Source organism: Hymenobacter taeanensis, assembly GCF_013137895.1.
Taxonomy (GTDB): Bacteria; Bacteroidota; Bacteroidia; order Cytophagales; family Hymenobacteraceae; genus Hymenobacter; species Hymenobacter taeanensis.
The window spans coordinates 2,901,290-3,016,632 of record NZ_CP053538.1 but is presented as its reverse complement, the minus strand read 5'-3'; the positions used below and the strand labels follow the sequence as shown (position 1 = coordinate 3,016,632).

The 115,343-nt window shown below is 57.0% G+C and carries 92 protein-coding genes and 1 tRNA gene (1 of these 93 cut by a window edge); 48 read left to right on the top strand and 45 right to left on the bottom strand.

Annotated features, from left to right (window positions below; translation table 11 throughout):
• Positions 1-496: 496 nt before the first annotated feature.
• The 3 genes from HMJ29_RS12805 to HMJ29_RS12795 form a co-directional block, all read right to left on the bottom strand.
• On the bottom strand, positions 497-790 hold the full coding sequence (locus tag HMJ29_RS12805) for a hypothetical protein (RefSeq protein WP_171591865.1): 294 nt from the start codon (positions 788-790) through the stop codon (positions 497-499).
• A 325-nt stretch (positions 791-1,115) separates the two neighbouring features.
• The gene (locus tag HMJ29_RS12800) at positions 1,116-3,680 is read right to left on the bottom strand and encodes a T9SS type A sorting domain-containing protein (protein WP_171591864.1); all 2,565 of its coding nucleotides are present in this window, start codon (positions 3,678-3,680) and stop codon (positions 1,116-1,118) included.
• Positions 3,681-3,807: 127 nt separating this feature from the next.
• Positions 3,808-4,959 (bottom strand): phage tail-like protein, encoded by a 1,152-nt coding sequence (locus HMJ29_RS12795; RefSeq protein WP_171591863.1) that lies wholly within the window; start codon positions 4,957-4,959, stop codon positions 3,808-3,810.
• Positions 4,960-5,293: 334 nt separating this feature from the next.
• Between HMJ29_RS12795 and HMJ29_RS12790 the strand changes: the two genes are divergently transcribed.
• A complete protein-coding gene (locus HMJ29_RS12790) occupies positions 5,294-7,009 on the top strand; it encodes a sensor histidine kinase (protein WP_171591862.1) in 1,716 nt (571 codons plus the stop codon).
• Positions 6,993-7,757, top strand: coding sequence for a response regulator (locus HMJ29_RS12785; protein ID WP_171591861.1), 765 nt, complete (start codon positions 6,993-6,995; stop codon positions 7,755-7,757). The genes HMJ29_RS12790 and HMJ29_RS12785 overlap by 17 nt, the downstream gene beginning before the upstream one ends.
• A gap of 198 nt (positions 7,758-7,955) precedes the next feature.
• On the opposite strand, the gene HMJ29_RS20625 is transcribed toward HMJ29_RS12785, so the two are convergent.
• Both HMJ29_RS20625 and HMJ29_RS12780 read right to left on the bottom strand, forming a co-directional pair.
• Positions 7,956-8,087: a hypothetical protein gene (locus tag HMJ29_RS20625; protein WP_262922268.1), complete on the bottom strand. Its 132-nt coding sequence runs from the start codon at positions 8,085-8,087 to the stop codon at positions 7,956-7,958.
• A 45-nt stretch (positions 8,088-8,132) separates the two neighbouring features.
• A complete protein-coding gene (locus tag HMJ29_RS12780; RefSeq protein ID WP_171591860.1) occupies positions 8,133-8,339 on the bottom strand; it encodes a hypothetical protein in 207 nt (68 codons plus the stop codon).
• Positions 8,340-8,659: 320 nt separating this feature from the next.
• Here HMJ29_RS12780 and HMJ29_RS12775 point away from each other — a divergent pair, with 320 nt between their 5' ends.
• On the top strand, positions 8,660-12,100 hold the full coding sequence (locus tag HMJ29_RS12775) for an AAA family ATPase (RefSeq protein ID WP_171591859.1): 3,441 nt from the start codon (positions 8,660-8,662) through the stop codon (positions 12,098-12,100).
• Positions 12,101-12,280: 180 nt separating this feature from the next.
• Here HMJ29_RS12775 and HMJ29_RS12770 read toward each other — a convergent pair whose 3' ends face one another.
• The 3 genes from HMJ29_RS12770 to HMJ29_RS12760 form a co-directional block, all read right to left on the bottom strand.
• Positions 12,281-13,339 carry a DUF6687 family protein gene (locus HMJ29_RS12770; RefSeq protein ID WP_244679270.1) on the bottom strand — a complete coding sequence of 353 codons (1,059 nt, stop codon included), beginning with the start codon at positions 13,337-13,339 and terminating at the stop codon, positions 12,281-12,283.
• Positions 13,340-13,468: 129 nt separating this feature from the next.
• Positions 13,469-14,764, bottom strand: coding sequence for a tetratricopeptide repeat protein (locus HMJ29_RS12765; RefSeq protein WP_171591858.1), 1,296 nt, complete (start codon positions 14,762-14,764; stop codon positions 13,469-13,471).
• A gap of 318 nt (positions 14,765-15,082) precedes the next feature.
• Positions 15,083-15,280, bottom strand: a complete 198-nt coding sequence (locus tag HMJ29_RS12760; RefSeq protein ID WP_244679271.1) for a hypothetical protein — start codon at positions 15,278-15,280, stop codon at positions 15,083-15,085.
• A 341-nt stretch (positions 15,281-15,621) separates the two neighbouring features.
• Between HMJ29_RS12760 and HMJ29_RS12755 the strand changes: the two genes are divergently transcribed.
• The 5 genes from HMJ29_RS12755 to HMJ29_RS12735 all read left to right on the top strand — a co-directional run bounded on the left by HMJ29_RS12755 (position 15,622) and on the right by HMJ29_RS12735 (position 20,531).
• Complete coding sequence (locus HMJ29_RS12755) at positions 15,622-16,059, top strand: hypothetical protein (RefSeq protein ID WP_171591857.1); 438 nt, start codon at positions 15,622-15,624, stop codon at positions 16,057-16,059.
• Positions 16,060-16,247: 188 nt separating this feature from the next.
• Positions 16,248-16,556, top strand: coding sequence for a thioredoxin (trxA, locus tag HMJ29_RS12750; RefSeq protein WP_171591856.1), 309 nt, complete (start codon positions 16,248-16,250; stop codon positions 16,554-16,556).
• Between the two features lie 221 nt (positions 16,557-16,777).
• Positions 16,778-19,120: a TonB-dependent receptor gene (locus HMJ29_RS12745; RefSeq protein WP_171591855.1), complete on the top strand. Its 2,343-nt coding sequence runs from the start codon at positions 16,778-16,780 to the stop codon at positions 19,118-19,120.
• A 6-nt stretch (positions 19,121-19,126) separates the two neighbouring features.
• Positions 19,127-19,993 (top strand): DUF4249 domain-containing protein, encoded by an 867-nt coding sequence (locus HMJ29_RS12740; RefSeq protein ID WP_171591854.1) that lies wholly within the window; start codon positions 19,127-19,129, stop codon positions 19,991-19,993.
• A gap of 82 nt (positions 19,994-20,075) precedes the next feature.
• Positions 20,076-20,531 (top strand): hypothetical protein, encoded by a 456-nt coding sequence (locus HMJ29_RS12735; RefSeq protein WP_171591853.1) that lies wholly within the window; start codon positions 20,076-20,078, stop codon positions 20,529-20,531.
• Positions 20,532-20,627: 96 nt separating this feature from the next.
• Here HMJ29_RS12735 and HMJ29_RS12730 read toward each other — a convergent pair whose 3' ends face one another.
• The 3 genes from HMJ29_RS12730 to HMJ29_RS12720 form a co-directional block, all read right to left on the bottom strand.
• Entirely contained in the window at positions 20,628-21,446 is an 819-nt protein-coding gene (locus HMJ29_RS12730) for a purine-nucleoside phosphorylase (RefSeq protein ID WP_171591852.1), read from the bottom strand.
• Positions 21,447-21,610: 164 nt separating this feature from the next.
• Positions 21,611-23,368 (bottom strand): signal peptide peptidase SppA, encoded by a 1,758-nt coding sequence (gene sppA, locus HMJ29_RS12725; protein ID WP_171591851.1) that lies wholly within the window; start codon positions 23,366-23,368, stop codon positions 21,611-21,613.
• A 336-nt stretch (positions 23,369-23,704) separates the two neighbouring features.
• A complete protein-coding gene (locus HMJ29_RS12720) occupies positions 23,705-24,991 on the bottom strand; it encodes a replication-associated recombination protein A (RefSeq protein ID WP_171593326.1) in 1,287 nt (428 codons plus the stop codon).
• Between the two features lie 318 nt (positions 24,992-25,309).
• On the opposite strand from HMJ29_RS12720, the gene HMJ29_RS12715 reads away from it, so the two are divergent.
• Both HMJ29_RS12715 and HMJ29_RS12710 read left to right on the top strand, forming a co-directional pair.
• Entirely contained in the window at positions 25,310-26,251 is a 942-nt protein-coding gene (locus HMJ29_RS12715; protein WP_171591850.1) for a DMT family transporter, read from the top strand.
• A gap of 289 nt (positions 26,252-26,540) precedes the next feature.
• Positions 26,541-28,682 carry a S9 family peptidase gene (locus HMJ29_RS12710; protein WP_171591849.1) on the top strand — a complete coding sequence of 714 codons (2,142 nt, stop codon included), beginning with the start codon at positions 26,541-26,543 and terminating at the stop codon, positions 28,680-28,682.
• A gap of 207 nt (positions 28,683-28,889) precedes the next feature.
• Here the strand turns inward: HMJ29_RS12710 and HMJ29_RS12705 are convergent, their stop codons facing one another.
• The 4 genes from HMJ29_RS12705 to lpdA form a co-directional block, all read right to left on the bottom strand.
• Entirely contained in the window at positions 28,890-29,681 is a 792-nt protein-coding gene (locus HMJ29_RS12705) for an SDR family NAD(P)-dependent oxidoreductase (protein ID WP_244679275.1), read from the bottom strand.
• 14 nt (positions 29,682-29,695) lie between these two features.
• Positions 29,696-31,183, bottom strand: coding sequence for a flavin-containing monooxygenase (locus HMJ29_RS12700; protein WP_171591847.1), 1,488 nt, complete (start codon positions 31,181-31,183; stop codon positions 29,696-29,698).
• Between the two features lie 175 nt (positions 31,184-31,358).
• Positions 31,359-31,553 (bottom strand): hypothetical protein, encoded by a 195-nt coding sequence (locus tag HMJ29_RS12695; protein WP_171591846.1) that lies wholly within the window; start codon positions 31,551-31,553, stop codon positions 31,359-31,361.
• Positions 31,554-31,683: 130 nt separating this feature from the next.
• Entirely contained in the window at positions 31,684-33,078 is a 1,395-nt protein-coding gene (gene lpdA / locus HMJ29_RS12690) for a dihydrolipoyl dehydrogenase (protein ID WP_171591845.1), read from the bottom strand.
• A gap of 232 nt (positions 33,079-33,310) precedes the next feature.
• Between lpdA and HMJ29_RS12685 the strand changes: the two genes are divergently transcribed.
• Positions 33,311-34,042: a tetratricopeptide repeat protein gene (locus HMJ29_RS12685; RefSeq protein WP_171591844.1), complete on the top strand. Its 732-nt coding sequence runs from the start codon at positions 33,311-33,313 to the stop codon at positions 34,040-34,042.
• A gap of 253 nt (positions 34,043-34,295) precedes the next feature.
• On the opposite strand, the gene HMJ29_RS12680 is transcribed toward HMJ29_RS12685, so the two are convergent.
• Positions 34,296-35,537, bottom strand: coding sequence for an NAD(P)/FAD-dependent oxidoreductase (locus tag HMJ29_RS12680; RefSeq protein ID WP_171591843.1), 1,242 nt, complete (start codon positions 35,535-35,537; stop codon positions 34,296-34,298).
• A 120-nt stretch (positions 35,538-35,657) separates the two neighbouring features.
• Here HMJ29_RS12680 and fabG point away from each other — a divergent pair, with 120 nt between their 5' ends.
• Positions 35,658-36,407, top strand: coding sequence for a 3-oxoacyl-[acyl-carrier-protein] reductase (gene fabG, locus HMJ29_RS12675; protein WP_171591842.1), 750 nt, complete (start codon positions 35,658-35,660; stop codon positions 36,405-36,407).
• A gap of 161 nt (positions 36,408-36,568) precedes the next feature.
• Positions 36,569-37,237: a YiiX family permuted papain-like enzyme gene (locus HMJ29_RS12670; protein WP_171591841.1), complete on the top strand. Its 669-nt coding sequence runs from the start codon at positions 36,569-36,571 to the stop codon at positions 37,235-37,237.
• Between the two features lie 23 nt (positions 37,238-37,260).
• Here HMJ29_RS12670 and HMJ29_RS12665 read toward each other — a convergent pair whose 3' ends face one another.
• Together HMJ29_RS12665 and HMJ29_RS12660 are read right to left on the bottom strand one after the other, a co-directional pair.
• Positions 37,261-38,436 (bottom strand): energy transducer TonB, encoded by a 1,176-nt coding sequence (locus HMJ29_RS12665; protein ID WP_171591840.1) that lies wholly within the window; start codon positions 38,434-38,436, stop codon positions 37,261-37,263.
• A gap of 205 nt (positions 38,437-38,641) precedes the next feature.
• Complete coding sequence (locus tag HMJ29_RS12660) at positions 38,642-39,172, bottom strand: hypothetical protein (protein WP_171591839.1); 531 nt, start codon at positions 39,170-39,172, stop codon at positions 38,642-38,644.
• A 166-nt stretch (positions 39,173-39,338) separates the two neighbouring features.
• On the opposite strand from HMJ29_RS12660, the gene HMJ29_RS12655 reads away from it, so the two are divergent.
• The 6 genes from HMJ29_RS12655 (at position 39,339) to dnaK (ending at position 46,892) form a co-directional block, all read left to right on the top strand.
• Complete coding sequence (locus tag HMJ29_RS12655; RefSeq protein ID WP_253805639.1) at positions 39,339-41,408, top strand: VWA domain-containing protein; 2,070 nt, start codon at positions 39,339-39,341, stop codon at positions 41,406-41,408.
• Positions 41,409-41,510: 102 nt separating this feature from the next.
• A complete protein-coding gene (locus HMJ29_RS12650) occupies positions 41,511-41,942 on the top strand; it encodes a hypothetical protein (RefSeq protein ID WP_171591838.1) in 432 nt (143 codons plus the stop codon).
• A 102-nt stretch (positions 41,943-42,044) separates the two neighbouring features.
• Positions 42,045-42,947, top strand: a complete 903-nt coding sequence (locus HMJ29_RS12645) for a pseudouridine synthase (protein WP_171591837.1) — start codon at positions 42,045-42,047, stop codon at positions 42,945-42,947.
• A 218-nt stretch (positions 42,948-43,165) separates the two neighbouring features.
• On the top strand, positions 43,166-44,176 hold the full coding sequence (locus tag HMJ29_RS12640; RefSeq protein WP_171591836.1) for an alpha/beta hydrolase: 1,011 nt from the start codon (positions 43,166-43,168) through the stop codon (positions 44,174-44,176).
• On the top strand, positions 44,124-44,741 hold the full coding sequence (locus HMJ29_RS12635; protein ID WP_171591835.1) for an immunity 53 family protein: 618 nt from the start codon (positions 44,124-44,126) through the stop codon (positions 44,739-44,741). Before HMJ29_RS12640 ends, HMJ29_RS12635 begins: the two co-directional genes overlap by 53 nt.
• Before the next feature lie 204 nt (positions 44,742-44,945).
• Positions 44,946-46,892 (top strand): molecular chaperone DnaK, encoded by a 1,947-nt coding sequence (dnaK, locus tag HMJ29_RS12630; protein ID WP_171591834.1) that lies wholly within the window; start codon positions 44,946-44,948, stop codon positions 46,890-46,892.
• Positions 46,893-47,295: 403 nt separating this feature from the next.
• On the opposite strand, the gene HMJ29_RS12625 is transcribed toward dnaK, so the two are convergent.
• The 3 genes from HMJ29_RS12625 to HMJ29_RS12615 all read right to left on the bottom strand — a co-directional run bounded on the left by HMJ29_RS12625 (position 47,296) and on the right by HMJ29_RS12615 (position 53,074).
• Positions 47,296-48,735 carry a TolC family protein gene (locus tag HMJ29_RS12625; protein ID WP_171591833.1) on the bottom strand — a complete coding sequence of 480 codons (1,440 nt, stop codon included), beginning with the start codon at positions 48,733-48,735 and terminating at the stop codon, positions 47,296-47,298.
• Complete coding sequence (locus HMJ29_RS12620) at positions 48,728-51,907, bottom strand: efflux RND transporter permease subunit (protein WP_171591832.1); 3,180 nt, start codon at positions 51,905-51,907, stop codon at positions 48,728-48,730. Before HMJ29_RS12620 ends, HMJ29_RS12625 begins: the two co-directional genes overlap by 8 nt.
• A 78-nt stretch (positions 51,908-51,985) precedes the next feature.
• Positions 51,986-53,074, bottom strand: coding sequence for an efflux RND transporter periplasmic adaptor subunit (locus HMJ29_RS12615; RefSeq protein ID WP_171591831.1), 1,089 nt, complete (start codon positions 53,072-53,074; stop codon positions 51,986-51,988).
• A gap of 766 nt (positions 53,075-53,840) precedes the next feature.
• Between HMJ29_RS12615 and HMJ29_RS12610 the strand changes: the two genes are divergently transcribed.
• Positions 53,841-54,995, top strand: coding sequence for an FAD-dependent monooxygenase (locus tag HMJ29_RS12610; RefSeq protein WP_171591830.1), 1,155 nt, complete (start codon positions 53,841-53,843; stop codon positions 54,993-54,995).
• 33 nt (positions 54,996-55,028) lie between these two features.
• Here the strand turns inward: HMJ29_RS12610 and HMJ29_RS12605 are convergent, their stop codons facing one another.
• Together HMJ29_RS12605 and purE are read right to left on the bottom strand one after the other, a co-directional pair.
• Positions 55,029-56,120: an endonuclease/exonuclease/phosphatase family protein gene (locus HMJ29_RS12605; RefSeq protein ID WP_216634052.1), complete on the bottom strand. Its 1,092-nt coding sequence runs from the start codon at positions 56,118-56,120 to the stop codon at positions 55,029-55,031.
• Between the two features lie 131 nt (positions 56,121-56,251).
• Positions 56,252-56,809 carry a 5-(carboxyamino)imidazole ribonucleotide mutase gene (gene purE, locus HMJ29_RS12600; protein ID WP_171591828.1) on the bottom strand — a complete coding sequence of 186 codons (558 nt, stop codon included), beginning with the start codon at positions 56,807-56,809 and terminating at the stop codon, positions 56,252-56,254.
• A 155-nt stretch (positions 56,810-56,964) separates the two neighbouring features.
• Between purE and HMJ29_RS12595 the strand changes: the two genes are divergently transcribed.
• Positions 56,965-57,591 (top strand): MarC family protein, encoded by a 627-nt coding sequence (locus HMJ29_RS12595; protein WP_171591827.1) that lies wholly within the window; start codon positions 56,965-56,967, stop codon positions 57,589-57,591.
• Between the two features lie 545 nt (positions 57,592-58,136).
• Complete coding sequence (hemE, locus tag HMJ29_RS12590) at positions 58,137-59,168, top strand: uroporphyrinogen decarboxylase (RefSeq protein ID WP_171591826.1); 1,032 nt, start codon at positions 58,137-58,139, stop codon at positions 59,166-59,168.
• Positions 59,169-59,253: 85 nt separating this feature from the next.
• Here the strand turns inward: hemE and HMJ29_RS12585 are convergent, their stop codons facing one another.
• The 6 genes from HMJ29_RS12585 to HMJ29_RS12560 all read right to left on the bottom strand — a co-directional run bounded on the left by HMJ29_RS12585 (position 59,254) and on the right by HMJ29_RS12560 (position 67,992).
• Positions 59,254-60,270, bottom strand: a complete 1,017-nt coding sequence (locus HMJ29_RS12585) for a bifunctional heptose 7-phosphate kinase/heptose 1-phosphate adenyltransferase (protein ID WP_171591825.1) — start codon at positions 60,268-60,270, stop codon at positions 59,254-59,256.
• Positions 60,271-60,393: 123 nt separating this feature from the next.
• Positions 60,394-61,620 carry a pyridoxal phosphate-dependent aminotransferase gene (locus HMJ29_RS12580; protein ID WP_171591824.1) on the bottom strand — a complete coding sequence of 409 codons (1,227 nt, stop codon included), beginning with the start codon at positions 61,618-61,620 and terminating at the stop codon, positions 60,394-60,396.
• Between the two features lie 91 nt (positions 61,621-61,711).
• Positions 61,712-63,751, bottom strand: coding sequence for a glycosyltransferase family 2 protein (locus tag HMJ29_RS12575; RefSeq protein ID WP_171591823.1), 2,040 nt, complete (start codon positions 63,749-63,751; stop codon positions 61,712-61,714).
• Between the two features lie 387 nt (positions 63,752-64,138).
• Positions 64,139-64,594, bottom strand: a complete 456-nt coding sequence (locus HMJ29_RS12570; RefSeq protein WP_171591822.1) for a molybdopterin oxidoreductase — start codon at positions 64,592-64,594, stop codon at positions 64,139-64,141.
• A gap of 11 nt (positions 64,595-64,605) precedes the next feature.
• Positions 64,606-66,909 carry a molybdopterin oxidoreductase family protein gene (locus HMJ29_RS12565; protein WP_171591821.1) on the bottom strand — a complete coding sequence of 768 codons (2,304 nt, stop codon included), beginning with the start codon at positions 66,907-66,909 and terminating at the stop codon, positions 64,606-64,608.
• Positions 66,910-67,626: 717 nt separating this feature from the next.
• On the bottom strand, positions 67,627-67,992 hold the full coding sequence (locus HMJ29_RS12560) for a cupin domain-containing protein (RefSeq protein WP_171591820.1): 366 nt from the start codon (positions 67,990-67,992) through the stop codon (positions 67,627-67,629).
• Positions 67,993-68,327: 335 nt separating this feature from the next.
• Here HMJ29_RS12560 and HMJ29_RS12555 point away from each other — a divergent pair, with 335 nt between their 5' ends.
• A complete protein-coding gene (locus HMJ29_RS12555; protein ID WP_244679278.1) occupies positions 68,328-69,119 on the top strand; it encodes an SDR family NAD(P)-dependent oxidoreductase in 792 nt (263 codons plus the stop codon).
• A 37-nt stretch (positions 69,120-69,156) separates the two neighbouring features.
• On the opposite strand, the gene HMJ29_RS12550 is transcribed toward HMJ29_RS12555, so the two are convergent.
• The 3 genes from HMJ29_RS12550 to HMJ29_RS12540 form a co-directional block, all read right to left on the bottom strand.
• Positions 69,157-70,290: a flavin monoamine oxidase family protein gene (locus tag HMJ29_RS12550; RefSeq protein ID WP_171591819.1), complete on the bottom strand. Its 1,134-nt coding sequence runs from the start codon at positions 70,288-70,290 to the stop codon at positions 69,157-69,159.
• Between the two features lie 117 nt (positions 70,291-70,407).
• On the bottom strand, positions 70,408-71,022 hold the full coding sequence (recR, locus tag HMJ29_RS12545; RefSeq protein WP_171591818.1) for a recombination mediator RecR: 615 nt from the start codon (positions 71,020-71,022) through the stop codon (positions 70,408-70,410).
• Between the two features lie 138 nt (positions 71,023-71,160).
• Entirely contained in the window at positions 71,161-71,442 is a 282-nt protein-coding gene (locus tag HMJ29_RS12540) for an ATP-dependent Clp protease adaptor ClpS (protein WP_135433844.1), read from the bottom strand.
• A 589-nt stretch (positions 71,443-72,031) separates the two neighbouring features.
• Here HMJ29_RS12540 and HMJ29_RS12535 point away from each other — a divergent pair.
• Positions 72,032-72,589 carry a hypothetical protein gene (locus tag HMJ29_RS12535; RefSeq protein WP_171591817.1) on the top strand — a complete coding sequence of 186 codons (558 nt, stop codon included), beginning with the start codon at positions 72,032-72,034 and terminating at the stop codon, positions 72,587-72,589.
• A 169-nt stretch (positions 72,590-72,758) separates the two neighbouring features.
• Complete coding sequence (locus HMJ29_RS12530) at positions 72,759-73,496, top strand: hypothetical protein (protein ID WP_171591816.1); 738 nt, start codon at positions 72,759-72,761, stop codon at positions 73,494-73,496.
• Between the two features lie 87 nt (positions 73,497-73,583).
• On the opposite strand, the gene HMJ29_RS12525 is transcribed toward HMJ29_RS12530, so the two are convergent.
• Together HMJ29_RS12525 and HMJ29_RS12520 are read right to left on the bottom strand one after the other, a co-directional pair.
• Positions 73,584-74,231: a YceI family protein gene (locus HMJ29_RS12525; protein ID WP_171591815.1), complete on the bottom strand. Its 648-nt coding sequence runs from the start codon at positions 74,229-74,231 to the stop codon at positions 73,584-73,586.
• Between the two features lie 41 nt (positions 74,232-74,272).
• Positions 74,273-74,722 carry a MarR family winged helix-turn-helix transcriptional regulator gene (locus tag HMJ29_RS12520; protein ID WP_171591814.1) on the bottom strand — a complete coding sequence of 150 codons (450 nt, stop codon included), beginning with the start codon at positions 74,720-74,722 and terminating at the stop codon, positions 74,273-74,275.
• Between the two features lie 160 nt (positions 74,723-74,882).
• Between HMJ29_RS12520 and HMJ29_RS12515 the strand changes: the two genes are divergently transcribed.
• Positions 74,883-75,467, top strand: coding sequence for a DUF6799 domain-containing protein (locus tag HMJ29_RS12515; RefSeq protein ID WP_171591813.1), 585 nt, complete (start codon positions 74,883-74,885; stop codon positions 75,465-75,467).
• Positions 75,468-75,530: 63 nt separating this feature from the next.
• On the opposite strand, the gene HMJ29_RS12510 is transcribed toward HMJ29_RS12515, so the two are convergent.
• On the bottom strand, positions 75,531-76,565 hold the full coding sequence (locus tag HMJ29_RS12510) for a dipeptide epimerase (protein ID WP_171591812.1): 1,035 nt from the start codon (positions 76,563-76,565) through the stop codon (positions 75,531-75,533).
• Between the two features lie 190 nt (positions 76,566-76,755).
• On the opposite strand from HMJ29_RS12510, the gene HMJ29_RS12505 reads away from it, so the two are divergent.
• The 7 genes from HMJ29_RS12505 to HMJ29_RS12475 all read left to right on the top strand — a co-directional run bounded on the left by HMJ29_RS12505 (position 76,756) and on the right by HMJ29_RS12475 (position 86,643).
• The gene (locus tag HMJ29_RS12505; RefSeq protein ID WP_171591811.1) at positions 76,756-78,174 is read left to right on the top strand and encodes a dicarboxylate/amino acid:cation symporter; all 1,419 of its coding nucleotides are present in this window, start codon (positions 76,756-76,758) and stop codon (positions 78,172-78,174) included.
• Positions 78,175-78,404: 230 nt separating this feature from the next.
• On the top strand, positions 78,405-79,058 hold the full coding sequence (locus tag HMJ29_RS12500) for a hypothetical protein (RefSeq protein ID WP_171591810.1): 654 nt from the start codon (positions 78,405-78,407) through the stop codon (positions 79,056-79,058).
• Positions 79,059-79,336: 278 nt separating this feature from the next.
• Positions 79,337-80,722: a M16 family metallopeptidase gene (locus HMJ29_RS12495; protein WP_171591809.1), complete on the top strand. Its 1,386-nt coding sequence runs from the start codon at positions 79,337-79,339 to the stop codon at positions 80,720-80,722.
• Positions 80,723-80,842: 120 nt separating this feature from the next.
• The gene (locus tag HMJ29_RS12490) at positions 80,843-82,402 is read left to right on the top strand and encodes a M16 family metallopeptidase (RefSeq protein ID WP_171591808.1); all 1,560 of its coding nucleotides are present in this window, start codon (positions 80,843-80,845) and stop codon (positions 82,400-82,402) included.
• Positions 82,403-82,560: 158 nt separating this feature from the next.
• A complete protein-coding gene (locus tag HMJ29_RS12485; protein ID WP_171591807.1) occupies positions 82,561-83,445 on the top strand; it encodes a T9SS type A sorting domain-containing protein in 885 nt (294 codons plus the stop codon).
• Between the two features lie 189 nt (positions 83,446-83,634).
• Entirely contained in the window at positions 83,635-84,189 is a 555-nt protein-coding gene (locus HMJ29_RS12480) for a hypothetical protein (RefSeq protein WP_171591806.1), read from the top strand.
• Positions 84,190-84,315: 126 nt separating this feature from the next.
• A complete protein-coding gene (locus tag HMJ29_RS12475) occupies positions 84,316-86,643 on the top strand; it encodes a GAF domain-containing protein (RefSeq protein WP_171591805.1) in 2,328 nt (775 codons plus the stop codon).
• Positions 86,644-86,653: 10 nt separating this feature from the next.
• Here HMJ29_RS12475 and HMJ29_RS12470 read toward each other — a convergent pair whose 3' ends face one another.
• The 3 genes from HMJ29_RS12470 to HMJ29_RS12460 form a co-directional block, all read right to left on the bottom strand.
• Complete coding sequence (locus HMJ29_RS12470; RefSeq protein ID WP_171591804.1) at positions 86,654-87,328, bottom strand: phosphatase PAP2 family protein; 675 nt, start codon at positions 87,326-87,328, stop codon at positions 86,654-86,656.
• A gap of 113 nt (positions 87,329-87,441) precedes the next feature.
• Positions 87,442-87,523: transfer RNA gene (locus HMJ29_RS12465), tRNA-Leu, on the bottom strand.
• A gap of 135 nt (positions 87,524-87,658) precedes the next feature.
• Positions 87,659-88,375 carry a phosphatase PAP2 family protein gene (locus HMJ29_RS12460; RefSeq protein WP_171591803.1) on the bottom strand — a complete coding sequence of 239 codons (717 nt, stop codon included), beginning with the start codon at positions 88,373-88,375 and terminating at the stop codon, positions 87,659-87,661.
• A gap of 109 nt (positions 88,376-88,484) precedes the next feature.
• On the opposite strand from HMJ29_RS12460, the gene HMJ29_RS12455 reads away from it, so the two are divergent.
• From HMJ29_RS12455 to HMJ29_RS12445, 3 genes are all read left to right on the top strand, one after another.
• The gene (locus HMJ29_RS12455) at positions 88,485-89,123 is read left to right on the top strand and encodes a class I SAM-dependent methyltransferase (protein WP_171591802.1); all 639 of its coding nucleotides are present in this window, start codon (positions 88,485-88,487) and stop codon (positions 89,121-89,123) included.
• Between the two features lie 60 nt (positions 89,124-89,183).
• Positions 89,184-89,396, top strand: a complete 213-nt coding sequence (locus HMJ29_RS12450) for a hypothetical protein (protein WP_171591801.1) — start codon at positions 89,184-89,186, stop codon at positions 89,394-89,396.
• A 143-nt stretch (positions 89,397-89,539) separates the two neighbouring features.
• Positions 89,540-91,381, top strand: a complete 1,842-nt coding sequence (locus HMJ29_RS12445) for a M61 family metallopeptidase (protein ID WP_244679280.1) — start codon at positions 89,540-89,542, stop codon at positions 91,379-91,381.
• 77 nt (positions 91,382-91,458) lie between these two features.
• On the opposite strand, the gene HMJ29_RS12440 is transcribed toward HMJ29_RS12445, so the two are convergent.
• The 4 genes from HMJ29_RS12440 to HMJ29_RS12425 all read right to left on the bottom strand — a co-directional run bounded on the left by HMJ29_RS12440 (position 91,459) and on the right by HMJ29_RS12425 (position 95,536).
• The gene (locus tag HMJ29_RS12440) at positions 91,459-92,454 is read right to left on the bottom strand and encodes a Gfo/Idh/MocA family protein (RefSeq protein ID WP_171591800.1); all 996 of its coding nucleotides are present in this window, start codon (positions 92,452-92,454) and stop codon (positions 91,459-91,461) included.
• A 131-nt stretch (positions 92,455-92,585) separates the two neighbouring features.
• Positions 92,586-93,203 carry a DNA-3-methyladenine glycosylase I gene (locus HMJ29_RS12435; RefSeq protein WP_171591799.1) on the bottom strand — a complete coding sequence of 206 codons (618 nt, stop codon included), beginning with the start codon at positions 93,201-93,203 and terminating at the stop codon, positions 92,586-92,588.
• Positions 93,204-93,400: 197 nt separating this feature from the next.
• Entirely contained in the window at positions 93,401-94,582 is a 1,182-nt protein-coding gene (locus tag HMJ29_RS12430; protein ID WP_171591798.1) for an MFS transporter, read from the bottom strand.
• 222 nt (positions 94,583-94,804) lie between these two features.
• Positions 94,805-95,536 (bottom strand): Bax inhibitor-1/YccA family protein, encoded by a 732-nt coding sequence (locus HMJ29_RS12425; RefSeq protein ID WP_171591797.1) that lies wholly within the window; start codon positions 95,534-95,536, stop codon positions 94,805-94,807.
• A 131-nt stretch (positions 95,537-95,667) separates the two neighbouring features.
• Here HMJ29_RS12425 and HMJ29_RS12420 point away from each other — a divergent pair, with 131 nt between their 5' ends.
• Positions 95,668-96,906, top strand: coding sequence for an MFS transporter (locus HMJ29_RS12420; protein WP_171591796.1), 1,239 nt, complete (start codon positions 95,668-95,670; stop codon positions 96,904-96,906).
• A 14-nt stretch (positions 96,907-96,920) separates the two neighbouring features.
• On the opposite strand, the gene HMJ29_RS12415 is transcribed toward HMJ29_RS12420, so the two are convergent.
• Complete coding sequence (locus HMJ29_RS12415) at positions 96,921-97,571, bottom strand: hypothetical protein (protein WP_171591795.1); 651 nt, start codon at positions 97,569-97,571, stop codon at positions 96,921-96,923.
• Between the two features lie 127 nt (positions 97,572-97,698).
• On the opposite strand from HMJ29_RS12415, the gene HMJ29_RS12410 reads away from it, so the two are divergent.
• The 8 genes from HMJ29_RS12410 to HMJ29_RS12375 all read left to right on the top strand — a co-directional run bounded on the left by HMJ29_RS12410 (position 97,699) and on the right by HMJ29_RS12375 (position 105,969).
• Positions 97,699-98,307 (top strand): hypothetical protein, encoded by a 609-nt coding sequence (locus HMJ29_RS12410; RefSeq protein WP_171591794.1) that lies wholly within the window; start codon positions 97,699-97,701, stop codon positions 98,305-98,307.
• 97 nt (positions 98,308-98,404) lie between these two features.
• Positions 98,405-99,445 carry an MBL fold metallo-hydrolase gene (locus HMJ29_RS12405; protein ID WP_171591793.1) on the top strand — a complete coding sequence of 347 codons (1,041 nt, stop codon included), beginning with the start codon at positions 98,405-98,407 and terminating at the stop codon, positions 99,443-99,445.
• Between the two features lie 168 nt (positions 99,446-99,613).
• Complete coding sequence (locus HMJ29_RS12400; RefSeq protein WP_171591792.1) at positions 99,614-101,095, top strand: sodium:solute symporter; 1,482 nt, start codon at positions 99,614-99,616, stop codon at positions 101,093-101,095.
• A 188-nt stretch (positions 101,096-101,283) separates the two neighbouring features.
• Positions 101,284-101,772, top strand: a complete 489-nt coding sequence (locus HMJ29_RS12395) for an energy transducer TonB (protein WP_171591791.1) — start codon at positions 101,284-101,286, stop codon at positions 101,770-101,772.
• Between the two features lie 96 nt (positions 101,773-101,868).
• Complete coding sequence (locus tag HMJ29_RS12390) at positions 101,869-103,704, top strand: ABC transporter ATP-binding protein (protein ID WP_171591790.1); 1,836 nt, start codon at positions 101,869-101,871, stop codon at positions 103,702-103,704.
• Positions 103,705-103,831: 127 nt separating this feature from the next.
• The gene (locus tag HMJ29_RS12385) at positions 103,832-104,365 is read left to right on the top strand and encodes a YcxB family protein (protein ID WP_171591789.1); all 534 of its coding nucleotides are present in this window, start codon (positions 103,832-103,834) and stop codon (positions 104,363-104,365) included.
• Positions 104,362-104,910, top strand: coding sequence for a hypothetical protein (locus HMJ29_RS12380; protein ID WP_171591788.1), 549 nt, complete (start codon positions 104,362-104,364; stop codon positions 104,908-104,910). The genes HMJ29_RS12385 and HMJ29_RS12380 overlap by 4 nt, the downstream gene beginning before the upstream one ends.
• Before the next feature lie 153 nt (positions 104,911-105,063).
• Complete coding sequence (locus HMJ29_RS12375; RefSeq protein ID WP_171591787.1) at positions 105,064-105,969, top strand: DUF2911 domain-containing protein; 906 nt, start codon at positions 105,064-105,066, stop codon at positions 105,967-105,969.
• A 225-nt stretch (positions 105,970-106,194) separates the two neighbouring features.
• Here HMJ29_RS12375 and HMJ29_RS12370 read toward each other — a convergent pair whose 3' ends face one another.
• Both HMJ29_RS12370 and HMJ29_RS12365 read right to left on the bottom strand, forming a co-directional pair.
• Positions 106,195-107,883, bottom strand: coding sequence for a sodium:solute symporter family protein (locus HMJ29_RS12370; RefSeq protein WP_171591786.1), 1,689 nt, complete (start codon positions 107,881-107,883; stop codon positions 106,195-106,197).
• Between the two features lie 402 nt (positions 107,884-108,285).
• Entirely contained in the window at positions 108,286-110,907 is a 2,622-nt protein-coding gene (locus HMJ29_RS12365) for a PIG-L family deacetylase (protein WP_171591785.1), read from the bottom strand.
• A 264-nt stretch (positions 110,908-111,171) separates the two neighbouring features.
• Here HMJ29_RS12365 and HMJ29_RS12360 point away from each other — a divergent pair, with 264 nt between their 5' ends.
• From HMJ29_RS12360 to HMJ29_RS12350, 3 genes are all read left to right on the top strand, one after another.
• On the top strand, positions 111,172-112,077 hold the full coding sequence (locus HMJ29_RS12360) for a bestrophin family protein (RefSeq protein WP_171591784.1): 906 nt from the start codon (positions 111,172-111,174) through the stop codon (positions 112,075-112,077).
• 158 nt (positions 112,078-112,235) lie between these two features.
• Positions 112,236-113,876 (top strand): S8 family peptidase, encoded by a 1,641-nt coding sequence (locus HMJ29_RS12355; RefSeq protein ID WP_171591783.1) that lies wholly within the window; start codon positions 112,236-112,238, stop codon positions 113,874-113,876.
• 819 nt (positions 113,877-114,695) lie between these two features.
• Positions 114,696-115,343, top strand: partial view of a T9SS type A sorting domain-containing protein gene (locus HMJ29_RS12350; protein ID WP_171591782.1) — the 5' portion only. The gene runs 579 nt beyond the window's last position; 648 of the gene's 1,227 nt are visible here — the first part of the coding sequence; the start codon lies at positions 114,696-114,698; its stop codon lies beyond the right edge, outside the window.

Below are 115,343 nucleotides of genomic sequence, written 5' to 3'. Positions count from 1 at the left end.
GGCTTCCAAGGTAATGATAAAGCCCCTTAATTTGAAGGCGCAACAGCAGCTAAGAGACAACGCTAAAGCAGCCACGAACAAAACTCAGAAGACCTGTAACAATTAGAAAATCGCGCAGTTTCCACGCCCGAATACCACTTCCTGTTTTATACCTCTGAGGCGGTTGGGTCTTGAGTTGACTTAGCGCTGCCTGCACTGCCTGCTTTGCTCTCCCCTCCCAATATCCTTTCGTGCATTGCAGCTCGGTGTTGCCTTTGCTTTCCGGAGAAGTGCCTAGCTACCCCTGGCTTCATTTCTAAATCCAGACCTTTCTTGCGCCTTGGGAAGCAACTTCTTCCCTCATTTTACACACTAACTTTGGAGCGGCGCACTAGCCTACTGGCGCTGCTTACGGCTCTCTTGGCTGCGCCGACTTTTAGTTCTAGGCCACCGAACACGACAGAGCCCGGCGCAATGCGTCGGGCTCTGTTGGGTTAGAGGTAATGAACCAGCTTCTTTACAGTGGCTCATCGTTACTGGTATTGCTGGCGCCGGGGTCTGCATCACCGCTGGGGCCGGCTTCTGAGGCTACGGTAGGGTCGGTGGGAACCTCCGTAATGGTTTCACTTGCGGAGCCGGTAGTATCTTCCTCTGAATTGGGTGCAGCAGGTGGCGCAGATGCCGGGGTGCTATCAGGTGGGGGCAGGTTGGTGCTAACATCGGCGCCGGCGCGCTGGGTATCCGCAGTACCTTTGGCGGGTAGCGTATTGGGGCCCGGGGTGGGCGGCTGGGGAGAGGGATTAGGTTCCATGAATTGGTGCCATATTGGATGTAAGATGTCTGCTGGGTAAGCAGGCGTTGCTCATCCCGTATACGCCACAACTCAACCGCTGGCTGGCTCTGCGTCAGCCTAAATGGTCGTAGCTCACTACCCACGTTACCTTCCACCGGTCGTCAAACGCCACCCCACCATATTCTTGAATGTGTGCCAAGCATTACGTCAGCGCGGCTCCCGCCGCCACCAGGGCCAGGAAGGCGGCAGTAACGGCCAGCCAGAGCCAGTGACGGGGGGAAGATGCGGAAGGAGGTAGCACAGTAGGAAACCAGGGTAAAACAAACGGAATAGTATCCCAGCGCTACTTCCGCAGCAGCCGCACCATTTGCTGGCTGGCCCCCTGCCGCACAAGCAGCAGGTATACCCCGGCCGCACGGCTATCGGCTTCGGGCAGAGCCAGGGACCCGGACCCGGCGGGCACCGTGCGCCGGGTCAGCACGCGGCCAGCCGCGTCAGTGAGCGTAAGCTCAACGGGCAGTCCGGCGTCGGGGCCATTTACCTGCAGTTGGGTGGTCATACCGGGTTGAGCAGGATTGGGCCAGGCCTCAGCCCGGAACGTGACCGGGGCACCGCTTACAGCCAACACCCGTACGGTGGAGTAGCTGGCCGTGCTGTCCTGGTCCACCTGCCGCAGGCGGTAATACACCACGGGGGCTGCGTAGCGGGTGAGATTGGCGTCGGTGAGCGAGTAGGCTTGCGGCTGGGTGCTGTTGCCGTGGGCCGCCACGCGGCCCACGGGGCGAAACGCGGTGCCGTTGGGGCTGACTTCGACTTCGAAATAAGCGCTGTTTTTTTCCGAAGCAGTGGCCCAGGTTAGGTAGGCGGCTTCGCCCCGGCGCTGGGCGGCGAAGGATACTAGCACCACAGGCAAGGGTTGGCTGGTGTTGCTGACGGTGAGCACTCCTAACTGAGCAACGTTGGCCGTGAAGCTGCGGGCACTGGCGTTGGCGGCGTTGCCTTGCGGGCTCCAGGGGCCACCAGACTGATCAGCGCGCCAGAGTTGGGCCGGGGTGGTGGCCACAAAGCCGTTGTCGTCGTCGGCGACCCAGCTCAGGGTAACCGATACCGGAGCGGTCGGGGCCTGAGACGGGGCTAGGCGCCACACCCGGTCAATGCCTTTGGCGGTACCGGCCAGGTTCTGGCCGTAGCTCACGCCCGCCGTTTGCAAGCCCGCGGTCCGGGTCGCCGCAACTGAGCCCAGGTTTTGTCCGCCCGAATTGAGCACGAGCCCGAGGCCAAAATCAACCGAACCGGGGCCGGCCACGGCGCGGCTCACGCGCAAATTGCCCTGCACGTATTGGCCCGGTCCCTCGCCCGCCACGGTGGCTCCGACCGGCAGAATGAGCGTGGCCGTTGCGGCCGTGCGAATGCTGCCGGCCGTGAGCGTAAGGCCCGTGAGCGTGGTGAGGTCGGTGGGTAGGTCCACACGGGTGCCGCCCGCAGTTGGCTTGTTGACCACGAGCTGGCCCACGGTGCCGCCGACCAGGTCCACGGTCTGGTTGGTGGTCCCGCTCAGGCGCAGGGTGCCAGTGGTGGCCGTAGTGGGGCCTGCGTTGCTTAGGTTGCCGGTTACCTCCAGGGCGCCAGCGCTCAGGTCGAGCGCGGCGGGAGCGGTGCTGGTCAGGTCGCCGCGCACGGTGGCCGTACCGGTGGTGCGCAGCAGGGCTGCGCCGGTCTGGCTCAGGTGACCGTTTACGACGAGGGTGCCTCCGGTATTGACGAACAGGGTGCCGCCCATGCTGGTAAGTACTTGCACGGGGGCAACCGGGGCGGTGATGGTAACGGTTACGGCCAGGCGGCTGGTGCTCTCGCAGGTGCTCACCGTTTGGGTGGCGTAGTACGTGGTGCCGGTGGCAAGGGTCGTGGTGCCCGCCAGGGCAGTGCCACCGGTGCTGGCCGCGTACCATTGGAGGTTGCTGCCGGTGGCCACCAGGTTAGCCACGGTGGCCCCGCTGCTAAAGCTTTGGCTGGCGCTGCCCGTAGGTGCGGCCGGGGTGGCATTCACCGTCACGGTGGCGGGGTTCGAGGCGGTGTAGCCGCTGCTGTTATACACCTGCACGTAATAATAGCGGGTACCGGCCGCGGCCGTGGCTGGCGCGTAGGTGGCGCCGGTGGCGCCAGGCAGCAGGGCGCCGCCGGTGTTGCTGCTGCTGGTGTTGCTGAACCATTGGTAGCCGGTAACCGGCGCGCTGGCCGTGACGGCGAGGCTGGCCGCCGAGCCCGGGCAGGCCGTGAGGCTTTGCGGCTGCGCCGTAATGGTGGGCCCGGGCGTGCCGATGTTGACCGTCCAGCCCCGAGCATCGGAGTACGGGTAGTTTGTAACCGCAGTGCCGCTGCCATCGGTGTTGCCGGTGTTATCATCGGTATAGCTACCGCCGGTGTACGCATCATTGGCCGCAATAACCGCCGTAGTCCGGTTGAGCAGCATTAGGGCTACGGGCCCCTGGCCACTGGGGTAACTGCTGTTCTCAATTTCCCAGCTGTATTGAGCGCCGCTGGTAAGAGTGAGGTTAGCGGCGGTGAAGGAGGCCACCCACGTGGCGCCGGGGTAGATTACGTCGGTTTCGACCGTGCTGGCCAGTACAGTGCCGGCAGCATTTTTCAAATTGCAGCGCACTTTGAACCCGGAACCGCGCAAATCGTCCGCAAAGGAAGAAATGACAAACGTCACGTTTTGCAGGATACCGGTGCAGGTAGCAGTGAACGACTGGCGCGTACGCACGGCATACGTCTGGCTGATGTTGACAGTGGAGGGCGCCACGGTCGGGGCACACTGGGCCTGACCAGTATAAGGCAGCAGTGCCAGTACCACCAAGCAGCTAAGCCAGGTGAGCAGCCGCTTGATAGCTAGAGTAAAATGCAGCATACGACAAGCATAGTTGAGAAAAAACCAAATTTGAGAAGGGGCTTTGGCCCTTTAAATCACGCTGACTAAGATTGGACTAGTGAAATCAACATGCCCAATGGGGCAACTACTTGCCTCTCAGCATTGCCTAATTTAACTTGACAATACTGAGGTAGGTGCTGCCGTCGGTGCTAAACGAGATTGTGTTCGTCGTGCTTGTGGCATTCATACTCGACCGGTAGAACACTTTAATAACGTCTCCGGCTTGCAGCGGAAGCACAAAGCAGCCGAGGCCTCTCGAATAGGAAGTAGGTGCCCCGGCGGTTCCTACTGCTGTGCCTTCACTCGTATTGCCTTGGTACAAGGTCGAGCTCTGCCCATTGGCTCCATAGTAATAGCGTGTTACGCCTCCCGAAACCACTTGTATTTCAGGTGCAATGGACGGGGGAGTAGTAAATCCGGCAAAGGCGGATTCTATCAGTGCTAACGTGATGCTATATAGACCGCTAGATGGTACTGTGTAGGTATTATTCGTAGTCCAAGCCGTTGGGTTATCACCGCTAACAATATTGTCGAAATTGAAGACATAGCGGCTGTATCCGTACGGCGATTTGTTCTGCGCAGTGGTACTGATTGCGTACAACTGAAGCGCGGCACCACTACTTGACAAAGCAGGCGTCGTCCACTGTGTGTTATAGTTGGTGCCGTCTACTTTGCTGAGCACCTGCCCGGCCGTGCCGCCGGTGGGCACGCCCTGGCCGGCGGGGCCCGTGGCGCCCGTGCTGCCAGCCGTGCCCTGCGCGCCGTTGCACACGTAGCGCGTCAGGGCGGCATTCACCTCAGCCGCATCGAGCGTGCCGTTGGCATTGGCGTCGAGGCCGTATTCGGTTTTGAAGCCGCCGGTGGCGCAGTTGGCGCCGGCCGCTTCGGCCGTGGTGCGCACGAGGCTATTCTTGCCGTCGGCGCCGGCCGGGCCGGTGCTGCCCGCGCCGCTCAGGGCTGCCCAGGCGGTGCCGTTGTAAACATAAAAGCCGGCCGGAGCGTCGGTCTGGTACACGAGCAGGCCGGTAGCGGGCTTGTTGGTGGAGGGGTCCTTTACAGCCGCGCGCTGGGCCGCCGTCATGCGGGGCACCAACATGCCCTGGGTGGTGGAGCTGGCATCGAGCACCGCCGAAGCATCGGGGGTGGTGGTGCCTATGCCCACATTGTTTTGGGCACGGGCCGCGGTAGCGGCGCTTAGCAGTAAGGCAGGCAACAGCCAATAGCGAAGGGCAACAGGGACGCGCAATAGTTTTTTCACTGTCTAGCGAAATAAGTAAGGGGTAAATGCAAACGCCCGGCGAACGGCCGGGCGTGGAGAAGCGGTAGCACAAAGGAGGGCCGCGGAACACCGCTTGCCAAGGCATTTGAGCACGAAGGCGGCTTTTTTGAGGTTGGGGATACGGAGCGGGCCAGCCTGTTCGGGCGCTGGCAACAACAGCCTGGAGCTCGGGCCCGCAGACTTGCGCGCGGTGGCCCCAGCCGGGCGCAAGTTTGCAGGCCGCGCGCCGACCGGATTTGAGCGCGAAGCCCGGAATATTGAGGCTGGCTCACTGGGTTCAGCTTGATTCAGCCGGCTATCTTTGCCCCTTGTTATGAACCTGACTGTCCCTACTACAGCTTGCGTTAAGGATCACCGCCAGCGGACCCGGCGACGGGCGCCGCTGGCGGTGATGGTACTCCTGGTGCTGCTGACGAGCCGTGCCCCAGCCTGGTCAGCATCTGCCCCGCCTGATGCACTGCACCGGCGTTTCTTTGCCTTGTTACAGCAGGGCGACTCGGTGTACGCCCGCAAGCAGGGCTATGGCAGCTTTGGACAGGCCCTGCTCTACTATGACCGCGCCGAGCGCCTGGCCGAACAGGCTCAGGATTCGCTGCTTTTGGCGGAAGCCGTGTTTGCCCGGGCCCGGGTGTATGATGCGTGGAACCACGAGCCTCAAAAAACCCTGCGCTACTTTCAGCAGGCCGCCCAGGGCTTTGCGCACCTGCCAGGGAAGTGGCGGCGCTACTATTACGCCCGCTTTCTGGTGGCCCACGCCTACGATAAAGTACCCGACAGCCTGCGCGCCGTGCAGGCTCTGCGCCAACTGGGCCGCGAGCTGGCCGCCCGCCCCGACTCAGTGCGACGGCAGGTACCCAGTACCGTTGAAATGGCGCTGAGCGCCACCCAAATCAACAACTTCGGCCTGGCTGATACGCTGCTGGGCCAGCTGGTGCGCCGGGCCTGGGTGCGCAACGACCCCGAAACCTACAACTACCTCGACGACTACTATTTGGTGCAGGCCCGCCTCGATGTGCTCTACCGCCACCCCGGCCGCTACTCACCCTACCTGGATTCGCTTCGGCTGGCCTTCACCCATGCCCCCAGCCCCCCTGACCGCGAATACCACGGTCGCCTACTGGCGGAATTGCTGGCCGCCGCCGGCGCGTACCGGGAGGCCTACGCCTACGCCGATACCAGCCGCCGCATGTATGACCGCCTTAACAGTGCCGGCGCCGTAGCCCACATGCGCCGGGTGCTGGCCGAGTCAGAAACGCAGCGCCAGGCATTGGCCGAAACCCGGCAGCAGGCGCGCCAGCTCGCTTTGGCCGGACTTAGCGTGGGACTGGCCGTCATTAGCGTTTTGTGCTTTTACCTGTACCGGCAAGGGCGGCGGGCCCGGCAGCAGGCCGCGGCCCTGGCCACCGCCAACCAGCACCTCGACGAGCAGGCCGCCGAAGTGGGGCTGCTCAACAAGGAAATTCAGCACCGGGTAAAAAACAACCTACACATGGTCTTCAGCCTGCTACAGATGCAGGAGCGCCGTACCGACAACGAGGAAGTTATCGAGCAACTCCAGGCGGCCCGCCTGCGGGTGGAAAGTATCGCGGCCTTGCACAACCAGCTGTTGAATGGGGCCGGGGCCGAGGTAAACCTGGCTGCCTTTCTTAAAGAGCTTGTCTCGTCGGTGGTGAGCTGCCTGGCCAACGACCGGCAGGTGGTGACCCACCTCCAGACTGAAGGCCTGAACTTGCCCCCAAACGGCTACCTGCCTCTCTCGCTCATCCTCAACGAATGGGTGACCAATACCATCAAATACGCCGCAACCGACTCGCCCTTTCTGGAAGTGCGCGTGACAGTGAAAAACAGCCCCACAGAGGTATGCGTGGAGTACCAAGATAATGGCTGCGTGCCCACCGCTGCCGCTGCGCCCGGCCTGGGCACGCAAATCATCACCCTGCTCACCCGGCAACTGGGCGCTACGCTCAGCACCCCATTCAACCATCCCTACCACTACCAGCTTCGCATTCCGCATGGACTCCGCGCCTAAGCTCACCCTCCTCGTTGTGGAAGACGAGGCCCTGATTGCCGAAAGCCTGCGCCTGACCCTTGAAGATCTGGGGTATGAGGTACTGGCCACCTGCTACACGTTTGCTGAGGCGCAACAGGCTTTTGCCGGCCCGCGCCCCGATTTGGTGCTACTCGACATCAACCTGGGTGGCCCGCCTCAGCAGTCTGGCCTGGAGCTGGCTCAGTTGCTGCGCGAGGCCCAAGGCCCACCCTTCCTGTTTCTGACGGCCTACAGCGACTTCGACACCATCCGGCAGGCGGCGCGGCTGCAGCCCAGTGGTTACCTGATCAAGCCCGTAAACGGCGTTACGCTGTTCGCGGCCATTCAAACGGCCATTGAACGCGCGGCCGCGCACCAGCCGGCGCCCCTGCCCCACCCAAACGCGCCGGCTGCACCAGTGCCGGATTTTTTCTTTGTTAAACGCGGTGCTTTCGCCCACAAGCTGTATTGGCGCGACGTCGCCAGTTTGGAAGCCGGCAAAAATTACGTTACGCTCCGGGCCCCAGCGCTGCGCCTGAGCCACGCCATCCGCGGCTCGTTGGCCTACGTACTCGACCAGTTGCTTCCGCCCTCCCTGCTGAACTCCTTTATCCGCGTAAACCGTCGCACCAGCCTCAACGCTGCCTTCATCACCGGCTACAACGATGAACACGTATACTGCGCGGGTGAATCTTACGAAAACGGCCGGATGGCCCAGGAACAGCTGCAGCGGCTACAGTTGAAATAAGCTGGGAGCCGGGGTTTAGCCTCATTTTATTTGCGCGCCGCCGTGAAAAGTGGTTGGGAAGCTTCCAGCCAGCCCACTCGTTTAGCCTTTTGACCAAATTCTCACCCAAGGCCAACGGTGCTAACAGGGTTCTACGGCGCCATAATCCTTGATAGGAAATACCTCCACTATACCGGGCACAATCTGGTGATGTTGTTCTTAATTAAAGAGGTTACGAAAGCCCTGCATAAGTTGCTCAATGTTGGCTAGGCCACCTTTTTCGTGATAGAATTCCAGGTTCTCGATGTAAAGGGTTTGCAGTTGGGCTAGATCATGCTGGTTGAAGGCCACAAAGATGGCACTATCAAGGCGGGCAATAGTAGGACGTTTGCAGAGCTAACCGCCTGAGCCAATCTGGTTGGCCTTCTGCTCACGCTCAGCAGCTTTAAGCTGGTGTTTTTTGACCGACAGGCGTTCTTCTTCGCTTTTGGCTCTGAGTTTAGCTTCTTTGGTTACGTGCTCCTGTACGTTAATTTCATTGCGGAGCGTTTCAATGCGTTGGGCATCATAGTTAGCCACAGAGCCAGAGGTAGTGGCCCTCATCAGAGTTATAGTCTGATTGCAGGATAGAGCAGCTCATGGCCGCAGGAACCAGCAACCATAAGCTGCCAGAGATTAAGTGCTTAGGTAATTTCATCACAATACCAACAAGGTACCCTTAAATGTACCCCGTTAGCGGCCCAATGGTTACTGACGGGGTTATATTTGATTATGGGAACCTCCTTGTAAACAGGTTGCCCTGCCTCGGTTGAGCCAGCAGGAATGTATTGCGAACCTGGTAAGTTAACTTTGTAGTGGCCCAGGTGACCATGCCCGTTGGTGGCGCCGCATCTGGCAACTGCTCCCGCGACTTACTGCTTTCTATGAAAATCCTCCGCGTCCGCTTTTATAATTTGAACTCCCTACGCGGGGAGCACGAGGTCAATTTTGGTCAGTCGCCCCTGGCCGAATCGGGGCTGTTTGCCATTACGGGTGCTACGGGCGCGGGCAAAACCACTATTCTGGATGCCATTACGCTGGCCCTTTACGGCCAGATGCCCCGCCACGAAGCCGGCGGCCCTGAGCAGGCCATGAGTCATGGCACGGGTGAGAGCTGGGCCGAGGTGGAGTTTGAAGTAAACGGCCGCCGTTACCGCTCTAAGTGGGGCCAGTACCGGGCCCGGAAAAAGCCCGATGGCAAGCTGCAGCCACCTACCATGGAGCTCAGCGAGCAGCCCGAAGCACCTACCGTAGAAACAGCCGACAAGTGGCCCATTCTAGAGGACTACAAATCTAAAGTGCCGCCCCGCGTAGCGGAGCTCAGCGGCCTGGAGTACAAGCAGTTTCTGCGTTCGGTGCTGCTGGCTCAGGGTGAGTTTACGCGCTTCCTGAAGTCTACGGCCGGTGAGCGGGCACAGCTGCTGGAGAAAATCACCGATACCCGCAAGTATTCCGATATCTCGCGGGCGGCGTATGAGCGGGCCAAGCACGAGCTGCAACAGGTGGAAACGCTGCGGGCAGGCCTGGCGGGAGTAGTTCTGCTTTCCCCTGAGGAAGTGGCCTTTCTGGAAGGCGAAATTAATGAGCTAAATCAACAGCTGGAAGCAGCAACCGCCACCCAAAAGCGACTCCTGGACGCCCAGAGTTGGCTTCGGCGCCTGCAGGAGCTGCGCAGCCAGCAGCAGCGCAGCCAATTGCGCCTGCAGCAACTCACGGCCCAGGCCACTACGCTGGCTCCCCTGCGCCAACGCATGAACCTGCACACCCAGGCCGCTCCGTTCGCCACCGATTGGGCCTTGCTGCGCCAAACGGACGAGCAGGTGAAGAAAGTACGGCAGGAAGCCGAGCAGCTCCGGGTAAAACTGCCCCAGCTCCAGCAGCATCGGGAAGAGGCCTACGTGGCCCGCAATGCGGCGCAAGCCACTTACGAGCAGGCCGAGGCCGCTCGCCAGGAGCAGGAGCCGAAGCTGCTGGAAGCCGAAAAACTGGATTTCCAGATTCAGGAAGCTCAAAAGCAGTTGGTGTCAGGCAAGCAGGAATACGAAGAGAAAAACGAGAAGTGCAAGCGCCTCAAGCAACACGCCGAGCAGGCTGCCAGTCAGGCCCGGGAGCTGCGCGAGCAGGTACGCGACGCCGGTAAATGGCTGGAGCTGAACGCTAACGTAAGCGAGTTGGCCACCACCCTGCCGGAGCTTTCAGCCAACCTGCAGCATTGGGAGCACCTGAAGGGCGAGCTAGGCCAGTTACGGCAACGCCTGCACGCCGCTACCCAGCGCCAGCAGCAAGCCGCCACTGAAACAGCCCGGCACCAACAAGTAGCCGCGGAAGCTCAGCGGCAGCTAGAGAAGCTTACGGCGCGCTACCAGACTGCCGCCGCCACCCGCAACACGTGGCTGCACCGCCTACGCCACCACGTGAGTGGCCTACAGCGGGAGCAGGAGAAGCAGCAGCAGCACTGGGACGACCTGCGCCGCAGCCTACAGATGCAGCAGCTCATTCTCAACCATACCGAGACGCGCCACCTGCTGGAGGCTGGTCAGCCTTGCCCGGTGTGCGGGGCCACTGAGCACCCCTACATGGCGGGCGTGCTGGGCGTGAGTGAAGACAGCGTACAGCACGACCGGCAACGCGAAGACGAGCTTGGCCAGCACGTGCGGGCCCTGGGAGCACGCTATAACCGCCTGAACACATACGTAACCATGCTGGAGCAAATCGGTCCGGAGCCGGAAGCTACCCCAGCAGATACCATCCAGCTTTTACCTGAAAGCGCCGAAAAAGCTGCCGCCGAGGAAGTTAAAACGCTGGTACAGGAGTTGCGTGAGCTGCACGACCAGCGCACCGCCGCCGAGCACCGCCTGGCGCAGGCCCGCAGCCAGCAAGAGGCCGTAGCCCACCAGCAACAGGCCTACGCCCAGGATGCAGCCCAACTGACCCAGGCCCTGGCCGATGCTGAGGACCGCGTTCCGGATGCTCGCACCATGATCCAGAGCCAGCTCCAAAACTTCGGGATGATGTTTACGGAGGAAAATGGCCGCGCCCTTATGGACCAGGCTCGCCAGCGCATCACGGAGTTTGAACAGCGGCAACAGCAACTCAACAAGGCTGAGCGTGACCTAAGCGGCATTAGTGTAGAAGCCAACAAGGCCGAAGAGGAAAAGCTGGAGCTGCAGGAGTGGCTGCGCGCCAATAAGCAAGGCCTGCTTGAGCAGCATCAGCAGATAGTGGCTCGGCAGCAGCAGCGCCAGCAGCTCTTCGCCAGCCCCGATGTAGCCGCGGCCCGACAGCAGCTCGAAACTGCGTTGCGCCAGGCTGATAGCCGACTTAAACTAGCTGAGCAGCAGTTGCAACAGCAGGAAACCGCCCTTACGCTGGCTGCCACGCAGCTGCGGCAGCGTGAGCAAGATGCGGAGCAGCAGCACCACCTCTGGCAGCAGCAGCACGCTACGCTTACTTCGGCCCTGAGCGCGGCCGGCCTGGCCCCCGACCCTACTGCACTGGCTGCCCTGCTACTGCCCGAGCCAGAAGTGCGCCGCCTAGCCGACCAGCTCCACCAACACGAGCGAGATGTGGCCCTGGCCCAACAGACTCTCACTGAGCTAGCTCAACAGCTGCAGCATGAGCAGGCCCACTCCCTCACGCAAGAACCCGCCGAATCGGTTGCGCAGCAGCTCCAGAGCACCACGCAATTGCTGGCCAGCCTCAATCAGCAGCTAGGCCAGCGCCAGCAGCGCCTGCTCAACCACAAAGCGGGGCTAGAGCGCCATGCGTCACTGGCGGCTCAGCTGGCTACGCAGCAGCAGGAGGCCCAGCGGTGGCGGCAGCTCAGCGAGCTTATTGGCTCCGCCGATGGCAAGAAGTTCAGTGAGTTTGCCCAAGGCCTCACCCTGGCTCGTCTCGTGGATCTGGCTAACCGCCACCTGCTTCGTCTCACCGACCGCTACCGCATTCTGCGCAACCCGGAAGAGCACCTCGACCTGCTGGTGCAGGATGACTACCAGGCGGGTAGCACTCGCTCTATGAATTCTCTTTCGGGTGGGGAGAGTTTCCTGGTAAGCCTGGCGCTGGCCCTAGGCCTATCGGAGCTGGCGGGCCGCAAAACCCAAATCGACACCCTCTTTATCGATGAAGGCTTTGGCACCCTCGACCCCGATACGCTGGACGTTGCTCTCTCTGCCCTTGAAATGCTGCAGGGCAGTGGCAAAACTATTGGTATCATCTCGCACGTAGAAGCCCTAAAGGAGCGAGTAACCACGCAGATTAACGTGCGCAAAGGAGCTGGTGGCACCAGCACTCTACAGATTGTAGGCTTTGGTGAGGCGCTGTAAGGGTTATCTTGGGCACATTCTACTGACTACATGCTGAGCAATGGCAACTCTAGCTGCACAAACTAGCAGCCGGGGTTACCATTGTTAGGCTTTATCCACACAACTCTCCTTACGCCATTACCAGTCTAATGGCTTAGCGCCTTCTGCGGGCCTGTAGCAGAAACCGCCGCTACAACTATACTATTGCTCTCCCGCCGCCCGAATCTCGGCCCACGACCAATAGCGGCGGGGCTGTATTCCGGCGTATCTCTCCCGAAAAAACGACACTACTTCCTGCTCCAGCACCTCAGGCGGAATGGACGATGAGTAGATGGGGCGCTGATCGGGGTCGGCGTAGCGTTGGGCTTTGGTCAGGCGCTTGCCTTGCAAGCGCAGCAAGGGCCCGGTATCCGTAACGCCGTCATACGTCCAGGAGTGCGGGCCTTGCTCTTGGGCATTGAGGCAAGCTGCTAGGCCAGTAAGGGGCAGCCGGGGCAGCGTAGGGCGGCTTTCCAGGTCAATCCAGGTAGTGTACTTGTACTCGAATTCGTATCGATTCTCGTTGTAGAGGCTCAGTACCATATCGTACCCCGCCGATGGCCCAAATAATGCGTAGTAGGGCAGCGGCTCTGGGGTGCTCACTACCAGTAAGCCTATTTCGGGGTACGCCCGGGTTGTGGTGCTGGCGCTTTGCATGATGGCCACAGCTTGCCGCACCCGCTCTACTTCTGGCTCCCAAGCGGCCCGGCCAGCCTCCGGGTTTTCCAATATCTCCTGAAAACGAGGCAGAAACCAGTTGAATTTTTCCGCTGAGGCTTCATCTTCCCGTCGGCGGAGGGCTGGGGCACCGAAAGGCTCATAGAAACGGGCCTTCTCCTCAGCATTCAGCCAGCATACCAGCTTCAAAGCGTGCTCGGCCCAGGGGTCGTGCCAATCTAGCTCCCGGAAGTCGCCGAGGGTGGCGGTGAGGCGCAGCAGATGCTCATGGCGCAACGCCAGCGCTGGGTTCAGCAGGCTCCATACGCCCACAAAACCATCTACATCAAAATGGTTGGCCGTAACGGCTGGTGCCTCCAGGCCAGGGAAGCGCGGGGCGTGCAATGCGCGTAGCACCGAGCCCGCGCTGGTATCGTCGCGCAGTGGTTCGGGAGTGGCCGCCCCGCGCCAATGCGCCAGCGTTAGGGTAGTCCCTAGGCCAGTACTATCAACCACAATAGTAGGCTGCTGCCGCAGCTGCGAAAAAGGAATGAAGGTTTTCAAGCGCGGGGAGTGAAACGAGTATGCCAGAACGGGAAGTACAAAAGTACTCTCCTGCGCTTACTCCCCCTGAGAAGCTGCTCTGCCACAGGAATATCAGGTACGCCCCACTCCCGGCAGTACCAACAGCAGCTACTGCGCCTGGCTGTAAGCCCGTTTGCTGGTAGCGCTGCTCGTGGCCCGCGAAGCCTGTTTGAGGTAGTCTCTGGCTTCTTGGTACAGCGTAGAGCTTCGGTCGGCTTTATCTAGCACCACTTGGTAGTAGCGGCGAGCGGCAAGCGTGTTGTTCTCATCTACAGCCATCTTGGCCAGGTTTAGGTTGGCATACAGGTAGTAGCCACCCTTGGTCAACTCTGCCATCTCCGAGAACACAATGCAACGCTGGTAATACTCCTTGGCCTTTGCCCGGTTCTTGTACTTAGTCTGCTGAATCCAGCCCATGTAGTAGGTTGCGTACCGCCCGCTGAGTTCCTCATACCCCGGATACCCCTGATTTAGTTTATCCAGGATATCGAGGCTTACTTTCTCGCAATCCCTAAACTTTCCCTGTTCAAAAGAAAGTAGGGCATACTCGCGGGCGAAGGGGCCGTTATCGGGGTAGCGCGAAACCAGGTCCTTTGCCACGGCAAGGGCGGCTCCCGGCTGGTTTTCTCGCTCGCTGCCCAAAATTCTCAGCAGAAAGTACTTCGCCTCCGTGCTGGTGTAGAAAGCGTTGTCGGCCACGTTGCGCAGTTGCTGAATGCCCAACTGCCGGTTGCCTTTCGGGAAGAACAACAGCACAGGGCGCAAAAAGGGATGCTCCAGCGCAATCCATGACGCGTAATAGTTGAACAACGCCTGCCCAAACAGAAATTCTGAGCTGAGGCCATTCGCTTCTTTACTTAACTCCAGGTAATCAAGGGCCCGCTTGCTGTTGATAGTTGCTTTGCGCAGCTCATGGCGCTCTGCCTGCAGGCGGGCGCTAAAGCTATAAGCCGCTGCCAGAAAGAAGCACGCCTCGTAGTTCTTGTTATCAGCCTGATACAGCTTCTCGCCCTTGGCAATAGCAGAGTCCATGTAGGTGTAAAATACCTTATCATACTGCTTGTTGAGCGTGTTGCTGGGCAGTATTTTCCACCAGGTGCTTAACCCCAGCAGAAAATCAGGCATCGGATGATGCGGATAGCGCCGGCCTAAAGAGCGGAACTGCTTTTCTGCTTTATCGTGCTTGGCGTTGTAGAGGTTCTGAACGGCTCCATCAAGCTCTATCTGAATATCTTCATTCGTCAGTAGCCACCCCGAGGTGAATGCAGCCGGGGCAATATCCACATTCTCCAGTTCCACCTTTTTTAAGTTAGTGGTATCCAGACCCTGAGCCAACACGGGGCCTGCCAGCATCATCAACCATCCGACTACTAGTACTTTTTTAATGAGTAAAGATATTTGCATAAGCTTTATTCATATTTAAAAACAACAAAGTGCAGTACGACTTTAAATCATACAACAAATCTACTAAATAACAGACTATCAGTAATTTCTTACGACCTTTTTCATTTAAAAAACAACTAACCTAGATCCGAAACCATTGGTTATAAAGCCAATAGTTTTCTATTCGACCATCTCGGGCATTTTGGAGAAAAACTGCAAACGCTTTAGGCAGCCCTCACCGAAAGAATGAAGGCCAGTTGGTTTTTTCCGCTCGTTAAGGGTTTTAGCATTATTGTCCAATCACAAAATTTTACCTTTTCCGGCGGTTTGAAATGTGCTCTACGCGGGAGGCCGCACCCAGTGTAAATACTTCTGTAGCTCTTCAGCGCCCTGCAGCACCTCTACCGATGGAAAGCGGCGTGCCAGGTCGCGGTTGGTGAGCAACAAGTGCACAGTACTGTGGCAGGGCTGGCATAAATCAATAGTTGGGCCATAACGGCCACCCTCCTCGCGGGGCACTAGGTGGTGGCGCGACACATGTTGCACTTGGCGCAAGCATAATTCACACGTTTTCTCAGCAGCCATTGCCGCAGTTGTATAAGGAGGGGCCAAGCGCCGTCGCGTCATAAATGAACAAGTTGAGTTAGGTGCAGCCACTTATTTACGCTGCCAATTAAATCCTGGTGTAATCCTATGATCAAAAAAACTGTATATAATTTTGTTGATGGTTCTAATTTGTATTTATATTTGGTTGCGGGCCAATCATATGGCATACCCCGTGTGCTGTACAATACCCAGATTGCTTTTATGCCAAGCCGGTTATAAATAGTTTGGGACAAGTCCTTTTTCTTTGATTTTTCACACTTTTTCAGTAACCTATGCTCATTTCTACACCTGCAACATTTCAACGGGCTCTTCGGGTGGCTGGCTTACTGCTAGCTCTGGTTGTTTTTAGCCCTACAACTTCACGGGCCCAAACCTGGCTGGTATCTACCGACGCCTACATCAAGATTGGCGTGCTGGACAAGTTTGGCCAACTTGGCGCATACACCGCCAAATTTGTGGTTATTAACCAAGCTACCGGCAAAGAATATGTGCTGGTGCGTCAGGTGCCTAATGGGCAAAAAGGCATTGATGTGATATTCCCATCGGAGGCTACTGAGGCTGATTATTTTAAAACCGAGAAAGGCGAAGCTGCCACGGCCAAGCCCGGCCAATACACTTGGGAGTGCCAGGTGAAAGGAAAAAAAGTGGTTGGCGGCCGATTTAATTTTTCGGAAGTCGCGAATGATGTTACCTTGGTGGGGAAAAATTAACCCTCCCCACCCTTCACTCACTATTTTTGCAGAAGCCCGGCGTTGCAGCGCCGGGCTTTTTTGCGTTCTAGAAGTGGCTTACTACCCTTGTAAAACCGCTAGGCCACCCCATACGCAGTTCTAAAAACTGCGTACACTACAGTTGGCGCTGATGCGCCCAGCCACTGTTTACTCTAGCATTTTACTTTATGGCCAAGAAATCCTTTTCCGAACTCATCAGCAGCCCTGGCATGCCCGTGCTGGTTGATTTTTACGCCGACTGGTGTGGTCCGTGCAAAACCATGGCCCCTATTCTGGAACAGGTTGCGGCGCAACACCAAGGCAAGCTTAAGGTCATTAAGGTTGATGTAGACCGCAACCAAGCGGCGGCGCAGCAGTTTCGGGTGCAAAGTATCCCTACCCTGATTCTGTTTCACAAAGGACAGCCCGTATGGCGGCAAGCCGGGGTGGTGCCAGCTCATCAGTTAAGCCAAGTGCTGCAGGGCGTGTTGAGCTGACAGGCTTTGCGCTTTCGCTTAAGCGCACATTTTTATGGGTGGGCGTTACATGGCTTGGTCTGCTCATAAACCAGCCTGCGCTCAGCGGCATAAATCAGCTGTTTTTGAGGAGTCTGGTCTGGAGATTTTGCTTAATGCAGTAGTAAGTCAAACTTCCGGCGGAGCTCGGGCGTTTGGAGGGAGCCCGGCTACCTTTGAGCTTTCTATCTTATCTCGCCCTGATGCCTTATCGCTTACTTTTCTTCCTGCTAGGCCTGTTTTTACTGGTTCAGCCTGACCATGCCCTGGCGCAGGCACGGCTCACGTTGAGCGGGTACGTGCGGGCTGCAGGCACTAACGAAGCACTACCCGGCGCCACTGTTGCGGTTCCGGCACTGGCCCTGGGTGCCACCACCGACGACAGCGGCTTCTATACCCTCACCCTACCAGCGGGACCGCAGGAGCTGGCAGTATCATTTATTGGCTATCAGTCTCTGACAAAATCCGTTACGCTTACTCGCAACCAGCGGCTCAGCTTTTCTCTTCTTGAAGACAGCAATACCCTTGGCGAAGTTGTAATTGAAGGTAGCGGCACGCTACGAGAGAAACTCCAGACTACTCAAATGAGCGTGGAGCGCTTAACCAGCCGCGAAGCTAAGCTGCTGCCAGCCTTATTTGGGGAGGTTGACCTGCTTAAAACCTTACAGCTAAAGCCCGGCATGCAGAATGGCGGCGAAGGTACCAGCGGCCTGTTCGTGCGCGGCGGCTCCGCCGATCAGAACCTGTTTTTGGTGGATGATGCGGTGGTGTACAATCCTAGCCACCTGTTCGGGCTGTTTTCGGTGTTCAATCCTGATGCCGTGCAGAGTGTGGACCTGTATAAGGGTGGCTTCCCGGCTCAGTACGGCGGGCGGCTGTCATCGGTGGTAGATGTGAAGATGCGCCCCGGCAACCCTGAGAAATTTACTACCAGCGGTGGCCTAGGGCTTATCTCCTCGCGCCTGACGCTGGAAGGGCCATTACCCAACCGCAAGGGCTCGTGGCTGGTCTCGGGACGGCGCACCTATTTTGATGTATTTACGCGGCAGGTCAACAAGCTCAATGAAGGCAAGGAAGACTGGAACCCCATCCCCGACTACTACTTCTACGACCTGAATACCAAGGGTAATTATACGCTAGGCGCTAAAGACAACATTTTCCTGACGGGGTACCTGGGCCACGATGTATTTGGGTTCAACTCTACCAATGGCTTCAACTTTGATTTTAGCTGGGGCAACGCGGTGGCTTCGGCGCGGTGGAACCACGTATTCAATAAGCGCCTGTACGCCAACACCACGGCCGCCTTCACCCGCTACGACTACCGCATCAGCAATGCCCTCGACCAGTTTAGTTTTGATTTGTCTTCTCAAATCCGGGACTTTTCTTTGCGCACTGATTTCGATTATGCCCTCAACGACCGGCATGCCGTGAAGTTTGGCGCCGCTTTCACCGACCATCACTTCGGGACGGGGCGCCTGAAAGCGGGCGCCGAGGATAACTCCTTCAACTTCGGCTCCGATATTAACTACCGGGGCCAGGAGGCCGGCTTGTACGCTTCAGACAATTTCCGGGCTTCTGATAAGCTGCAACTGGAGTATGGCCTGCGCGTCTCGGGTTTTCAGAGCGGCTCTGACCAGTTTGGTGGCCTGGAGCCCCGGGCAGCGGCGCGCTACTCGCTCACGCCCAACATCTCCCTGAAGGCCAACTATGCCCTGATGTACCAGTATGTACACTTGGTTTCGAATAGCGGAGCCTCCTTGCCCACCGACATCTGGTATCCCTCGCGGCTCTCCGTGAAGCCGCAACGCTCACAACAAGTAGCAACGGGCGTAAGCTTTTTGCTGGGTGATGGTGCCTACCTGCTTACCAATGAACTGTACTACAAGTGGGCACAGCGGCAGATTGATTTCAAAGATGGCGCTCAGCTATTCGTGAACCCCGACCTCGACTCGGAGTTTCTGTTTGGCCGGGGCTGGGCGTATGGCAATGAGCTGTACCTGGAGAAAAAAACCGGCCGCACTACCGGCTGGGTTGGCTATACCCTGGCCTGGACCAAGCGCCGCTTCCCACCCCAGAACGGTACTACCGGCATTAACAACGGCAACACGTTCTACCCCAACTACGACCGCCGCCACAACCTAACGGTAGTGGTGCTGCATCAGCTTTCGCACCGCATCAATCTCACCGGCTCGTTTGTGTTCACCTCCGGGCAGGCTACTACTCTGCCTCTGGCACGCTTTGTTTTTCAGGATGTACAAGGCTCCAATCCTTCAGCTGTGCCTATTTATCCGCAGCGCAACACCTACCGCCTGGCTCCTTACAACCGCCTTGACCTGGGCCTGGTGTATAAGCTGCGCCCCATCCGGGAAGGAGGCGAGTCAGACCTGACGTTTAGCATTTATAATGCCTACAACCGCCGCAACCCCTACTTCGTGTACTTCGATCAGGTGAAGGATAAGGAAACAACGCGTGTGTTAAGCTACCGCGCCCGTCAGGTGTCGCTGTTCCCTGTTATCCCGTCGGTGACCTACAATTTCAAGTTCTAAGGCTGCATGATGATGCTGTTCAACCCCATTACTGGCTGCCTAACTCCACGGGCTCGTTCGCTGGCTACTGGCCTAGGAACTGGTGGCATCTTGTTGCTATCGGCCTGCGGCCTGCAGAAGGATATTGATGTGGAACTGCCGGCTTACCCCGCGCAGCTGGTGGTAGAGTCTTACCTGGAAAACAACCGCTTCCCACGGGTTTCGGTGACGGAAAGCGTGCCGTATTTGTCGGCTCCGGATGCCGGGCTGCCCCAGGGAGTAAAAGTGGTTCTTACGTTGCCCTCGGGCCGTCGAGACACCCTGCTGTACGCTCCGGCCATCAACCCCAATACCAATAAGGGCTATACACACACGGGCCGTACCCGCATTTCGGCCCGCCCCGGCGACACCTTTAAGCTGGAGGTATATGATACCCAAGGCCGCCGCGTAACGGGTAGTGCTACCATGCCCGCTACCGTGCCGCTAGATAGCGTAGAGTACAAATACAACGACCTGACCGGCTCACAACGCATGGCCTACGTGCTGGCCAGTTTCCGTGACCCCGCCGCCACCGTTGATTTCTACCGTTTTCAAGTGCACAAGCGCTCCGTATCTACTGACCCCGAGGTGGAGTACACTGTGGAAGACCGCCTTTCAAACGGGCAGCCCCTAAGTCTGGGAACATCTTATCAGTTCTCGCCCAAGGATACGGTTTTCGTGACCCTCTACCACCTCGACCGGCCTTACTTTCAGTTTTTGCAATCGGTTCAGGATGCGCGCAACTCCAACGGTAACCCCTTCGCGCAGCCCTCGGCTATAAAAAGCACTGTGGAAGGCGGCATTGGCATCTTTACCATTCTCAGTTACCAGCGCCAGCGGCTTATTTTAAAATAGGCGGCGCTATTTATTAATGCATACAACCTTTGGAGCGGAAGGTAGCTCTTGCTGTTACCTATCCACTTTTTATCATTGGTATATGCTTCGTACCCGTACTACTTCCCTGCTGTTGCTTCTGCTAACGCTGGTGGCGGGCCTGACCAGCAGCTGCGGCATCTTTGAGGAGCCACTTTGCGGCTGTATTCCGCCCCCACTCCCTACTTTCACCAGCGCCCAGCTCACCCAAACCAACACTTGGTGGCTGCAGCAAGTTACCTCCGGTAGCCAAACCGTAAAGGGCGCTGATATTAAAGACCGCTATAGCATGAGCTTCCGGCCAGATGGGACCTACACCCAAACCCTGCTCTCGGATGACACTGATAACCAAGGCACCTGGATGCTGATGGGCACCAGAAACAGCGACCTGCACCTCGTAGACCATAAAGGCGACAACCAGAGCTACACGCTGGAGGGCGCCAACCCTGAAGTGCTTTATTACAGCCGCATGAATAAAAGCGGGCAGCCAGAAGTTTATATGTTCACGGCCAAACCCTAGCCACAACTCACGCTAAGCGCTAGCCCGAGCAACAAAAAGCCGCCGTGCACCAGTGCACGGCGGCTTTTTTCATAGGACTAGACTAACCATAAGCTTCTACAGCTTCTCTAACACCCGCCGGAACAGCGCCGTCAGGCGAGGCTCTGCTACGGCCGCCGTGCGCAGGATATCGGCAATATCTACTTTCTTGAGTTTGCCGGGCGAGGCCAGGTCAGTGATGACAGATACGGCCAGCACAGGCAAGCTCATTTGCACGGCAGCAATTACCTCAGGGGTAGTGCTCATGCCCACAGCGTCGGCCCCAATGGTGCGCAGGTAGCGGTACTCGGCGGGCGTTTCCAGCATGGGGCCAGAAAGGCTGGCGTATACCCCGCGGCGCATGTACTGGCCTAGACCTAATTCCTGGGCGGCTTCTTCAGCCAAGCGCAATAATCCCAGGTCGTAGGGCTCCATCATGTCGGGGAAACGAGGCCCAAGTTCGTCGTAGTTTTTTCCGATCAGCGGGTTGGTGGGCTGCAGGTTGAGGTGGTCCTCAATCAGCATTAGGTCTGAGTACTCAAAGTCGGGGGCTAGGCCGCCGGCGGCGTTGCTCACAAACAGCTTCTCAATCCCGAGCAGCTTCATTACCCGCACCGGAAACACCACCTGCTGCATAGTGTAGCCCTCGTAGTAATGAAAGCGGCCGTGCATCACCAGCACCCGCTTGCCTGCCAGAGTGCCCGCCAGCAACTTGCCCGCGTGGCTTTCCACCGTAGAAACCGGAAAATGAGGAATATCGGCGTAGGAGAAGCTGTGCTTCATTTCTACATCCTTCACCAGCGCGCCCAGGCCAGTACCGAGAATAATTCCTACTTCGGGCTGAAAATCTTGAAGGGTTTGACGGAGGAAGTCGGCGGCTTCGCGGAGTTGCTGCATGCGTATGGTTCAGTTTAGGCTGCAAGGTACTACTTACGCATCAGCCAAAGCCGCGGGGCGGTTAGGTGCTTTGCGTGGTCGGCCCAGGTAGCACCCTAGGCCTGTCATAAACCACAAAAGGGCCGCCAGTATGTGCTGGCGGCCCTTTTGCTGAAGAACATCCTTTATTGAATAGTCATTTCGAATGGCATGCGAGCCTGCACCCCTTTCATCTCGGTGAGGGTTTTGTATTGCTCATACATGGGGTACATGGGGCCCATTTCCTGCTTTACCAGCTGCAGGCGTACCTCTTCGCTGAAGCCGCTGAAGAGTGACTCAGCAAACGACTTCTGGCGGGGCAGCTTCTGAATTTTGTAGTCGCCCTCCTTGAGCTTGGCCCGGCGGGCGGCAATGCGCAGGGCATCATCAAACGAGCCCAGCACGTCAACCAAGCCGCGGGCTTTGGCCTCGGAGCCCGACCACACCCGACCCGAGGCTAAGCGGCGCAGACGCTCAACGGGCATGTGGCGGCCAGCGGCAGCTTTGGTGGTGAAGTCGGCGTAAATGCGGTTGATTTCGGCCTGAAACTGGCTCTGCTCAAAAGGCGTGAGCGCGCGCGTGATGGTGGGAAAGTCGGAGAACTTGCCGGTGGTTACGCGGTCAGTAGTAATGCCAATTTTATCCCGCAGAAAAGGCTCAATGTTTGGCAATACCCCAAATACCCCAATGCTGCCCGTGATAGTGGTGGGGTGCGCCACAATAGTATCGCAGCCCATAGCAATGAAGTAGCCGCCAGAAGCTGCCACATCCGACATGGAGCAGATGATAGGCTTTACTTTCTTGGTCAGCATCACCTCGCGGTAGATAATATCAGAAGCCAGAGAGGAGCCACCAGGCGAGTTCACGCGCAGTACTACGGCCTTCACCTTGTCGTCGAGGCGGGCTTTGCGGATGGCCTCAGCGAAACGCGTGCTGCCAATGCTATTGTTGCCGCCTTTGCCCGTCACAATGTCGCCCTCGGCGTAAATCACGGCAATGCGATTACCGCTGTTAGCGTCATCTTTATCCTCGTTTTTGGAGTAATCGCTCAGGCTGATGAGGCTGAGCTTTTTGTCTTTCTTCACGCCCAGCTTGCCTTTGATGTAGTCGGTAGCCTGGTCGTAGTAGCCGAGGTCGGTCACAAGGCCAAGGCGCTTGGCGTCGTCGGCGTTGTGCACCAGCATAGAGTCAGAAATGACCTTGGCGCGGGCGGGCGCCAGCTTACGGGCCGCCGATACATCGGCCAGCATGGCATCGTTGATGGAGTTCAGGAATGAGGACGTTTGGAGCCGGGCCGAGTCGGACATGCTGGTGCGGAAGTAGGGCTCCACGGCGCTCTTGAACGAGCCCACCCGGAAGATCTGCGCCTGCACGCCCAGCTTATCAAACAGGTTTTTGTAGTACATGGTTTCGGAGCTGAGGCCGTTGAACTCCAAAGTGCCCTGGGGGTTCAGATAGAGCTTATCAGCCACAGAAGCCAGGTAGAAGCTTTTCTCCGACTGCGCATCGGCGTACGACACGATAAATTTGCCCGACTTTTTGAACTCAAGCAGTTCGTGACGCACTTCCTCCAGCGAGGCCATACCGCCCTGCACCAAGTCCAGGTTCAGGAAAATGCCCTTGATGTCGCCGTCTTCCTTGGCCCTGCGAATACTGGCTTTCAGCTCATCTAGACCAATGCTGCTGCTCTGCCCACCAACCAGGCTCGAAAACGGATTATCAAACTCCCGCTCCCCAATCGGCTTATCCAGCGTCAGTTCCAGCACCGAGTTGCTGGCTACGGTCACTTCTTTATCGGAAGAAGCCAGACCCACGATAAGCCCAATCAGCAGCAGAAAACCTAAACCAGCGAACAGCACCAGCCCAGTGAGAGTGGCCAGCACGTATTTAAAAAATTGTCTCATTGAAAAAGAAGGAATAGCAAATTAGGTCTCTTAACAAATGTAGAGGCTTTTGTAGTGCCCCGCCGGGTATTCAACGAACCGGCCATTTTGTAGCGGGAACAGGTAGTGAAGCCTGATAAGGTGCTGGGGTGGCCCAGCTGGTTGTTATGGCGAGGGCGGAAGCAATCCTTCCTTGTTCACAGGAAGAAACCTTGGAGAACCAGAAAGCCCTTAGCTCTGCAGTGGAAACCAAGGCTTTTGAATAGGTCGGTGGTTTGCGCACAGAGAAGGAAGGATTGCTGCGTCCTCGCCATTACAGTGTTGCCAGGCCACCTCACTTCGTCACCTCAGCCCCACTTAGTACCCATACTTCTCGCCCCAAAGATGGCGGAGGCGCTCCTGGGCTTTGGTTTCGGCGGGGTTGTGGCCCGGGTGGTAGAAGACGCGGCCACTGAGCTGCTCGGGCATGAACTCCTGATAGGCGAAGTTGCCCTCGTAGTCGTGGGAGTACATGTAGGTGTTGCCGTAGCCCAGCTCCTCCATAAGCTTGGTGGGCGCGTTGCGCAGCGGAATGGGTACGGGCTGCACGCCCTGCTGGCGCACCAGGGCCCGCGCCTCCCTGATGGCTTTGTAGCTGGCGTTGCTCTTGGGCGACGTGGCGAGGTACACCACCGTCTGGCCTAGAATAATATCCGACTCCGGCATGCCAATAACCGTGACGGCCTGGAAGCAGCTTTGGGCCAGAATGAGGGCGTTGGGATTGGCTAGGCCTACATCTTCACTGGCCAAAATCAGCAAGCGGCGGGCAATGAACTTCACGTCTTCGCCGCCCTCCAGCATTACGGCCAGGTAGTACAGCGCGGCGTTGGGGTCAGAGCCGCGGATGCTCTTGATGAAGGCCGAAATAACATCGTAGTGCATCTCGCCGCCTTTATCATAGCGGGTAAGGTGCTGCTGGGCCAGTTGCTGTACGGCCTCATCGGTGATGATGATTTCGCCGGTCTTGGGGTTGGGGCGGCTGGCTTCTACCACAATATCGAGCAGGTTGAGCAGCTTGCGCGCATCGCCACCCGAAATCATTAGCAAAGCGCCGTACTCGGCTACGCGCACTTTTTTCTGCTTGAGAACCTCGTCCTCGGCTAGGGCTTTGTCTACTAGGCCAGTCAGCACTTCCTTGCTGAGCGGCTCCAGCACGTACACTTGCGCCCGGCTTAGCACGGCCGGAATCACCTCAAACGAGGGGTTCTCAGTGGTTGCCCCAATCAGCGTGACGATGCCCTGCTCCACGGCGCCCAATAGCGCATCCTGCTGCGACTTGCTGAAGCGGTGAATCTCGTCGATGAACAGCACGGTGCCGCGCTGGCGCTTGGCCTTTTCAATTACGTCGCGTACATCCTTTACCCCGGCATTTACGGCGCTGAGGGAGGCAAAAGGCTGGCCTAGCTCCTGAGCCAGTAGGTTGGCCAGTGTGGTTTTGCCTACGCCCGGCGGGCCCCATAAAATCAGACTAGGCAGGCGCCCGGCAGCCAGGTAGCGCCGCAGTACCCCCTCGGGCCCGATGAGGTGCTTTTGGCCCGCATATTCATCCAGGGTGCGCGGCCGCATCCGCTCCGCCAACGGTGCACCCGGCCGGGGCGGGTACATAGCAGACTGGGAAGCAGGTTGAGGATCAGAATCAAAAAGAGAGCCGGTTGACATAGCGAGGGGAATGTAAGGTAAAGGTAGCGTAGGTCAGGCAGAGGAATACAGAATACCTCAGACCGTCATGCTGAGCCTGCCGAAGCATCTCTACCTCTGGCAAACTCCAGTCTAGCAGGCGAAGCGGTAGAGATGCTTCGACTGCGCGGACGTTAGATGAAGCATGACGGTCTATGTTGTTGAACTGGCCTACGACCTACCAGCTGGAAAATCGTTGTACGAAACGCGAAGCGGAAGTGGCAGCTGGCGCTACCTTTACGGCCCATGAAAAATGCCGTCCGAGTTCACGCCGCTTTGTTTGTGGTGGCCCTGATTTATGCCGCCAACTATAGCATCTCTAAGGATGTGATGCCGCGGTACATGGGGCCATTTGGGCTGGTACTGCTGCGCATTGTAGGCGCGGCGTTGTTCTTTGGGATTGTCAGCCGGATAGTTGCTCCGCAAGACCGAATTACCGGCCGCGCCGACAACCTACGGGCCATTGCGTGTGGCCTGCTGGGCATTGGGCTGAACCAGCTGCTGTTCTTTTCGGGCCTCAACCTCACCTCCCCCATCAATGCCTCCCTCATCCAGACGGTGGCGCCCATTGTAACGGTTCTGGCTTCGGTGGTGCTGCTCGGCGAAAAGCTTACGCTGCCGCGGCTGCTTGGGATAGGCCTAGCGGGTGTGGGCGCGGCGCTCATTATTCTTGGCCGCGGGCACGGGCCGGCCGCCGCTCCGGGCCAGGATACCATGCTGGGTAACCTGTTTATCCTGCTCAACGCCACCGCCTTCGGGGTGTACCTGGTAATTGTGATGCCCCTGATGCGCAAGTATCACCCATTCACGGTGCTGGCGCGCATATTCCTGGTGGGGGCCGTGTTGGCCGTACCCGCCGGCTGGCAGCAGGTGCAGCAGCCCGACTATGCCAGCTTCCCACTGGGCATTTGGGCCGCCATTGTGTACATGGTAGTGTGCCTGACCATTATGGCCTATTTGCTCAACAACTGGGCCTTAAAGTATGCGTCGCCGTCGTTGCTGGGGGCTTACATTTACTTGCAGCCGGCGCTGGCAGTGCTTATTGCCGTGAGCCTGGGCAAAGACACCCTCACAACTGCCAAGGCTCTGCAGGCGCTCCTGATTTTTGGAGGCGTGTTCCTGGTCAGCCGTAAGCCCAAGCACCAGCCGGTAGCCACCGCCATTCCGCTGGAGCCCGTGCAGGATTAGTGGCCTACGAGCAAGAGCATTGTCATCAGCACGAATTTTTGTGCCACCGTTCCGCGTTGTTCCTGCAACGCTGAGGTGCCAACGGTGTCTTAGAGGCGTTGCTGCGGTTGCCAGGCCTGTTTTACGTAGTTCGCGCGCCTGCCTCATCCTGGGCTTACTGCGCAATACCCTCCGAAAACGGGGCAACGGTTTTCAATGCCAACAAGCCTTGGTTCAGCACATAACATGTAATTTCAGCTCCTAATCCTTCCCATTCCATATGTTAAAACACGCAGTACGCTGCCTCGGTATGGTTGCCTTTCTCCTATTAACGGGGGGCTCCGCCGCGCTGGCACAAGTAGGTCCGGGCACCCAATGGACCAAAGATGGCTACGGCTACATGCGGACGCAGAACGACGAAATTGTTCAGCTCGACGCCCGCGACCCCAGCAAGTCTACCACCCTTATCAGCAAAGAGCAGCTGACGCCCGCCGGGCAGTCGGTGCCCCTGAAAGTGCGGCGCTTTGCCTTCTCCGACAACGGCCGCCAGGTGCTGCTCAATACCAACACCAAGAAAGTGTGGCGCTACGATACCCGCGGCGACTACTGGGTGTATAACCTTGATGGCAAGAAGTTGACGCAGCTGGGCAAAGGCCGCCCCGAGTCGTCGCTGATGTTTGCCAAGTTCTCGCCCGATGGCAGCAAGGTGGCCTACGTGAGCGAGCACAACCTCTACGTGGAGAACCTGGCCGATAACACCATCACGCCGCTCACCACCGATGGGACCACAGGCCTCATCAACGGCACCTTTGACTGGGTGTATGAGGAGGAGCTGGACTGCCGCGACGGTTTCCGCTGGAGCCCCGATGGGCAGAAGCTGGCCTACTGGCAGCTCGACGCTACCAAGACCCGCAACTACCTGATGCTAAATACCACCGACGCCCTCTACCCCTTCACGGTGCCCGTGGAGTACCCCGTAGTAGGCGAAGACCCTAGCCGCTGCCGCATTGGCGTGGTGCCCGTGGCTGGTGGCGTTACCAAGTGGATGGAAGTGCCCGGCGACGCCGTGCAACACTACATTCCGCGCATGGAGTGGGCCGGCAACAACGAGCTGATTCTGCAACAGCTGAACCGGCGCCAGAACGAGAGCAAGCTGATGCTGGCTACTGCTGCTAGCGGAGCCGTGCGCCCGCTCTACACCGAAACCGACAAGGCCTGGATTGACGCTAAAGAAGGCGCCGTGGGCTGGAACTGGGTTAACGATGGTAAGAGCTTCGTGTGGTCGAGTGAAAAGGACGGCTGGCGCCACCTCTATAACATTGACCGAAAGGGCAAAGCTACGCTGCTGACCAAAGGCGACTACGACGTTATCAGCATCGAGAACATTGATGAGAAGGCCGGCACCATTTACTTCATGGCCTCCCCCACCAATGCCACCCAAACCTACCTGTACCAAGTACCGCTAAAAGGCGGCAAAGCTGCCCGCGTGACGCCCCAGAACCTGGCCGGCTCGCACAGCTACGACATCTCGCCCAACGGCAAAATTGCCCTGCATAACTACTCCAGCAGCACGGTTTTTCCCGTTGCCGACGTAGTTTCCCTGCCTGCTCACCAGCGCCTGAACGGCGGCGAAACGCCCGCTCAGGCCAAGAGCCTGAAGCTGCCCAAGGTGGAGTTCTTCCAGGTGAAGACCACCGATGGCGTGACGCTGGATGGCTGGATGGTGAAGCCCACCAACTTCGACCCCGCCAAGAAGTACCCCATCGTGTTCTACGTGTACGGGGAGCCCGCCAGCCAGACCGTAACGGACCGTTTCGGTACTGGCTTCAACCGCCTCTACCAAGGCAGCATGGCCGATGACGGCTACATCTACGCTTCCCTGGAAAACCGCGGTGCCCCCGCGCCCCGCGGCCGTGAGTTCCGCAAGGCTATTTACCACAACATTGGTAGCCTCAACATCCGCGACCAGGCCATGGGCGCGAAGGAAGTGCTGAAAAACAGCTTCGTTGACACCAGCCGCGTAGCGGTATGGGGCTGGAGCGGCGGCGGCTCTTCGACTCTTAACCTGCTGTTCCAATACCCCCAGATCTACAAGACGGGTATTTCTATTGCGGCCGTTGACAACCAACTGAACTACGACAACATTTACCAGGAACGCTACATGGGCCTGCTGCCCGAAGACAAGCATTTCTTCGTAGACAATTCACCGCTGGCCCACGCTAAAAACCTGCGTGGCAACCTGCTGCTCATCCACGGCACCGGCGACGACAACGTGCACTATAACAACGCCGAGCAGATGATTAATGAGCTGGTGAAAAACAACAAAACCTTCCAGCTGATGGCCTACCCCAACCGGACCCACGGTATCTCGGAAGGCGAAGGCACTACGCGCCACCTGGCTTCTACCTACACTAAATTCCTCAAGGAGAACTGCCCTCCCGGCGGCAGATAGGCCTAGAGTTGCATAAATAAGCCCAAGAGGCCTAGCCGTTAGTAACGGCTAGGCCTCTTTTTTGTGGATGAGTGACCATCGAACGATGTAAAGAAGCATACTTGGACAACCGGCGTCAGAACAACTGGCCTAGAACAACAGGGTAAACCACATCCGTAAGACGAGACTCCCATCAATGCGTCTCTACTTAAAGCTTACGTCAGCCTCTTAGCGACGGATAGCCCGCTGCAGGATGCTCCAATAACGCACCGGAAATAGTCGCTCCAATACGGAAACGGCTTTGGCATCTGCCCCGACTAGAATACGGGGGCGGCGCTGCTCCAGGCCTCTCACGATGATTTCGCCCGCTTTTTCGGGTGGCATGCGAAGTAGCTTTTCGTGGCGGGTGCGCTCCTCTTCTATCTCTTTCTCTGTTACGCCACCTGGCGCCCGCGCACTCTTGGCAATGGAAGTAGCCACGCCGCCTGGGTGCACCACGCTTACGCCAATACGGGTGCCTTCCAGCTCGTGCCGCAGGGCGTTGGAGAAGCCTCGTACGGCAAATTTGCTGGCCGAATATGCCGTTTGGCCGGGCGGCGAGATCAGGCCGTAGAGGCTGGACATATTTACTATTCGAGCGTCGTCGCTTTGGTGCAGCAGGGGCAAACAGGCCCGCGTGAGGCGCACCACGGCGTGGAAGTTGATTTCCATGAGCCAGTCGAAATCGGCCTCGCTTACCTGCTCAAACGTGCCGCCCAACGCCACGCCGGCGTTGTTGATAAGAACATCTAAATAACCGTGCGCCGCGTGCACCTGAGCGGGCAGCTGGCGGATGGCCTCCCGGTCGGCTACGTCGAGCAGATGTGTGGTGACTCGTATACCTAAGTTCCGGCACTGAGCGGCGGTTTGCGCCAGGGCGTCCTCGTTGATATCGACCAAAGCCAGGTGACAACCCCGATGTGCCAGCGCCAGCGCTATGCCTCTACCAATACCTCCGCCGGTCCCGGTAATAAGAGCCATTCTGTCCTCGAGCTTCATGGCATTACTCCTTTAGGTCCGAAGTGCATAACCCCATCGGCCAGGCGGCTAAAACGGATGGTCAGGAGGTCTTGCAGGTAGTTCTGGTATACTTTCCAGGGCCGCCGGGAGCCTTGTTTGGGCAATACCGCCTGGGCGCGCTGCACGTAACCGGAAGTAAAGTTGAGAAACGGCTCCGGCTCCACATTTTGCTCTTTGCGCGGCACAGCAATATCGAGGTGGTGGCGGTCCATGTAGCGCAGCAACCGGCAGACGTACCCCGCGGTGAGGTCGGCCTTCAGCGTCCAGGAGGCATTGGTGTACCCGAAGGCCATGGCAAAGTTGGGCACGTCGCTGAGCATCATGCCCTTATAGGTTAAGCTTTGGTTGGGCTCCACCAGCTGACCATCTACGTGCAGCTGCATGCCGCCTAATAGTTTGATCTTTAAGCCCGTGGCCAGTACCACTACATCGGCCGGCAGCTCCTGCCCCGACTTCAACCGTAGGCCACTTGCAGTGAAGCGCTCAATTTCATCGGTCACAACGGTGGCGTGGCCTTCCCGCACCGCCTGAAACAAATCACCATCCGGCACCACGCACACGCGCTGGTCCCAGGGCTTGTAGCTTGGAGTGAAGTGGGTGCCCACATCGTAATCGGGCCCTAGTTCCTGCTTAGCCAGCTGCACAATGCGCTTTTTGGCCAGCTTTGGCTTGCTGCGCGCTATCCGGTACAGCACAATGCTTTGCAGTACGTTTTTCCAGCGGGTAGCCCGATAGGCCAGTTGGGCGGGCAAATACTGCCGCAGCTTGGCAGCAATGGCATCTTCTGAAGGCCGGGTTACAATGTACGATGGGGAGCGTTGCAGCATGGTCACGTGTGCCGCCGATTTAGCCATGGCTGGCACCAGCGTTACGGCCGTGGCCCCGCTGCCTACCACTACCACGTGCTTACCGGAGTAATCTAGCTCTTGGGGCCAGAACTGAGGTAGCACCACCGCCCCCTGAAATTCTGCCTCGCCCGGAAACGTGGGGCGGTGGGCCTCCTCATAACTATAATAGCCGCTGCACACATATAGGAACCGCGCCCGTAGGGTCCGAGCCTCGCCCGTGGAGTGGTGCTTTACTTCTACCGTCCAACAGGCCTCCGTGCTAGACCAGGCCGCTCCTATCACCTCATGGCCAAACCGAATGTGCTGCAGAATGCCGCTTTCCCGGGCAGTTTCCTCAATGTAGCTCCGGATAGATGGGCCGTCGGCAATGGCTTTAGGGTTCTTCCAGGGCTTAAAGCCGTAGCCCAAGGTGTACATATCAGAATCGGAGCGGATGCCGGGGTACCGGAACAAGTCCCAGGTGCCGCCTACTGCTTCGCGTGCCTCCAGAATGGCGTAGCGCTTACCGGGGCAGCGCTCCTGTAAAGCATACGCAGCTCCAATACCGGATAACCCGGCCCCAACGATTAGCACGTCGAGCAGCGGCTCTGCAGTAGCAGAATAAGGAGTAGCCATAGAATAAGATAGGACATAGGTGAGAATGGCTCCGTGAACACTCAGGCACCGAAAAGCATCCCACTCCAGCTCAATTCTCTACTTCGTTCGTGGGTGGTTAACGAAATGCCCCAAACAGGCCTCAAGTCCATTGCATGGGCAAGTCGCTGTGAACTGGGCTATTCCTATTCCAAACCTACTCTGACTTATCCAGACGACTAGCGAACTTCCAGACCATCATAATACCTGCTACTGCCTGTATGCCTAGGCCTAGAATGACTACTATGTCGGCGCCCGCCATGTTATTGGATTTAAGGAAACCCGCTAACAATACAATGGCCATACCGGCCAACAACACCAGAAACAGTGTACGGTAAGAAATAGAAGCCATTAGGAAGCAAGATTAGATAGGGCAGAGACCGGCAAAGTGATGGTAAGGCCGAGACATAACGTGTGACCTAATAACGCAAAAAAGCCCCGTTCAGCTAACTGAACGGGGCTTTTCTTTTGCTTAATGTGGCTTACAGGTGAATTACCTCGCCGTAAGCAGCAGCGGCAGCTTCCATGATAGCTTCCGACATAGTGGGGTGCGGGTGCACCGACTTAATGATTTCGTGGCCGGTGGTTTCGAGCTTGCGCGCTACCACTACCTCGGCAATCATTTCCGTCACGTTGGAGCCAATCATGTGGGCGCCCAACCACTCGCCGTACTTCTTGTCGAAGATTACCTTCACGAAGCCGTCTTTCACGCCACCAGCGGAGGCTTTGCCTGAGGCCGAGAAGGGGAATTTGCCCACCAGAATGTCGTAGCCCTGTTTTTTGGCTTCTTCTTCGGTGAGGCCTACCGAGGCAATTTCTGGCGAGGCGTAGGTGCAGCCAGGAATGTTCTGATAGTTAAGTGGCTCGGGGTGGTGGCCGGCAATTTTCTCTACGCAGATGATACCCTCGGCAGAAGCTACGTGCGCCAGTGCGGGGCCGGGCACGATGTCGCCAATGGCGAAGATGCCGGGTACGTTGGTCTGGTAGAAGTCGTCGACGATGATGCGGCCTTTCTCCACCTTAATACCCAGCTCTTCGAGGCCGATGTTCTCGAGGTTGGTAACCACGCCCGCCGCCGACAGCACTACGTCGCAGGCAATCTGCTGCTCGCCTTTAGCGGTTTTGATGGTCACGTTGCAGCCTTCGCCGCTGGTGTCCACTTTGGTTACCTCGGCACTGGTCATCACGTTCACGCCAATTTTCTTGAAGGATTTCTCCATCTGGCGCGATACCTCTTCGTCCTCCACGGGCACGATGCGGGGCAGGTACTCTACCACCGTCACCTCAGAGCCCATGGTGCGGTAGAAGTAGGCAAACTCCACACCAATAGCGCCGGAGCCAACTACCACCAAACGCTTGGGCAGCTGGGGCAGCACCATGGCCTGGCGGTAGCCAATGATTTTTTTACCATCAATGGGCAGAGCGGGCAGCTCACGCGAGCGGGCACCGGTGGCCAGGATGATGGACTTCGCCTCTACGGTTTCTTTCGAGCCGTCCTGCTTCGTCACTTCTACCTTGCCGGGAGCCGTCAGCTTGCCGGTGCCGGATACCACGTCAATTTTGTTCTTCTTGAACAGGAAGTTGATGCCTTTGCTCATGCCATCGGCCACGCCGCGGCTGCGCTGGATTACGGCATTAAAGTCGTAGCCCACTCCATCAGCCTTCAGACCGTAGTCGCCGGCGTGGTTGAGGTATTCGAATACCTGGGCGCTCTTGAGCAGGGCTTTGGTTGGGATACAGCCCCAGTTGAGGCAGATACCACCGAGCGACTCGCGCTCTACCACGCCTACTTTCAGACCAAGCTGCGAAGCCCGGATAGCGGCTACGTAGCCGCCGGGGCCGCTGCCGACAACGACCAGGTCGTATTGCAATGCCATGTTGTACAGGTTGAAGGTTTGGAAGGAAAACACCCCGCCGTTTATAAGAGTCCGGACGCGGCCGGACAAAGATAGGCACGCCGCGCAACTCCGCACCTACCCAAGGGCTTCACTGCTAGCCCAGGGTCACAAAATTATGGCCTACGGTTCAGCCTTTGCCTTAGTCTCCGCGTACAAGGGCCGTATGCGCTGGAAAATCTATTTTCCGCTTCTTCTCACTCTGCCATTACCCATGAAATTACCGGTACTTTCTTTTTTGTCTCTGGCTACCCTACTGCTCACCACGGAGTGCGCCCGCACCACTGAAGCAGAAAGGCCCACTACATCGGCCGCCCGTAACATTGGCCGCGAAACGGTTATTGCCCGTGCTGCCGATACGGCCAGCACTGCCTCCACTCTTGTAACCGCTTCGGCAGCGCCCACCGCCCCTACCGCAGTAGAAGCCGCCGCCCGTAAAACCGCCGCCGATTATAAAGCCGAAATCAGGGCAGCGGATGTTACGCTGAAGAGCACCCCGCGCAACTTTGACGCCCTCCTGACCCGGGCCAAAGCCAAGAGCCACCTCAAGGATTACGCTGATGCCATTGCTGACTACAACGCCGCGCTGCGCCTGAAGCCGACTAATGCCGAGGCTTACTACAACCGGGGCCTCAACCGCCTGAAGCTAAAGCAGTACTCCCCTTCCATCTCCGACTTTACCAAGGCCATCAAGTACAACCCCGAAGACAAGGAAGCGTACTTTGGCCGGGGCGCTGCTAAAATGCAGATGTTCAACTTCAAGAGCGCCATCCCCGACTTCACTAAAGCCTTGGCCCTCGACTCTAGCTACGCTGACGCCTACGAGTACCGCGGTATCAGCTACTCCTCCATTAACAAACCCAATGAGGCCAAAGCCGACCTAGAAAAAGCCACCCAGCTCAACCCCGAAGCCGCCAAGAGCCTACGCCGCTACGCGGGCAAGTAGGTGAATTTGTGAAGTGCGGAAGGCCGGTCTAGGCTTATTGTCATTGCGAGTGGAGCGAAGCAATCTTTCCTTCCTCATGGCCCGAACCGTCGAAACACAAAAAAGCCCTTACTCCACAATGGAAGTAGGGGCTTTTTTATGTCCTCAGAAGTTGTGCTTACGACAAGGAAGGATTGCTTCGCTCCGCTCGCAATGACCACAGGCCTAGACCGGCCTTCCGCAACTTCACCACTTCACCACTTCACCACTTCACCTACTTGCCCAGCAGCAGCTTCACATAGAAGCTGGGCTGGCGCAGCCGTTCGCGCAGGTCCAGGTCCAGGAACATGTTGCTGATGGTTTCGGCCAGCGTGGGGTTGTTGGCGGCGCGGTTAGCCACAAAGTTGAACAGCCACGGGTAGTTGAGCAGGCGCTGCATGCCGCGGCTCAGGCGCAGCTCCTGCCACAAGCGGTTATACACGGCGCCATCGTAACCCTTCAGGAACTCTGGCGTGAAATTTTGGGCCGCCAGGGCGCGTCCGGCCCAGTCGGCGGCGTGGCGCCCCGATACCATGGCGTGGCTGATGCCTTCGCCGGAGAATGGGTCGATGAGGGAGCCAGCATCGCCGAGCAGCAGGTAGCCAGCGCCGGATAGTGGCCTACGCCTGGAACCTAGCGGCAGCCCAAAACCTCGTACTGGCCCCAAACGCTCAGCTGTGGCAAAACGCTCTTTCAGGGCTGGGTGGGTGTGCAGCATTTCCTCCAGCCGCTCGCGCAGCTTCACCTTTTTCTTGGAAACGGCTTCCGTCAGCATGCCCACGCCCACATTGGCTTCGCCGTTGGGCAATGGAAACACCCAGAGGTAGCCGGGCAGGAAGTCCTTAATGAAGTGCAGTTCAATGAAGTTATCGGGGTGTAGGCCAGTGACGCCGCGGTAATAGGCCCGCAGGCCGGCGCAATGGTGGGCCGGCTCCAGCTCGTGGCCCCCAATCTGGCGCGCAAAGCTCGACTGTGCCCCGTTGGCTACCAGCAGCAACTTAGCAGTAGCCAGTTCCTCCCCTGCCGGGCCTAGCAAGCGCCAGCGGCCATCGGGCAGCTGCTCGTGGCGGGCTACATCTACATTCTCGCGGAAGTCAATTTCGGGGCGCTGCCGCACTTCTTCAATCAGGAAATTATCGAAGTGAATGCGCTTGCTGATGTGGCCGGCGGAGCGGTCGGTGGCGGCATTGTACCGGGGCTTGAACGGCACAGCCAGGCGACGGCCGTTGGGGGCGTAAAAGTCAATGCCCCAGCTTGGCAGCTGAATGGGCTCGGCGGCCAGGCGCTCCGGCAGGCTCTCACCTATCCGGCGGAGCTCGTTGATAACTTTACCACTAAGGGCATCACCGCACACTTTGTCGCGGGGGAAGGTGGCGCGGTCGAGGAGCAGGCAGCGGTGGCCGGCATTGGCCAAGTGTAACGCCGCCGTAGCGCCGCCAGGGCCAGCGCCCAGAATACAAATATCGGTGTCAGGCATAGACGAGTGGCGAAGATACACGCCAGAAGCGGTAGTTTGGGCGTTATGCCCGCTGCAACACTAGAATTCCGCTTTGGCTACCTAGGTGGCCTATTGCCTTTCGTTGCTACCTTCGCCTCCATGACGAAACTGCTCGAAGGAAAAGTGGCCCTGATTACGGGTGCTTCCAAAGGAATCGGCCGCGCCATTGCGGTATATTTCGCCCAACAGGGCGCTCAGGTGGCTTTCACCTACCTCTCCAGCGTGGAAAAAGGCCAGCAGCTCGAACAGGAGTTGGCCGCGCACGGCTCAAAAGTCAAAGGCTTCCGCTCCGACGCCTCCGTTTACGCCGAAGCGGAAAAGCTGGTGGATGACGTAGTAGCCGAGTTCGGGAAGCTGGACGTGCTGGTAAATAATGCCGGCATCACCCAAGACGGTTTGCTCATGCGTATGAGTGAGCAGCAGTGGGACCAGGTAATCGACGTGAACCTGAAATCAGTATTCAACCTGACCAAGGCCGCCACCAAGCCCATGATGCGCGCCAAAGCCGGCAGCATCATCAACATGACCTCAGTAGTAGGCATCAAAGGCAACGCCGGCCAGGCCAACTATGCGGCTTCTAAAGCGGGCATCATTGGCTTCACAAAGTCGGTGGCCCTGGAGCTGGGCTCGCGCAACATCCGCTGCAACGCCATTGCTCCCGGCTTCATTGAAACGGAAATGACCGGTGCCCTCGACCCCAAGCAGGTAGACGAGTGGCGCAAAGCCATTCCGCTGCGCCGCGGCGGCACGCCCGAAGACGTGGCCAAAGCCACCGCCTTCCTCGCCTCCGACGACAGCAGCTACATCAGTGGCCAGGTGCTGCAGGTAGACGGCGGTATGCTGACCTAGGCCAATTAGGCCAGTTTTAGGCTGCGTATAAATAGAACGTCATGCTGAGCTTGTCGAAGTATCTCTACCGGGGCATTACTAGTTCAGCACAGTAATGCCCCGGTAGAGATACTTCGACAAGCTCAGCATGATGTATTTTACATGGCTGATTTACCAGATATATGCTTCGCTATCTGCTCCCACTTCTTCTGCTACTGGCTGTTTCATTAGTGGCCTACCCGCGTTTGCACCGCCGATTTACGCGCTTTCAGCAAAGGCAATCGGCCCAGACGATGGTAGCTAAACTAGCTCCCAAACTTCGTAACGGCGACCTGGTTTTTCAGACGTCGCAATCGGCCCAGAGCCAGGCTATTCAGTTGGCCACGCACTCACCCTACAGCCACTGCGGTATCCTGTTTCAGCGCAACGGGGAGTGGCGTGTGTTTGAAGCCGTGCAGCCCGTAAGCGAAACCTCCCTGGTGGCCTGGGCCGCGCGGGGCAAAGACGGCAAAGTAATAGTAAGGCGCCTCCGCGAGGCTGAAACCGTGCTGACGCCCGCGGCCTTACAGCGCCTGAAAGCCGCCGGCGAGCAGTACCGCGGCAAGAGCTACGACCTGTACTTCGGCTGGTCTGATGACCGGATTTACTGCTCAGAACTGCTCTGGAAGATGTACCAGCAAGCAACCGGCCGCGAAATTGGGAAGCTGCAGACGCTACGCGAGTTTGACCTGAGCCACCCCGCCGTGCAAGCCAAGCTGCAGGAGCGCTACGGTGAGCATATTCCTTTGGATGAGAAGGTAATTTCTCCCGTGCGGATGCTGGAGAGCAGGGAGTTGGTGACAGTCAACTAGGCCTACCCTTTGGCTTCTGTTGGCTACTTGCCCGTACCTGATACTGCTTTATCGTAGGAAAATGGCAGGCTCATTCGAATTTCGTGTTCCTCACCGCTTGAGTTGGTAAAGCGAGCGGTGCGCATAACGCGCTGGGCTTCTTCATCGCAGCCACTGCCTATGCCTTTTACCACGAGTACGTTTTGTGGTACGCCTTGCGGGTCAATGACCATTTGTAGAACGACTTTGCCCGACACTTTATTTTTCTTGGCCTGCTCAGGATAGACCAATTGAGCCTGTAGCGCTTCGTAGCTACCAATCAACTCTACCGGCGACTTATGCACTTCCCGGGCACGAGGCGAGACATACAACTCTGGTGGGTTTGGGTTGTGCGTGGCAGTAGGTACCTGGTAGGCAATGCCAAATTGCTGTAAATACGGTTCAAGCGGACCTAACCCAATTTTTGCCCGCCTTACGTTTACGTTCGGCTCATCCTCGATGGGGTATAACTGTTTACGACCATCGGGCCAAATATGAGGCTGAGTGCCATATACCTGCGGTTCGCCCTTCTCAGTTTTCACCCTATCCACTAGCAAGGCCACTGACGACCAGTTCAGCTCGCCTTTATCGGCGGCGGCTGTGAGCATCGGCAAGTACTTTTCATCGGGGTTGTGCTGTATAATCAAGAACACCACCGACTTATAATACTCGCCTACCACTGACTTTCCCGGATAGCCATAAATGGCTACCAAGCTATCAGCCTGCCGAATCAGCCGTGCGTCCAGCGGCTCTTGCTCCCGCATAGCGGCCACTGCCTGCGGCGAGTTGACTCCGTATTGCTGGTCAGCCGCCTGCGCCAACAGACGGTTATGTTGGTCCTGATAGCGCATTTTCCGTATCAGTGCCAACAAGGAGGGGTTGAAGTTGGCCTCGTGGCGCTGCTGTTTCTGATGGGCCTGACGCAACACTGCCGTCCAGCCCGACTGCGTAGTAAGCGGCGCAAAAGCAGGCTCAGCGCGCAGGGTTTCCTCCCAGTAGTATCCCTGCGCCACGGCCTGCTTCAACTGGCGCAAAGCGGTACGGGTGTCGCCTTGGCGGGCGGCAGCCTGCGCGACCTGGTAGGGCGAGGGTGCCAGTTTGCTGGGCTGTGCAGCGGTAGAACTGATTAGGGCGCAAATGAGGGCAACAGTGGCCAGATAATGTGCAATAGATCGGGGCATAAGCGTATAGTAGCAGGTAGCAGAAGCAGCAGTTAACCTACAGTTTTTTCCGGTTACTTCTGCCGCTTCCTTCTGCTGTAGACACTACGCGAGTTTGACTTAGGCCACCCCGCCGTGCCAGTCAAGGCGCATCCACATGAATAAAAGGGTTATTTCACCCATGCGGATGCTGGAGAGTAGGTAATTGGTGACAGTGTGGTGAGCTTTATTTGCTATATAGCTGTGCACGCAGTTCTTGAAATACATCTTTGCCTGCACTAGGGTAATGTAGTACAACGTTGTTTCTCCCTTGAAACTTCATATAATAACTACTACCATACTGATAATCAGACGCTGACCCTCGTTTTAAAGTAGCAGGAATAAAATCCTGCATGTAACGCAATACTAACGACTCATCGCTCAGCGTGAGTAATTTGCGGACTTTCATACGGTACCGTCTATCCGTCCTGTATGAGCATTCTAGTGAGTCCACCCAATACTCAGCAAAGTATGTGCGGGTCGTATCAGTAAAATCTAACTCATTGTATTTCTCTCCACCGCCCTGAAATACCTTGATTAGTTCTCGGCGCCCACCCCACTCTCCGCAGCCAGCATATCCTACTCCCAACTTAATAGTATCTAAGCCAATATTAGGCAAACTGTGTAAGCTTTTGGAAGGGGGAGCCTTGAACACTGTTTTCGTCAATACAAACGCTACACTAGTCACGAATAATAGACCCAGGATAATCTTTTGCATAAGTACCGGAATGTATAGAGCATACGACTTCTGCTGTAATATGCTATCAGATTTCCATATCTGCTTTCTCCCTGGCAACCGCCTACCTTCGCTTTCTCACCTTAGCTGCGACGCAACTCTGCGAGGCAATCTGGGGTTCTTAGCTTCACACTGATTCTGCTGGCATTTGCTACTATCTGCTTCCCCCTGGTTTATACTGTTGTGCCTGGCCGTGGGCGCGGGCTATGCGGCCCTGCTCTACTCGGCTAAAGCGCCCTGGAGCCGGGCCGTAAACTATACGCTGGCCTTCGTACGCTTTGCGGTAGTAAGCTTCCTGTGCTTCCTGCTGCTCTCGCCCTTTATCCGGACTACCACTACCACCACTGAAGCACCCACCGTGGTGCTGGCCGTTGATAACTCCCAGTCGGTAGGCCTGTTCACGCCCTCGGCGGTGCTGAGCCAAACTACGCAGGGCCTGGCACAGCTCGCCGAAACCTTGCGCGGCCGGGGCTTTAAGGTGGAAACGCGGGTGCTGGATGCCGCCAGGCCCGTCCGCCCCGACTCTGTGCAGTTCAAGGCCGCTTCCTCGGATCTGGATGGCCTGCTTACCTCCATTCGGGAAGGCTACGAGGGCCGCAACCTGGCCGGTGTGGTGCTGGCTTCCGATGGCCTCGTGAACCAAGGCCGCGCCCCCCAGTACACCGACTACAACTTTCCGATCTACGCGCTGGGCCTCGGCGATACCATCGCCAAGAAAGACCTGAGCCTACCCCAACTCACGTATAACCGGGTAGCCTTCAGCGGCAATCAGTTCCCGGTTGAGGCGGAGGTGGCCTACGATGGCTTTGCGGGCCAGGTAGCCACCGTGGTATTGCGCGAAAACGGCCGGGTGCTGCAAACCAAGCGCGTGAACCTACCGGCTGGGCAGCGCCGCACCAAAACCACCTTTCTCATTACGGCACCCGCGCCCGGCAAGCGGCGCTATGAGGTAGTTATTGAAAAGCAGGCCGGCGAGTTTACCGACCTCAACAACGCCAAGTTTGCCTACGTGGAAGTGGTGAAGGGCAAGCTGCGTGTACTACTAGCCGGGGCCGCCCCCCACCCCGACCTCAAGGCCCTACGCGCGGCCATCATCACCAACGACAACTTCGACCTGACCACCTACCTGCCCGGCATTGCCCCGCTTAAGGCCCAGGATTACGATGTGGCCATTCTGCATCAGTTGCCTTCTCAGGGTGGCCTAGGCCAGGAGGTGCTGAACCTGGTGCGTACCCGCCGCCTGCCCGCGCTCTACATTCTCGGGGCGCAGTCGGATTTTGGCTCTTACAACGCTCTGAACACCGGCCTCACGGTACAGCCCCGCGGCCAGCAGACCGATGACGTAACGCCCACACCGAACTCGGCTTTTTCGCGCTTTACCTTCGAGGAGGATGCCCTGAAGCGGTTTGCGGCTTACCCACCCGCGCCGGTGCCCTTTGGGGAAGTGCGGCTCAACGGGGGGGCTGAAGCCGCTCTGTGGCAGCAGGTAGGCCGCGTGAAAACCCAGAAGCCCCTGCTGGTTTTTGGCGGTACCCCAGCGCAGCGGCAGGCCACGTTGCTGACCGATGGCAGCTGGCAGTGGCGCCTGCAGGAAGCCGTGGAGCACGACGACCGGCCCGAGGTCTACGACCGCCTCATCATCCGGACGCTGCAGCTGCTCACCCAAAACGCCAACAAGAAGCGCCTCGACGTGTACCCCACGCAGGATGCCTTCACCTCCCAGGATGACATCACCTTCGGGGCCGAAACGTATAACGCTATCTTCGAGCGCATTTACGGCCAGCAGATTACCCTCACGCTAACCGACGAGCAGCAGAAAACCCGCACGTTCACCTTCACGAACAGCGAAGATGGCGCGCCTCTGCACATTGGTCCGCTGCCCGGTGGCCTGTACCAGTATGCGGCCCGCGCCACCCTCGGTGGCCAGGCCCAGCAAGACCGCGGCGAGGTGCTCGTGCAGGATCAGCAGCTGGAGGCTCTGCAGTCGCGCGCCGACCACAACCTGCTTTACCAGCTGGCGCGCCGCAGCGGGCAGCGGCTTTATTACCCGGCGCAGTTTGCGCAGCTCAGTCAGGATATTCAGAAGGCCAACTACAAGCCCATAATCTATGAGCAGGAAGATCTGAAGGATCTTATCAACCTTAAATGGCTGTTCTTCCTGCTGCTGGGCCTGCTTACCGTGGAGTGGGCTACCCGCAAATACTCCGGTGGTGTTTAGCCCTTCCTGTACTTTTCCTGCTCTACCTAGCACTGCGCTCAATCTTCATTTGGCGTAATGCAAGTGATGAGGTGAGCAGTAGTCTGATATATTTTGCCAGTGATGAAAACTCCTTTTTTCCTTTTACTCCCCGCCGTGTTACTGCTGGGCAGCTGTAAGAAAACCACTGATCAGCAGGCAGAGCTGGCCGTGCAGGACTTCGTGCGTAACCGGGCCAGTGACGCGGCCAACTACTTCCCCGGCAAGTTTCGGCTTAAGCCGTACACCAAACGCGACTCTTTACTGTACCTGGCCGAAATGGCCCAGATTAACGGGGCGCCAGCCCCACCCGCACCTACTCCAGCTGATACTGCCCGCATCGGGATTCTGGTGCACCACGACTACCGCGACGAAATGCGCGATGGAGAGATGATCCGGGACAGCGGCGAATACGTGGTGCGCCCCAATGGGGAAGTGCGGCTGCTGATGGCCGAGAGTGTGCGACAGAAGCGCCTGAAGCAGGTGCAGCAACAATCGGCGGAGGCACTGCGCTAGTGCGGACCAGAGCTGGTACCTTCGTGGACATTTTCTTGTTTCGTCCGGTATCCGTCGGACCCATCACGGCCCCGGCGCTTGCCTAGGCCACCCCGTTAAGCCATGCGCTACATCCTCGTCAACAAGCCCTACGAAGTTCTCACCCAGTTCACCGACGAAAAAGGCCGGGCCACGCTCAAGGACTTTGTTGACATCCCGAACATCTACCCCGTTGGTCGCCTCGACTACGACTCTGAGGGCCTGGTGCTGCTTACCGACGACAAGCAGCTGCAGCACCGCCTTTCGGAGCCGCGCTTTAAAGTGCCGAAAACGTATTGGGTGCAGGTAGAAGGGGTACCCACTGAAGAAGCACTGGAGAACCTGCGCCGCGGCGTAGACCTGAAAACCGGCTACACCTCGCCCGCCGAGGTAGAGTTGCTTTCCGAAGAGCCTGTGCTCTGGGAGCGGAGCAAGCCGGTGCGTTTCCGGGCCAACATCCCCACCAGCTGGGTGCAGATCCGGATTTCGCAGGGCATGAACCGGCAGGTGCGCAAGATGACGGCCGCCGTGGGTTTCCCTACCCTGCGCCTTGTTCGGGTAAGCATTGCTGATTTGAAAGTAGCCAAGCTCCAGCCCGGCCAGTGGCGCGACCTTACCGCCGCCGAGGTGAAAGCCCTCACCGACGACATGGCCGCCCAAACGGCTGCCGCCGGCACCTTTAAAACGCCCGCCAAAGCCGAATACTGGCCCGGTGGGATACGCCCTGCCTCTGCAAAGCCCGGCCAGAACAGCGCCGGCGGCTACAACCGCGGCGGCTTTGGCGGCGCTGCTGATGCCAAAAATGGAAATGCTGCCGGTAGCCGGGGCGGTAGGTCGTTTGGCGCCAAACCAACGGGTGGTAAAACGGCCAGCGGCAAGGCCACACCCGGCAAGCCCGGCAGCAAGCCCGGTCCTAAGTCGGCCGGACGTGGTGGTGCGGGCCGCAAGCCTGGGCCAGCCGGTGGCGGCCGCAACGGACGCGGTTAGTAAACATTAGTATTGTCATACCGAGCAGCGCGGGGAATCTGGGTAGCTGCCAGGCCACTCTCCTGATTCCCCGCGCTGCTCGGTATGACAGTTTTAGAGCAAATCCCAGATCAGCAAATGCATAATAAATCGTCTGGCCCCCCTCTCCTTTTTTGGAGAGGGGGCCGGGGGGGGGTGAGGCGCCCACCAGAACGACAACCCGACCCATCCTCTTTGCTATGTCTCGCCGGAATCTTGCTCGCTTTGGATTACTGATAGCACTGGGGTTTCTGCTGGCTAATGTGGTAGCGAGCTTTCACGCCTGGCGCTTTACCCATTTCACCACGGAGAGTGGCCTACACACGGCTAACCCCGAGCAGCTTTCAGGGCCGCAAAAACTGTGGGTACTACTGACTGGCATCAAGAACCCGAAGCCACTAAACCACGCTAGGCCACCCTTCCCCTACCAGACCATTTACCTGACCAGCCCTAATGGCCGACTAGAAAGCTGGTACAGCGCCGCGCCACACGCCCGGGGCACGGTGGCCTTATTTCATGGCTACACCAGCTCCAAAGGCAAGCTACTGACCGAAGCCGCCACTTTCCGCCGCCTCGGCTACTCCGTGCTGCTCACCGATTTTGCTGGCAACGGCGGCTCCGAGGGCAGCGTTTGCACGGTAGGCCACCACGAAGCCGCCGACGTGGCCACGGTAGTTCGGTGGCTGCAGCGCCGGCCGGGGGCCGTGCTCATCTATGCCAATTCCATGGGCGCGGTGGCCACGTTACGCGCCGAGGCCGAACTAGGCGTATGCCCCACCGCCAACCTGCTGGAATGCCCCTACGGCAGCATGCTCGAAACTGCGCAGAGCCGCTTCCGCTCCATGCACATGCCCTCCTTTCCCATGGCGAACCTGCTGGTGTTCTGGGGTGGCCTAGAGAATAATTTCTGGGCGTTTGACCTTGATGCCACGCGTTATGCAGCCCACATTTCCACTCCTACCCTGCTCATGTGGGGCACCGCCGACCCGCGAGTAACACGCCAGGAAACCGATGCCATTTACGCGGCACTCAGCGGCCCTAAGCAGCGGCAGGATTTCCCTGGCTCCGGCCATGAGCCCTATTGGTGGAAGCACAAGCAGCTGTGGGAACGGACGATGGAGGGGTTTACGAATAGCATCTCATCTCACTTATCAGACAATGGATTTTCTACAACGACTTCAGCGCTGGTACACTATCAACTGCAACGGTGATTGGGAGCATTCTTATGGCGTTTCTATAACCAACATAGATAATCCAGGATGGGTCGTTAAAATAGACCTCAGTGATACCTGTGTAAGGAAAGTCAGCTTTGACTATCCTATAGTAGAAAGAACAGTAACTAACTGGGTAAGCTACTCAGTTAAAGAAGATGTTTTTGAGGGCAGCGGTGGCCCTGAAAATCTTACCGAAATATTGAGCTATTTCCTTGATACGTTTTTACCCGCGCATCTTGACCCCAATTGCACTTTAGAAGTTCATTTACCTGTAGCTGGCTATGAAAACCGGTTATGGCTGAAAGCGCAGGCTAGGATGCTATCCGAATCTAGTGTGGAAATTTGCGCCGTTGCTGATCCTACCATGCCCCATTGTTACGAATGGGGCACTGAAGCTGATCTTGATCTATTCGCTGAACTTGGACATTTACTTTCAGGAATTGACACAGGTTATTCAATAGGGGACCAAGCCGAACCTACCGTTTACCAAGCAGAGGACAACATGCTGCGGACGTTCTTAGTAGTTCCAGTAAAAAGGCAACCTGAAGTGCTTAGGCAATAGTTCTGCCCGGCTGTCAGCATATCCCTTGTCCTATTTTTCCGTAAAAGTCAGACCGTCGCGAATCACTCCGGTGTGTTATCCAAAAGTGACAATCTGTCACAAAAAAGAGCCATTTCTGTGGCTGGTACGCGTCTTGTAATTCACCCGGTGCGAGTAATTCGCATCTAGTATCTGACACCTCAACTCCTAACGATAACCAGTCAAATGGGCAAAATAATCGGTATTGACCTCGGCACCACCAACTCGTGCGTGGCCGTAATGGAAGGCAACGAGCCGGTGGTGATTCCGAATAGCGAAGGCCGCCGCACGACTCCCTCGATCGTGGCGTTCCTCGATAACGGTAAAGGCGAACGTAAAGTAGGTGACCCCGCTAAGCGTCAGGCCATTACCAACCCTACGAACACCATCCAGTCTATTAAGCGCTTCATGGGTCGCGGCTTCGGTGAAGTAACCGAAGAAGCGAAGCACGTTTCGTATGAGCTGGAGCGTGGCTCTAACAACACGGTAGCCGTGAAAATTGGCGACCGGCAGTACACTCCGCAGGAAATTTCTGCCATGGTACTGCAGAAAATGAAGCAGACCGCTGAGGAGTACCTAGGCCAGTCGGTAACGGAAGCCGTTATTACGGTGCCTGCTTACTTCAACGACGCCCAGCGTCAAGCTACCAAAGAAGCTGGCGCCATTGCTGGCCTCGATGTAAAGCGCATTATCAACGAGCCCACTGCCGCTGCACTGGCCTACGGCCTCGATAAGAAGCACAAAGACCAGAAGATTGCCGTGTACGACCTTGGTGGTGGTACCTTCGACATCTCAATTCTAGAGCTGGGTGATGGTGTGTTTGAAGTGCTGAGCACCAACGGCGACACCCACCTCGGTGGCGACGACTTCGACCAAGTAATCATCAACTTCCTGGCGGAGACTTTCGCTAGCGAAAACGAAGGCCTCGACCTGCGTAAAGACGCTATGGCCCTGCAGCGCTTGAAAGAAGCTGCTGAGAAGGCCAAAGTGGAGCTGTCGAGCTCTTCAGAAACTGAAATCAACCTGCCCTACGTAACGGCTACGGCTTCGGGCCCCAAGCACTTGGTGGTAAAGCTGAGCCGCGCGAAGTTCGAGCAGCTCGCTGACAGCCTCGTACGCCGCTCGATGGAGCCCTGCAAAAAGGCCCTGCAAGATGCTGGCTTGAGCACTTCTGACATCGACGAAGTAATCTTGGTGGGTGGTTCTACGCGTATCCCCCGCATCCAGGAGGAGGTAGAGAAGTTCTTCGGCAAGAAGCCTTCAAAAGGCGTTAACCCCGACGAAGTAGTAGCCGTGGGCGCTGCCATTCAAGGTGGTGTACTGACCGGTGAAGTAAAGGACGTGCTGCTGCTCGACGTGACCCCGCTTTCGCTGGGTATCGAAACGATGGGCGGTGTTATGACCAAGCTAATCGAGTCGAACACGACCATTCCTACCAAGAAGTCGGAGACCTTCTCGACTGCCTCTGATAACCAGCCTTCGGTTGAGATTCACGTGCTGCAGGGTGAGCGCCCATTGGCTTCGCAGAACCGCACCATCGGCCGCTTCCACCTCGACTCGATTCCGCCAGCACCCCGTGGTGTTCCGCAAATCGAAGTAACCTTTGACATTGACGCCAACGGTATTCTGCACGTGTCGGCCAAAGACAAAGGCACCGGTAAAGAGCAGAAGATCCGCATCGAAGCCTCCTCGGGCCTCACCGACGCTGACATTGAGCGTATGCGTAACGAAGCTGCCGCCAACGCTGAAGCTGACAAGCAGGAGAAAGAGCGCATTGAGAAAGTTAACCAGGCTGACTCCATGATCTTCCAGACTGAGAAGCAGTTGAAGGAGTACGGCGATAAGCTGAGCGCAGGCAACAAGACGGCCGTTGAAAACGCCCTCGCTGACCTCAAGAAGGCTCACGAGAGCAAGGACCTGGGCCAGATTGATTCTGCTATGGAAGCCATCAACACTGCTTGGCAGGCTGCCTCGCAAGAGATGTACGCCGCTACCCAGAGCGGTGCCGACGGCCAGCCCGGTGCTGACGGTGGCAACCCCTTCGGCGGTGCCGGCCAGCCCGGCGGCAATGGCCAGCAAGGCCAGCCCCACGACAACGTTACGGACGTTGACTACGAAGAAGTAGGCAAGTAATCCTCTCGAGGAGTAGCTCATAAAAAAGGCCCAGGGCAATTGCTCTGGGCCTTTTTTATGAATTGGTACGTTGTGCAGCGTCTATCCCGGGTGCTCGCTAAAAATCATTTCTATGCACCACGGGCGGCTAATAAGCACATCAGAGCAGTCGAACTACCTGCTTGCTTCCCGCAGCCTTCAAATCCGCTCAGAATGAGGAGCCTTCTTGCTTACCATTCATACTATAGGCCACTCCTTTGTGTAGGATTGCGTTTAACACGGTCATTGTAGTGTGCACTGATGCTATTCGAGACCATAGACTACCTTCCTCAACAATCAGATATGCAAAAGGCCTCTCCAGATTGGAGAGGCCTTTTGCTGAGAAGTAGACTAGTGGCCTACTTGCAGGAAACCATTACAACTTTTATTTCCAGCCGCCACCCAGGGCTCGGTACACGTTCACCGAGGCGTTGAGCTGTTGCATCTTGGTTTCGATCAGGTCGAATTTCGATTCTAAGGCATCACGTTGGGTGAAGAGCACTTCGGTATAGTCGGCGCGGGCCGAGCGAAAGAGGCTGTTGGAGATGGTGCTCGACTGATTCAGGGCCTGCACGGCTTGCGCCTTCTCATTGTAGCTCTTTGCCAGGTTATTGATACTGGCTAGCTGGTTGGCTACTTCCACGTAGGCGTTCAGGATGGTGCGCTCGTAGTTGTAAGCGGCCTGAATTTGGGCAGCGGTGGCGTTGCCGTACACGGCTTTAATGCCATTACGGTTTACCAGGGGAGCTACCAAATCACCAGCCAACGAGTACAGCATAGACTCAGGCGTGGAGAAGATCAGGCCGGGCTTGAAAGCCCCGAAGCCAGCACCGCCCGTTATGCGGAGGGCTGGGTAGAAGTTGGCTCGTGCCACCTGAATATCCAGCTTCGCCGCAGCCAGATTCTGCTCCGCCTGCCGAATATCGGGGCGGTTTTGCAATAGCTGGGCCGGAACCCCCGTCTGCACCACCATGGGCACCAGCTCATTAAACGACGCGTCGTTGCGAATAATAGGCTGCGGATACCGGCCTACCAGGAAGTTAATCCGGTTCTCGGTTTCCGTAATGCGCTGCTGAATATTGTACTGCAGGCTGCGAGTATTGTGTACTTGCGCCTCAAAACGCTGCACGGCCAGCTCCGTGGTGCGGGCCGACTCCTTCTGCAACCGCACCAGCTCAAGGGCGTTGGTTTGCAGCTCAATGTTCTGGCGCACAATAGCCAGCTGGTTGTCGAGGGCCAAGAGCTCGTAGTACGAGGTGGCAATTTCGGCAATCAGGTTGGTTACTGTGAAGTTGCGGCCTTCTACTGTAGCCAGGTAGCGCAGGGCCGCCGACTTCCGCGAGTTGCGCAGTTTATGCCAGATATCCACTTCCCAGCTGGCAAAGGCGCCAATCTGGTAGTTCTGCAATGGGTCGGGGTTGCGGTGCTCGGGCTTGATGTTGATGGCTTCTTCCGTCGCGCCCTGCAGCGTATAGCGGCTAGGCCTCTCGGCTTCGGCTTTGGCACCCAGGCCTACGAAGGGCAGGTACTCCCCTTTCCGGATTTGAACCTCATTGCGGGCAATTTGAATTTCCTGCAGCGAGATGTTCAGCTCCTGATTGCGTTGCAGCGCGGTGTCAATGAGGGCTACCAGGTTAGGGTCAGTGAAAAAGCTTTTCCACTGGCCCGCCGCCGTACTGACCGTGTCTTTTATGCCGGCAATGCCATAGCTGGCCGGCACAGTGCGGTTTGCTTTTCTTTCTACTAGCTCCGGCGTTTTACACCCAGCTACGGCCAAGGCCAAACAAGCGGCAGTCAGGCCTTGATATATGCGACTCTTAAGCATGTTCTTCAACTAATACGTGCGGCTCGAATTCTGACAGAGGGTGTTCATTTTCATCCCCAATCAGCTTGCGGCCAGCGGCCAGGGTGCCGAAGATGTAGTACAGACCGGGCACGATGATTACCCCGAAGATGGTACCGAACAGCATACCTCCGAGGGCTGAGGTACCAATGGTGCGGTTACCGATAGCGCCGGCACCGTGGGCCAGTACCAGCGGAATCAGGCCGGCAATAAAGGCGAAGGAGGTCATCAGGATGGGGCGGAAACGCACCTTAGCGCCCTCAATAGCCGCATCCCGCACCGACATACCTTCCTCATGCTTCTGCACCGCGAATTCTACAATCAACACCGCGTTCTTACCCAACAGGCCTACGAGCATTACCAGGCCTACCTGAGCGTAGATGTTGTTGGCCAGACCCATGGTTTTAATCAGCAGGAATGAGCCGAAGATACCCGCGGGTAAAGACAAGATTACCGCTAGTGGCAGCAAGAAGCTTTCGTACTGAGCGGCCAGTACCAAGTACACGAACACGATAACCACAAGGAAGATGTAGATAGCCTCATTACCGCGCGATACCTCATCTTTCGACAAACCACCCCAGTCAATGTCATAGCCGCGGGGCAAGGTTTTGGCTGCCACTTCCTGCACGGCCTTAATGGCCTCACCCGAGCTGTAGCCCGCCGCTGCATCGCCGCGGATAGAAGCCGTGGGGTACATGTTGTAGCGGTTAATTTCGTTGGCGCCCTGGCTCTTCACAATCTTCATGAAGGCCGAAAGCGGCACCATTTCGCCTTTGTCGTTCTTCACCCACATGTCCAGCACGTCCTTGGGCAAGCGGCGGTACTCCGGGGAGGCCTGCACGAACACCTTAAAGAAGCGCTGATACTTGATGAAGCCCAGCTCGTAGGTGGAGCCAATCATGATGGAGAGCGTGTTCATGGCATTGCCGATGCTCACCCCTTTCTGCATGGCCAGCTGGTTGTCAATCTGCAGCTCATACTGCGGATAGTTCGCTGAGAAGAACGTGAACAGGCCAGCCAGCTCTTTGCGCTTCTTCAGCTCGGCCATGAAGTCCTCGTTTACTTTCTCTAGCGCCTTGTAGTCGCCGGTGGCCGTTTTATCAAGCAGCTGCAGCTGGAAACCGCCCGCAGCGCCATAGCCGGGTACTGCTGGTGGCTCGAAGAACTCAATGGTCGCGCCAGGGATATCCTTGGCCTTTTCCTCCAGGTTCATCACGATGTCGTGAACGGACTCCTTGCGCTCTTCCCACGGCTTAAGGCTGATCAGCAGCGTACCAGCGTTCGAGCCGCGGCCCTCCGTGAGTACCTCATAACCGGCCAGCGAGGAAATGCTTTCGATGCCGGGGACTTTCTCGGCGAGCTTCGAGAGCTGCTGTGACAGTGCATTGGTACGCTCCAGCGTTGAGCCGGGCGGCGTCTGGATGATGGCGTAGAGCATGCCCTGGTCCTCAGCGGGGATAAAGCCCGAGGGCAGCGTAGAGGAAATACCAAAGATGCCGAAGCCAAAGGCAATCAGGATACCAAAGGTGAATACCCGGCGGTCAACTACCTTTTCCAGGATATTGGTATAGCGGCCGGTCAGGCGCTCAAACCCACGGTTAAACCAATCGATGAACTGATTTATAGGGGTTTTCTTGCGAGCCTGACCGTGGTTGTTCTTCAGAATCATGGCGCACAGCACCGGCGTCAGCGTCAGGGCCACAATACCCGAGATGACGATAGACGAGGCCATGGTGATGGAGAACTGACGGTAGAAAATACCCACCGGGCCGCTCATGAAGGCCACCGGCACGAATACAGCCGTCATCAGAATGGTAATGGCGATAATAGCGCCGCTGATTTCGCCTACTACCTCACGCACCGCGCCGTAGGGCGAAAGGTGTTTCTCTTCCATTTTGGCGTGCACGGCTTCCACCACCACAATGGCATCATCGACCACGATACCAATTGCCAGTACCAGGGCGAAGAGCGTAATCATGTTGATGGTCATGCCGAAGGCCTGCATGGCGATGAACGCCCCCACCAATGACACCGGCACCGCAATAATCGGGATAAGCGTGGAGCGCCAGTCGCCGAGGAACAGGAACACCACAATGGCCACCAGAATAAAGGCGTCACGCAGGGTGTGAATTACGTTTTCGGTGGAGGCATCGAGGAAATTCGATACGTCGTAGCTGATTTTGTAGTCCATGCCAGGAGGCATGGTTTTCTTCAGCTCCTCCAGCTTGGCTTTCACGCTCTTGATTACATCACTAGCGTTTGAGCCGTAGGTCTGCTTCAGCATGATGGCCGCCGAGGGGTAGCCATCGAGGTTGGAGTAGATGTCGTAAAACTCCGACCCTAGTTCCACGTTGGCCACGTCCTTGAGGCGGAGCGTTTCACCGTTGGCGTTGGCCTTGATGATAACGTTCTTATACTCCTCTACATCGTTAAAACGCCCCTTATAGGTTAGCACGTATTCCAGCGCCGAGGCCTCTTTACCGTCGGAGCGGCCAATACGCCCCGGCGAGCCGATCACGCTCTGGTCGTTGAGAGCCTCCATCACGTCATCCACGGAGAGGTTGTAGGCCCGCATACGGTCGGGCTTCAGCCACACGCGCATGGCGTACTGGCGAGAACCCAGGATGCTGGCCCGACCAATACCGTCGATACGCTGGATTTCGGGCAGCATATTTACCCCGGCATAGTTGAACAAGTACCGCATGTCGGTATTCTTGTCCTTGCTGTAGAGGTTAACATACATCAGCATGTTCGGCACCACACGGTTTACCACCACGCCTTCACGCTGCACCAGCACCGGCAGGCGGTTCAGGATCTGGGCAATACGGGTGTTTACGTTTACTACCGCCTGCTCGGGGTCGGTGCCCAGGTTGAACACGATCTGAATGTTGGCCTCACCAGCCGAAACGGCGTCAGAAGTCATGTACTTCATGCCGGGCACACCGTTAATGGCCTGCTCCAACGGGATAAGCACCGATTCGGTAAGCACCTTGGCGCTGGCGCCCGGGTACGCCGTGCTCACCATAACCATGGGCGGCGAAATCTCCGGGAACTGAGAGTTGGGGAGGGTTTTGATGGCCAGAACACCCAGGAACATGATTACCACCGATATAACGATGGCAAACACTGGCCTACGAAGGAATCTACTAAACATAGCGGGTGAGTTTAGCTGACACTTGTTGGTTGCTGATTGTTAGAACCATGCTAACAACTGGCAATCAGCAAGTAGCAACTATTCAGAATACACTTTTAAGTGCGAGGCTACCACCTTGGGATCTTGGTAGGTGAAGCTGATTTTGTCGCCATCCTTCACTTTCCGGATACCCTCCAACATGATCTTGTCGGAGGCGGCTAGGCCACCTGAAATAATGTACAGTTGGGGCATTTCTGACGCCACCGTTACTTCTTTCTGGTGAACCACATTGTTCTTGTCTACCACGTACACGAACTTCTTTTCCAGAACTTCGAACGTGGCTTTTTGGGGTATAATGAGGGCGTTCTTCAGGGGCACCGTCATGAGCACACTGCCCGTTTCGCCGTTTCGCAGCAGCCCTTTGGGGTTGGGGAAAGTGGCTCGGAAGGCGATGTTGCCAGTTTCGTTATTAAAGTCAGCCTCAATGGTTTGCACCACGCCGGGGTACTGAAATACCTCGTTATTGGCCATCTTCAGGTTAACCTTGGTTTCGTCCTCGTTACGCGCGTGCGCTTTGTAGGACAAGTACTCTGCCTCCGGTACGTTGAAGTACACCCACATCTTGCTGTTGTCGGAGAGGGTGGTCAGCAGGTCGCCTTCATCCACCAGGCTACCCAACCGGGCCTGAAAATGGTCCATCATGCCGCTGAACGGGGCCCGAATGGTGGTGAAATCGAGGTGGGTTTTGGCCAGGCCTACTTCGGCGTTTGCCTTATCTAGCTTAGCTTGGGCCAGCGCTAGCTCGTTTTTGGAAACTACGTTCTTATCGGCTAGCTGCTTGGTGTTCTGATACTCCAGATTTACATAGCTGGCCTCTGCTTTCGACTTCTGCAGCTCGGCTTTGTAGACCATGGGCATAATCTGGAACATGAGCTGACCCTGCTGCACGTGCTGGCCTTCATCCACGTAAATCTTCTGGAGGTAACCTTTCTCCAGCGCCCGCACCTCAATGTGCTGGTAGGCGTGAATCTGCGACACATACTCCTTGGTGATGGTCGTGTCCTTCTGCCAAGCACTGGTAACCAGGTATTTAACCTGTTCTTCTTTTTCTTCTTTTTTTTCTGAGCAGCTTGTAGCGGAATACAAGACGCCCAAGCCCACACACATGAGCACGAACCTTCTTTTCATAAGGGTCTTAGTTGCCTTAACAGGCGTTTGGTGATCCAAGAATATGGTTGAAGTGGATTGAATGCGAAGCGGTGCCTGCCTAGGCCAGTAGCGTGCTAGGCACGAGGGCTACCGGGTTGAGGGGGCGGCATCTGGGTTGCGTAAACCGCTGCCAATATGGAGGTTGCATATTCCACTCCGAGGAGTGGGTGCGCTGAGCGGTACTACCTAGTTTATCTTCGTGCATGCTTACTAATTGACGGGGCTAGCGTGCAGCCATAGCCCGGTGAGGGCCAGCAAAAAAGCTGTGAAATATGACTGCCGTAGTGCGCGTATCATCGGTTGAGTGATACAAAGCACTCGGCATGGCATGAAGACTACATGAAGCAAAACTTCATGCAGGTGATTAGGAGGCACTTTTGAGCGCACATCACTCTACAGTTCAACTTATTATACGCCACTTTATACCCACTTCACTTTATCCCTGCTGCGGCTGTAATTTATTTTTACGGTCAGTTATTTTGTCATTGTTCAGAGCCAATCTCTCCGCACATATACTGGCAGTTTTACATTGCTGGGCGTGGCTGAACCAAGTAATTAGATTCTGAATATTCCTGCCTGCACCCGCGCGTGAAGTACTCGTTGCCGACAGCGCTGGGCCAGTAATTGCCGCCGAATTCTTGCGTATTTCTCCTACCCTAGCAGTTGCTGGCTTCATTAGCGCATCATGCGCTGCCTGCTAAATTTGCGCCGTTGTAGTTTGGTAGCTAGGCCAGTTCGCAGTCTAATGGCAGATTTTCTTATTGTTGGAGCCGGCATTGGCGGACTCACCACTGCTCATGCGCTGCTGGGCCTAGGCCACACGGTGCGCGTATATGAAGCCACTCCGGAGTTGCGTGAAACAGGAGCCGGAGTGGTAATAGGTGCTAATGCCATGCGGGCGCTGCACCAACTAGGTCTCCACGATGCGGTGCGGGCGCACGGCACACCCGTGCTATACCTAAACCTACTCGATCAGCAAGGCCGCCTGCTGCAAGCCGCCGATACATCTGCCTTCACCCAAAAGCTGGGGTTCGATAATGTAGGAATTCACCGGGTGGCGCTGCAGCAAGAGCTGCTGCGCCATTTGCCCGCGGGTACCGTGGTACTGGGTAAACCTTTCGAGCGCTTTGAGGAAGCCCCGACTGGCCTAACCGTGCACTTTACTGATGGCACAACCGCCACAGCTGATTTTCTGATTGGGACCGATGGGCTCCGCTCCCGGGTACGGCGGCAACTACTGCCCGAAACGGCGCCGCGCTACGCCGGGTACACCTGCTGGCGGGCCATTGTTGACGCCTCCCGCCTGCAGCTCCCGCTGGGTGAGTCGGCAGAAATATGGGGTGAGAAAGGCCGGCGCTTTGGCTACGTACCAGTGGGTGGCGGCCGGGTGTACTGGTTTGCCTGCCTGAATAGCCCCGAGCCCCAGAATCCCAGGTACCGGGCGTACCGTGTAACCGATTTGCAGCAGGAATTTGCCCGGTTTCCGGCGCCTGTACCGGCCCTGCTTAGCCTCACCCGCCCCGACCAGCTCCTCTGGAATGATATTCTGGACCTAAAGCCGCTCCGCCACCTGGCCTACGGCCGCGTGCTTCTGCTGGGTGATGCCGGCCACGCCACCACGCCTAACATGGGCCAGGGAGCCGGCATGGCTCTGGAAGATGCGGCCGAGCTGGCCACCTGCCTGGCCGCCACCTCCAGCCCCGTGGCGGCATTCCGGCGGTTTGAGCAGCGCCGCTTGCCGCGCACTACGCGCATTGTGCAAACCTCCTGGCGCCTGGGTCAGGTAGGCCAGTGGGAAAACCCCTTGCTCACTGGCCTACGCAACTCTATCATGCGCCTCCTCCCCGCTGCTGTTAGCCGAAGCCAGATGGCGTGGCTGTATGAAGCCCCCGTTGCATGAGAAAGGGCAGCCGTGGTAGCGGCTGCCCTTGGTTTAGGTGGCAAGTTCCTTCTGCGTTTTCTCTGCGGCGGCTTCTTCCAGCTCCTCTTCGGTCTCTTCCTCGAAGCCTTCTCTTATTTTTTCGTTGGCTTCCTGGTGGTCTTCTGCATCAGCCTGCTCTTGGTTTTCCTCTTGCTCCTGCTTATCGTGGGGCTCGTAGCTCAGCTTGATGTAGATGGGAAAATGGTCGGAGCCCACGTAGGGCAGGCGCTCCATATCGTCTACCTTAAAGTCAGCCGACACAAACACGTGGTCGAGGGGCCAGCGCAGCAGAGAGTAATCGGCGTGGAAGGTGGGCAGCAGGCCGCGGCCCACGCGGGGGTCCATGAGGCCACTAATGCGCCGAAAGAGCTCAGAGGTGTGTGACCAGGCCACATCGTTCATGTCCCCGAATACCACAGTGGGCTCTTCCTTCTGCTCAATCTCCTTGCCTACCAGCAGCAGCTCGGCGTCGCGCTTGGTACTGGTTTTAGACTCGGCGGGTGCTGGCGGCTTAGGGTGCAGCCCAAACAGCCGAACCCAGGTTTTGCCATCAGGCAGCTGCACGCGCGTGTGCAGTGAGGGCACATCATCATCCAGCAGATACTTGATCTGGCAGTTTTGCAGGGGCAAACGCGAAAAGAACAACAAGCCATACGTATTATCTAAGGGCTCGTGGCAGGTGTAGGGGTGCGTTTTTTCCAGTGGCTTTAGCTGCTCATACCACCAATCATCGGTTTCTACCGCCATAATTACGTCGGGGTCAGCCTTCTGTAGAGCGGCCAGAGCTTTTGCCCCCTCCTTATTATACTGCAGCACATTCATCACGGCCAGGCTCAGGTGGCGTTTGCCATCCTTTAGGGTACTGTCGCCCACCTGTTTGCGCATGAGCGGCGTGTAGGGCAAAATGCGGATGCTTTGGTAGATGACCGCTGCGCCCAAAGCAACCAACAGCACCAGCCCCCAATGGTCAGCTACCTGGTGCCAGCCCAGCAGCAACCCGGCCACCACGCAGAGCAGAGAAACGGCTACAATTTGCAGGCGCGGAAAGTCAAATATTCTGATCCACCAGGCTGTTTCGCGCAGCAAGGGTAAAAGCGTGGCCATAATAGACATAACTGCCAGCAGAAATGCCAGGCTATGGGCTATCGTCAGCCAAAGAGGTTCATCAAGATCGGGCACGGGTGGGGAGAGTTAGTAGGAAGAGAGGCAATAGGCAGAAGAAGGAAGCAGGAGGCTTAGTCGTCACTAAAGCCACCCTTACGCAGCTCTTCAATCGTGCGCATCACTTTATCCTTCAGGGAAGTCCGGTATTTTTCCAGGACATCGGCCAATCGGGCGTTGCTGATGGCCAGAATTTCCGTGGCCAGCACCGCGGCGTTGGCCGCCCCATCCAGTGCCACAGTAGCCACGGGCACCCCCGCCGGCATCTGCAGCATCGACAGGATGGAATCTAGGCCGTGCAGGGAAGTGACGGAGTTAATGGGCACCCCAATTACGGGAAGGGTGGTAAAGGCGGCCAGCATGCCCGGCAGATGGGCGGCGCCCCCGCCACCGGCAATAATTACGCGCAGGCCCCGCTTGCGCGCGGTTTCGCCATACTCAATCAGGCGGTGCGGGGTGCGGTGCGGCGACACCAGTGTAATCTCATAGGGCACGTTAAATTGCCGCAGAAACTCAGCGGCGGCCGACATGATTTTGAGGTCTGACTGTGAGCCCATAACGATGCCCACCAGCGGGGTATCGGCAAGGGGGCTTACATCGGCCGGGGAAGAAGCGGGAAGAGTTGTGCTCATAGGAGGAGGGAGAACAAAAACAGGACAGAACCGGCTAGATAGTGCTTCTACGGGCTCCTATACGCGAGGTTCTTTCACCAAACATAGTGTTTTCCTTGTTTGCTGATTCTTAAAGGCTCGTACCTTTGGCTAGGCCCCAAGTGCCCGCCTCAGTTATGGAGATACTGCTTGCCACCTTTACCACCTTGTTCTCGGTCGTGAATCCCTTCAGCGCCATGCCCGTGTTCCTGACCATGACGGAGGACGACACGCCGGCGCACCGAGGAAGCATTGCGCTGCGGGCCTGTATTTACATGATTGGGGTGCTGGCCGTTTCCTTTTTCGCGGGCCAGTACGTGCTGAATTTCTTCGGCATCAACATTCACCATCTGCGCATCGCGGGCGGTATTTTGCTTATGCGCTCAGCTTTCGACCTGCTCACGCCCGGCGGCAACCGCAGCAAAGTATCTGATGCCACCCTCGACGAAAGCCGCCACAAGGACGATATCAGCTTCACGCCCCTGGCTATGCCTATGCTCTCGGGGCCCGGCTCCATGGCCGTGTGCATTGGCCTATTCACAGAAAAGCTCAGCTACATCGATATGGGGATGATTGTGATTGGCTTCGCCCTGGTAGCGCTGGCGGCATACACTATTCTGATGTCGTCGTTGCGCCTGACGCGCTTTTTGGGCCGCCCCGGCATGGCTGCCCTGGCCCGCATTATGGGCTTTATTACGCTGGCCATTGGGGTAAACTTTTTGGCCACGGCCATTGCCGCGTTGTTTCCGGGGCTGAGCCGGTAGTGGTGCGGTTAATGAGGAAAGCGGCCTATTTATTACTTCTTTGTTGGCTATACTGTTGTAATAGCCCAGCTCTGCCGTATCGAGAACGGCCAGCACACGCCTATCCCGTACATTTTTATATCGACAACAATAGCGAAACCCAGAAGGCTGTTGACTTACTAGTTAAGTGGGATACAGCTATAGTATTGAACGACACTATCCGCTACACTGGTGTAGGTGACCTATTCGATACTCATTCGCTTATTACTACATCGGGCTCGCACCGACTTTTGGTAAGAAGTAGCGGTCAACAGTTGACTTATGATACTACATTGACAATTGACTCGCTGACACATGTCTTTATCAGCTTTGTTTACACAAAACTGAATACGAAAACATTAAAGCGCATTCATGATATGCATCCACCGGAAGGAGAACAAGCTGTAATCGACGCATTATCTGAGCCGAAAACGGCTAGTTGTTTTCACTATGAGAGGCTCAATATCTATTCCATAGGCTGATTGCTTATGTTGCGGTAACGCGAGCGACCTATCTTTGCACTTCCTATGCTGAAGAACGACCTCCTCCTCCGTGCCGCCCGTGGCGAAGAAACCGAGCGTACCCCCGTGTGGCTCATGCGCCAGGCTGGCCGCATCCTCCCCGAATATCGTGCCCTGCGGGCCCGCTTGAGCGGTTTTAAAGAGCTGGTAGAAACGCCAGATTTAGCGGCTGAAGTCACCATTCAACCCGTTGATGTCCTAGACGTGGATGCTGCCATCATCTTCTCTGATATTCTGGTGGTACCCGAGGCCATGGGCCTGACCTACGAGATGGTAGAGGCCCGCGGCCCCCTGTTCCCGGAAACCATCAAAACGGTGCAGGATGTAGCGCGCATGCGCGTAGCTGACCCCGAGGAACACCTGGGCTACGTGCTGGAGGCCATTCGCGTAACCAAGCGCGCCCTTAATGGCCGGGTGCCGCTCATCGGTTTTGCCGGCGCCCCCTGGACGATCCTGGCCTACATGGTAGAGGGCCACGGCTCCAAAACCTTCAGTAAAGCGCGCCGCATGCTCTACGCCGAGCCGGAGCTGGCGCACCAGCTGCTGCGCAAAATCACGGATACTACCATTGCCTACCTGCAGGCGCAAGTGCAAGCCGGAGCCAATATTGTACAGGTCTTCGATTCGTGGGCAGGTATTCTGCCGCCGGCCCATTACCAGGAGTTCAGCACCCGCTACATTGCCGAAATCTGCCAGGCCATTCCCGATGTGCCCGTTACGGTATTTGCCAAAGGCGCTTTCTGGGCCGTGGAAGACTTCGCTCAACTCCCCTGCCGCACCATCGGGCTTGATTGGAACCAGGATGCCCGCGCCGTGCGCCCCCTGGTAGGCGACAAAACCCTGCAGGGCAACCTCGACCCTTGCGCCCTCTACGGTACCCCTGCACAAGTTCGTGCCGCTACCATTGCCATGCTCGACCAGTTCGGGCCGCACCGCCACATCGCTAACCTAGGCCACGGCGTGTACCCCGACACCAACCCCGACAACGTGAAGGTGTTCATTGAAACAGTAAAGGAATACAGCCCAAAGCTGCGCTAATTGCACCAGTGCCCTGCTCCAACAGTGAAAAGCCCGTCTTCTGATAAAGAGGACGGGCTTTTCCATTCGATATATTTTGTCGCTATTATAGTGCTAGGCCTACTGCCTGAGCTTCTGCCAGCAGCAGCTGTTTTTCAATGGGCACCACTCCTACCTGCTCGCACACCAAGCCACCACCCAAATTGGCTAGTGCCGCTGTAACCGGGGCGGCCAGGCCTAGCGCTACGCACAAGGCAGCAATGCTGATAACGGTGTCGCCGGCTCCCGAAACATCGGAGATGCTACGCAGGTGGGCTGGAATGTAGGTGCGCTTCATCTGGCCGTTTTCTACAAATACACCCCGCTCGGAGAGGGTTACCAGCACTATCTCCGGCTTTAGCACCGCACGCAGCTGAGCTACGGCAGCCTCAAAAGCCGGCTTCTCAGCGTCGGTGTCGCCGAACTCCAGCTTCAGGCCTTCGCGCAGTTCCTTTAGGTTGGGCTTGAACAGGGTGCAGTGCTGGTAGGCCAGGAAGTTCTTTTTCTTGGGATCTACAACGGTGGGCACTCCTTGCTTGCGGGCCAACTGGATGAAGTGCTGAATGCTCTTTTCATTGAGCACACCCTTGTCGTAATCCTCGAATATTACCACATCAGCGCGGCCCAAAAGCTCCTCAAAGCTCTCCGCCAGGCCACGGCTTTCCTCCTCGTTCAGATCGTGTTCTACTTCTGAGTCGATGCGCAGGAGTTGCTGGCCGTGGGCCAGAATGCGCTGCTTTACGGTGGTAGGCCTATGCTGGCTCCGCACAATACCATCGGCCGATAGGCCAGTGGTGCGCAGCAGCTCCAAAAGCTGGTCGCCACCCTGGTCATCACCAATTATGGCGCACAGCAGCGGCGTAGCGCCTAGCGCCTGTACATTGAGGGCCACATTGGCTGCCCCACCCAGGCGCTGCTCAGTGCGGCTCACATTCACTACCGGCACGGGTGCCTCCGGCGAAATACGGGTGGTTTTGCCCCACACGTACGCGTCCATCATCACGTCGCCCACAATTAGCACGGTGAGGTTGTTGAAAGCGGCAAATAGCTCGGGCAGAGAAGCGGGCGATATGGCAGCGGGCATTACGGGAGAATCTGGTAAAGAAGCCGCAAAGGTAGTCGGCCGCCGGAAAATGTACCGTCTATAACCCAAAGAGCCCCCAACGGTAAGGTTGGGGGCTCTTTGGGTTACGAGTGAGCAGTATGCCTACGCTAGTTTTGCCAGGCTATGCTTGATCCGGATAAAGGCCTCGCGCAATTTCTCATCGGCTGCCGCCGTGCTGAACCGGAGGCAGTTGGGTGCCCCAAACGCCCCACCATCTACGGCGGCTACGTGCCCATCATGGAGCATGTATAAGGCTAAGTCGTAGGCAGAATTGATGGTTTTACCCTCGGGAGTGGTTTTGCCAAAGTACCCGGTCACGTCGGGGAAAATGTAAAAGGCGCCGCTGGGAGTGGGCGTGCGGAAGCCCGGGATATCCTTTACCAGCTCCAGCACCAGGTCGCGGCGGCGGCGGTAGGCCTCTACCATCTCATCGGCGGAGGTGCGGCCACCCTGCAGGGCTGCTAAAGCCGCACGCTGGGCAATAGAGCAGGTGCCGGAGGTAATCTGGCTTTGCATTTTCTCGCAGGCACAAGCTATTTCCTTGCTGGCCGCCAGGTACCCCACGCGCCAGCCCGTCATGGCGTAGCCTTTCGAGAAACCATTTACAGTAATCACCCGGTCTTTAATCTCTTCAAACTGGGCCATGCTCACATGCTCACCCACGAAATTAATGTACTCATAAATTTCGTCGGCCAGCACATGCACCTGCGGGTAGCGCGCTACCACTTCTGCAATGGCTGCCAGCTCCTCCCGCGTGAATACCGAGCCAGTTGGGTTGCAGGGCGAGGAGTACATAATCAGCTTGGTGCGGGGCGTAATGGCCGCCTCCAGCTCCTGGGCCGTTACCTTAAAATCATTTTCCAAAGAGCCCATCAGCGTTACGGCCTTACCCCCTGCCAGCTTCACCATCTCCTCGTAGCTAACCCAGTAAGGCGCAAACACGATTACCTCATCGCCCTCATTCACCAAGCTCATTACGGTATTAGCCAACGACTGCTTAGCGCCCGTGCTTACCACAATATTCTCGGGCTTGTAGGCCAGGTTGTTGTCGCGCTGCAGCTTATCACAAATGGCCTGGCGCAGATCGAGGTAGCCGGGTACGGGCGTATAAAAGGTAAAGCCGTCGTCGAGGGCTTTCTTGGCCGCCTCCTTGATGTATTGGGGCGTTTGAAAATCGGGCTCTCCAAAGCTCAGACTAATTACATCAACGCCCTGAGCCGCCAGCTCCCGCGCCATTTTAGCCATGGCAATCGTCTGCGACTCCTGCATGGCGTTGATACGATCGGACAGAACGGAAGTAGTGGGGGCAAGAGTGGTAGCGTCAGACATAGTAAGAGCTGAGAAAGGGGAATGGGAAAGGACGCAAAAGTACGGGAAGGTACGCATTCAGGCCGGTGAGCAAAAGCTTGCCTCTGCCTAATTACTCCTTCCCTAACCACCGGAAGCAGCGCAGCATAATGCGCAAATCGGTGCCGGTAACGTAGTCTTTGGCATAAAGCAGCTCTAGTCGGCGGCGCGTAGCCTCTGAGAGCGGTGCGGCCGACTGGGCTACATCGGCGGGAGAAAGAATTGCCCGGGCTAACCGCCGGGGGGCTGCCGCATAGCGTAGGCCTACCCAGGTGCGCGAGCCGCCCAGCACCCGCAGGCAGTTGCGCACAAACCCTTGCTTGTGCCGCTGAAACAGCACTAATATGGGCAGCAGCAGCAAGAGCAGCACGCTGGTAAACACATCAAGCAGGCGCTTATTCCGCACGTGCTGGGGGTGCACCAGGTTCAGGGTAATATCCAGGGTATAATAGTCACCGGGGGCATCCTTGCGGGAGCTTCCAATGATATACTCACTGTCTTGGGGCAGAATTTTGTAGGCCACTGGTGGGTGCTGGGGCAAGCGCACCATCAGGGAAATGATCTGGCTGGCCGATAGGTCACGGCCGCAAAAGATCAGTTCGTTAAGCTCATACATCCGGATGATGTCTTCGAGCTGCCGCACCTCGCCCAGCAAATCCTCGGCGGGAGCCGTGGCCTGGGCGGTTTCTGCCATTTCCCACACCGTAGCTGCTCCCACGGCAGTTTGCCGGAAACTGGGTGCAGGCGCTAGTACCACATCGGGCGTTACAAAGCCAATAACGCGCACCTGCACGCCATACTGCTCCAGCAGGTGCCGTACCCGCTCACTCTCCTGTCGCGACCCCACAATGGCCACGTTTTTCTGATGGTATACTGTTAGGCTGAATCTGCGGTGCCGAATCAGGTTTTCCAGCATGCGCCTACCAATGAGGGCGGCCGCGCTCCAGGCCCCGCCCAGCACAATCAGCGCTTTAGAGAAGCGCCAGGCGTCAAGGAAGTTGCTCAGCGCGGAGATAAGCACGGTACCAATAACAATACCACGCACTATGCGACTGGTTTTGGTAGGCTTGTCGTAGCCGCCGCTCAGGTAGGCCGGTATAAGCCAGAGCAGGATGTACACGGGCACCGCCGCCAGCATGTATTTCTCGGGGTAAGGGATGTGTACGTAGCGGTGGTTCTGCTCCCAGTAAGTTTTCAGGAAGTACATACCCCCGTAAATCAGGGCCGCATCAAGCAGTACGGGAGTGGCCTGCGTGAAAAACCGCTGCCCCAGCGCGGCCCCGGCCCGCAGCCAGATGGCCATATTAATCAGAAAGCTGAACACCCCCGCCCGGTTTGGAGCAAAGTGCTTGCGGGCAAAAATGACCATGGCCCGGTAAAACACAAAGACGTAGTTGACGCTGGTACGCTTGGTGCTCTCGCCCTTGTAGTGAATGATGCGGGTGCCGGGATAGTAGTAGTTTTTCCAGCCGCCCTGCGTCAGGCGGTACGAGAGGTCAATGTCTTCGCCATACATGAAGTAGTCTTCGTCCAGCAGACCTACCTCGGCCAGGGCGGTCTGGCGCATGAGCATGAAGGCTCCGCTTAGTACGGCTACTTCGTGGCTCTCATCTTTATCAAGGTAGCCCAGGTGGTACTGCCCAAACCGCCGCGACTTTGGGAATAGTTTGGCCAGCCCAAACATCTTGTAAAAAGCTACCCAGGGCGTGGGCAGCCCGCGCTTGCTTTCCGGCAGGAAGCAGCCCTGCCCATCCAGCATTTTCACGCCCAGGCCTCCCCCGCCAGGGCGAGCATCCATGAACTCGCAACAGCGCAGAAAAGTATCCTCTTCCACCACCGTATCGGGGTTCAGCAGGAGCACATATTCGCCCGCTGCTTGCCGCAATGCCTGGTTGTTGGCCTTAGAGAAGCCGGGGTTATCATGGTTCTCAATGAGAATTACGTCCGGAAACCGATTCCGCACCATGGCCACGGAGCCATCTACGGAGCTGTTATCCACCACAAATACTTCCGCTGGCTGGCCTAGCTTTTCTATTGCTCGCTGCACTGATAACAACGCCTGCTCCAGAAAGTAGCAAACGTTATAGTTAACAATGATGACAGAAAGCTTCAAAGAAGGCACGAGCGCGGGAGCATGGAAAAGAGTTACGAAATGTACTAATATTAGCCGCACCCCCACGTATCTTCTACCGGGCTTTTCGCCGCCTCTTGCAGTGAGACTCGCTTGTTGAAAGGTGCCAGAGGCTAGGCTTGTAGTACCAATACCAGTTATACATCCTTACCTACGAGGTATATAGCCTATCAGGATTTTTCTGGCTGCCGCTTACCGTCGGCTTACCCCGGTGCGCGTACGAGTACTTATACCTGCCTAGTTTATGGGCAATAGTAGTTCGGGTACAAAAACAGTTTTCAGCAAGGCCAAAAGAGAGTTGAGCAATGCTCCAAGCAGCACCGCTCAACTCTCTTTTTTAGGGGATAATAGCAGTAGCTCAACTCACTACTACGCTACCAGCAGAGTTTGGGGCGCTGCTTGCTTAATGCGCCCGAGCAGCCATTCTGCTTGCCGCTTGGTACGGGTATTGCAGAATTGGTAGCAGGATTTCAGGTCTTCATCGCGCAGGCCAAGGGCTGCCTGCCGAATGACAATCCAGCACAGCTGGGCTTCCTGGGTGAGCAGCCATAGGTCGTGCAGGTCGCGCAGCAGAGCCAGACTGCCGCGGCGCTTCTTGGTAAAAAGATCCCGTTTGAGCGAGGCCGGCTCACTTTCATGGTCTTCGGAATACTTCTCAACGAAGGGCATAATGCGGCCGTGGTGCTCCCGCGACCAGGCCGAGAGCTTCAGGCATACCTGCTCAATGTCTACTTCGTCTTTGTGCTTGTTGGCAACGTACTCGAAGGCTTCCGTTAATTGCTTTTCGCTGTTTTCGAGCAGGCCGATGTAATGGGCGAGGTTCATGACAGGCGGGCTTAGGCGTTGACTTTACGGATGCGCACGGCGGCGTACTTGTAGTGCGGCTGCTTGCTCACGGCGTCCCACTCGGTGATGGTTAGCTCGTTGGCAGCGCGGGGCCGGCCGGGCTTATCCCAGTAACCGTAGTGAAAGGGAATAAACACCAGCCCCGGCTCAGTGCCACCAATGCGGGCCGGCTCCTGCACCTTGCCCCGCCTCGACTCCACCTCTACCATGTCACCATCCTGAATGCCATAGCGGGCGGCGTCTTCTGCTGAGAGCTGTACAAACCCATCAGGCGCGGCATGGTTGAGGGCGCGGGAGCGGCCGGTTTTGGTGCGCGTGTGAAAGTGGTACACTAAACGGCCCGTTGTCAGCCACAGCGGGTACTGCTCGTCGGGCACCTCGTGAGGTGGTTCATAGTCTGACCCTTTCAGGAAGGCTTTTCCCTGCGGGTCGAGGAGCTTGTAATCGTCGTGGGAGCGGGGGGCACCGGTTTCCAGGTCGTGGCCGTAGGTTTCGCAGTAGTCGATGGCGGTGTTGAACACGCCATCTTCGTAAAGGTGGGTTTTGCCGTTGGGATACTGCTCGTTGCAAGGCCACTGTATGCCCGAGCCGCCCGTGAGCTTAGCGTAGCTGAGGCCAGTATAGTCGCAGGGGCGGCCGCGGGTGCATTCGCGCCAGGCATTGAATGCATCCTCGGGGGTTTTCCAGGTGCACACCAGCAGCGGCGAGCCATCTTGCCCCCGGAAATCCATGCGCCGGGCATAGTCCACGAAGATGTCGAAGTCGGGGCGGGCTTCACCGGGCGGGTCTATGGCTTTGTGCGTGATGTGCACCGTGCGGTCAACGTTGGTGAACGTGCCGGTTTTTTCACCCCAGATGGCGGCGGGCAGCACTACGTCGGCGTATTGCGTGGTTTCCGTCGGGAAGGCGTCTTGTACCACCACAAAGAGGCTCTCCTGCTGAATAATCTTGCGCACCCGGTCAAGCTCCGGCAACGACACCAAGGGGTTGGTGCCACTGATCCAGAGCATTTTGATGGAGCCCTGCTCGCAATAGCGCCAGATTTGCATGGCGTGAGTGGGCGGCGACCAGTGCGGAATCTGATCGGGGTGCACGTTCCAGAGCTTAGCCAGCTCCTTAATGTGTTCCTCATTGCCCCAGTTACGGAAGGCCGGCAGGTCACCATCGGCGCCGCACTCGCGGGTGTTCTGCGCCGTGGGTTGCCCATTCATTTGATAAATACCGCTGCCGGGGTGGCCTAGCAGCCCGCGCAGCAGGTGCAGGTTATTCACCTGCACGGCAGCTGCCGTAGCCTGCATAGACTGGTACACGCCCTGCAAGGCAGTGGACACCAGCGTCCGGCAGGTGCCCAGAATGCGGGCCGCGGCAAGTAGCTTTTCAGCAGGCACGCCCGTGAGTTGCTCTACTCGCTCGGGCGTCCACTTGCTTACAATTTTCTTCAGCTCTTCAAAGCCTTGGGTATGCGCTTCAATGTAGCTCTGGTTGATGTGGCCAGCTTCAATGATGAGGTGGAGCAGCCCGTTCATCAACGGCACGTTAGTGCCCGCCCGGGGCGCTAAATGCACGGTGGCTTTCTCGGCCGTGTACGTGAGGCGCGGGTCAATAACCACCAAGTGGGGCGGGTTGGGCCCGGCAAGGCGGTCGAGAATGCGCGTCCAGAGTACGGTTTGCTGCGAGGCCATATTGTGGCCTACCAGCAGCACCGCCTCGGTGGTATCGAGGTCAGTATAGGAGCCGGGCTGCCCGTCGCTCCCGAACGATACTTTAAGGGCCGCCGCCGCGGTGGCCGTACACAGGCGGGTGTTACCATCCATGTGCGGAGTGCCTAGGCCAGCCTTGCCTAACACGCCCAAGGCGTAGTATTCTTCCAGTAGTAGCTGCCCGGAGGTGTAGAACCCAATGGAACTGGCCGTATGCTTTTGCACCAGTTCCTTCGACTTCTGTACAATCAGGCTCATAGCCTCCTCCCAGCTGGCTTCTTCCAGCTTGCCATTGCGCCGGATAAGCGGCTTAGTGAGCCGGTCCTGGCTGTGGTTGGCCACCCAACTGTGCAGCCCTTTTGGTCCGAGGCGGCCGTGATTCACGCGGTCCTCGGCGCGGCCACGCACCCCCACAATGCGGCCCTCTTTCACCCCAATATCCATCCCGCAGCCGTTGGAGCAGAGCACACACGCAGATTGTACCCAGTGGTCGGGCTCCTCCTCAATCCGTTCGTCTACGCGTACGGGCCACTGCCCTTCATAGCCAGTGCGGGAGCCCCAGATGTCATCAATACTGTCGCGAGTTTCTTTCATAGTCAGCAGTTAGGTGGGAAAGTGACTACGGCTGGCAGCCCGTTCGCCGATGGTAGGCGAGAGAGAAGTTGGCTCCACCCGAGGGGTAATAGTACGGGTGTTCGGGAGGAAGAGTAGCAGTCATTTTAATTTTATTTTAATCCCAAGACTGTGATTCCAGCTTTTGCAGCAACATATAGATGAGCTTACCCCAGAGTAGCGGGCCCTGCGGACAGATCCATATCAGTAGCCCAAGGCCCCGTACTGCACGTGCCAACCACCCACCCAATAGCCGTCATACACAATCCTAAGGCTCGATTATGCCCGGTAAGCTACGCTTGGCATTCGGGAGCCATTCCGCTGTATGAAGGATGGACTTATGAAGAATAATATCGAACAGTGGCCCAGGACCTACGGCTAGAATTGTTGCGCACGTAAAGGCACCACGAAGCTCCTTACCTGGCAACCACGGCAAGCTTTAGTGCGGGCAGGCCAAATCAGGCAGCGTAGGCCACCTGGCTTGGCCCGATATAAGTACGAATGATTTAAGGTAAGCTGCCGGGCAATCTGAAAACGGCCCGTTTCAGTATCGTTGGCATTGCTTATCTCTTAATCTGCTAGATTTTGCGCAGACAGCAAGGGCTTCAACTGACAAAAGACCGTTATGCTGAGCATAACGGTCTTTTGTCAGTTGAAGCCCTTGCATGATGAAGGCGCTTATGCAGCAATCTGTGGCGCTTATAGTACCTCCAGGTCTAGGCGGGTGCGCTCACTTTCCACGTTGCCGGTGTTGACGGTGGTTTTAGGCTCGATCATCATAATCCAGGTTTCGGCTTCGGTACGGGGGCGGTGCTCGGTGCCGCGTGGTACTACCAGCAACTGGCCGGGGTGTATTTCTTCGGTACGGTCGCGGAAGTCCATCAGCAGCTTGCCCTGCACAACTATAAACAGCTCGTCTTCCTCTGCGTGACTATGCCAGATAAACTCCCCATTTACCTTGGCAATCTTGATATGCTGATCATTCAGCTCGCCGATGATGCGGGGGTTCCAGTAATCCTCAAACTGCGCAAACTTATCGGTCAGGGTAATGGGTGTAGGAGTCATAAGGAGGGGAATTATGGGGTTTACGTGTCGGGAAGCCGACGACAGTTGTCTGCCGGAATGAGACTGTAATTTAGCCAGCAGATGATTGAAATAAGGCATTTGGCCAAAATTTGCAGGTTACCCTCCCCTACCTCAGGCAGCACGGCCGACATACCATACATGGCCGGTGCCCGCCTCATTGCGTAGAGTGTGTTGATTGCGGCCTGCCGTTTTTCTAAGCCATAGACTAACCGTAGAGCCCCGCAGCACGCCAAAAATTTCTGGCAAGCCTTGCCGCTTTACCATGCTTGAAAGCGAATGGCAAGCGAAAGCACATCCTAACAAATCAATGAAATATGATGGACCTGACCACTAAAAAAGTACTCATAACCGGGGGTAGCGTTGGTATTGGCAAAGCCATTGTTGCCGAGCTGGTGCAACGAGGTGTGCGCGATATTGCCGTTATGGGCCGCCGCGCGGAGGCATTGGAGGCATTAGCCACCGAGTTTCCTGCTGTAAACTTCCTGCCCCTGCCCGGCGACGTAGCTCAGGTATCAGACTTAAACCAGTCTGTGGCCACGGTTACGGAGGCATGGGGTGCCCTAGATATCCTCATCAACAATGCGGGGGTAGTGAGTGCCGGCTTGCTTACCGAGGTGAGCGACGAGGACGTGATCAGCCAGGTGGCCATTAACGTTACGGGCCTGATTCTGCTGACCAAAAAGTGCCTGCCGCTGCTGCAGCGCAGCCAGGAGGGCGCCATTATGAACATCTCCTCCGGCTACGGCTACATTGCCATGCCCTTCTACAGCGTGTACGCCGCCACTAAAGCGGCCGTAGGCCAGTTCTCAGACGCCATGCGCCGCGAGCTAGCCCAGTACCCACTGCACGTAATGACGGTTTACCCAGCCGCCACCGATACGGATATGATGAAAACGGCGGTGGTCCGCAACATGGACTCGGCCCAGGATGTAGCCCGGGCCGCAGTAGAGGGCCTGCTAAGCGGAGAAATCAACGTTATCCTGGGTGGCCCTGAACGGGAAGAGCAAATCAAAACCAATTTTCTGGAGCCGAGAAAAATTGACGAGGTAGCCAAAGCCAACTTCGAAGCCCTGCGCGAGCGGACCCAGACCCACCGTTCCATGTAGGCCAGTTGGTGGCTAGCCAAGCGGTGCTTAGGTATTGCTAGGCACCGCTGGCTGGCTGCCGTAGCACTTGTGCAGCAGCATAGTAACCAGATTCCACGGCTCCATCGAGGCGGCCCCACTCACTGGCAGAGGTTTCGGCCCCGGCCCAGTGCAGTGTGCCTGCCCAGGCGGGCTGCCGGAGCAGCTCGGGCCCCTGCAGGGGTACGGCCAGCGGAGGCTGCTCATCGCCCGGCACACTGGTAAGCGGGTCCAGCGACCAGTCTAACTCGTGATACGCCAGCGGTGCCCCGGCTTGCGGGCCGAACATGCGCACGAGCTGGCGCACCACAGCTGCCTGCCGGTCGGTAACGGAGGCTGTCCGCAGCGGATGCGGAGCGCCGAAGAAGCCAAACAGGGCTCCAGTATTTCCTACCAGAGGCGAGGCGTCGTGGATTTCACTTAATGGGCCCAGCTGACTTACGCCGAAGCCTGACCACCCCTGCTGGCGCCAGAATGGCTCAGCATACACCACTATGCTTTTCATGGCGTGGCTCATCCAGGTGGGCACGCTGCGCAGTGCTTGCTGCAATGGTGCCGCCAGCGCCGGCACAAAGGCTATGCTATGAGCTACCAAGCGCGGGGGCAAGGCCAGGACAACGGCCCGGGCGAAATATGTTTGCGCACTCCGGCCTTGTACTGCCTGCAGCTCCACTCCTGATCCGTTGGCTAAGTGGCGCAGTTGAGTTACGCGCGTATTGAGCTGCACCGCCCCAGCCGGCAGCCCAGCGGCCAGCGTGCGGCAAAGTATGGCTGCTCCGCCAACCAAACGCAGATACCCAGCGGAGCCCGAGGGATGAGGCAGCCGATGCACAGTATCCGTGGTCTCATAAGCCGTGGCTCCCGTGCTGGGCTGCTCTACTGGGTCAATGGCCAACTCCTTAAACAGCCGCATCAGGAAAGGATGATGCGCCCAGCCCCAAGTAGCGCCCAGGTCCAGCCACTCTTCTTCGGGGCTGCCGGGCAGAGCTGGCACCGCCAGTGTGCGGCCCCCTACCCGGTCCCGGGCTTCCAGCAGCTGCACGGGCACCCCAGCTTTATGCAGCGTACGGGCGGTAATAAGGCCAGCCAGCCCGGCTCCCACCACAAGTACCGGAGCAGCCGAGGTTGGCTCAGAAGTCAAATTATTAGCCATCGGCAACGTATTCACAAACTAAATTCTCAGTTACTGCAAGCAAAAAGCAGCCCGCAGAACTACTCTGCGGGCTGCTTCTGGTTGTTATTCTACTTAAACTGGCCTAGGGCCACGGGGTTAGCGCGCCTGCCGCTGCCGCTCTACAATAGAGCGGCCCAAGGTAATCTCGTCGGCGTACTCCAGCTCACCTCCCATCGGGATACCGCGGGCAATGCTGCTCACGTGCACCTCGGGCAGGTCGCGTAGCTTGCGCGAGAGGTAAAAGGCCGTCGTGTCGCCTTCCATGGTGGGGCTGATGGCCAGAATTACTTCGCGTACCTCTGAGCCCTCTTTGGTCACGCGCTCCAGCAACGAGTCAATGGTCAGATCAGAAGGCCCAATGCCCTCAATGGGCGAAATGACGCCGCCCAGCACGTGGTACATACCCTGGTATTGGGCCGTGTTTTCGATGGCAATTACGTCGCGGATGTCGGACACTACGCATACGGTGCTTTGGTCGCGTAGCTGGTTGGCGCAGATACCACACTCCGGCGTGTCAGAGATGTTGTGGCAGGTGTCGCAGTACCGAATCTCAAAGCGCATTTTGGCCAAGGCCTCCGCCAGAGAGGCCGTAGCATCCGTTTCGGCTTTCAGCAGGTGGAGCGCCAGACGCAAAGCCGTTTTCTTGCCGATGCCCGGCAGCTTCGACAATTCACCAACGGCGTTTTCTATCAATTTGGAAGGGAATTCCATTCAGATCAACAAGTTGTAAAAAAGAGCTGTCATCCAGGGCGTACGAGAGATGCTCACAAGGCCCGTATCTAAACACTGATTCCCCTGTGATAAGTCCCTCGATAGGCGCTGGATGACAGTTTTTTTCGTGAGGCCCAGCTACACGATATCGGCTGAGATGCCGCGGTCGTGGATGGCCGTGCACATAGCTGCCAACTCGTCGTAGGCGCCATGCTTCACGGTGCACTGACCTTTGTAGTGGATCAGAAGGGTGCACTGCTCAGCTTGTTCGGGCTCATGGCCACACACATCAATGAGCGTTCTGATGACGTGGTCGAAGGTATTAATGTCATCATTATACACGACCAGGTCGCGCACGTCGGTGGTCTCTTCCAGGAGCAGAACGTCCTCGTCGTACTCGATTTGCGGTTTACTGTTCATGGCACAAAACTACGTAAAAACAGGCAGAAAGCCGGATTCTAAGGTGTAAACTGGTTTCCTATAACCGCCTGAGCAGCAGAATCGTTTCGGGTAAGCATTGTAAAAATTGAATGCACCTTACAGTTGTAGTGAGCCTCCGCCTGTGGAGGTGGCCTAGCCCTGGCACTCTGAAAATCTGGTGTACTTTTCGGTGCTTATTCCGCTACTTCCTTCTCCGGGCCTGCTTCTTAGGTATGCAGGCGACATTTGCCGCTGCTGACTTTCGTGGCCTGCCGGCTCTGGCTTAACCGAAAATACTTTCCACACTTGAAGTTTTAGATTTTCTCTTGCTGCCAGCCTCTCCCCGAAAATACACTCCTAATAGCCTGGTTTTCTAGCCTTCCTGATGAGTAGTGTAAGGTGCGCACCACCAATGGCCCAACGAAATAAGTATAAGGCCATACCTGCAGCTCCACCGCAGCATTTTCAGGCCAGCTAGGCCAGTAGCTGCCTGATGCAGGGACAGTTTATTCAGCACAAAAGCCTGCGTGCATCAGGTAGCCAACCTCAGTCATAGTATTAACCCCTTCCCTCATCAGCACCTCACCCTATGCCCGTTCCGTCCGCTGATTTCAAACGTGCCCTCAAGCGCCTGACTGACAAGGAAAAGGAAACCCTGCTGCTGCGCGCCGCCCGGCGCGATGCCGAGCTGTACGACACCCTCAGCTTTGAGCTGCTGCCCGACGTGACCGTGGAAACGATATTTGAGCAGGCCTCCGACCAGATTCATGAGCTGTTTGCGGTGGGCGCCACGGGCCGGCTGCTCAATCGCAGCCTCACCAAAGCCCTGCAGAAGGCAACCAAAGAAGTAGCCCGGGCCCGCCGCATCACCAAGGATAAGCGCCTGGAAGTTGACCTGAACCTGTATACGCTGCGGCACATTTTTGCGAATTATACCGGGCAGTTTGAGAGTGTATACGGCGGCTTTTTCACCAGCACGGCCCGCCTAGCGGCGCGCACCACGCAACTGGTACTCCAAAATCTGCACGAGGACCTCTGGCTGGAGTACAAGGCAGAGCTGGATGATTTCCTGCAGCAGCTGCATTCCCGAGCCAAGAGCCGAAGCCTCAAATTTGAGCTGCCGCGGGAATTGGTACTGCCAGATTAAGGCCATTTTACGCAACCTCATTCATACAGCAGGTATAATCTGAACCGGATAATATGTAATCTATACAGGAAACTTAAGACATCTATTTTATCCTATCTATCAGCCCGATATTTTTGATTTTCAGAGCACTAAGCGCATCTGATTATCAGATTCATTTTCATCTTATTATATGATCAAAACAATTACTCATTGTGCCGTTGCGGCAACTCTTTTAGTGGTTACTGGCTGCGCCGGCAGTTACAGCACTATTCGTCCTGAGCATATCGCAACGTATCAATCGGTGTCTGTGCCAAGCGCGCCGGTAGAATTTTCTTATCAGTACAGTGCCTTGCTTACAAATGGCCCCAATAAGAAATACGTTAAGAAGGAGCGTAAAAAGGGATATCAGGTAGTGGCCGTCCGCTTGAAAAACAATACGAGCACAGACCTGAATTTCTCGCGCGACCTTGAGTTGACCTTCGCCGACCGGCCTGTAGTCCCAGTATCATCGTTGCAGGCGGCCGATGATCTTAAGCAAGGCGTGGCCATTTATTTGCTCTACGTTTTTGGTATTGGCAGGATTGGTGGCAGCGTAGACCCTTACACTGGCCAAACCACTGGCGGCACTATTCTGCCCTGGGGCCCCGTAGCAGCGGCAGGCAATATGCTAGGAGCCAGTGCTGCCAACAAAAACCTGAAAATGGAATTTGCCCGCTACGACCTGACCAATAAAGTATTGCACCCCGGAGAAACAGTGTATGGCATTATGAGCCTACGCGAAAGCAACGTGGCTCCTCTGCGCCTGACGCTGCGCAACCAGGCCGCGATGACGGCTCCGGCGGCGCCCCCAACCCCTGCAACGTTGCCTCAGGTGGCTCCTGCAACTCCCCCGGCTACCTCACCAGCCCCTGCTGGCTCTGGCCGTTAGGCCTCGGTTTTTAAATAAACAAAAAGCCCCGCCAGAATACTGGCGGGGCTTTTTTATAGGTAACAAGCTGGCCTAGGCCAGGGCTACTTACTTAGCAATTACGTTGAAGCTCAGCGTGAAGTCATCGTAGATGGCTTTGTCGCCGATGCCTTCAAAAAACGACTTCGAGCCGTATTTGATGTCGTACTTGGTGCGGTCAACGGTAGCGGTACCGCTGGCGGCAGCTACACCATTCTTCACGCCTACTTTGGCGGGGAAGGTGATGCTGTTGGTTTTGCCTTTGATGGTCAGGTTGCCGGTGATATTGGCGTTGTTGGCATCAGCAGCGGCACCTTTAATGTAGGCCACCTTGGTGATTTTGAACGTGGCGGTAGGGTTGTTAGACACCCCGAAGAAGTCGTCGGAGGTGATGTGGCCCATGAACTTGGTGCTGGTTTCAGCATCCTTAATGTCAGTGGCCTTGATAGACTTCATGTCAACGGTCACGGTGCCACCAACCAACTGGTTGCCGCGAACGAGCAGCTCACCACCCGAGAACTGTACGGTACCATTGTGGCCGTGCGTTACGGCTTTGCCATCCCAACCCAAGGTGCTGAGCTGGGGCTGCAGCTTGTACACTTTGTCGGCAGGCTTAACAGCGCTGGCAGCAGCTTTATTTGCTACTGGCTGCCCAGCAAAGGCGGGGGCAGTAAACAAAGCGGCGGCCAACAGGGCCGGCAGAACGATCTTTTTCATGGTTGAAATAAGAAGTGGTAATTGAAGTTAACTGAAAGACGTCAGTCGCGGATTTTGTCAAGTAAGGCACTGAGTTGCGTAGCTTCCTCAGGGGTTAAATTACTCATTCCCAGCTTCTGGGAATTGATTACGTCGTCGAGTTGCGTGAGCAGTTCTAGCCCTTTATCGGTGATGCGAATATCCACAGCGCGGCGGTTGCTGGGGCACACTTTACGGGTTACCAGCTCCTTGGTCTCCAACTTGTCTACAATGCGGGAGGCGTTGCTGGTTTTATCCAGCATTCGCTCAATCAACATGTTCACCGTGGCCGGCTTAGGGTGCTGACCGCGCAGGATGCGCAGAATGTTAAACTGGGGTGAGGTCAGGTTGTAGTCCTTGAACATGGCTCCCTGCTGTAGCTGCAGCCAGCCGGAAGTAAACACCAGATTGATGTAAGCTTTTTGGTACTCGTCTCGAAAGGTGCGCTGTTTGATTTCGTCCTCGATTTTCATAGCTCAGGCATGGGGTCATGCTGAATAATGATGCAAATATATGTACATACATTTAATGTTGCAACATTATTCAGCTACTTTATTTTATTCAGGTGTATTGTTGTGATGTAGCCACTACGGGGCAAATATCGTAAGCGGGGTGTCTAAGCTTCCTATTCCCATGAAAAAGCTCCCTCTCTCCTGGCTTATGCTACTAGGCCTGCTAGCCGCAACACCGGCTATTGCACAAACCACCACCGCGCCAAAAATGCCCGCTGGTGCCAAAGAAGCCAGTTCTGCCGACCGCTTCATGCTGCAAGGTGGGCAGGTAGTATTGGTGCAAGGCAAGCGCCCTACCCCACTTACAAAGAATATAGTGCTCTCTAACGGGACCAAGATCAATTATAAGAGTGGGATAGTAGAACTTCCTGGAGGCAAAATAACGACTTTAAAGGAGGGTGATTACGTGCGCATGGATGGCGGCATTGTCTTCGCTACGCCAAGTAGCGCGGCGGCGGCCCGTAATGAGCCAGCCAGCACATCTAGCCCTCAGTTTCAACAGTATATTGATAACCGCCCCGCACCCAATAGCGCGGCGGGTGTAGAATTACGCCTCACGGAGCTGAATCAAAGAATCAGCCTCATGGGCGAGAAAATTCAACTTCTGAACCAGAAAATCAGCTTGATGAGTTCCGCCGGTCAGCGCCCCGCTGATACCAGCCAGCTTGACCAACAGATAAAAGCTTTGGACGAAAAGCTGAAGTAATCAGCCCACCCCTCTCTTATAAGCCCTATCGTTCTGAGCTGTAAAACCTTAGAGCGATGGGGCTTATGGCGTAATGGCAGGCCAGTTACCGTGGGGTAACAAATGGCCCTGCTCCTCACCCACCATCCCAAAGGGCTCGTCCTGCACTACCAAAAAGCCATCCAGGTCGCATACCTCGGTCAGGCTGCTAACTTGCAGCGCCGACCAGATACCCAGCGAGGTTTCCACCATGCAGCCCAGCATAGTCTGGAGGCCGTGGGCGCGGGTCTCGCGCAGAATCCGAAGGCCGTTGAGGTAGCCCCCGGCCTTCATCAGCTTCATATTCACTCCATCAAACTGCCGGGCTATTTCCGTGAAGTCAGCCTCATCCGTCACCGACTCATCGGCGAAAATGGGGCAGCCCAGCTGGCCTTTCAGGGCACGGTAGTCGGCGGCGCAGGCGGCCGGCAGGGGCTGCTCCAGCAAACGCACGCGTAGGCCAGGCAATGCCTGAATCTGCTCCCATGACTGGCGCAGGCTGTCGGCATCAGTCCAAGCTTCGTTGCCATCGATAATAAGCAGGTGGTTGGGCAGCAAACGCGTGACTTCGCGCAGCAAGTCCACGGCCCCCTCGCGGTTTACTTTCACCTTTAGCATGGGAAAGCGCTGGTACCCCTGCACACGCAGGAACTCTGCCACAGCACCCGGCTCCATAATAGGCAAGGTAACGGCTGTACCTACGGCTGGGGCTGGGGCAGCCAGGCCTAGCCATTCTGCTACCGGCTGCCCGGCCAGCACGGCGGCCCGGTGCACAAACGCCGACTCTAAGGCAAAACGCAGGGCGTGGGCCGGGGCGTGAGCACCCAGAAAGCTGGTGAGCTCCTCCAGCGTGGCACACTGGCCTAGGCCAGCGGTTTGCAGTTGCGCAAACTCCTGCTGCAAACCTTCGGGGGTTTCGCCATAGCGCACATTGGGAGCGGCTTCGCCCCAGCCGGTGGCCTGGCCGGCAGGGTCCTGCACTTTTAGGAGCAGGTTGGTTTTAGAGATTGACGCGTTGCGCGCTATTTTCCAGGTGTAGCGCAAGGGCAGCACCAGTGGGGTGAGAGACCAAGTAAGCATGGGGCGAGGGCAGGAAAGAAAAGGCGAAGGACAAGGTACTACGCCGCCCCCAATCAGCCAGCAAGTGGCCTACGGATACACGGGGCAATACCGTGGTTGTACACATCCTTACAGCCGGTGCGTGTTACTGCCCGGCTCAAAAACCTATCTTTGTCGTATTCCCGCCATTAACTTTCCCTGACTGCTGCGCATGAAGTTTTCGCGACTCGCACCTATCGTTCTTATTCTCTTTGTTGTTGCAGCCGTTTTAACGGCCCTGGCAGCCTACCAGGTGGTAGCCCTGCCTGACTCAGTTCCGATGGCTATCCGCTGGCTGGCCGTTGCCTCGGCCGTAGCCCTGGGCTTCCAGCGCCGCTCTATTACGTTCTGGATTGTGGTGAGCATGCTCGTGGGGGCTGAAATTGGCCACGATTTTCCGGAGCAGGCCGTACAGCTGAAAGTACTCAGCGACGTATTCCTGCGCCTGGTGAAAACCATTATTGCCCCGCTGGTATTTGCCACGCTGGTAGTAGGTATTGCCGGCCACGCCGACCTGAAGCAAGTTGGCAAAATGGGCCTCAAAGCCCTTATCTACTTTGAAGTAGTTACCACCTTCGCCCTCTTCATTGGCCTGGGCGCCATCAACCTGACCCGGGCCGGCGCCGGCGTAGACCGCAGCGGCATTCAGGCCGATACGGAGCAGCTGGCCACCGTGAAGCAGACTACCGCCGATATTATTCTGCACATCTTCCCCGAGAACATTGCCAAATCGGTGGCCGAAGGGCAGGTACTGCAGGTGGTGGTATTCGCTATCATCTTCGCCATTGGGCTGGCTATGGTGCACCAGAAGCACCGGGCCCCCATGCTGCAGCTCACCGAGAGCTTGTCGGAAGTGATGTTCAAGTTCACCAACGTGGTCATGTTCTTCGCCCCTTTCGGAGTGGGCGGTGCCCTGGCCTACACGGTGGGCAAAATGGGCTTTGCGCCTTTGTACAATGCCTTTAAGCTCCTGCTAACACTGTATGGCGCGCTGGCGGCGTTCTTGGTGCTGATACTGGTGCCCATTGCCCTGATTGCCCGCATCCCGCTGAAACGCTTTGTGCTGGCTATTGCGGAGCCCGTGAGCATTGCCTTTGCCACTACCTCCTCAGAGGCTGCCCTACCCCGCGCTATGGAAGCCATGATCGGCATTGGGGTTCCCCGCCGTATTGTGGCCTTTGTAATGCCAACCGGCTACTCCTTCAACCTCGATGGTACCACCCTCTACCTCTCGCTGGCGGCCATCTTCGTGGCCCAGGCGGCAGGCATAGACCTCTCATTTGGCCAGCAGCTGATAATGGTATTTACCTTGATGCTGACCAGCAAAGGTGTAGCCGGAGTACCACGTGCCTCGCTGGTTATTCTGCTGGCTACGGTAGCCTCGTTTAACCTGCCGGCCTGGCCCGTGTTCATCATTTTGGGTATTGATGCGCTCATGGACATGGCCCGCACTGCCGTAAATGTGGTAGGCAACTGCCTGGCTACGGCCGTGGTGGCCCGTTGGGAAGGTGAGTTTGTAGATAATTATGTAGCTCCTCCGCTAGACGATTTAGCAGAAGCCGATAGCGCCCTGGCGCATTCAGCGCACTAAGCCGCCACAATTTTTATTGGCAAAATAAGTCCCCGCCCCTGGCTTCAGGAGCGGGGACTTATTTTGTAATTATCTTACATCGGCTACTTTCCACAACAGATAGTAAAAAATTGTACTCAATATGTGCTAATTTTTAATTATATATTTATATTTACCTATAGCTTTGTGCTTGGCAAATAGCTTTACTTTGGGAATGTTCTCCGGCTGCCAGCATACTAACCATCCTGCTTATGAACTTTGCGAACCGGTACTTATTACTGCTTCTATTGGCTTCAATGGCTATTACCGGCTGTAAATCGTCGGAGGAAGCGCTTTATAGTGCCGTGCATTCCAACCATTCGGTTTCCATTGGGAAGCTGCCCCGGCTAGAGCAGGTAGTAGATGCTGGGCCACTCTATGCCACCGAAGGGGCCTACCCTGATGACGCCGCTAAGGTATTTCGTCAGGAACTGGCCTACCACACGGCAGAGCCCGAAGATACCCTGGGGTATGGTTATGCCAAGCTAATTATAACGCAGGCCAACGTTTCGCGCACAGGCCGGGCGCTTCAGGTTTTTCAAATGGCTACTCTGATGACGCCCTGCTTGGTAGGTCTGCCGCTGGAGTGGTACCGCACTAAAGTAACAGCCGAAGTACAGATCATAAACTCCAAGGGCGTAGTATTGGGTACATACAGAGGTACCGGCCATAGCAAAGTACGGGTGGCCATGTACAACGGCTACAGCCAGAGTAGTGCCCCCCGGATTTCTGACGTGCAAGGCCTGCGCCTGGCCCTGAATCAGATCAGACCCCAACTCGATACGGCCTCCCTAAACCTACGCACTAAACTTGTGGCTGCTGGCCCTCTTGAAGAAGTAACCGGGACGGCCCACACCACCAAATAGTTTCTTTCTGCCTTAGCCCTGTTCCCGTTCCCGCACCTGCCCAATCTGGCGCTGGGTGCGGGAATTTGGCTGTAGCAGGCTTTCATAAGCAGCCATGAGATGCCCCTTAGCCAGCCGGGGTAAGTGCTGCTTGGCGTAGCCCCATTAGTGTTATAAGCAGCCGACAGCAGGCAGGGTCACACGAAATAATACTCTGCAACCTTTCCGGCCCGGATGGTTACTTTGCGGCTACCGGGCCTTTACTGGTTCGGCTCCGTTCACGCTCATTGCACCCTCATATGAAACACACCCTGCAGGCCTTGTTGCTTAGCACTGCGCTGCTGGCTGGCCCCGCCGCTGAGGCGCAGAAAGCCAGTGCCGCGACTACCACGGCCGCCGCCGGCTCCATTAATGTATTCCCTTACCCCATTCAGCAAAAACAGCTGGCCAATGGCCTGAACGTGGTAACGGTACCGTTCGACTCACCGGGGCTAGCCTCATTCTTCCTGGTGGTGCGGGCGGGCTCCCGCGATGAGGTAGAGCCGGGCCACACTGGCTTCGCCCACTTCTTTGAGCACGTGATGTTCCGGGGTACCGATAAGTACTCGAAGGAGCAGTATGATGAAGTGCTGCAAAGCATTGGGGCTGCCGCTAACGCCAACACCTCCCTCGACCGTACTGTGTACCACATGACCGGCAACGCCCGCATGTTGGAGAAGATGTTTGAGGTAGAGGCCGACCGCTTCCAGAACCTGAAGTATGCCGAGCACGATTTCAAGGCCGAAGCCGGGGCCGTGAAGGGCGAGTACACCAAGAACTCTGCCTCGCTCTACAGCCAGCTGAACGAGAAAGTAGCCGACGCGGCCTTCGATAAGCATACCTACGAGCATACCACCATGGGCTTCTTCAAGGACATTGTGGACATGCCCAACCAGTACCAGTACTCGCTTTCTTTCTTCGACCGTTTTTACCGCCCCGAGTACACCACGCTACTGGTGGTAGGAGACGTAAAGTCAGAAGAAGTAAACAAGCTGGCCGATAAGTATTTCGCCTCCTGGAAACGCGGCACCTACACGCCTAACATCACGCCGGAGCCGGCCCAAACGGCCCCGCGGGCGGTACACATTCAGAACGCCAACTTTCCGCCGCTGGTGAGCCTGAGCTACCGCGGCCCCGCCTTCTCCGACCGGAGCAAAGACCTGCCGGCTCTTGAGGTGCTGACTACTATGCTGTTCGCCGAAAACTCGCCGCTGTATCAGCAGCTGGTGGTGAAGGAGCAGAAAGTGCGCTTTGTGGGCGGCTCGCCTAATTACACCCGCGACCCGTACCTGATGACTATTCGGGCCTCGGTAGTGAAGCCCCAGGACCTGAGCTACGTGAAAGACCAGATTACCAAGGCCCTGGAGGAAATGAAAACCAAGCCCGTGGATGCCAAGCGCCTCGCCGACACTAAATCGGCGCTGAAGTATGGCTTCCTGATGGGGCTGGACTCACCCGACCAGGTGGCCAACGCCCTGGCGCAGTTCATTTGGCTGACGGGTGATGTACAATCCTTGAACCGCTTCTACGCCCAGTACGACCAGGTAACACCCGCCGATATTCAGGCCGTGGCCCAGAAATACTTCGTACCCGAAAGCCTCACGGTGGGCACCATCGGGCCGGGCGCCACAAGTGGCCTACAGTAACAGCAGCGTGCTAAGCGGGCAGTTAACCGAGACCCAGCCAAGCTATTTACTGCTTGGTTGCGCTTGCCTCGCTACCTAACTGGCAGCGCTCTCCCTTTTTTCCTCCCTGATTTCACTTCCATGAAACATATATTTTCCCGCCTCTTGCTGAGCGCAGCCCTGCTGGGCCCGGCCACAGTGGCGCCCGCTCGCGCCGCCGAAGTAGTAGAGTTGCGCCAGCCCAACGCCGCCAAAGTGGTGGTGAAGCTGCAGTTCCGCAACGGCTCTGCCGCCGACCCTGTGGGCAAAGAAGGCCTCACTTACCTCACCAGCCAGCTGCTCACCGAGGGCGGTACCAAAGACCTGACGGCCGCCCAGCTCAAGGACCTGCTCTACCCCATGGCGGCGCGCTACTACGCCACCACCGACAAGGAGGTTACCACGTTCACCTTCGAGTTTCACCGCGACTTTATCAAGCAGTTTTACCCCGTACTGCGGGGACTGATTCTGACGCCCTCGTTCACGCAGGAAGACTTTGACCGCCTCAGGAGCAACCAGCTCAACTACGTGGAGCAGCTAATTCGGGCATCTTCAGATGAGGACTACAGCAAGTTTGCCCTGGAGGACCAGCTGTTCCGCAACACCCGCTACCAGCATATGACACGCGGCACCGCTGTTGGCGTAAAAAGCATCACGCTGGATGATGTAAAGAAGTACTACGCCAGCGCCTTCGGCCAGAACAACCTCACCATAGGTCTAGCCGGCAACTACCCCGCCTCCTTTGCCAAGCAGCTGGAGCAGGATATGAAGAAGCTGCCTAAAAGCACCGTGAAAACTCCTATTCCGGTGGCCGCTATGCCCAAAGGCATCCATGTAGAAATCATTAGCAAGCCCGATGCCCTGGGCTCCGCGATATTTGCCGGCTTTCCCATCCAGACCACTCGCGCCCAGGACGACTTCGCGGCCCTGATGGTGGCGAATTCCTGGCTGGGTGAGCACCGCAAAAGCTATGGCAAGCTCTATGACAAAATCCGGACGACCCGCTCCATGAACTACGGCGACTACAGCTACATTGAGTGGTATGAAGCCGGGGGTAATAATATGCTGCCCGTGCCCGGTGTGCCCCGCCACGCCAACTACGCCAGCATCTGGCTGCGGCCCGTGCAGATTGCCGAAGGTCTGCGCAAGCAGTACCCCACTGAGCTGGGCAACCTCACTGTAGGCCACGCTCCCTTTGCCCTGCGCCTGGCGGTGCGCGAGATGGACAACGTGGTAAAAAATGGCATGAGCAAGGAAGACTTTGAGCGTACCCGCACTTTCCTGCGCTCTTACGTGAAGCTCTACGGCACCACGCCCGCCAAGCAGCTCGGCTTCCTGCTCGACTCCCATTTCTACGGCCGCAAAGACTGGCTGCAGGAGGTAGATGGCCAACTGGCCAAGCTCACCCTCAACGACGTGAACCAGGCCATGCGCAAGCACTGGCAGGTACAGAACATGTTTGTCACCATCGTGACCGACGACAGTGAGGCCCAGCCCCTGGCCGATGTACTCAGGAACAACACACCCTCGCCCATGAGCTATGCCAACGTGGTGAAGGCCGGCCTGCCGCAAGCCGTAGTAGCCGAGGATGCCGAAGTAGCTAACTACAAGCTCAACGTGACGGAAGTAAAGGTGATTGACACCAACGACACGTTCCGGTAAGCGCTAGGCCACTGGTTGCGGAATTACCGCTCCGCTTAAACCGCCCCGACTTAAAGTTGGGGCGGTTTTTTTCTGGGCGCATTAAACTACACTGGCCTACGCGCATCTATAGGGCAAAACAGCTTGACTCATCTGCCTACTCCCTTCTTATTTTATCCATGCAAACAACTTCATGTAAATCATTGGGCCTGCTGCTTGTGGCGCTGCTAACCAGCCTCAGCACCTGGGCCCAATCCGGCCAGAACACCCAGGGCCAGGCCAAGCCTACCCGGCGCGCAGTACTGGCCTACGTGCAGCAGAACGTGCTACCCGTAGTGCGCCAGCAGCGCCAGAAACTAGAGCCTCAGCTGAGCACCTCTGATAAAGCCCAACTGGCTATTTACCGCACCCAATTGCAGGAGCTGCGCCAGCGGGGCAAAGCCCTGCGCCAGAGCTTCCGCACTGCTGGCACGGCCCAGGGCACCCGCCCCGAGCTAACCGAGACGCAAAAGCAGGAACTGCAGAAGCTCCGCACTGATCAAAAAGCCCTGATGCAGGAAGTAGGTAAGCTAGGCCAGAAATATGAGGGCGACATTGCCCGGCTGGCCCAGGAAATACAGCCCCAGCGCGAAAAGTGGTCTGCTGACCTGAAAAACCTGGTAGTCCAAAACGCCAAGCCTGAGCAGCAGGAGCGGCGCAAGCACCTTGGGGGCAAAATACGGCACAACAACCCCACCACGCAGTACTTCCGGCCCGCCATGTTCCTGCTCATGAAGGCTGATGCGCCTGCTACCTCTGCCACCGCTAGTGCTGGCAGCGCTGTGTATCCTAACCCGGTTGCCCCTACTAGCCAGCTAGAGTACGAAGTAAAAAAGGCCGGCCCCGTAACCATTGACTTGCTGGATAGCAAAGGCAATACGGTGCGCAACGTAGCGCGGGAAGCGAACAAGGAAAAAGGCACCTACACCCTACCCGTGAGCCTAAGCGACCTGACCAACGGCACGTATTACTTCAAAATCACCACGAAAGGCTCTGCCGAAACCAAGCGTTTCGTGAAAGAATAGCCACGTGGTTATTCCTAGGCCACTTCTGCGCCCGGCAGGTAGCCTAGCTAGCGGGGGCATCAGACCCAATATCTAAGCCACCAGTTACGTTTGTAAGCCAGCCCAAAATTGGGCTGGCTTTTTCGTGGGGTACTGCCAGACTGGCCTAGCGTGGGCCGGGTGCCGGCGTACCCCTATCTTTACGCCCCTATGCTGCGCTCCTTCTTTACCTGGTTTTTGCTCTTATCCACTGCTGCGCTTGTTGCGGCCTGCTGTGGCTCTGTTGCCTGCGACTGCAACGATGCCAATGCAGATTCCTTTGCGCTTAAATTTGATACTACCACTGCCAGCACTCGCCCTTTTAAGGTAGCAGACCTAGATACCGTGTACGTGGTGCGGCGTGTGCTGGCTGACACTGCCAAGCGGCCCGTGCGCGATACCGTTGCAATAGTTCGCACGCTACAGCAAGTGCGCCAGCAGCCCATAATCATCAATAACACCAGCCCTTTTGTGGCTACCAACAATCGAAAAGTCAGCCAGTACAGCTACAAGCTTTATCTGGTTGATAGCAAGAAGCCGAAGGTGCCAACTGACTCGGTGGTGGTGGAGCGGGTGGATCTGGCCGGCGAATTCAAAGCCGATGGCTGCTGCACATGCTATGAGAACACCAAACGGGTGTTGTATATTAAAGGGCTGGCTACTCCCTTTGATGCTACTAACCCGGCAGATCCTAAGCAGCCCGTTCCATTTGTGGTAAAGCGGTAGAGCCATGTGGCTTGCAAGCTGCACTAGTTGCTTCAACACGGGGGGCCTGCAACGCGTATACATTATATCTCCGGTTGGTAACGCTATTTGTTGCTGGCTATCTGGGAGATTCTGCTCTCTGGCTGTATGCTAAAAGAACCTGTTGCCCGCCCGTCCTCGGCTATATTCCCCTTCCAGACTACGCTTAGCCTGGAACCCCTCATTGCGTACTGGAAAGACCGTGAGAATGCTTCTAATGCCGGGGTGGCCCAACTGGCCCGCTTTATTGGCGAGCAGGTAGCGCAGGCCGACTGGAGCCGCGGCCCCATCACTGACCTAACCCAGCTGGAATGCAACTGCGACCTGGTGGAAACCCTGATGCTGGCGGTATTCCCCTCCTCTTCTTTCCAGACGGATATCAGCGGCGCCATACTGCCCTTTCAACGCCACAGCTTCTACTATACTCCTCGCTTCGAGGAAGTGCTCCTCAATGCGGGCCAAACTATTAAGCAGCCGCTTAATATTGATATGCACACCCTGGAGGTGTATACTACCCGCATGGCCTACCAGCTTATTCTGGAGAAGGCATACGGGGTGCACATCCCCATGCAGGGGGCCATCATTTTCACGGTTCCCGACTACAGCATCGGCCTCTACCGCCACTACAGCGTTAACTTCAACTCTACGTTTCTGGAGGTGATTGTGCGCGGGGAAAAGCCAACCTTGACCCCGGAGCAGTTAGATCATCTTACCCGCAACATGCACCGCGCCGATGTGTGGCAGGAAACGCTGCCGCCTGAGCACTTTGAGCTCTCAGGCTTTAACCTGCTGCAGCTTACGGATGTAACAGAGCAGGAAATTCTCTCGGAGCTGAAGTACGACTTGCTGGAGCGCGACGTGCTGCAGGCTTCTGACCGGCTAGAGCAGATTCAGGAGAAGCTGCGGGTATTGTTTGGGCGGCCGTTTCTGCAGTTGGGCATTGCGGCCTACGACGAAAAGAAGAAGGCCTTCGTGGACTTCGGCCGCAAAATCAACCACAGTTTTCTAACCAAGCAGCTGCACAACCAAGACGCCAGCTCGGGCTTCCGGCAGATCTACAGCCAGCTCTGGCAAGACCGCCAGCCTCTGGTGCTGGAAGACGTGGAAAAAGCGGACATTCCGGACGACCTACGGCAGCAGATCCTTAGCCTAGGCATCCGCTCGGCTATTTTGGCGCTGCTGCCCTATGGCGATGATACGGTAGGCCTCCTGGAGCTGGGCTCACCCAATGTGGGCGACCTCAATGAGTTCAGCCTGGAGAACGTGACGCAGTTTATGCCCCTGTTTGCGGTGGCCGTGAAACGCAACGCCGAGGAAATCCAGACCCGCGTGCAGGCCATCATCAAGGAGAAGTTCACCGCCCTGCACCCCACCATGGAGTGGCGCTTCACGGATGCCGCCCAAAACCTGCTGCAGAAGATTGAGGACGGCAACAAAAACGCAGAGATGGAAGACATCGTCTTTCATGAAGTGTACCCACTGCACGGCTCTTCTGACATTCGGGGCAGCAGCACGGCCCGCAACGAGGCTATTCAGGGCGACCTGATTGAGCACTTGACCCTGGCCAATAAGGTTCTGAAAAAGGCCTCCGAGTTTCAGCAGCTCCCCATTTTGGATGAGCTGAAGTTTTACGTGAGCAAGAACCTGCGCCGCCTGCGCCAAGGCATCCTGACCGGTGATGAGGTCAGCATCTTTGAGTCGCTGCGGATGGAAGTAGAGCCGCTCTTCAACTACCTGGCACAAAACGCCCCGGAGCTGCGGCCCGTTATTGAGGAGTATTGGGCCAACATCGACCCCGAATTGGGCATTTTGTACAAGCGGCGCAAGCAGTTTGAGGAAAGCACCACCCGCCTGAATGATGCCGTGAGCGACTACCTTGATGAGGAAGAAGCCAAGGCCCAGGATATGTACCCGCACTACTTCCAGCGTTTTAAAACCGATGGGGTAGAGCACAATATTTACGTGGGTGCCTCACTGGTAGAGAACAAGCCCTTTGATCTGGTTTTCCTGAAGAACCTGAGGCTGTGGCAACTGCTGGTCATGGTAGAAATTACCCGCCGCACTGCCGCGCTAAAAACCGAGTTGCCGCTGCCCCTGGAAACCACCCAGCTTATCCTCATTCACAGCCAGCCCCTTAACATTCGTTTCCGGCAGGATGAGCGCCAGTTTGATGTAGACGGCGCTTACAACATCCGCTACGAAATCATTAAAAAGCGCATTGATAAGGCCACGGTACAGGGTACGGGTGAGCGGCTAACCCAGCCGGGCTACATTGCCCTGGTATATACCCAGCAACGGGAAGCCGATGAGTACCTTGAGTACATTGACTACCTGCAGGACCGCGGGCTGCTGGAGCCGGGCATTGAAGAGCTGGAACTGGAAGAGCTACAGGGCGTGAAGGGGCTATTGGCGCTACGGGTGAAGGTGCGGCTGTAGAGGATAGCTCCTAAAGCTTTGCCTCTGCTTTCTCACGCCACCATAGCTGCAGAGCCGTGCGCAGTAAAATCAGCCAGACTAGGCCAATGGCAAAGCCGGCCAGCACATCGGTAGCATAGTGCACGTGCAGGTACACCCGCGTGAGTCCGATTAGCAGGGCCCATGCCAGCAGCGCGGCCGCCCACACCGGGTGGCGCCGGTGGCGCCAGAGCAGCCAGGCCAGGCAGCCATACAGGGCCAGGCCAATCATGGCGTGCCCGCTTGGAAAACTCTGGCCTGCCTGCGGGAACAGCGCTGAGCTGGGGCGCGCTCGGTGGAAATGCGCCTTCAGCAGCTGGTTAAACAAGGCAGCACCAGCTACTGCCAGAAAAACCTCCAGGCCTTCGCGGTGGTGGCCCTGGCTCCTGAGCAACAAGGGTAGGCCTATTCCCGCTCCTACCAGAAAAGGCAGAGAGGCAAAGAACGTCACCCCTTCTACCGCACTGGTCAGGCCAGGCCACCAGCTCCGGAGCTGATCCACGCGCCGAAAAGCCCACTGATCAAAGTCAATGGAGTTTTCCACGAATACTACTCGCGTAAGATAAAAGAACAGCAGGGCTGATGCCATAAACACAACTCCTACCAGCGCTATTTCCAATGTAAGAAAGCTGAACAGGGCTGCGAGCCGGGCGGTAAGTCTCTTCATGGCGGGAAGGTTATTCCGCTATCCAACGCAACGCGGGCCTTGGGTGTTGGAGTGGGCTACGATGCCAGCCGCCAGAAAACAAAAAAGCCAGCCCATTTCTGGACCGGCTTTCGTGCGCTCGGAGAGACTCGAACTCTCACACCTTTCGGAACTGCCGCCTGAAGACAGCGCGTCTACCAATTTCGCCACAAGCGCATTCTGATGTTCAACTGACAATTTCCCTTCTGGAGTGTCATTTGATGCTGCAAAGATAGAAGGCTTTTTCGACGTATGTCAAGCTTTCAGCCCAAAAAACAATAAAAACTTAATCACAAAAATTTGCTTTACGGGCTATATAGGCTGTTTTTCAGGTGATTGCACTTGTTTGCCGAAGCGTTTTTTTGCCGCAACTTCCAGTTGCTGCAGAAGCGGAATAGCCACTACCAGCCACACTAAGCCCGCCGTGAAGCCGGCCAGCACATCAGTGGCATAGTGTACGCGCAGGTACACCCGCGTGAGTCCAATCAGAATAATGAGTGCCACCAGAGCCGTAGTGAGGCCCCAGCGGAGCGCCGGGTGCCGCACATGCGCTTGCACCAGATACACCATCAGGCCATAGAAGGAGGCTGATATCATGGCGTGCCCGCTGGGAAAGCTCAGGCCACTTGCTGAAACCAACGGCAGTAAGGGGCGCGGCCGGTGGTAGAACTGCTTCAGGACCAGGTTGAGCGTGATGCTGCCCAGCGCAACTACCGGCACCAGCAAGGAGTACCACCGGTGTCGCCGTACCAGCAGCAGCCAGGCCACTAGCAGCAGGCCCATACCCGTGATGAAGTTTCGCGAGGCCAGAAAGGTAATACCCTGCACCCACTGCTGCCGCTCAGGCCCGAAGAGCTGGCGCGTCCAGCGGAAAGCGGCCGCGTCAAACGTAGCAGCATCCTGATCAAACACCTCCCGGCTCAAGGCCAGAAAAATTACTACACCCACCGTACCCAGTAATAGCGTTATGGCAAACTCAGTAACGAACAGCGTGACACCAGCCAGCAGTTGGCGAATTGATTTGGTCATAGAAAAGCAGCAATAAACTTGGCCCAGCGGAGTCGGTTGTCGTGGTTCTTACGACATTTCGGGGCGCAACGGCCGAATCACGTAGACCAAGAGCCGCTGCCTCCCCCCTATGTCCCTCCCCGACTCTGGCTTTGACTATGTAGCGGCCGTTTATGATCCGCTGGCGCGGTTGGTGTATGGCCGGGCGTTGCAGCAGGCGCAGCTGGCTGCCCTTACGGCCTTGCCAACGGGAGCACCCTACATTTTAATCATTGGCGGAGGCACCGGCTGGGTACTGGGCGAGGCATTACGCCAGCGCCCGGCGGCTAAGGTGCTTTACCTGGAGGCCTCCCCGCAAATGCTGCGCCGCAGCCAGGAGTTTTTGCGCCAGCACTGGCCTACCAAGCTGGCCCAGGTTGAGTTTAGGTTAGGTACTGAAGACGCATTGCGCCCCAGAGAGCAGTTTGATGCGGTGGTAACTTTCTTTCTGCTCGACTTATTTGAGCCGGCTCGACTACGGCAGCTTATTGCCCGGCTACAAGCAGCGCGTAGGCCAGAGGCCCCCTGGCTCCTCGCCGATTTTGCCCGGCCTGCAACCTGGTGGCATCGTAGCCTGTTGGCGGCCATGTATGCCTTTTTCGGCCTGACTACTGGCATTAGCGCCCGCCGCCGCCCGCCAATTGAACTGGAGCTGCAACGGCTAGGCCTAGCGGCTAGGCCAGTAGGAAGTTATTTTGGCGGGATGGTAGAGGCCTCGGTATGGCAGTAGTAAAGCGAGTAAGACAGCTTCCTGTAACTTGGCCACACCTATTCGCTCCATTATTACTTTATGCTCAAGTCTGGTACGCTTATTATCCTGCTTATTGGTAGCTCCTACTCCGTTGCCCACGCCCAACCCAACTGGGCCCTCGGGTCGGGAGCTCGAAAGGATAGCCCTACACTTGAGGCACGGTACTACGCCACCTACTTCGATACCACTGGCTCAATCAAGCGCACTATTAAAGCCGAAATCCTGGAGCTGCAACTAGCCTGGAGTTTATAAGCCCTGATTGGCAAAGTGGCTGATTGGTGGGCGCTCGGGTTTGGCTTGAAGTGGTCTATCTGCTGAGAATTTAGGCAGTTTAGCCTATACCTCTTAGGTTAGCATTTCTATACGCTTCGTCTCTCCTTCTCTTCCTCTCCCCTATGATGCGGAAAACTGCTGCCCTGCTCTTGCTAGGCCTACCGCTGGCTTTCGGCCGCCCGGCCGCTGCCCAGGCTCCCGTGCAATACTCCGTGGCCTTCCCCAATGCCGTGCACCACGAGGCCCGCGTAACGGTTACGTTTACCGATGTGCCCGCCGGCCCGTTGCAGGTACGCATGGCGCGCTCCTCGCCCGGCCGCTACGCCCTGCATGAGTTTGCCAAGAACGTGTATGATGTGCAGGCCACTGACTCAAAAGGAAAGACTCTGAGTGTAGATAAGCCTGACCCCTACGGCTGGAATGTAACCGGCCACGATGGTACTGTGCGGTTCACCTACACCCTGTTCGGCGACCGTACCGATGGCACCTATGCCGGCATTGACTCGCGCCATGCCCACCTGAACATGCCCGCTACGCTGGCCTTCGCCCGGGACCTGGAGCAGCGCCCGGCAGAAGTAAAGTTTGAGCTACCCCAGGGCTGGACGGTGGCCTCGCAGCTGCGGCCCGATGCGGTTAAAGGTACCTACTTTGCCCCGCATATGCAGTATCTCATGGACTCGCCTACGTCGCTGGGCCCCCAGCAGGTGCGCAGCTGGCAGGAGCAAGGCAAAACCATTGAAATGCAGGTGCTGCATGATGGCACCGCAGCTGAGCTGGATGCCTTCGCCAACCAAACCAAGAAAGTAGTGAAAGAGGCGGCGGCGGTTTTTGGCGGTCTGCCCGACTACGATTTTGGCCGTTACACCTTCGTAGCTAATTACCTGCCTCAGACCAGCGGTGATGGTATGGAACACCGCAACTCCACCAGCCTCACCAGCAACCGCCCCTTGCGCGGCTCCGGCGCTCTTGATAACCTGGGCACCGTTTCTCACGAGTTTTTCCATAGCTGGAACGTGGAGCGCATCAGGCCCAAAGACCTGGAGCCGTTTGATTTTGAGCGCGCCAACATGAGCAGTGGCCTCTGGTTTGCCGAGGGCTTCACGCAGTACTACGGCGAGCTGCTGCTACGCCGCGCTGGCATTTACACCGATGAGCAGTATTGCCAGGAGGCCCTTAGTGGCCTGGTGGGTGCTATGCTGTTGTCGCCGGGGGCGAAGCGCTACTCGCCGGTGTATATGAGCCAGCAGGCCCCGTTCGTGGATGCTGCCGCAGCCATCGACCCCAACAACCGCTCTAATACCTACCTGAGCTACTATTACATTGGCGGCGCCAACGCCCTGGCCCTGGACTTAGAGCTGCGCCAGCGCTACAAGACCGACCTTGACACGTACATGCGCACGCTATGGCAGCAGCAGGGCCAGTTCCAGAGCAACTACGCCCCCGAAAAGCCTTACACCCTGCAGGACTTGCAGCGCGTGCTAGGCCAGGTAGCCAAGGATACGGCCTTTGCCGGGCAGTTTTTCCGGCAGCATATTTACGGGCATGAGCTTCCTAAATACGAGGAGCTGCTGGCCCCCGCTGGTATGCTCGTGCGCCCGGCCCGAGCCGGACAAGCCAGCCTGGCGGCGCGGCTGCAGTTCAACGCCGACAGCTCGGCTACTCTCGGTACCACCTCCGTTGGCAGCCCTCTCTATACCGCTGGCCTAGACCGCGAAGACGTGCTGCTGAAGTTTGAGGGGCAGAAGCCTACCAATGCCAAGGAGATGCAGAAGCGCCTGGCGGCCCACAAGCCCGGCGACGTGGTGCAGGTAGAAGTACGGGCCCGTGACGGCATCCGCACGGTGCCCGTAACCCTGGTGGAAGACCCCGCGCTGGAAGTAGTAACCTATGAGCAAGCGAAAAAGCCACTAACCAAAGCCCAAAAGAAATTCAGAGAGGCCTGGCTAGGCAGCAAGGCAAAGTAGCACGGGCTCCTTGCTAGTTTCCGTTTTTTACCTATACCCATCAGGGGCCACAGTAAGCTGTGGCCCCTGATGGCTTTTTAGGCCGTACCTATTGACTCCATTGGGTAGCGAAGACCAATCTGCTGCCGAATTGCGTCGAGCTGCTGCATCAGCTCTTGGGTAAACTGCAGGGGCAGCAATGGGCTTTGGGTGAGGCCCTGGGTCAGGCATTGTTGCACGTGCTCGGCTTCGTAGTGGTAGCCGAAACCCTGTTTCTCACATGGAATTACCTGCGGCTCCTGGTTTGGGAGCTTCAGCATGATACCGCTGGCCGCATGAAAGCGGCCGGTAAGGTGAAGCTGACCTTGGGTGCCGTACAGGATGCACTGATTATCTGTTTGAGCAGCTATGGTAGAGAACAGGCTAGCCGTGGCACCGCTCGCGTAGGCCAGTGCCATAGCACAATTTACATCTACCCCAGTATCGGCGAGGGTGGCAACCGCGCGTATTGCCTGAGGTTCTCCGAGGAAAAGCTTGCTGATAAACAGCGGGTATACCCCAATATCCAGCAAGGAGCCGCCCGCCAGTACGGGGTTAAACAGCCGGCCCTCCGGGTTGTACGGCGCCACAAAGCCAAAGTCGGCCGCCAGGTGCTTCACCTCCCCAATGGTGCCCGAGGCTACCACTTCCAGGGCCTTATGGATAGCCGGGAAGAAGCGCGTCCAGAAGGCCTCCATCAGGAATACGCCCTTCTCTTCTGCCACGCGCCTCATCTCCTGGGCTTGCACGGTGTTCACGGCAAACGGCTTCTCGCAGAGCACTGGCAGTCCCGCCCGCAGGCACAGTAGCGTGTTAGCGTAGTGTTCAGTATGCGGCGTAGCAATGTATACCACATCTACGTCGGGTACGGTCAGTAACTCCTCATAGCTCCCAACGGCGTGAGGTACTCCATATTGAGCAGCAAACTCCTCGGCCTTGGCCCCAGTGCGCGAGGCAACGGCGTGGAGCCGGGCATTGGGCAACAGGGTCAGGCTTTCAGCAAACTTGTGGGCTATTTGGCCGAGGCCCATAATGGCCCAATTGTAGGTGCGCATAGTGTAAGTAGAAGGTGAGCGGCTAAAAAGGCAGCCAAAGGTATCTGGCCTTACGGGGTTACTAGGTTTTAAGCTTACCTGCAGGCCGGTGTGTTCGTCAAGACCCTAGGCCACTTCTACCTTGTTAAGCGCTAGTGCGCCGCCAGGGCCAGGCACTCAGCGTGGCGAGGACAGCTGAGCAGGTGGTCATTTACCAGGCCGGCAGTTTGCAAAATATTGTAGCAGGTTACGGGGCCAGTCATTACAAAGCCGCGCCGCTTCAGATCCTGGCTCATGGCCTCGCTTTGAGGTGTAGAGACGGGCACGGGGTTGGCTTCGCTGCGGCGGTTGTCGAGGGCGCGGCCACCTACGTACTGGTAGAAAAACGGCAGCAGGCCAGCCTCGCCGCCCACCTGCTGCCGGAGCCGCAGCCACGCTTGCGCATTTTGCACGGTGGCCTCCAGCTTGCGCCGGTTGCGCAGAATACGCGGGTTCAGCAGCAGCTCTGCTATTTCCTCCTCCCCAAACCGCGCCAGTCGCTCCGGGTCGAAACCGGCCAGCAGCTCCCGAAACCCCTCGCGCCGCTTCAGCACCACCGGAAAATCGAAGCCTAGCTGAAAGGTGTGCAGCACCAGGTATTCAAACAAAATACCTGCTTCGGCAACTGGCTCGCCCCACTCATAGTCGTGAAATTCGCGCAGCAGCTCATTGTGGTTAGCCCAGGGGCAACGGCCATCGGGGGAGCGAGCAGGCAGGTTGGGGATTATCATGCTGATAAGTTTTACTAAGACCCTATCCCGGTTGGTTAGCCCCTCTCTAGGTCACTTCCCTCGGCTACATTTGCACCTCACCAGAGGCCGCCCATTGCCGCTGCTTTACGCAGTGGCCTAGCTTTATCTGAAAGTTGTTACTCTCACAGGCTCAGCACTAACGGTAAGCGCCAGGGGCATAATCAGTATGTTATTGCCTACGCCGCCACAGCTTGTTCCGGCTGATTCTGCTGTCGGCGGCGGCGCAGTACCAGCATGGCAGCGAAGCCAACGCCTCCAAGTACCAGCGCGCCTCCAACCCAGTCGGGCGAGGTATAGCCCAGGCCAGCGGCAATGGGCAGGCCGCCCAGGTAAGCACCCAAAGCATTGCCCGTATTGAAGCCCGACTGACTCAGCGACGACGCCAGCATCTCGGAGCCCTTAGCGGCCCTGATCATCAGCATCTGGATGGGCGCCGCGGTAGAGAAAGCCAGCGCACCGGTAAGCATAGTCATGACCACCGTTGACCATTGGTGTTGAGCTGCTACCGGAATAGTAAACAACGCCGCCGCCATAGCCAACAGCAGCCAGGTGGTAGCCCGCAACGGCGACATACGGTCGGTGAGCCAGCCGCCCAGCAGGTTGCCCAAGGCCATGCCCACGCCAGCCAGCACCATCAAAATAGTGACGGCGTTGTGGCTGAAACCAGCCACCTCCGTAAACAGCGGCACAATGTAGCTGAACCAGGCAAAGAAGCCCCCATTGCCCAGAATGGTAATAGCAATAATGAGCCAGGGCTCTAGGCGGGTGAAGGCCACAAACTCTTGCCTGAGATTGGTCTCGCGGGCTGGTAGCTCCGGCAGCAGGCGCCGCACACTCACCACGGTAAGCAGGGCCACCACTACTATCAGCACAAAAGGAATGCGCCAGCTAAAGGTGTGGCCCAGGTAGGTACCAATTGGCACCCCAATAATATTGGCAATGGTGAGGCCCGCAAACATGATGGACACGGCCTGCGCCTCCTTCCCCGGCTCTGCCAGCCGACCCGCCACCACAGCGCCTACGCCGAAGAACGCTCCGTGCGGCAGCCCCGAGATAAAGCGCGTCAGCAGCATCAGCTCATAGCCGGGTGCCACCGCCGACAGCCCATTGCCCACCGCGAAAATCAGCATAAGCAAGGCCAGAATCTTGCGGGGCGGCAGCTTGCCGGTAAGGGCCACCATCAGGGGCGCACCCACCACCACACCCAGCGCGTAAGCGGATATCAGGTGCCCGGCCGTAGGAATGGAGATGTGCAGGGCCTTGGCTACATCCGGCAGAATACCCATCATGACAAATTCCGTCATGCCGATGCCGAATCCGCCCAGGGTTAGGGGGATTAATACGCGTTTTGAATTCATAGAGGAGTGGCCCACAACAGAGGTAGGCCTACAGACAGCTAAAACAACCTTTAGGTTTTAAAAAACTAAAGTTTACTTCTTTCCTGCTCAGCTACATTCCAACACCAAATACACCTCTAAGCGCCAGTTCCCAACAGAAAGCGTTTTCTAAGAGCATAAAAAAACAGCCAATCCGGACGTGGCCAGATTGACTGTTTCGTGCGGGGCTAATGGCTTCAGCTTCTATTTGCGGCGCCCGAAAATGCGGAGCAGGAACAGGAAAAGGTTAATAAAGTCGAGGTACAGGGTGAGGGCCCCTAACACGGCGGCTTTGCGGTCAGTTTCCTCATCGCCGAGGCCAACAAACGCCAGCGCCTTCAGCTTCTGGGTGTCGTATGCCGTAAGGGCCACAAACATAATTACCCCAATGAACGAAGTGATGGTGTAAAGCAGGGAATTCAGCCAAAACAGGTTTACTACTGAGGCAATAATGAGGCCTACCAGTCCCATAAACAGGATGTTGCCCCATCGAGATAGATCAGTGCGCGTGAAGTACCCGTAGAGGCTCATAACGGCAAATGTGCCACCCGTTACGAAGAAGGTTGAGGCAATAGAATCGGCGGTGAAGACAAGGAAAATGATGCCGAGCGTGATGCCGTTTAAAGCAGAATAGGCAAAAAATGCTCCGGTTACGGCGCTTACTGACATGTCAAAAGCGCGCGCCGAAATGTAGCCCACCACAAACATTTCCAGCAGAAGCAAGGCCCAAAATGCCAGGCGGTTGCCAGCAACTAACTCAATGATTTCCGGCGAAGAACCGACCAGCATAGCTACGCCGCCCGTAAGTGCCAGGGCGCCGGCCATCCAGCCATATACCTGGCGCATGAAACTAGCCTGTACCTGGGCTGCTTCTTCGGCGCTGATAGTAATTTCAGGCTGAGTTGGAGCCTGCTCCTCGGGAGTAAAATTTTCCATACTAAGGAAATAGAAAGTAAGAATGAAAACTAAACGAAGCCAAGATACCGATTCGGGGGTTGCTACACAGTAAAATGACCAAAACGGGCTGAAAAATATCTACTCCTCCACTACGCCCATCTTATTCCCCCATGCCCTCTGACCGTCGCCTTTGGCTGCTTTATAGCATTATTCTCCTTGACGTAGTTATTGGCGCGGCCATCGGGCCGGTGCTACCGGAGTTTGTGCGCGGCCTAGCACGGCCTCAGCTGTGGATGGTGCTGGGCACGGGCATATTCCTGGGGGTGCAGCTGTTTTCGGCCCCGGTACTGGGGCGCCTCTCTGATGGCTGGGGGCGTAGGCCTATCCTGGTGTTATCGGCGGTGGGCACCTTGCTGGCGAATGCCCTGCTGTTCCCGGTACGAGCCACGCTGTACTTCGCCAACCGCTTCAGCGACGGCCTCACCAACGGCATATACGCCACCATTCGTGCGGCCATTACGGATATTTCGCCGCCGGAGCGCTTGTTCCGAAACCTTGGGATTGAGGGCGCCATTATTTCCCTGGGGTTTGTGCTGGGGCCCATGGCCTCGGGCGCCGTGCTTACGCTTTGGGAGGTAAAGCCTAGCCAGCAGGTGGCTTACGTGGTAGCGCTGGCCGTAACCCTGGCCGCGCTGAATGTGGGGCTTAGCCTGCTGCTTCGTGAAACCCATACCCAGCGCACCCCCGTGCGTGGGGCTGAGCTCCGGGCCGAGCTCATCCGGGCCGTGAACCCGCTTACGCTCTGGCAGCGGCTGCGGGAGCAGGATACGCCCGACCGGGGCCTGCGCCCCATCGTGCTGATGCAGGTAGCGCTTACGCTAAGTACGGGGTACTACACGTACTTTGTGCCTTTCATCAGCATTGGGGAGCTGCACTTGGATGCCCGCGGCATTGCGTACTTCTTCATGTTTTTTGGGGTGTTGAGCGTGGCCATCAACTACCTGTTCTACACCTACCTCGCCGACCGCCTCAACCAGCGCCGCGCCATTTTCTGGCTGGCCCTGGTGGGCGTGCCTATTCTGGTCGGCTATGGGTTCGTAGGCCAGTCGGTTACGCGCCTCTACGTCCTGACCGCCCTCGACTGCCTCACTCTATCCCTGATCCAGGGACTACTGGAAGGCTTGCTGGCTCAGCGCACTACCGATGCCGACCGGGGCGAGATATTTGGTCTGAACCAGGCCGTGCAGGGCTTAGCTAGCTTTGGGAGCACACTGGTGCTGGCGGCGTTATCAGTAGTTGATTTACGGCTGCCGTGGCTGTGGTTTGCCTGTTGCCTGGCACTGGTGGCCTGGCAGGCCCGGCAACAGCTGCGCCAAGCTGAGTTGGCGGCTGCGCTGTCGGAGAGCTAATTTTAGCTAACGCCTTAGTACGTATAGATGCGTAGGCCAGTCCAGAAGATGGTGCCCAGGACGCCCAGGATGAAGATGCGCAGCCCATGCTGGCGGTCAGTGGGCGCAAAGGCCAGCACTTTCTCGCCAGTAGGCAGCTGCTTTTGATGTTTGAACAGGTGCCAGCCAATGAACACGGCTACAATCCCGCCTAGTATGGCCATCAGGTAGCCGGCCAGAATCCAGGTTTTCTGGCTTTCTTCCGGCTTGGCCAGTTCCACTAGTCGGCGCTGGCGCAGGAGCTGCACTACATCGGGGGAAACGTCGTGGCCGCGCTGGCGTAGGAGTTGCCGGGCCAGCGTCACGTCGAGGTTGTTCCACTCATCAGGCTTGGCCAGAATTTCCAGTAGCTCGCCATCGGTGAAGCTATAGAGGTAATGGTCGATGGGCACGGAGGCGGTGAGGGTCTCATTGGTTTGCTCTTCCGCAAGCCGGGCCGCCTCAAAATCCTCCTGGCGCAGCTTCACCACGAAATACGTACTGGTTGGGTTAAAGGCAAACGTCACGTCGAACCGGGGCCGGTCGAAGCCGGTCTCGAACTCAATGCCTCGCTGGCGCAGAATATCCAGCAGCGGTTGCGCTACCTCCAAAGACGGAAAGCGCTGGTAAGAAATAAATTCTGACATCGTATAGCGAAGCTAAGCAGCTGCTACGTTACTACTTTTCCGGCTCCTTTTTCACGAAGGGCACGCAGCCTGCTCCGCTGATGTTGCGTATCTTGTGAAAGGAAACCCTGCTTTCCGCCCCCTGCTTATGCTACGTTCTACGCTTATACTCCTCGGCCTGCTGTTTGCGGGTGCTACGGCTTCGGCCCAAACCTTACCGTATGTGGCGGCTGGCACTCCTGCGCCGGGCCTGGGCAGCCTCAGCCAGCGTACTTCGTTCAGCCTGAATGCGGGAGCTATGTTTGCCGGGCGCTATGGCTCAGCCAGCTACATCAGCCCCACCATGGCATATCAGGTTACCAAGCGCTTCTCCGTATTTGGCGGTGCCACGCTCCTGCGCACTACGCCGGGAGTGGCCTACGGCTACGCCTACCCCGGCACCGAAGCAGGTTACCGGGCTTCACAGCCGGGCTACTACGGCACGAACCGGATGCTCATCCAGGGTGGCGGGCAATATGCGCTGTCGCCCAGGCTTACCCTCACGGGCTCAGCCTGGAAAGACCTCACGCCGGGCGGCTACAACGTAAACCCGTATGCGGGCTTTGGGGGCAACCTGGGCTCGGGCGTAAACCTGCGGGCCGACTACCACATCACCGAGAACTTCTCGGTATCGGGTGGCCTACGCATGAGCAACGGCACCTCGGGCTACCCTGGGTACTCGCCTATGTACTCGCCGGGCATGCCCTTTGGCTACTAGCCCTTCCTGATTTATTTCTGAGCCACCCGCCATCCTCGATGACGGGTGGTTTGTTGTTTATTTGCCTCCATCTTCTTTCCCGCTTCTCTCCTTCTGCATGGCTGCTGCCCGCTACGTCCGCAACGAACAGCTTTCGACTATCAAGCCCAACTACCCCGGCAACAAAATGATTGGCAGCGAGTACTGCAACGGGGAGGAGCTGTATGAGCCCAGCTTTAGCACCGTAATCCGCTGGCAGCTGTCGGAAAATCCCCAGAAGGAGGAGAAGAAGGCCGATACCTGGGTGCCCGAAGTGGTAGACTGCACCGCCTTCTTGCAAAGCCAGGAAGACGGCTTGGTCTGGCTGGGTCACGCTTCGTTTCTGCTACGTATTGAGGCAACTACCCTCCTCTTCGACCCAGTGTTGTTTTCGTCGCTCGGTCTGCGTCGGCGCCATCCTCTACCTTGCCGCCCTGAAGATCTTACGAATATTGATTTCCTGCTAATTAGTCACGGCCACCGTGACCACTTGGATGAGCAATCGGTGAAGCTGCTAGCTCGCCAGAATCCACAAATGCGCGTCTTTGGGCCGCTAGGTATGTCGAAATTAGTGCGGGGCATGGCACGCCAACTGCCGGTGCAGGAGGCCGGCTGGTGGCAGCAGTTTACCATTGACTGGGAGTATATGGGGTGGGAAAATCTTGGACAACCTCCTTTTGAGCTGTTTTACCTCCCCGCCTCCCACTGGCACCGCCGCGGCCTGTTTGACCTAAACACGGTACTGTGGGGCAGCTTCCTGATCCGGACGCCTGATGGCCGTACCATCTACTTCGCCGGTGATACCTCCATGGCCGACCATTTCGAGCAGATTGAAAAGCAGTTTGGGCCCTTGGATATAGCCCTCTTCCCGATTGGAGCCTACAAGCCAGCCTTCATGATGCACATGAGCCACACCAACCCCCACGAAGCTGCCAAAGCGGTAAATATTCTGCGGGCCGGCCACGTGGTGCCCATGCACTACGGTACCTTCGACCTCTCCGATGAGCCCGCCTCTGAGCCGTTGCGGGAGCTGCAGATGGTAGCCAACGGCCAGATGCTGCGCGGCGAGCTGCACGCTCCCGCCGTGGGTGAGGTGCTGCGCTGGCAAGACTGGGAGTAACTGTTGCCTGTTGTGGGTTAGCGGGTGCCGGGCAGGGTTTCCGGGTGAGGGGTGTCGGTTGTTAACGGCTAGTTGGTAGCTTTGGTGTTTACTTTTCCCGACTGCCGCCCGGCCCGCTGGTCTTAACCCACCTAGCAGCTGGCAATTCATCACTGGCAACTCACCCTCATGTCTCCTACCCTTATTCTGAGCCTGATTGCGGGCTACTTCGTGGTACTGGTCATCATCGCGCTGCTCACGTCGCGTAAGGCTACCAGCGAATCGTTCTTCATTGCGAACCGCAATGCGCCGTGGTACATGGTGGCATTTGCCATGATTGGCACCTCGCTCTCGGGTGTTACGTTCATTTCTATTCCGGGCATGGTGGCCACGCAGTCGTGGAGCTATATGGCGGTGGTGCTGGGCTACATTGTGGGCTACCTGGTGATTGGCACCGTGCTCATGCCCATGTACTACCGGCTGCGGCTGGTGTCAATCTACACGTATCTGGAGCAGCGCTTTGGGTTTTGGAGCTATAAAACGGGGGCTTTCTTCTTCCTGATTTCCCGAGCCGTAGGGGCCGCCTTCCGGCTCTTTCTGGTGGCAGGCGTGCTGCAGCTGGCTGTCTTTGATGGCCTGAATGTGCCGTTTGCTGTTACCGTGAGCATCAGCATTCTGCTGATTTACCTCTATACCTTCCGCGGGGGCCTCAAAACCATCCTCTGGACCGATACTTTCCAGACCATGGCTATGCTTGTGTGCGTGGCGGTGAGCATCTATCTGATGGCTGATGAGCTGAACCTGGGCTTTGCCGGCCTGGTAAAAACGGTGAAGGAAAGTGCTATGTCGCAGATCTACTTCTCTGACCCCAAAGACGATAAGTTTTTCTGGAAGCAGTTTGCCTCCGGTGCGTTCATCACCATTGTAATGACTGGCCTAGACCAGGATTTGATGCAGAAAAACCTCAGCTGCCGCAACCTGCAAGATGCCCAGAAGAACATGTTCTGGTTTACCATTGCTATTGTGGTGGTAAACGTGTTCTTCCTCTCACTGGGCGTGCTCCTGTACCAGTTTGCCGCTGCCAAGGGCATTGCCTTGCCCGTTAGCCCCGCCACCGGCAAAGTAATCGGCGACAACGTATTTCCGCTGCTGGCTACCAACCACTTCTCCCTATTTGCCGGCATCGTTTTCATCCTGGGCATCATTGCCGTTACCTACGCCTCCGCCGACTCCGCCCTCACGGCTCTTACTACTTCGTTCTGCGTGGACATGCTTGATATCAAGCAGTACGAGGAGAAAAAGCAGACCCGGGTACGCCAGCTCACTCACTTCGGCTTCTCGCTGGTGCTCATCGTCATCATCCTGATCTTCCGGGCCATCAACGACCAGAGCGTGATTACGGCCGTGTTCAAAGCGGCTGGTTACACCTACGGGCCGTTGCTAGGCCTCTATTCGTTTGGGCTGTTCACCAGCCGCGGCCTCCACGACCGCTTGGTGCCCTACGTGTGCGTGGCGGCTCCGCTGGTAACGTGGTTTATCAATGCCAACTCTAAGACTTGGTGGGGTTATGAGTTTGGGTTTGAGATTCTGATCCTGAACGGTTTGCTCACGTTTGTAGGCCTATTGGCCATTTCTCGCGCTCGGGTACTAGAATTGAACCCTGTAGCGTAGGGGTTGTTTAGGGAGACGTACCTTTGCGTCTAGGAGTGTAACTCCTCATGCTGGGTTACTCGGCCCCATCATTGAAACGCAGACAGAATATGAGTTAACGGTGTTGCACCAATTATCTCAGATTTCTCCGGCGTTCGGATAGCGGGGGTGAAACATTACATCTTCCCAACGCCCTAAACCACTGCCCTATGAAACATCTTTTCTTCATCTTGGTGCTCGTAGCTTCGGGCGCTGCGGCGCAGGCGCAAACCCAGCCTCCTACTTCAGCACCTGCCAAGCAGCCTATTGAGCTGCGCGCCGGCCGCATGCAGGCGCAGGCCAAACCGGCGGCTAACCGCCCCGATGCGCCTCCACAGTTTCCGGGCGGAGCACAAGGCCTGAACACGTTTTTTCAGCAGAATTTAAAGTATCCGGAGGCCGCTAGCGTCAAGCAGATTAGTGGCAATGTAGTGATGACGTTTACGGTAGAAGCCGACGGACACCTGACCAACCCCACGGTACTTCAGCCGCTCTCCCCAGAGTGCGACACTGAGGCGCTGCGGGTGCTAGGCCAGATGCCCGCCTGGAAGCCCGCTACCCGCAAGGGCCAGCCTATTGCCACGCAGGTGCGCTTGCCCGTGCCGTTTGGCAACTCCGAGAACCTCAAAGTAGAGCAAGGCAAACCCAAGTTTGAATAAGTAACAGAGACCTTGAGAAGCAAAAAGTGAGAACTCCAGCGTAAGCAATTACCCTGTCCTGAGTTCTCACTTCGCAGTTCTCACTTCTATACTAGAATGGCCCGAAGTGGAATGAATACCAGCGGTACAACCCTTGACCCGGATGTACCCAAGAAGAAATTAACGAAGGAGAATTTTAAGCAGGGCCTGCGCATTTTCCGCTACGTGCTGCCCTACCGGACGAAGTTCATCGTCGGGATGGTGTTGCTGGCCCTGTCCAGCGCCACGGTAATGGCTTTCCCCTGGATTATTGGCAAGCTCACTGACGCCGCCAACGGTAAGCCCTACATACTGCCCAACGGCAACGCTGTTACCATCAACCAGATTGCGCTAGGCCTGTTCGGCATTATCCTGCTACAGGGTATTTTTTCGTTTGGCCGCATTTGGTTTTTCACGCAGGTAAGTGAGTTTACGGTGCGCGATATCCGGCAGGCGCTCTACCACAAGTTCGTAACCCTCCCAATTCCGTACTTCGAGAAAAACCGGGTGGGGGCCATTACGTCCCGCATCACCTCCGACGTAGGCCAGATTCAGGATTCCTTCTCGCTGACCCTCGCCGAGCTGTTCCGCCAGATCATGACGCTGGTAGTAGGCATTGTCTTCATTATGATGGTGTCAGTGAAGCTGTCGTTGTTTATGCTGCTCACCTTTCCGCCCATTGTGGTGCTGGCTATGGTATTTGGCCGCAAGATTCGGGTACTGGCCAAAGCCACCCAGGATGAGCTGGCCAAGACCAACGTTATTGTAGAGGAGACGCTGCAGGGCATTAATACGGTGAAGGCCTTCACGAACGAGCTGTTCGAAACCGGCCGCTACACTAGTTCGCTCACCCGCACGGTGCAGGCAGCCCTTCGTAGCAACCTCTACCGTGGCGGCTTTGTGTCGTTTGTGATTATCGGGCTTTTTGGCGGCATCATTCTGGTGCTGTGGCGCGCTGCTTCTCTGGTAGCTTCTGGCCAGATGACCATCGGCGACCTGACTTCGTTTGCCCTCTACACTATCTTCATTGGGGCTTCCGTAGGTGGCCTAGGCGAACTGTACGGCAAGGTGCAAAGCACACTGGGCGCTTCGGAGCGCATCCTGGAGATACTGGACGAGCCCTCGGAGCCCACCCACCAGGCCTTGCCCGCTGGCACCGCTCCCCTGCAGGTACGCGGCGACATCGACTACCGCCATGTGGCCTTCAGCTACCCCACCCGTCCCGACTTGCCCGTGCTCCAGGATATCAACTTTGGTATTCAAGCCGGCGAGAAAATTGCGCTGGTAGGCCCCTCGGGCGCTGGCAAAAGCACTATTGTGCAGCTGCTGATGCAGTTCTATGAGCTAAGCGGTGGCAAAATCCTCATTGATGGCCGCGACGTACGCCAATTCGACCTCACGGAGCTGCGCAGCCACATCGGCATCGTGCCCCAGGAAACACTGCTGTTCGGTGGCTCTATCCGGGAGAACATTGCCTATGGTAAGATTGACGCTACTGACGCTGAAATCACGGCGGCTGCGCGGAAGGCTAATGCCTGGCAGTTCATCTCTACCTTCCCCGAAGGTCTCGACACACTCGTAGGAGAGCGGGGCGTAAAGCTCTCCGGGGGCCAGCGCCAGCGCATTGCCATTGCCCGCGCTATCCTGAAGAACCCCGCCATCCTCATCCTCGACGAAGCCACTTCGGCCCTCGACTCGGAGAGCGAAAAGCTCGTGCAGAGCGCTATGGATGAGCTCATGCAGGACCGCACCAGCATCATCATTGCCCACCGCCTCAGCACCATCCGCAAAGTTGATAAAATCCTGGTCATCGACGGCGGCCGTATTGTGGAGCAAGGCTCCCACGATGAGTTGGCCCACAATGACAACGGCATTTATTCCAAGCTGCTGAAACTGCAGTTCGAGCTTAGCTAAATCACGGATTTAGACAGATTCTCCGGATTACGCGGATTTTGAATGAAGGGTGAGGCAATGTGCTTCGCCCTTTCTATTTTACATCTGAGTAAATTCAACTTACAAAGGTCTATATCTCTGCGCGGCAATGGCGAGTATTGTACTTCCTCCTACTACCCTCACATTTGCAGAGTATCAGGAAATTCATCAGGAGCAGCAGCGGCAGAGATACCCGAGCCAAGCAGCGCCTAGGCCAGTCACCTCCGACTCTTGGCGAAAAAAGGGACAGCTCTGGTTAGGCTCCGTAATTTCTATGGGCGCTAGTTGCTGGTGGATGGGTCTAGGCAGTTGGTTTGCAGGAGCCGTTGTTGTTACCCTGTTTACTGGCATAAGCCTCGCACATGAGTGGGTTGAATACCGCCGGGCCTTCCGCCAGCATGCGCAGGCACAGCCTGCCACTGGATTTGAGTTAGATGCCAACGCCGTGATTATCCAGCAAGAAAATCATCGGCGCACATTGGGCTGGCGCGACTTCTATAGTATTCAGCGCGTGTCAGATTGGGTTCTGCTATATACTTCGGTTGAGCACTGTTACTACCTCAACCTTACGCAAGTGCAGACACCAGCCACTGCCGCTGATGTACTAGCCCTGTTACCCCAGCGCCCCGTTTCGGCTGAATGAGCGACCTTGCGGGTATGCAACCCCTCGTGTTTTCTAAAGTGACTATGTCGGCCGATGAGTATGTAGCCGTGAACTTCCGACTGTGGCGCCAACAGCCCGCCACTCGCCGCAACAACTGGATTCTGCTAGCAGCTCTTGTATTGCTCACCATCAGCCTGCTAGTCCAATTGCAGCAGGATGGGTGGAAGCTTACATCTTGGTCAGCCCTTTCCTTTCTGGCTGTAGGCCTGTTGTATGCGCTCCTGCGCGCGTGGTTTGTGCGCTGGATGCTGCGCCGAGGCTACCTCAAGAACACAATCCTGAAAGAGCCCATCGACTTTACGCTGACTGACGAGGATATCAAAGGCCGGAGTGGCCTAGGCCAGTTCACCGGGAAGCTGGCCAATATCACTCGGGCCGTGTTCGTGCAGCCTGATTGGCTTCTGCTTTACCCTACCCAAGCCGCCTGCTATTACCTGAACCTGCGCCAGCTGCAGGCCCCCGCAACCGCTGAGGCAGTGGAGCAGGTGCTGGCGCAACACCAGATTCCGGTGCGCCGCGTGTGAGGCTCACTAGTCTTGCCGAGCACAGGTGCTGCCAACTTGGTTAGCACAACTCCTTAAACCAAGCAGGTGAGAATAAAGCGGGAAGCCGCAATTCTCTGCCTTTTCCCTAGTTTTACAGCCTCATCCCATTCTCCTTTCTTTAGCCTTGCTACTATGATCATCACAAGTAACCTGAAGTCGTCGCGCCTGTTGGGCTCTACCTTGCTGGTAAGCGGCCTTCTGCTGGCTAGCGCCGCCCAAGCCCAAATTTCTACTCCCGCTGCCAGCCCCAAAAGCACCGTAATGCAGCGCGTGGGCCTCACCGACATCACCATTACCTACTCGCGCCCCGGCGTGAAAGGCCGCCCCGTTTTTGGCGACTCTACCACCAAAGCCATTGTACCTTTCGGGCAGCGCTGGCGCACCGGTGCCAACAATACCACCAGCATCAAATTCTCGGATGACGTGATGGTGGAAGGCAAAAAGGTGCCCGCCGGCGAGTACGGCCTTTACACCATTCCTGGTAAAACCTCCTGGGTAATGGTTCTCAACAAAAGCACCAAGCAGGGCGCCGATGTGAAAGGCTTCAAGGATGCCGACGACGTAGCCCGCTTCACGGTGAAGCCTTATGCCTTGGCTAACAAGGTAGAGACCTTCACTATTGGATTCTCTGACATTACGCCTGCTACCGCTAACGTGGAAATTCTGTGGGACAAGACCGGCGCCAAGTTCAAGGTGATGTCGGATGTGGACTCCAAAGTAATGGCCCAGATTGATGAGAAAGTCATCAAGAACAGCAGCGCCAGTGCCAACGACATGGCCGCCGCAGCCGTGTATTACTACGACAACAACAAGGACCTGAAGCAGGCGCTGACCTGGATTCAGAAGGCCAACGAGAAAGACCCCAAGTTCTGGAACGTGCACACGGAAGCTAAAATCCGCATGAAAATGAAGGATTACAAAGGTGCCGTAACGGCCGCTGAGCAGTCGAAAAAGCTAGCCACCGAAGCTAAAAACACCGACTACGTGAAGCTGAACGAAGGCATCATTGCCGACGCGAAGAAAGCTGGCAAAATGTAGGAGCACTGGCCTAGCCTCTGCGGACAGCAGGGCTTTTGGATAGTGAGAGACCGTCATGCTGAGCAGAGTTGAAGCATGACGGTCTCTCACTATCCAAAAGCCTAGGCCACTCGCTTTCTTACTTAAGCACCTCATCCTTCCTCCTTTTCAGGATGAGGTGCTTTTTCAGTACTCAGAACAGGTAATCTATTAGCTTGCCTTGGGCTTTAAATTGGCTCCTTCTCTTTAAGCTGCTTGAGCTTTTACTCTCGGCATCAGCAGGCTGCCCAAAACTACAAGCACACACCCAATGATGTTGAACCAGAGGTAGCCAATATCGGTACGCCAGTAGAGCAGCAACACGGCAATCTGTGCCATGATGGCCGACCAAAAAACGGCCCTCGCCCCTACCCACTTCAGGAAGAAGGCAACTACGAAGATTCCCAGCATGGTGCCGTAAAACAAGGAGCCCAGGATGTTCACGGCCTGAATCAGGTTCTCTAATTGCGCCGCAAACGTAGCGAAGCCAATGCCCAGCACGCCCCAGCCCACGGCCGCCCAGCGGGAGGCCCGCACGTAGTGGCGCTCGGTGTGGCCCGGGCGAGCGGGCTGGTACAGGTCGATGATGGTGGTGGAGGCTAGGGCGTTGAGGCCGCCCGCAGCGCTACTCATGGCCGCCGACAGTACCACCGCAATCAACAGGCCTACGAAGCCATGGGGCATGTATTTGAGCACGAAGGTCAGAAAGACGTAGTCGGTGTCTTTGGCCTCGGCGGTGGGCACAACCTGCTTCAGCAGTTGCTGAGTTTCGGCGCGTAGGCCACTGCTGGCGGCATCGGTGGTTTGCAGGTGGGTTTCTGCGGCGGCCACTTGCAGCGGGTTGCCTTGCCGGAGGGCTTGTACCAACTGCGTGGTGGCTTGGCGGCGGGCCTCAAACAATACGGCGTGTTGCTCTTCTAAAGCGCGCAGGGCAGGGCCATGCTGGGGGCTCCGTACTACCTGCTCACGCACGGGCCGGTTGAAAGTCAGGGGGGGCGCGTTGAACTGGTAAAACACGTACAGCAGTACGCCAACCAGCAGAATCCCGAACTGCATGGGTACTTTCACGAGACCATTCATGAGCAGGCCCAGGCGGCTTTCTGTAATGCTGCGCCCGGTGAGGTAGCGCTGCACCTGGCTCTGGTCGGTACCGAAGTACGACAGCGCTAGAAACAGCCCGCCCGTCATACCCGACCAAAAGCTGTAGCGCTCCTTAAAGTCAAAGTGAAAATCGACCAGGTTGAGTTTGCCGCGGTGGCCTGCCACTTGCAGAGCATCGGTAAAGCCAATATCAGCTGGCAAGTAATGCACCAGCAGGTAGCCTGCCACCGCCATGCCCGTGAAGATAACGGCCACCTGCCACTGCTGCGTAACAGCCACCGCGCGGGTGCCGCCCGCTACCGTGTAGCTAATCATCAGCCCGCCAATCAGCCAGACGGTGAGGTGTACATTCCAGCCCAGAATAGCCGACAATACCAGCGCCGGTGCGTATAGTGACAGGCCGTTGCTCAGCCCCCGCTGCACTAAAAACAGCCCCGCCGCCAGGGTGCGGGTGCGCCTGTCAAAGCGCCCCTCTAAGTACTCGTAGGCGGTGAATACGCGCAGGCGGTGGTAGATGGGCACCGCAAAAATGGCAATCAGCACCATGGCCACGGGCAGGCCAAAGTAGAACTGAATGAAGCGCATGCCGTCGTCGTAGGCCTGCCCGGGGGTGCTCAGGAAGGTGATGGCGGAGGCTTGGGTAGCAATGATGCTCAGCCCAATACCCCACCACCGCGCCTGCCGGTCGCCGAGCAGGTAGCTGTCCATGGTATGCTGGCCGCGGGTGCGCCAGGTGCCATAGCCCACAATAAACGCCAGTGTGCTACCCAGCACCAGCCAATCCAGCAAACTCATGCAAAAAGCCGGGTGAGGTACGTAAAAAACGCTACTTCCGCGGCCAGGGCTCCTAGCACCAGCCAGTACCAAGCCCGCCACGAGGGTAACAGCGGTGGTGCCGGCTCGGCGGCGGGGCCTGTAATTTTGGTAGAGTGAGCAGGGTGGTCAGGCACAGGCGGGTGGGTTAGGACGGAAAGAGGCGGTAAAGCCGAGCTTAGGTTGCATTAGTCAGGCCAACCCAGTGGAGAAGTGGGTGTGGAATCACTATGAGGGTAGAGCAACTAGCCTAGGGCCTGTATTGCAAATGCCAAGACCACAGGATTTTATTTACTCCCTAGCGCCGTGGCTGCCGTGCGCAAAACTCTGTGCTTGCCTTAGAATGATGGGTGGGTAAAACGATGCGTGTTGCTCCCTCCCTATCTATTTCCCCAACGAAACCATATTGGTGAGCAAGCGATAGGCGCCGGGTACGCCGGCAGGCAGCTCCCGGAACAGGGAGAGGCCGGTATAGATGTAGTGGCCTTTGCCGTAGTCGGCTACCAGAATGGCGCTTTCCTTGGCCGACTCATTGGGGTCGTGGGAGCTAATGACGGTCTGGTACTTGGCATCCCAGGCGCTGGGGTAATACAGGCCTTGCTCCTGCACCCAGCCTTCAAAATCCTTAGTGGTGATTTTGTTGGGCGTGTTGAGTAGCGGCTGACTAGGGTTGAGGAAGGTGACGGCCGCATTCTCAACGGTCACCCGGTCGTTGCTGAGCGTGAGCGGGTACGGGCCTATTTGCGGCATCACGGTGCCGCGGTTCACTACGTATTGCACCACCATGTTGCCACCGTTTTCCACGTAGCGCAGCAGCGTGGGCTGCAGGGTTTTGAGGCGGTCTACGGTGTTGTAGGCCCGCACGCCTAGCACCACGGCATCGAAGCGGCGCAGGTTCTGGTCGGTGATGTCCTCTGGCTTGAGCAGGGTTACGGTGTACCCAATCTGGCGCAGGGCGTCGGGCACTTCGTCGCCGGCCCCCATGAGGTAGCCAATTTCCTGACCCTTGCGCTTGAGGTCCAGCTTCACGAGCGGGGCCACGGCTTCCGGAAAGAGAATCTGCGTAGGGATGTGGTTGTACTCAATGGCCTGGTAGCCGCGCGAATATTGCTGCCCATCCACAGTAGCCACGGCCCTCAGCTCCGTTTTGCCCTCTGCCGCGCCCGCGCCGGGCTGCACCCGGAACTGCACGGTTTGTTCGGCGTCTTTGCTGGCAATGTCAAAGTTGAAACTAGCTGGCTCCGACTTCCATCCCGTCGGCAGGTTAAGAGCCACGCTTCCTTTCACGCCAGATTTGCCCGCGCGCAAGGTTACCGGAATGGTTTTGGGCGAGTTGTCAGCGAAGACGTAAGCCCTACCGCCAATGTTTACGGCCACAGGCGGCACCACCACCAGCGGGCGGTACTTCTCCCCTTCTACAGGGTCGGTGCTTTTGTATTGGACGGGAACGGTGTAACGAATGCGCTGATCTAAAACACGCAAAACAAATCGAGCTTTGATTGCCGCCTCATTTTCCGCTTTGCCCCGCTCAAGTTGCTCTTGTACCGAATACATTCCCAGAGTAGGACTTGCTCGTAGCCAATAAGGTTGAGACACTAATGCTGACTCAAATTTCCTTTCTATCCACAGCGTATCAACATATTTCTTATCGAATGGAATAGTAATGCTATGCGGGTTGCCACCATGCATTCCACTTAACACACCTGTAGCCATTATTTTATCATTCTGAGGTGAGTAAGCATAAGCTGCCTCATCTTCTAGCTTTACCGGGATAGTCGAGCGGTTAATAATTTCGAAAAAGACAGTTTTTCTTCTGGATTTCTCTGCATCGGCAACGGCTTCTAAGCTAGTAGCTGGCGCATTCATTGTTGCCTCTATAGAAAGGCCTAAACAAGCTTGAATTAGCTGTTCTACTTGTTCTGTTTTTTTAGTCTGCCAGAGAATCTCTTCTTTTTTCTCCCGATAAGAATTCGTCCCATCATATGAAATACCCGTTGGGACTTTCTGGATAGCAGTGCGCACCTTTAGCAACCCCGCTACACTCGCACTCGGGTTACTTGGGTCATACTTGCGGATAACCTCGTCAATCAGCTTGCCCACGGCCGCGCCGCCGGGCACGCGGTTCCAAGTCATGTCGATGCCCTCAAAGGGGTCCGACTTGGGCTTGTCGCCTTTCACGTATTGCAGGTACTCCAGGGCCTCGCCGCGCTGAGCCGCCGAGCCGAAGCCCTGGCTTTTGTGCTGGGAGCGGCTGCGGGCAGCCATTTCGCCGTAGCTCTGGCCTAGCAGCGGATTGTAGCCACCGGCATCGATTTTCAGGTAGCCATCCATGTTTTCGCCGGGCTTCACGAAGAAGCTGCCAGTGTTCCAAAGCAGACGCTTTGGGCTCCAGGGCTGCACGTACTTCAGCTGCTCGGGGAAGCGCTTGGGGTCCCCGGCGGCATCGAAGGCCTCGGCGGCCAGAATGGCGCTGGCCTGGTGGTGACCGTGGCCGGCGCGGGCGTCGGGTGGGAAGCGGGTGATGAGCACATCGGGCCGGCGCTGCCGGATCACCCACACCATATCAGAGAGCACCTGCTCCTTGTCCCAAATGGTGAAGGTTTCCTCGGAGGTTTTCGAGAAGCCGAAGTCGTTGGCGCGGGTGAAGAACTGCCGGCCCCCATCAATACGGCGAGCCGCCAGCAGCTCCTGCGTCCGGATAACGCCAAGCTGTTCGCGCAGCTCCGGGCCGATAAGATTCTGGCCGCCGTCGCCGCGGGTGCAGCTGAGGTAGCCGGTTTCCAGCAGGCGGCCGTTGGCCATGTAGGCAATCAGGCGGGTGTTTTCATCGTCAGGGTGAGCAGCTATGTACAGCACCGAGCCCAGCACGTTGAGCTTCTTGAGGCCCAGCAGAATCTCCGACGACGAGTAAGTTTTAGGCGCCTGCGCGGCGGCACCATCAATTAGCAGTGAGCAGTGAGCAATAAGTAATGCCCAGAGGGCTGCGTGGAAAGAGCGAATACGCATGGAGAAACGTCGGGGGAGGGTAATAGCGGAGCAGTAAAGATACAGGCCTAGCTGGGAGGTTGCAGAGTAGCAAAACCATTCTACTCTGCCCGCTCCAGACAAAGAGCTGGTAACGGCTACCAGCTAGGTAGCCGGAGCTAGTAAACCGAAAATACCCCTGGTTGTTGCTGCATGCTGGCTCCTTTATCACTTCTAAGTATCCCTAGCTGCTCTCTCATCGTTAACCCGGGTACACCTGTTTTCCGTGTCCTTGTTCACCCGCTTATGCTGCTTGATACCCGGCTTCCCATCCGCTACATTTTCCGAGACATACTGCCCGATATCATTCGTGTGCTGCTTATCTCGGTGTTATTTCAGGTGCTGAAGCAGTTCTTCGCGCAGGACATCCCCCTGATTCCGCTGCAGCTCCCGACGGTACTGGGTGGGTCTATCTCGCTGCTGCTGGCGTTTAAAATCAGCCAGTCGTATGACCGGTGGTGGGAAGCCCGCAAGGTATGGGGCGCCATCACCAACGACTCGCGCACCCTGGTACTGCAGATCAGGACGTTTGTATCAGATGCCGCCTCGCTGCCGCCGGCCCTTTCCATCCAGGTTATGGCCTATCGTCAGATAGCCTGGTGCTACAGCCTGGGCCAGTCGTTGCGGGGCCAAGATCCTATGCACCTGCTGGAGCAGTTTCTTTCTATGCACGAGCTTACCTACATTCAGCACCACGCCAATAAGCCCCTGGCTCTGCTAGACCTCCATGCCCATCAGATCAAGGAGCTTTTCCGGGAGGATGCGCTAAACAGCTTTCAGCAGGTGCAGCTAGATGCCACGCTGGTGCGCCTCTGCGATGCTATGGGCCGCGCTGAGCGCATCAACGGCACAGTATTCCCTACCAGTTACCGGCTCCTTATTTACTTATTCATCTACCTTTTCCTCATTACTCTGTCGTTGGGGCTGGTAGAAACCATTGGCCGCTGGGAGGTGCCGCTGTTGCTGGGCATTGCCACCACCTATTTCCTGCTGGAGCGCACGGCCCGCTACCTGCAGGACCCGTTCACCAACCGCCCCACCGATACCCCCGTTACCACTATTGCCCGCAACATTGAAATCAACCTGAAGCAATTGCTCGGCGAAACGCATGTACCCGCTCCTCTCGCGGCGGAAACGTATTACCGCATGTAAGCCCAAGAGTTTCGTTTTAAAATCAGGCAGGCATGCGTCGGAGGTGGCCTAGGTACCGTCTGTAGCGTAGTGTGCTACTACCTTCTGTAGGTATAGCCTGACTTCCTCGCGCCTTCGTATAGCCCGTTTTATAAGATTCGCCCGCGTTCCATTCCTGCATGTCCTTTCCCCTCCCTTCTCAGTTGCGGCTTCTGGCTCTAGGCCTGTTGCTGCCTGCCCTCTCTCTGGCCCAAACGCCAGCACCTGCTCCGGCGGCTCCGGCCCCCACTACTACGCCCCAGTGGTACCTGCTAGACCCGCAGCAAGATGGCGTAATGGGCGTAAGTGCCACGCGCGCATACGCTGAGCTCTTACAAGGCCGGGCTTCGGTTCCTGTCACGGTGGCTATTATTGATGCCGGCATTGATACGGCTCACGTAGACTTAAAGCGGCTGCTCTGGCGCAACGCTAGGGAAGTGGCGGGCAATGGCCTTGATGATGATCAGAATGGCTACATAGATGATGCGTATGGCTGGAGCTTCCTGGGTGGGCCCGACGGCCGCAACGTAGATATTGACACCTACGAAGACACCCGCCTGCTGGCCCGGTTGCAGCCTCGCTTCAAAGGGAAAACCCGCGCTACCGTACCGGCCGCCCAGCGTGCCGACTACGACCTCTACGTGAAGGTGAACAAAACCTACAATGAGAAGCTCAAGGAAAATACCCAACGGCTAAAGGAAATTGAAGAGGCCTACACCGAGAACCAACAAGGCGCCCAAGCGGTAAAGCAAGCCCTCAACGTGCCGGCTCTCGATACGGCTACTCTGCACCACCCTCCCACCACCGACCCTCAGCTGCTGGCCGTTACCCAGGGCCTCTATCAAAACTTGGTGCAGGCAGGTTACCCTTCCCTGGAAGCCGTGCTGGAGGAAATAAAAGAAGCCCTGACCGACACTAAAAATCAGCTTGAGTATAGCCTGAACCTGAAGTTTGACCCGCGGGGCGTGGTAAAAGATCACTCCAATGACGTGAAAGAACGCCGCTACGGCAACAACGACCTTTACGGCCCCGAGCCCAGCCACGGCACCCACGTAGCCGGCATTATCGGCGCCGACCGCGACAATGGCTTGGGAATTCTTGGCCTAGCTTCCAACGTGCGCCTGATGGCCGTACGGGCCGTGCCCAATGGCGATGAGCGCGACAAAGACGTGGCCAACGCTATTCGATACGCCGTGGATAATGGGGCCAGCATCATTAATATGAGCTTTGGCAAGTACTACTCGCCTCAGCGCGCTGCCGTGGAAGAGGCCATCCGCTACGCCGGTTCCAAAGGGGTGCTGCTGGTGCACTCAGCCGGCAATGAGAGCAAAAATCTCGACCAGGAGATGCAGTACCCGGCCCCCGTTTTCCAGAACGGTCAGCGCATTCCCAACATGATGACCGTAGGGGCCTCTTCCCGCACCAACAACGCCGACCTGACAGCCAACTTCTCCAACTATGGCCGGCACGCGGTAGACGTTTTTGCCCCCGGCAATCAGATTTACTCTACTATTCCGGGCAGCAAATATGCCAACAAAAGCGGTACCAGCATGGCGGCGCCCGTGGTAGCCGGTATAGCAGCGGTGCTCAAATCATACTTTCCTTCACTTACTGCCACGCAGTTGAAGCGCATAATACTGCAGTCGGCGGAGCCCGTGCATACGCAGGTGCATCAGCCCGGCACCAAGAAGCTGGTTGACTTCCGGGAGCTATCGGAAACGGGAGGCGTAGTGAACTTATACCGCGCTGTAGAGTTGGCCCGTCAGCAGTCCGCTCAATAGTTTTTTTACACCGCTTAGTGAGCCGGCTTCCACCTCAGGAGGCCGGCTCACTTGTTTTCGCCAAGTACGCTCGCAGTACACAAATTGATTTTTTTATAAAAATAATTTGAATCGCCATGTTTTACGTATCTTGTTACTATAACAAACACATGAGCTATGGAACAGTCATACAGTCACTTACGAGTCCTATTTTGTCTCGTAACGCTCATTGCCTTTGCTTCACCTAACGGCAATGCCCAACAGTACCCTACCATTGACGGTGTTGTTACCTACGTAGGGGATCCTGCCACCTCACTTAATAGTGAGTATGGGTCAAAAGACCAAAATTGGGCCGTGAGTGGAGACACTCGGTGGCATATGACCTTTGATGAAACGTACCTCTACATTGGCGTGCAGGGAGCAGACCTCAGTACCCCCGCCGTTCTATATTTTAATTTTACTACGGCTCCTGGCCTTAATACCGGAGTGGAAGGGAGCAGCGTAACTTTACCCTTTGCGGCCGACGCTGCCGTCGTCATTGGAAATACTGCCGCTAGCAGCTCCGTGCAGGTTCCAACACAGCAAGGCCGGGACTTAGGGTGGCAAAACTCAGCGCTGCCTTCACCGGTCAGCGGAGAAATGGCAAGCGCAGGAACTACACGGGAGATCAAAGTTGCTTGGGCAAGTATGTCAACGGCAGGTAAGCCGGCCACCTTTGAGTGGATGGCTTATTTACGGGGGGCTGCTAACAACCCAGTTCCGTATGCTAACCTGACCGGGAGTAATTACGCGTATTACTACAATGTTTTTACACCCTCAAACGCGCCTACTTTTCAGCGTTTGAGCTATACTGCGCCTGCTAATGCCATCAGCACACCAGCGGGCACTTTCTTCAACTACGCGGTTAATTCCGGAGACGGAACTATACCGCTATCAGGTGACCTCACCGTGAATGGTCGGCTTTACATCCGCAATACTATTCTGAAGACCAATTCCTACACCGTTACGCTAGACCAGTACGCGACTCTGGATGAAGAGGAGAACGATAAGACGAACAGCAATGCCAACGGTTACATATTAGGGAAAGTAGCCACGGCCACCAACCTGAATGCTAACGGCACTTACACCTTCTCCAACACCGGGTTGCAACTTTTACTAGAAAACGGAACCTCAAGTACCACTTACCCTGGCCGAACGGTTGTGACGCGGCTAACTGGTGAAACATATGTTGGTGGCACGGGCAATACCACCATTTCCCGTTTCTTCTTCGTGAGTCCCAGCAACTCAGCCATCAGCCCTGCCCTGGATATAACCATGACGCTGCACTACGCGCAGTCAGAAATCAACTCCTTGCCAGAAGGCCAGCTTTCCTTTTTCAAATCAAAGCTTCCCCCCACTATTACTATTTCGGGCACTACATTCGGTGAGGAAGGCCGCGACAGAACCGGCCTGAATGCTGGCAATAATACGGTGCGGCTAAGCGGGGTA

Excerpts from the sequence above, each read along its gene's own strand:
- HMJ29_RS12805 (WP_171591865.1), bottom strand. The coding sequence starts at position 790 with ATGGAACCTAATCCCTCTCCCCAGCCGCCCACCCCGGGCCCCAATACG.
- HMJ29_RS12800 (WP_171591864.1), bottom strand. The coding sequence starts at position 3,680 with ATGCTGCATTTTACTCTAGCTATCAAGCGGCTGCTCACCTGGCTTAGC.
- HMJ29_RS12790 (WP_171591862.1), top strand. The coding sequence starts at position 5,294 with ATGAACCTGACTGTCCCTACTACAGCTTGCGTTAAGGATCACCGCCAG.
- HMJ29_RS12785 (WP_171591861.1), top strand. The coding sequence starts at position 6,993 with ATGGACTCCGCGCCTAAGCTCACCCTCCTCGTTGTGGAAGACGAGGCC.
- HMJ29_RS12780 (WP_171591860.1), bottom strand. The coding sequence starts at position 8,339 with ATGAGGGCCACTACCTCTGGCTCTGTGGCTAACTATGATGCCCAACGC.
- HMJ29_RS12775 (WP_171591859.1), top strand. The coding sequence starts at position 8,660 with ATGAAAATCCTCCGCGTCCGCTTTTATAATTTGAACTCCCTACGCGGG.
- HMJ29_RS12765 (WP_171591858.1), bottom strand. The coding sequence starts at position 14,764 with ATGCAAATATCTTTACTCATTAAAAAAGTACTAGTAGTCGGATGGTTG.
- HMJ29_RS12755 (WP_171591857.1), top strand. The coding sequence starts at position 15,622 with ATGCTCATTTCTACACCTGCAACATTTCAACGGGCTCTTCGGGTGGCT.
- trxA (WP_171591856.1), top strand. The coding sequence starts at position 16,248 with ATGGCCAAGAAATCCTTTTCCGAACTCATCAGCAGCCCTGGCATGCCC.
- HMJ29_RS12745 (WP_171591855.1), top strand. The coding sequence starts at position 16,778 with ATGCCTTATCGCTTACTTTTCTTCCTGCTAGGCCTGTTTTTACTGGTT.
- HMJ29_RS12740 (WP_171591854.1), top strand. The coding sequence starts at position 19,127 with ATGATGATGCTGTTCAACCCCATTACTGGCTGCCTAACTCCACGGGCT.
- HMJ29_RS12735 (WP_171591853.1), top strand. The coding sequence starts at position 20,076 with ATGCTTCGTACCCGTACTACTTCCCTGCTGTTGCTTCTGCTAACGCTG.
- HMJ29_RS12730 (WP_171591852.1), bottom strand. The coding sequence starts at position 21,446 with ATGCAGCAACTCCGCGAAGCCGCCGACTTCCTCCGTCAAACCCTTCAA.
- sppA (WP_171591851.1), bottom strand. The coding sequence starts at position 23,368 with ATGAGACAATTTTTTAAATACGTGCTGGCCACTCTCACTGGGCTGGTG.
- HMJ29_RS12720 (WP_171593326.1), bottom strand. The coding sequence starts at position 24,991 with ATGTACCCGCCCCGGCCGGGTGCACCGTTGGCGGAGCGGATGCGGCCG.
- HMJ29_RS12715 (WP_171591850.1), top strand. The coding sequence starts at position 25,310 with ATGAAAAATGCCGTCCGAGTTCACGCCGCTTTGTTTGTGGTGGCCCTG.
- HMJ29_RS12710 (WP_171591849.1), top strand. The coding sequence starts at position 26,541 with ATGGTTGCCTTTCTCCTATTAACGGGGGGCTCCGCCGCGCTGGCACAA.
- HMJ29_RS12705 (WP_244679275.1), bottom strand. The coding sequence starts at position 29,681 with ATGGCTCTTATTACCGGGACCGGCGGAGGTATTGGTAGAGGCATAGCG.
- HMJ29_RS12700 (WP_171591847.1), bottom strand. The coding sequence starts at position 31,183 with ATGGCTACTCCTTATTCTGCTACTGCAGAGCCGCTGCTCGACGTGCTA.
- HMJ29_RS12695 (WP_171591846.1), bottom strand. The coding sequence starts at position 31,553 with ATGGCTTCTATTTCTTACCGTACACTGTTTCTGGTGTTGTTGGCCGGT.
- lpdA (WP_171591845.1), bottom strand. The coding sequence starts at position 33,078 with ATGGCATTGCAATACGACCTGGTCGTTGTCGGCAGCGGCCCCGGCGGC.
- HMJ29_RS12685 (WP_171591844.1), top strand. The coding sequence starts at position 33,311 with ATGAAATTACCGGTACTTTCTTTTTTGTCTCTGGCTACCCTACTGCTC.
- HMJ29_RS12680 (WP_171591843.1), bottom strand. The coding sequence starts at position 35,537 with ATGCCTGACACCGATATTTGTATTCTGGGCGCTGGCCCTGGCGGCGCT.
- fabG (WP_171591842.1), top strand. The coding sequence starts at position 35,658 with ATGACGAAACTGCTCGAAGGAAAAGTGGCCCTGATTACGGGTGCTTCC.
- HMJ29_RS12670 (WP_171591841.1), top strand. The coding sequence starts at position 36,569 with ATGCTTCGCTATCTGCTCCCACTTCTTCTGCTACTGGCTGTTTCATTA.
- HMJ29_RS12665 (WP_171591840.1), bottom strand. The coding sequence starts at position 38,436 with ATGCCCCGATCTATTGCACATTATCTGGCCACTGTTGCCCTCATTTGC.
- HMJ29_RS12660 (WP_171591839.1), bottom strand. The coding sequence starts at position 39,172 with ATGCAAAAGATTATCCTGGGTCTATTATTCGTGACTAGTGTAGCGTTT.
- HMJ29_RS12650 (WP_171591838.1), top strand. The coding sequence starts at position 41,511 with ATGAAAACTCCTTTTTTCCTTTTACTCCCCGCCGTGTTACTGCTGGGC.
- HMJ29_RS12645 (WP_171591837.1), top strand. The coding sequence starts at position 42,045 with ATGCGCTACATCCTCGTCAACAAGCCCTACGAAGTTCTCACCCAGTTC.
- HMJ29_RS12640 (WP_171591836.1), top strand. The coding sequence starts at position 43,166 with ATGTCTCGCCGGAATCTTGCTCGCTTTGGATTACTGATAGCACTGGGG.
- HMJ29_RS12635 (WP_171591835.1), top strand. The coding sequence starts at position 44,124 with ATGGATTTTCTACAACGACTTCAGCGCTGGTACACTATCAACTGCAAC.
- dnaK (WP_171591834.1), top strand. The coding sequence starts at position 44,946 with ATGGGCAAAATAATCGGTATTGACCTCGGCACCACCAACTCGTGCGTG.
- HMJ29_RS12625 (WP_171591833.1), bottom strand. The coding sequence starts at position 48,735 with ATGCTTAAGAGTCGCATATATCAAGGCCTGACTGCCGCTTGTTTGGCC.
- HMJ29_RS12620 (WP_171591832.1), bottom strand. The coding sequence starts at position 51,907 with ATGTTTAGTAGATTCCTTCGTAGGCCAGTGTTTGCCATCGTTATATCG.
- HMJ29_RS12615 (WP_171591831.1), bottom strand. The coding sequence starts at position 53,074 with ATGAAAAGAAGGTTCGTGCTCATGTGTGTGGGCTTGGGCGTCTTGTAT.
- HMJ29_RS12610 (WP_171591830.1), top strand. The coding sequence starts at position 53,841 with ATGGCAGATTTTCTTATTGTTGGAGCCGGCATTGGCGGACTCACCACT.
- HMJ29_RS12605 (WP_216634052.1), bottom strand. The coding sequence starts at position 56,120 with ATGGCCACGCTTTTACCCTTGCTGCGCGAAACAGCCTGGTGGATCAGA.
- purE (WP_171591828.1), bottom strand. The coding sequence starts at position 56,809 with ATGAGCACAACTCTTCCCGCTTCTTCCCCGGCCGATGTAAGCCCCCTT.
- HMJ29_RS12595 (WP_171591827.1), top strand. The coding sequence starts at position 56,965 with ATGGAGATACTGCTTGCCACCTTTACCACCTTGTTCTCGGTCGTGAAT.
- hemE (WP_171591826.1), top strand. The coding sequence starts at position 58,137 with ATGCTGAAGAACGACCTCCTCCTCCGTGCCGCCCGTGGCGAAGAAACC.
- HMJ29_RS12585 (WP_171591825.1), bottom strand. The coding sequence starts at position 60,270 with ATGCCCGCTGCCATATCGCCCGCTTCTCTGCCCGAGCTATTTGCCGCT.
- HMJ29_RS12580 (WP_171591824.1), bottom strand. The coding sequence starts at position 61,620 with ATGTCTGACGCTACCACTCTTGCCCCCACTACTTCCGTTCTGTCCGAT.
- HMJ29_RS12570 (WP_171591822.1), bottom strand. The coding sequence starts at position 64,594 with ATGAACCTCGCCCATTACATCGGCCTGCTCGAAAACAGCGAAAAGCAA.
- HMJ29_RS12565 (WP_171591821.1), bottom strand. The coding sequence starts at position 66,909 with ATGAAAGAAACTCGCGACAGTATTGATGACATCTGGGGCTCCCGCACT.
- HMJ29_RS12560 (WP_171591820.1), bottom strand. The coding sequence starts at position 67,992 with ATGACTCCTACACCCATTACCCTGACCGATAAGTTTGCGCAGTTTGAG.
- HMJ29_RS12555 (WP_244679278.1), top strand. The coding sequence starts at position 68,328 with ATGATGGACCTGACCACTAAAAAAGTACTCATAACCGGGGGTAGCGTT.
- HMJ29_RS12550 (WP_171591819.1), bottom strand. The coding sequence starts at position 70,290 with ATGGCTAATAATTTGACTTCTGAGCCAACCTCGGCTGCTCCGGTACTT.
- recR (WP_171591818.1), bottom strand. The coding sequence starts at position 71,022 with ATGGAATTCCCTTCCAAATTGATAGAAAACGCCGTTGGTGAATTGTCG.
- HMJ29_RS12540 (WP_135433844.1), bottom strand. The coding sequence starts at position 71,442 with ATGAACAGTAAACCGCAAATCGAGTACGACGAGGACGTTCTGCTCCTG.
- HMJ29_RS12535 (WP_171591817.1), top strand. The coding sequence starts at position 72,032 with ATGCCCGTTCCGTCCGCTGATTTCAAACGTGCCCTCAAGCGCCTGACT.
- HMJ29_RS12530 (WP_171591816.1), top strand. The coding sequence starts at position 72,759 with ATGATCAAAACAATTACTCATTGTGCCGTTGCGGCAACTCTTTTAGTG.
- HMJ29_RS12525 (WP_171591815.1), bottom strand. The coding sequence starts at position 74,231 with ATGAAAAAGATCGTTCTGCCGGCCCTGTTGGCCGCCGCTTTGTTTACT.
- HMJ29_RS12520 (WP_171591814.1), bottom strand. The coding sequence starts at position 74,722 with ATGAAAATCGAGGACGAAATCAAACAGCGCACCTTTCGAGACGAGTAC.
- HMJ29_RS12515 (WP_171591813.1), top strand. The coding sequence starts at position 74,883 with ATGAAAAAGCTCCCTCTCTCCTGGCTTATGCTACTAGGCCTGCTAGCC.
- HMJ29_RS12510 (WP_171591812.1), bottom strand. The coding sequence starts at position 76,565 with ATGCTTACTTGGTCTCTCACCCCACTGGTGCTGCCCTTGCGCTACACC.
- HMJ29_RS12505 (WP_171591811.1), top strand. The coding sequence starts at position 76,756 with ATGAAGTTTTCGCGACTCGCACCTATCGTTCTTATTCTCTTTGTTGTT.
- HMJ29_RS12500 (WP_171591810.1), top strand. The coding sequence starts at position 78,405 with ATGAACTTTGCGAACCGGTACTTATTACTGCTTCTATTGGCTTCAATG.
- HMJ29_RS12495 (WP_171591809.1), top strand. The coding sequence starts at position 79,337 with ATGAAACACACCCTGCAGGCCTTGTTGCTTAGCACTGCGCTGCTGGCT.
- HMJ29_RS12490 (WP_171591808.1), top strand. The coding sequence starts at position 80,843 with ATGAAACATATATTTTCCCGCCTCTTGCTGAGCGCAGCCCTGCTGGGC.
- HMJ29_RS12485 (WP_171591807.1), top strand. The coding sequence starts at position 82,561 with ATGCAAACAACTTCATGTAAATCATTGGGCCTGCTGCTTGTGGCGCTG.
- HMJ29_RS12480 (WP_171591806.1), top strand. The coding sequence starts at position 83,635 with ATGCTGCGCTCCTTCTTTACCTGGTTTTTGCTCTTATCCACTGCTGCG.
- HMJ29_RS12475 (WP_171591805.1), top strand. The coding sequence starts at position 84,316 with ATGCTAAAAGAACCTGTTGCCCGCCCGTCCTCGGCTATATTCCCCTTC.
- HMJ29_RS12470 (WP_171591804.1), bottom strand. The coding sequence starts at position 87,328 with ATGAAGAGACTTACCGCCCGGCTCGCAGCCCTGTTCAGCTTTCTTACA.
- HMJ29_RS12460 (WP_171591803.1), bottom strand. The coding sequence starts at position 88,375 with ATGACCAAATCAATTCGCCAACTGCTGGCTGGTGTCACGCTGTTCGTT.
- HMJ29_RS12455 (WP_171591802.1), top strand. The coding sequence starts at position 88,485 with ATGTCCCTCCCCGACTCTGGCTTTGACTATGTAGCGGCCGTTTATGAT.
- HMJ29_RS12450 (WP_171591801.1), top strand. The coding sequence starts at position 89,184 with ATGCTCAAGTCTGGTACGCTTATTATCCTGCTTATTGGTAGCTCCTAC.
- HMJ29_RS12445 (WP_244679280.1), top strand. The coding sequence starts at position 89,540 with ATGATGCGGAAAACTGCTGCCCTGCTCTTGCTAGGCCTACCGCTGGCT.
- HMJ29_RS12440 (WP_171591800.1), bottom strand. The coding sequence starts at position 92,454 with ATGCGCACCTACAATTGGGCCATTATGGGCCTCGGCCAAATAGCCCAC.
- HMJ29_RS12435 (WP_171591799.1), bottom strand. The coding sequence starts at position 93,203 with ATGATAATCCCCAACCTGCCTGCTCGCTCCCCCGATGGCCGTTGCCCC.
- HMJ29_RS12430 (WP_171591798.1), bottom strand. The coding sequence starts at position 94,582 with ATGAATTCAAAACGCGTATTAATCCCCCTAACCCTGGGCGGATTCGGC.
- HMJ29_RS12425 (WP_171591797.1), bottom strand. The coding sequence starts at position 95,536 with ATGGAAAATTTTACTCCCGAGGAGCAGGCTCCAACTCAGCCTGAAATT.
- HMJ29_RS12420 (WP_171591796.1), top strand. The coding sequence starts at position 95,668 with ATGCCCTCTGACCGTCGCCTTTGGCTGCTTTATAGCATTATTCTCCTT.
- HMJ29_RS12415 (WP_171591795.1), bottom strand. The coding sequence starts at position 97,571 with ATGTCAGAATTTATTTCTTACCAGCGCTTTCCGTCTTTGGAGGTAGCG.
- HMJ29_RS12410 (WP_171591794.1), top strand. The coding sequence starts at position 97,699 with ATGCTACGTTCTACGCTTATACTCCTCGGCCTGCTGTTTGCGGGTGCT.
- HMJ29_RS12405 (WP_171591793.1), top strand. The coding sequence starts at position 98,405 with ATGGCTGCTGCCCGCTACGTCCGCAACGAACAGCTTTCGACTATCAAG.
- HMJ29_RS12400 (WP_171591792.1), top strand. The coding sequence starts at position 99,614 with ATGTCTCCTACCCTTATTCTGAGCCTGATTGCGGGCTACTTCGTGGTA.
- HMJ29_RS12395 (WP_171591791.1), top strand. The coding sequence starts at position 101,284 with ATGAAACATCTTTTCTTCATCTTGGTGCTCGTAGCTTCGGGCGCTGCG.
- HMJ29_RS12390 (WP_171591790.1), top strand. The coding sequence starts at position 101,869 with ATGGCCCGAAGTGGAATGAATACCAGCGGTACAACCCTTGACCCGGAT.
- HMJ29_RS12385 (WP_171591789.1), top strand. The coding sequence starts at position 103,832 with ATGGCGAGTATTGTACTTCCTCCTACTACCCTCACATTTGCAGAGTAT.
- HMJ29_RS12380 (WP_171591788.1), top strand. The coding sequence starts at position 104,362 with ATGAGCGACCTTGCGGGTATGCAACCCCTCGTGTTTTCTAAAGTGACT.
- HMJ29_RS12375 (WP_171591787.1), top strand. The coding sequence starts at position 105,064 with ATGATCATCACAAGTAACCTGAAGTCGTCGCGCCTGTTGGGCTCTACC.
- HMJ29_RS12370 (WP_171591786.1), bottom strand. The coding sequence starts at position 107,883 with ATGAGTTTGCTGGATTGGCTGGTGCTGGGTAGCACACTGGCGTTTATT.
- HMJ29_RS12365 (WP_171591785.1), bottom strand. The coding sequence starts at position 110,907 with ATGCGTATTCGCTCTTTCCACGCAGCCCTCTGGGCATTACTTATTGCT.
- HMJ29_RS12360 (WP_171591784.1), top strand. The coding sequence starts at position 111,172 with ATGCTGCTTGATACCCGGCTTCCCATCCGCTACATTTTCCGAGACATA.
- HMJ29_RS12355 (WP_171591783.1), top strand. The coding sequence starts at position 112,236 with ATGTCCTTTCCCCTCCCTTCTCAGTTGCGGCTTCTGGCTCTAGGCCTG.